The following is a 112,310-nucleotide window of genomic DNA, read 5'->3' as shown; positions in this document are numbered from 1 at the left end:
ATAAGGAACAGGTATGTTCAAACCGCACGTCACGGTCGCCTGCATTGTGCATGCAGAAGATAAGTTCTTAGTCGTTGAGGAAACAATCAATGGCAAAGCCCTGTGGAATCAACCTGCAGGACATCTGGAAGCGGATGAAACCCTGGTGCAAGCCGCCGCTCGCGAACTGTGGGAAGAGACGGGCATCAAAGCGCAGCCGCAGCACTTCATCCGGATGCATCAATGGATTGCGCCGGACAAAACGCCCTTTTTACGTTTTCTGTTTTCTATCGAGCTTGCCAATATGTGCGCTACTGAACCTCATGACAGCGATATAGATTGCTGTCGCTGGGTCAGCGCAGAAGAGGTTCTCTCAGCGCCAAATCTGCGTTCGCCGTTGGTTGCGGAGAGTATTCGTTGCTATCAGAGCGGACATCGCTACCCGCTGGCGATGATCGGCGAATTTAACTGGCCGTTTACAGAGGGTGTCAAGTAAGGGGCTGCGTGCTAGAATATGCCGCCTTGAAGTTCAATGTCGTGAGTATTCCTATGTCTGAAAGCCCAAAAAAAGTGATCGTCGGCATGTCCGGCGGTGTCGATTCCTCCGTTTCTGCCTGGCTGTTGCAACAACAGGGTTATCAGGTAGAAGGCCTGTTCATGAAGAACTGGGAAGAGGACGATGGCGAGGAATATTGCACAGCGGCCGCCGATCTTGCGGATGCGCAGGCTGTCTGTGACAAACTCGGCATTGAACTGCATACCGTCAACTTTGCTGCAGAATACTGGGACAACGTCTTTGAACTGTTCCTTGAAGAGTACAAAGCGGGCCGTACGCCAAACCCCGATATTCTGTGCAATAAAGAAATCAAGTTTAAAGCCTTCCTCGAGTTTGCCGCCGAAGATTTAGGTGCCGATTATATCGCCACCGGTCACTACGTGCGCCGCGCCGACGTCGACGGCAAAAGCCGCCTGCTGCGTGGACTCGATGGCAATAAAGACCAGAGCTATTTCCTCTACACGCTCGGTCATGAACAAATCGCGCAGAGCCTGTTCCCGGTAGGCGAACTGGAAAAACCGCAGGTGCGTAAAATTGCCGAAGATCTCGGTCTGATTACGGCCAAGAAAAAAGACTCAACCGGTATCTGCTTCATCGGCGAACGTAAGTTCCGCGAGTTTCTCGGTCGTTACCTGCCGGCTCAGCCTGGCAAAATCATCACCGTTGATGGCGAAGAGATTGGCCAGCATCAGGGCCTGATGTACCACACGCTGGGTCAGCGTAAAGGTCTGGGCATTGGCGGGACGAAAGAAGGCACTGAAGATCCGTGGTACGTGGTGGATAAAGATGTCGAGAACAACATTCTGGTTGTTGCTCAGGGTCATGAACACCCGCGTCTGATGTCCGTTGGCCTGGTGGCGCAACAGCTGCACTGGGTCGATCGCGAACCGTTCACCGGCACAATGCGCTGCACGGTGAAAACCCGCTATCGTCAGACCGACATTCCGTGCACCGTTAAGGCGCTGGATGCTGAACGTATTGAAGTCATTTTCGACGAGCCAGTCGCGGCGGTAACGCCGGGTCAGTCGGCTGTCTTTTACAATGGCGAAGTGTGCCTCGGCGGCGGCATTATCGAACAACGATTGCCTCTGCCGGTATAATTACTTACACATCTAATACAAGGAAGCAGTGAACGTGGCAAAGAATTATTATGACATCACCCTCGCTCTGGCAGGCATTTGTCAGTCGGCACGCCTGGTGCAGGAACTGGCGCACCAGGGGCATTGTGATGCCGATGCATTACACGTTTCACTGAACAGTGTCATCGACATGAATCCCAGCTCTACGCTGGGCGTGTTTGGCGGTAGCGAGGCCAACCTGCGTTTAGGTCTGGAAACGATGCTCGGCGTGCTCAACGCCAGCAGTCGTCAGGGGCTGAACGCGGAACTCACCCGCTACACGTTAAGCCTGATGGTGCTGGAGCGTAAGCTGTCAGCCGCTAAAGGCGCTATGGACACGCTGGGAGACCGCATCAACGGCTTGCAGCGCCAACTGGACCATTTTGATTTGCAGTCAGAAACGTTGATGAGTGCGATGGCAGGCATTTATGTTGACGTCATCAGCCCACTCGGCCCACGTATTCAGGTTACGGGCTCCCCGGCCATCCTTCAGAGCCCACAGGTTCAGGCTAAAGTACGCGCTTCCCTGCTGGCTGGCATTCGCGCTGCCGTGCTCTGGCATCAGGTTGGTGGAGGCCGTCTGCAACTCATGTTTTCTCGTAATCGCCTGACGACTCAGGCTAAACAAATTCTTGCTCATTTAACCCCGGAGTTGTGATCTATGGAATTATCCTCACTGACCGCCGTTTCCCCTGTCGATGGACGCTACGGCGATAAAGTCAGCGCGCTGCGCGGGATTTTCAGCGAATACGGTTTGCTGAAATTCCGTGTACAAGTTGAAGTACGCTGGCTGCAAAAACTGGCCGCGCACGCAGCGATCAAGGAAGTTCCTGCTTTTGCTGCCAACGCAATCGGTTTCCTTGATGCGATTGTCGCTAACTTCAATGAAGAAGATGCTGCGCGTATCAAAACCATTGAGCGTACGACCAACCATGACGTGAAGGCAGTTGAGTATTTCCTGAAAGAGAAAGTGGCAGATATCCCGGAACTGCACGCTGTTTCCGAGTTCATCCACTTCGCGTGTACCTCAGAAGACATCAACAACCTGTCTCACGCGCTGATGCTGAAAACCGCCCGTGACGAAGTGGTTCTGCCGTACTGGCGCAAGCTTATCGACGCGGTGAAAGATTTATCCGTACAGTATCGCGATATTCCTCTGCTCTCCCGTACCCACGGTCAGCCAGCCACCCCGTCTACGCTGGGCAAAGAAATGGCTAACGTGGCTTACCGTATGGAGCGTCAGTACCGCCAGCTCAATCAGGTCGAAATTCTCGGCAAAATCAACGGTGCAGTCGGTAACTATAACGCCCACATCGCCGCTTATCCGGAAGTGGACTGGCATCAGTTCAGCGAAGAATTTGTCACCTCGCTGGGCATCCAGTGGAACCCGTACACCACGCAGATTGAGCCGCACGACTACATTGCCGAGCTGTTTGATTGCATCGCCCGTTTCAACACTATCCTGATCGACTTCGACCGCGATGTCTGGGGTTACGTGGCGCTGAACCATTTCAAACAGAAAACCATCGCGGGTGAAATTGGTTCCTCCACCATGCCGCACAAGGTGAACCCAATCGATTTCGAAAACTCCGAGGGTAACCTGGGCCTGTCTAACGCGGTTCTGCAGCATCTGGCGAGCAAACTGCCGGTCTCCCGCTGGCAGCGCGATCTGACGGACTCTACCGTTCTGCGTAACCTGGGCGTGGGGATTGGCTATGCACTGATCGCTTATCAGTCCACGCTGAAAGGTGTGAGCAAACTGGAAGTGAACCGCGATCATCTGCTGGATGAACTGGATCATAACTGGGAAGTGCTGGCAGAGCCGATCCAGACCGTGATGCGTCGCTATGGCATTGAAAAACCATACGAGAAGCTGAAGGAACTGACCCGCGGCAAACGCGTTGACGCCGAAGGTATGAAGCAGTTTATCGACGGTCTGGCGCTGCCTGAAGACGAGAAAACGCGCCTGAAAGCAATGACGCCAGCCAATTACATTGGTCGCGCCGTCACCATGGTTGATGAACTGAAGTAATCTGTTTTACGCCTGTCAGGCCTGCATCATATCGTAGGCCTGCCAGGCGTAGCGCCATCAGGGATTATTGGATCTTATGGCATTTCCGGCGGTGTAATGCCAAAGTGGTTCCACGCCCGCACCGTTGCCATACGTCCGCGCGGAGTTCGCTGCAGAAAACCTTGCTGAATCAGATACGGCTCCAGCACGTCCTCAATGGTTTCACGCTCTTCCCCAATCGCCGCCGCCAGGTTATCCAGTCCTACCGGTCCGCCGAAGAACTTATCGATAACCGCCAGCAGCAGCTTACGATCCATATAATCGAATCCTTCCGCATCCACATTGAGCATATCCAGTGCCTGAGCGGCAATATCTGCTGAAATTGTGCCGTCATGCTTCACTTCGGAGAAGTCGCGTACCCGGCGTAATAAACGGTTGGCGATACGCGGCGTACCACGGGCGCGGCGTGCCACTTCCAATGCGCCTTCATCGCTCATTTCCAGTCCCATAAAGCGGGCGCTGCGTCCAACAATGTGCTGCAGGTCTGGCACCTGATAGAATTCCAGGCGCTGTACAATACCGAAGCGGTCACGCAGCGGAGACGTTAACGAACCGGCGCGCGTCGTCGCCCCGATCAGGGTAAACGGCGGCAGATCGATCTTAATCGAACGTGCGGCTGGTCCTTCGCCAATCATGATATCCAGCTGATAATCTTCCATCGCCGGATACAGCACCTCTTCCACCACCGGTGACAGGCGATGGATTTCATCGATAAACAGCACATCGTGCGGTTCAAGGTTGGTGAGCATTGCCGCCAGATCGCCCGCTTTTTCCAGTACCGGACCGGAAGTGGTGCGCAAATTAACGCCCATTTCATTGGCAACAATATTGGCAAGCGTGGTTTTACCGAGACCTGGAGGACCGAAAATCAGCAGGTGATCGAGGGCTTCACCGCGCAGCTTCGCCGCCTGGATAAAAATCTCCATTTGCGAACGCACCTGAGGCTGGCCAATATACTCTTCCAGCAATTTGGGGCGGATCGCGCGATCCACCAAATCTTCAGGGGTCGTGCTGACAGCCGAAATCAGGCGATCTGCTTCAATCATCCTTTACCTCACAATGCCGCGCGAAGCGCTTCACGAATCAGGGTTTCACTGCTGGCATCAGGGCGAGCAATTTTGCTCACCATGCGGCTGGCTTCCTGTGGTTTATAGCCTAACGCCACCAGCGCAGCAACCGCTTCCTGCTCGGCGTCATCCGTTGCAGGACTGGCCGGAGAGGTCAGGACCAGATCCGCCGCCGGCGTGAAGAGATCGCCATGCAGGCCTTTAAAGCGGTCTTTCATTTCCACAATCAAACGCTCTGCGGTTTTCTTACCTATGCCCGGTAATTTCACCAGCGCGCCAAGCTCTTCGCGCTCAACGGCATTAACGAACTGCTGTGCAGACATACCGGAGAGGATCGCCAGCGCCAGCTTCGGCCCCACGCCATTGGTTTTGATTAACTCTTTAAACAGCGTGCGTTCTTGTTTGTTGTTAAAACCATATAGCAGTTGAGCGTCTTCACGCACCACAAAATGGGTGAAGATAATCGCTTCCTGCCCGGCTTCCGGCAACTCGTAGAAACAGGTCATCGGCATATGGACTTCATAGCCTACTCCGCCGGTTTCCAGAAGGACCAGCGGGGGTTGTTTTTCAAGAATGATGCCTCTGAGTCTGCCTATCACGTGACGCTCCTGCGTTAAGGGCTAAAAGGTAATGCGCTATCATAAAAAAAGGCTGGATAGATATCCAGCCTCATTTGTCACTAACGTAACCGACCTCGCGCCAGATTCAGCCGCGAATCGCTCATTTGCATGGCGTTCTGGCTGACGTGGCAATGGGTAATAGCAATCGCCAGCGCATCCGCGGCATCCGCCTGCGGATTTGCCGGGAGTTTTAGCAGCGTGCGTACCATATGCTGAACCTGGCTTTTTTCCGCGCTGCCGATACCTACCACGGTCTGTTTTACCTGGCGGGCCGCGTATTCAAAGACCGGAAGATCCTGATTGGTAGCCGCAACGATTGCCACGCCGCGCGCCTGCCCCAGCTTTAGCGCCGAGTCGGCATTCTTCGCCATAAAGACCTGCTCAATGGCAAAATAGTCGGGCTGGAACTGGGTGATGATTTCCGTCACGCCCGCATAAATCAATTTCAGACGTGATGGAAGATCGTCGACTTTGGTGCGAATGCAGCCGCTACCGAGGTAGGTCAGCTGTCTGCCGACCTGACGAATTACGCCATAACCGGTGATGCGCGACCCCGGATCAATGCCGAGAATGATAGACATCACGCATCTCCTGTTAGTTTATGGCTTAACCACATCATTCGAGCGTTGCAGCAACCTCATCGGAGATTTCGCCATTGTGGTAAACTTCCTGCACGTCGTCGCAGTCTTCCAGCATATCGATCAGACGCATCAGCTTCGGTGCCGTTTCTGCATCCATATCCGCTTTGGTGGAGGGGATCATAGACACTTCAGCCGCGTCCGCTTTCAGACCAGCCGCTTCCAGCGCATCACGCACTTTGCCCATCTCTTCCCACGCGGTGTAAACGTCAATCGCGCCATCGTCGAAGGTCACAACGTCTTCAGCGCCCGCTTCCAGTGCCGCTTCCATAATGGCGTCTTCGTCGCCTTGTTCAAAAGAGATCACGCCTTTTTTGCTGAACAGGTAAGCTACGGAACCGTCGGTACCGAGGTTGCCGCCCGTTTTAGTGAATGCGTGACGCACTTCCGCAACGGTACGGTTACGGTTGTCAGACAGACACTCAATCATAACGGCTGTTCCGCCAGGACCGTAACCTTCATAGATGATGGTTTCCATGTTCGCATCATCGTCGCCACCAACACCACGCGCGATTGCACGGTTCAGGGTGTCACGGGTCATGTTATTTGCCAGCGCTTTATCAACCGCGGCGCGCAGACGTGGGTTAGCATCCGGATCGCCGCCGCCCAGTTTGGCTGCCGTCACCAGCTCACGAATGATTTTGGTGAAAATTTTACCGCGTTTAGCATCCTGCGCTGCTTTACGATGTCTGGTGTTGGCCCATTTACTATGACCTGCCATAAATAATCTCTCCAAAAAGCGCGCCTTTTCAGGCGACGTTAATTACAAACTCTTCAATCGCCTGCCGGTTACTCCACGACTTGGTTAACTGCGCGGCTTCGTGCGCATTAACCCAACGGTAGGTCAGATGTTCGGTGAACACGATCTCTCGTTCAGAGGGAAGTGCCAGGCAAAACCAGGATTCAGTATTACGCTCAATTCCCGGCGCATAGCGATGACGTAAATGGCTAAAAATCTCAAACTCCACCGTGCGCTGACAGTCAATTAAGGTCAGTTGCTCAGTCGCAACATCAATGGCGACCTCTTCCTTTACTTCGCGCATCGCGGCTTGCGACGCGGTTTCACCCTCTTCAAGGCTGCCGGTGACCGACTGCCAGAAATCAGGATCGTCGCGTCGCTGTAACATCAGCACTCTCCCGGTGTCCTTTGCATAAATCACGACTAACACCGAGACAGGCTGTTTGTATCTCATATCAGTTATTCTCAGCCTTCTTAACAACCTGAATGCTCAGTTCCGCCAGCGCGGCTTCGTTGGCAAAGCTTGGCGCTTCAGTCATCAGACACGCTGCAGCGGTGGTTTTCGGGAAGGCAATAACGTCACGAATGTTGTCAGTACCGGTCAGCAGCATCGTCAAGCGATCCAGACCAAACGCCAGGCCCGCATGCGGCGGTGTACCGTATTTTAGCGCATCCAGCAGGAAGCCGAATTTCTCGCGCTGTTCTTGCTCGTTAATGCCCAGAATACCGAATACGGTCTGCTGCATATCACCGTTGTGAATACGCACGGAACCACCGCCCACTTCATAGCCGTTGATGACCATATCGTACGCGTTGGCAACCGCGTCTTCCGGCGCAGCTTTCAGCTCAGCGGCAGTCATGTCTTTTGGCGCGGTGAACGGGTGGTGCATCGCGGTCAGCCCGCCTTCACCATCGTCTTCAAACATCGGGAAGTCGATAACCCACAGCGGCGCCCATTTGGCTTCGTCGGTAATGTTCAGGTCTTTGCCCAGTTTCAGACGCAGCGCGCCCATCGCGTCGGCCACCACTTTCTTGTTGTCGGCACCGAAGAAAATCATGTCGCCGTCTTGCGCACCGGTACGCTCCAGAATCGCGTCTACGATTTCTGCGTTCAGGAACTTAGCAACCGGGCTGGTGATGCCTTCCAGGCCTTTCGCACGCTCGGTGACTTTGATGTAAGCCAGACCTTTCGCGCCGTAAATCTTAATAAAGTTACCGTAATCGTCGATCTGCTTACGGCTTAAGCTCGCACCGCCCGGTACACGCAGGGCAGCCACGCGGCCTTTCGCATCGTTCGCCGGACCAGAGAACACGGCGAACTCAACGCCTTTCACCAGATCGGCAACGTCAACCAGTTCCATCGGGTTACGCAGGTCTGGTTTATCAGAACCGTAACGACGCTCGGCTTCGGCAAAGGTCATGATCGGGAAATCACCCAGATCCACACCTTTAACTTCCAGCCACAGGTTACGCACCAGCGCTTCCATCACTTCACGCACCTGCGGCGCGGTCATGAAGGAAGTCTCAACGTCGATCTGAGTAAATTCAGGCTGACGGTCAGCACGTAAGTCTTCATCACGGAAGCATTTTACGATCTGATAGTAGCGGTCAAAACCGGACATCATCAGCAACTGTTTAAACAGCTGAGGAGACTGCGGCAGCGCGTAGAACTTACCTTTATGAACACGAGAAGGAACCAGGTAATCGCGCGCGCCTTCCGGCGTAGCTTTGGTCAGCATCGGAGTTTCGATGTCGAGGAAGCCGTGATCGTCCATAAAACGACGCACCAGGCTGGTAATTTTGGCACGCGTTTTCAGGCGCTGCGCCATTTCAGGGCGACGCAGATCCAGGTAGCGATACTTCAGTCGCGCTTCTTCGGTGTTTACATGGTTAGAGTCCAGCGGCAGCGAGTCTGAACGGTTGATGATGGTCAGATCGGAGGCCAGCACTTCAATTTCGCCAGTCGCCATATCGGCGTTGACGTTTTTCGCGTCACGCGCACGCACGGTGCCCGTAACCTGGATACAGAACTCATTACGCAGTTCGGAGGCCAGCTTTAACGCATCCGCACGGTCCGGATCGAAAAATACCTGCACGATACCTTCGCGGTCGCGCATATCGATAAAGATCAGGCTACCAAGATCACGACGACGGTTGACCCAACCACACAGAGTCACCTGCTGCCCCTCGTGGGACAGACGTAGCTGTCCGCAATATTCTGTACGCATGAGATATCCCTTAACTTTGCCGCAGGCGGATTGTCACCTGTCTCGCAGGTGACGAAGTCGCAGCTTTAGCTGAATGTCACAACTGAATGAAAAAAGGCGGCTATTATACTGGAAATTCTGCCGCACGATAAGTCCGGTACTGACTGTACGCCTGTTTCCTGGACGGGCATTGCGTAATCTCACAAAAAATAACAAAAATTGTCGTCCCTTTCACACTGATTCGCGATTAAGGTGTAACGGAATTCTTTTTTACTGGAGTGATCATGCTGGAACTGAACGCAAAAACAACCGCTCTTGTTGTTATTGATCTACAGGAAGGTATCCTGCCTTTCGCTGGCGGCCCATACTCGGCAAACGACGTGGTTGCCCGCGCCGCGCAGTTGGCGGAAAAATTCCGTGCCCACGGTTCCCCGGTGGTAATGGTGCGCGTCGGCTGGTCTGACGATTATGCCGAAGCGCTGAAACAGCCAGTTGATGCTCACGCTCCGGCCAAAGCGTTACCCGAAAACTGGTGGAATTACCCGAGCGCTCTGGGTAAATGCGCCAGCGACCTCGAAGTGACCAAACGCCAGTGGGGGGCTTTCTACGGCACCGATCTGGAATTACAACTGCGTCGTCGGGGCATCGAGACCATCGTCCTGTGCGGCATTTCCACAAATATTGGCGTGGAGTCAACGGCGCGAAATGCGTGGGAGCTGGGTTTTAATCTGATCGTTGCAGAAAACGCCTGTAGTGCCGCCAGCGCTGAGCAACATCAGGGCAGCATGACGCATATTTTCCCGCGTATCGCACGCGTACGCAGCGTGGACGAGATCCTGCAAGCGCTATGATTTATATCGGTTTACCCCAGTGGGCGCATCCCAAATGGGTGCGTCTGGGGATCACCAGCCTTGAAGAGTATGCCCGCCACTTTAACTGTGTGGAGGGCAATACCACGCTGTACGCGCTGCCAAAAGCCGACATTGTGACCCGCTGGCATGCGCAGACTACCGATGCGTTTCGATTTTGTTTTAAGTTTCCGGCCACCATTTCGCATCAGGCCGCGCTGCGTAATTGCGATGACCTGGTACACGAGTTTTTCACGCGCATGTCGCCACTTGAATCACGCATTGGGCAATACTGGCTGCAATTACCCGCAACTTTTGGCCCGCACGACCTGCCAGCCTTGTGGCAGTTTCTCGATGCGCTCCCCAAATCCTTTACCTACGGTGTGGAAGTTCGCCATCCGGACTTCTTTGCCAAAGGCGAAACAGAGCAACGATTCAATCGAGGCCTACATGAGCGCAGGGTAAATCGGGTGATTCTGGACAGTCGACCGGTACATGCCGCAATACCACATACTGAAGCGATACGTGACGCCCAGCGCAAGAAGCCAAAGGTTCCGGTGCATGCAGTGGTGACGGCAAACCATCCGATGGTACGCTTTATCGGCAGCGATAATATGGCACAAAACAGCGCGCTTTTTGCCGTCTGGCTGACCAAGCTGTCGCAATGGCAACAAACCACAACGCCGTATCTGTTTTTACATACCCCGGATATCGCGCAGGCCCCGGAGCTTGTCGATACGCTATGGGCAAATTTACGCAGCGCCCTGCCAGAGATCGGATCAGCGCCGTCTATTCCACAGCAATCTTCTCTTTTCTGAAAATGCCACCTATCATAGTCAATGCCATCAGCCATTTTAAAAGGGAGTTTGTATGGTAAGCGCGCTTTATGCCGTATTGGGTGCGTTATTGTTAATTAAGTTCTCCTTTGACGTCGTTCGCCTGCGCATGCAATACCGCGTTGCATATGGTGACGGAGGTTTTAGCGAACTACAAAGCGCTATCCGCATTCACGGTAATGCGGTGGAATATATTCCCGTCGCATTGGTGCTGCTGTTATTTATGGAAATGAACGGCGCTGAAACGTGGATGGTGCATATTTGCGGGCTGATTTTGATTGCCGGACGACTGATGCATTATTACGGATTCCACCACCGGCTTTTCCGCTGGCGCCGTTCAGGCATGAGCGCGACCTGGTGTTCGCTGTTGCTAATGGTGCTGGCGAATCTTTGGTATATGCCCTGGGAGTTGGTTTTCTCCCTGCATTAGCGCACAATACGCCACTTTATTTTTCCCGGATTTTTACGTTATGTCTCACCGCGACACGCTTTTTTCTGCGCCTATCGCCAGTCTGGGTGACTGGACCTTTGATGAACGGGTAGCTGAAGTCTTCCCGGATATGATCCAGCGATCCGTTCCTGGCTATTCCAATATCATTTCTATGATTGGGATGTTGGCCGAACGTTTCGTACAACCCAACACACAGGTCTACGATCTGGGCTGTTCTCTGGGCGCGGCGACGCTCTCGGTGCGTCGCAATATTCATCACGAGAATTGCAAAATTATTGCCGTTGATAACTCCCCGGCTATGGTTGAGCGCTGCCGCCGTCATATTGACGCCTATAAAGCGCCGACACCGGTTGACGTTGTCGAAGGCGATATTCGCAACATTACTATCGAAAACGCCTCGATGGTGGTGCTGAATTTTACCCTGCAATTCCTTGAGCCACCTGAGCGCCAGGCATTGTTGGATAAGATTTATCAGGGGCTGAACCCCGGCGGCGCGCTGGTACTGTCTGAAAAATTCAGTTTCGAAGACGCTAACGTTGGCGAGCTGCTGTTCAACATGCACCACGATTTCAAACGGGCAAATGGCTATAGCGAGCTGGAAATCAGCCAAAAGCGCAGCATGCTGGAGAACGTGATGCTGACCGACTCGGTCGAAACGCACAAAGCGAGACTGCATCAGGCGGGCTTTGAACACAGCGAATTGTGGTTCCAGTGCTTTAACTTTGGTTCTCTGGTGGCACTGAAAGCTGAGGTTAGCGCATGATCGACTTTGGTAACTTTTATCAACTGATTGCCAAAAATCACCTTTCCCATTGGCTGGAAACGCTCCCGGCGCAAATCGCGACCTGGCAGCGCGATCAGCACGGCTTGTTTAAGCAGTGGTCAAATGCCGTCGAGTTTCTGCCCGAGCTGACGCCGCATCGCCTGGACTTACTGCATAGCGTTACCGCCGAAAGCGATGAGCCGCTCAGCGACGGTCAGCTCAAACGTATCGACACCCTGATGCGTAACCTGATGCCATGGCGTAAAGGGCCGTACTCGTTGTACGGCGTCAATATAGATACCGAGTGGCGCTCGGACTGGAAATGGGATCGCGTTCTGCCGCACTTGTCTGACCTCACCGGGCGCACCATTCTTGATGTCGGCTGCGGGAGTGGATATCACATGTGGCGCATGATTGGCGCGGGGGCGCATCTGGCGGTTGGCATCGATCCTACCCAACTGTTTCTGTGCCAGTTTGAGGCAGTGCGTAAACTGCTGGGCAATGACCAGCGCGCTCACCTGCTGCCGCTGGGTATTGAGCAGCTTCCGGCGCTCAACGCCTTTGATACCGTATTCTCCATGGGAGTGCTTTATCACCGCCGTTCACCGCTGGAACACCTGTGGCAGTTGAAGGATCAACTGGTGAAAGATGGCGAACTGGTACTGGAAACGCTGGTCGTCGAAGGTGATGAAAATACCGTACTGGTGCCGGGCGATCGCTACGCGCAGATGCGTAACGTTTACTTTATTCCTTCTGCGCTGGCGTTAAAAAACTGGCTGGAAAAATGTGGGTTTGTTGATGTGCGCATTGCTGATGTCTGCGTCACCACCACCGAAGAGCAGCGCCGCACCGAGTGGATGATAACCGAATCACTGGCCGACTTCCTCGACCCGAACGATCACAGCAAAACGGTGGAAGGCTACCCGGCCCCATTACGCGCGGTATTGATTGCACGTAAGCCGTAATCATTTTTGCCTGATAGCACTCTTTCTGCAAAATAGTTCAACTTGCAGCAAGGCAGACAGCTCCGTTGCGGCTTGAAATATGCAGGATAAAAAAAGGCCCCTGTTGAAATTGCAGGGGCCTGGTACGAGCAAGCATCATATTGGGCGACATGATGCAACGGTAAAAATCAGTTGGCCTGGTGGTGTGCAATGATTGCTTTCATTTCCGCAACCGCCGCCCCGTCTACCGCATAGCGTGAATACTCATCCGCCTGTGCATCCGAAGACATCGACAACCCCGAATTGCGATAACGCATGGGGGAAGCCAACCATACTCCGGCAGAACTGTGGACTTCCTGCACTCCAGCATCAAGGAACAGGGACAAATTCGAGGCGCGAACCCCCGCTCCGGCCATAATGATTGGAGCATCCCCCTGCGCAATAAGTTCCATAATTTTTGTTAAACCTTGCGCCGCATCTGATTTTTGCCCGGAAGTCAGCACTCTGGCGATGCCCAAATCAGCTAATTTTTTTAGCGCATTGAGTGGGTTAGCGCACATGTCAAAGGCCCGATGAAAAGTGACGTGCAGCGGTCCCGCCGCGATCATTATTTTCTCCATGCGCGGCATATCGACATTACCGTCTGCATCTAAAATGCCGGTTACCAACCCTGAGAACCCCAGATCTCTTACCATTGCAATATCATCCAGCATTGCAGCGAATTCACCGTCGGTGTAACAAAAGTCGCCCCCGCGCGGGCGAATAATGGGATTGACCGGAATCGAGATATGCTGGCGAACCGAACGCAAGACGCCCAGGGACGGCGTTAAGCCCCCCTCTTTGGGCGCCGAGCAAAGCTCAATGCGATCCGCGCCGTTTTGCTGCGCCATGCGCGCGCACTCCATGCTGTAACAGCAGATTTCCAGTAATGCCATACTCACTCCTGACGTTCGCTTGCCACAATGGCTTCAATCGACCATGGATGGAATTTTATCGTCACGCTGCCATCGCTGACCGCCAGCGTTGGATTCGGTAAACGCTCGCGCTCGCCTTTTGGCGAACTGGTTTTTACAAATATACCCGGCTGGCTCAGCCCGTGATCTGAAAGCAGCGCCAGCGCTCGTGCATTCAGCGTCTCCACCTCACCCGGCAGAACAATTTCAACATGCTCCCAGCCTTCATGCGGATAACGCTTTTCGCCCGGCCACGGCAGTTCTACGATAGTAAATTGCCAGTGTTGCACACAAACTGGCTCATCGAGTTTGAACAAGCAAATCGGTCGGCCATTGATGATATTTTCTGACAGCAATTCGCCGCACTGTTCAAACCCACGACGCCAGCGCTCTGCGGTGGTATTTTGATGACAACGCAGAGAAATGTGATCGGCTTCAAGCGATGAGATATCCAGCCCAAGGCGAGTGGAAAGATCCGTTAACGCCTGAATGAAATGCGGTAAATCTGCGGAAATATCATGCAGTTCTGCAACTGTTTGCCAGTTCGCCATAATGAAAGCTCATATCCATATTCAAAGCCGCTAATTTACCCTGTTGCGCAGCCCCAACCAACTGCTGATTTTCTTAAGCGCAATATGAATAATTATACGTAATGACAATGTTTATATTTCAGGCTGCTGGCGATACTCGCAATGCTGACGGCAACGGGCATTTGCAGTATACTCCCGCCCTTAATTCTTAAACTGGTGCGGTGCATTTTAAGCCGCTTCATATAATGTAAGGTATTCCGGTGAATATTCAGGCTCTTCTCTCAGAAAAAGTCAGTCAGGCCATGATTGCTGCAGGCGCGCCTGCAGATTGCGAACCGCAGGTTCGTCAGTCAGCAAAAGTACAGTTCGGCGACTATCAGGCTAACGGCATGATGGCTGTCGCTAAAAAACTGGGTATGGCGCCGCGACAACTGGCTGAGCAGGTGCTGACTCATTTGGATCTCAACGGGATCGCCAGCAAAGTTGAAATTGCAGGCCCGGGCTTTATCAATATTTTTCTCGATCCGGCATTTCTGGCGCAGCACGTTCAGCAGGCGCTGGCTTCCGATCGTCTGGGCGTCACCCAACCGGCTAAACAAACCGTTGTGGTTGATTACTCCGCACCTAACGTAGCGAAAGAGATGCACGTTGGTCACCTGCGTTCCACCATCATCGGTGACGCTGCGGTGCGTACGCTGGAGTTCCTCGGTCACAATGTTATCCGCGCCAACCACGTCGGCGACTGGGGTACTCAGTTCGGTATGCTCATCGCATGGCTGGAAAAACAGCAGCAGGAAAATGCTGGCGAGATGGCGCTGGCTGACCTTGAAGGTTTCTACCGTGATGCGAAAAAACATTACGACGAAGATGAAGCCTTCGCGGAACGTGCCCGGAGTTATGTCGTGAAGCTGCAAGGCGGCGACGAGTACTTCCGTGAGATGTGGCGCAAACTGGTCGACATCACCATGTCGCAAAACCAGTTAACCTACGATCGCCTGAACGTCACCCTGACCCGTGACGACGTCATGGGTGAAAGCCTGTACAACCCGATGCTGCCTGGCATCGTGGCCGATCTCAAAGCTAAAGGCCTGGCTGTTGAAAGCGAAGGCGCTACCGTCGTATTCCTTGATGAGTATAAGAACAAGGAAGGTGAACCGATGGGCGTAATCATTCAGAAGAAAGATGGCGGCTATCTCTACACCACGACCGATATCGCCTGCGCCAAGTACCGTTATGAAACGCTGCATGCCGACCGCGTACTTTATTACATCGACTCCCGTCAGCATCAGCACTTAATGCAAGCCTGGACCATCGTGCGTAAAGCCGGTTATGTGCCGGATTCTGTGCCGCTGGAACACCACATGTTCGGTATGATGCTGGGTAAAGACGGCAAGCCGTTCAAAACCCGTGCGGGTGGCACGGTTAAACTGGCCGATCTGCTGGATGAAGCGCTGGAACGCGCACGCCGTCTGGTAGCGGAGAAGAACCCGGACATGCCTGCCGACGAGCTGGAAAAACTGGCGAATGCGGTCGGTATCGGCGCGGTGAAATATGCCGATCTGTCCAAAAACCGTACCACCGACTACATCTTCGACTGGGACAATATGCTGGCGTTCGAAGGGAACACTGCGCCGTATATGCAGTACGCCTACACCCGCGTACTGTCCGTGTTCCGTAAAGCCGATATCGACGAAAGCGCGCTGGCAAATGCGCAGGTGATTATCAGTGAAGATCGCGAGGCTCAACTGGCTGCGCGTCTGCTGCAGTTTGAAGAAACGCTGACCGTTGTTGCACGTGAAGGTACGCCGCACGTGATGTGTGCTTACCTGTACGACGTTGCCGGTCTGTTCTCCGGCTTCTACGAGCACTGCCCTATCCTCAGCGCTGAAAACGAAGAGATTCGTAACAGCCGCCTGAAACTGGCACAGTTGACGGCGAAAACCCTGAAGCTGGGTCTGGATACGCTGGGTATCGAAACCGTAGAACGTATGTAAATCAGCTCACCTATCAGGCCTGACTCCGAAATTCGGACTCAGGCCTTTTTTATTTCTGTAACAGGCCATCTGTAACAACTCACAAGGAATGACACATTTCCGTAGAGATATGGAACATTTTTTGCCTGTCATCCCGTTTAAGCCTCCGTATCATGAGGCGGCGAATTAATCGGGTACGGGTCAATGACATTCAGAGATTTTGAGGCGGAGGAAAAACTCTTCCAGCGGCGTGTATTGGTGGCCTTTGTCCTGGTGGTCATCTGCTTTGGCATCCTGATTTACAATCTCTACAACTTACAAATCTGTCAGCACCAGTATTACACCACCCGCTCAAATGCAAACGACATCAAAATGCTGCCCGTGGCCCCGACGCGTGGCATGATTTACGATCGCAACGGCATCCCGCTGGTGCGCAACGTAACCTGGTACGACATTTCCGTTACGCCTTATAAAATCAGTGATATGAATGCCCTGATCAGGCAGCTCACGCCTATCATTGACCTCACTCCTGATGACATTGACCAGTTTCGCCATGCGCTGAAAGCCAGCAGCCGCTATCGCCCGGTCGTGCTAAAAAATGCGCTGACCGATGTGGAAATCGCCCGCTTCTCGGTTAACCAGTTTCATTTCAGCGGCGTCAATATCAATAGCTATGAAGACCGCCAGTACCCTTATGGCGCAGCGCTGGCGCATGTCCTTGGCTATGTGTCAAAAATCAATGACAACGACCTGAAAGCGCTGGATCAAAAAGGCCTGACCGAGAACTACGCCGCCGATCACAACATCGGTAAGCAGGGTATTGAGCACTACTATGAAAATGAACTGCATGGGAAAACCGGTTATCAGGAGGTCGAAGTTGATAACCACGGACGCATCGTACGCCTGATCAAAGATGTGCCGCCCGTTGCCGGAAAAGATATCCACCTGACGCTGGACCTCCATTTACAGCAATATATTGAGAGTCTGTTGGTGGGCCAGCGGGCCGCCGTTTTGGTTGAGGATCCGCATGACGGTTCCGTGCTGGCAATGGTTTCGAACCCCAGCTATGACCCCAATCCATTTGTCAAAGGTATCAGCTATCAGGACTATAACAAGCTGCTTCAGGATAAGGACCTGCCGTTAATCAACCGCGTCACGCAGGGGTTGTATCCTCCCGCCTCCACGGTCAAACCGTATATGGCGATGTCAGCATTACTGGACGGCGTGATCACGCCGCAGACCCGTTTCTTCGGCGCCCCCACCTGGACGCTCCCCGGCACGGAGCGACATTACCGTGACTGGAAAAAAACGGGCCACGGTATGCTGGATGTCACTAAAGCAATTGAAGAATCTGCCGACACATTCTTTTATCAGGTGGCGTATATGATGGGGATCGACCGTATTAACAGCATGCTCAGCCAGTTTGGCTATGGTAAGCCGACCGGCATCGATCTTGGTGAGGAGTATAACGGCCTGCTCCCGAGCCGCGAATGGAAGCAGAAAGTGCATAAAAAAGCCTGGTATCAGGGAGATACCATTTCGGTTGGCATCGGCCAGGGATACTGGATTGCCACGCCGATCCAGATGGTAAAAGCCATGGTCGCGCTGATTAACAATGGCAAGGTTATCGCCCCTCACCTGCTACGTGATGAAGAGAGCGGAAAAGTCATCACGCCGTATCAGGCTCCCGAAGCACCGTCACAAATTGCCTCTGCTTCGTCCCCCTACTGGGGGCTGGTGCGTCAAGCGATGTTCGGCATGGCGAATGAGCCAAACGGTACCGGTTATAAGTTCTTTCACACCGCGCCTTACGGCATTGCAGCGAAAAGTGGCACATCACAGGTCTTTAGCCTGAAAGAAAATCAGACCTACGATGCGAAAATGATCCCCGTGCGTCTGCGCGACCACGTGTTCTATACCGCATTTGCGCCATATAAGAACCCAAAAGTCGCCATAGCGTTAATTCTGGAAAACGGCGGCAGCGATGGCGTCACCGCCGCACCAGTCATGCGTCAAATCATGGATCATCTGTTTGCTGCGCAGGGCAACGATGCACAAGCGGGTCCGATAGCCGCAACGCCATCGGACACCGATATCAAAAATACTTACGCAAGTATTCGGTAAGGCACAGCATCGCCATCGCCTGACCGTAAGGCATGGAGGTCCGGGGGATGTTGCGGTAGAAATCGAGATTGTGGCCCATCCCGGTACCAAACGAGGTATGCAGCAATTCACCTTCCGGAGAAATATGTTGCACAATGCCTCTGATGGCTTTTTCGGCAACTGGCGCATAGTCTTGTCCGACATAGCGTTTACGTACCGCTTTGAGGATCCCATAGGCAAATCCGGCGGTTGCCGAGGCTTCCAGATACGACTGCGGGTCGTCCAGCAAGGTGTGCCACAGTCCGCTTTCATCCTGGCACTTCGCCAGCGCCGCGATTTGCGCGTTCAAAACCTGCACCAGATAGCGGTGCACTGCATTGTTTTCCGGCAAATCAAGTAATTCGAGGAAATCCGGGATGACTATAGTTAACCAGCTGTTGCCACGCGCCCAGCGAGCGTTGGCGAAGTTATGCTGTCCTTCATAGCTCCAGCCGTGGAACCACAGCCCCGTTTCTTTATCCATCAGGTTTTGCACGTGCAGCAGGAACTGATAGGTTGCCTCTTCAATATACTCGGGACGGTTGAGCAACTTGCCAATCTTCGCCAGCGGTAAGACCGTCATCATCAACGTGTCATCCCACATCTGCTGGTGATTTTCTTCCGCCAGCGTAATGTGCTGCATACCGCCGAATTGGGTACGCGGCATGTCATGCATTGCCCACTCAGCCCAGCTGTCGAGCCACGGCAGATACGCGGGATTACGCGTCTCTTCATAGCGATATGCCAGCGTTAAAAACGGCGCCATGGTGTTGACGTTTTTGGTCGTTGCACCTTCCGCAAAGCGATCGGCAAACCAGCTGTCGATAATATCGCGCATCGTGGCATCGCCGGTTTGCTGATAATACTGATACATCCCGTACAACCCGATGCCGTGCGTCCACTCCCATCCCGCCCAGCCTTTGGTATCAATAACGCGTCCGTCATCCAGACGTAGCAAGAACTCGCCGGTCTCATCATGAATATTGACCAGGTTATGCGTCACCTTTTTGATCAACGCTTTTAATTCATCCCTGGCAATAAAATGTTCTGGCTGGCGCAACAATGGGCTGTGTTTAACCGGATAAACAATCATTTACTTAACCTCTGTCAATGTCGAATTCAATACAGCACCCTTTTCCAGTTTCGGTGCCGCTGGTTTATTACGATTCAGGTAACCAATATTGTTGTTACCCCAAAGTGATTCATAAGGCATGCCCGATAGCATCTCTACGGTCGCGCGTCCTTTAGCGGAAAGTCCTTCCAGCACGGGTTGCCCGGACTCACGCATTTTTGCTGTCTCTTCGCGCAGGGTGCTGTGCGTTTGCAGGTTCAGTTTGAAGCGCAAGGAAACCAGGAAACCCAGCGCCAGAACAATCAGCGTTCCGCAGCTCAGAATTAACAGGATGGTATGGCTGACCGCCGCGGGTTGTGCGCTCTGACCGGAGACAAAACCAGACAACTGCATCACAATCCCCACCAGCATCACCGCTCCCGCCTGCGACGCTTTACGCGTTAACGTCATAATGCCGGCGAAGATCCCTTCCCGACGCTGACCGGTGATCACTTCGTCAACGTCGGCAATATAGGTGTAGATATTCCAGGGAACGTAGTTGATACCACCGCGTCCTAAACCCGCAACGGCGGAAACCAATAGCAACAGAGAATAAACATCGCTTAATCCGGCGTAATACAGCCCCGCATAGGAGAGTGAACTGAGGCCAAACAGGACGACCACCATGCGATAAGACGGCGCAGGTCCGAAACGGATGCACAATGGGATCATGGCGATAACGGCAATAAACTGGAAGATAGCCATCGTACCCAGCAGGTTTGACGCCATTGATGCTTCCTGCATCAGCACAAACACCACATAGTAAGTAAAGACGGCGTTAAAGACGTCCTGGGCAATATAGCCGCCAAGATACATTCCTAAATGCTGGCGAAAGATACGGATGCGCAGTGTTGAACTCAGTTCCACAAATAAACGGTTCATACTCTGACTCAAGGTCAGGCTTTTCTTCTCTTCTTCGGCTCGCAGCGCCGCCTCAGTCCACTCTTCCCGTGGGCGTTCCCAGGTAAAGAACCAGACGAAGGTCAGCATCAGTGCACACAGCACAGAAAACACCAGGCTGGCGTAGAAAAAAGAGACGGGGTTGTCCTTGCCAAACAGCGTCAGCAGAACGCCAGGTAAGAATGAGGCCAGAATGGCAGACATTTGCGCCATCGAAATGCGCGCGCCGGAGAATTTGGTTTTCTGTTTAAAGTCATCGGTCATTTCGGGTACCAGCGTTTCGTAAGGCACCAGAATCATGGTGTAGACCACGTCAAAAATCAGATAGGTGAGCAGGTAGTACCAGAACCCCATATCACCCACCCACATTAGTGAGTAGCTAAAGACACAGGGTATCCCCAACAGAATAAAAAACTTGCGTCGCCCAAAGCGTTTGCCGAGCCAGGTGGAGCCAAAGTTATCGGTTAAAAAACCCATTAATGGGCTAACAACGGCATCCAACACCCTGGCGGTAGCGAAGATAAAGGTTGCTTCGATTGGCGTCAGGCCACAGAACGTCGTGTAAAAATAGAGTAGCCAGGCCGCGGTTAACGCCGTGGTGCCTGCGCCTAAAAAATCCCCCGAACCGTAGGCAAAATAGTTAACCAACCCAATTTTACGTGTATTCATTGCCGTTACCCCTGCACATTATTGGGAGGCCCCGCAATCCTCGCTTTGACATTGGGCCTCCTTACAGGGCCACAGTAAAAGCTAACAGCAAGTGAAACCTTTCTATTTTTGCCAGGGATATTCGTGAAATGGCAACAGCACAAAGAGTCCGGCAACGTATGTCACCTATTTTATAAAACAGCGTTTCTATTTAATCAAAGAGGCGGACTAGAATTGCGAAGCAGCCAGCAGTTTCTGCTGCTGGCCGGAATGAAGGGAGGCGTTAACGATAGTTCACAATCACCTGATTGCTCTGAACTTGCAAGGCGGGGATCAGGCGACCGCCACCGGGTACTTCCCAGACAAAATGCATCGGTTCGATGGCGGGAACATTATTGAATCCGTTGGTGGTCCCGCTTTGCCCGTCCAGCTCAACACAGCGGGACTGGGAACATAAACGTACCCGTAAACCCGCAGGCGTTGGGCCATTGAGCTCATAGCGCCAGGCCACCAGCGTCATCAACCCCGAGACCGGCTGGCTGGGCGTCAGAGGTGAAGACGAGGCTGACTGGCCGCGGTGATTTAAAGTAATGCCCATGCCGCTGGCCTGCCAGGCGCCTTCTCCGGCAGCCTGCGCTACCAGAGGAAAAAACAACAACCACAGTAATTTACGCATTACTTACCTCCAATAGTCGCCGTCATACGGATATGGCGGTTGTCAGACAGCTCCATGTTCGATAACACCACCAGTTGCGGAATGCTGCGACGTAAAAAGCGTGCCAGTAACGGACGCAACGCGTGGTTGACCAGCAAGACCGGCGGCGCACCCAACATTTCCTGACGGGACAGCGCTTCCTGAGTCTGGGCCAGCAGTCGGTCTGCAAGACCTGGCTCCAGACCGCCGCCGCCCTGCAGCGCCTGCAGAAGCAAACGTTCGAGCGGGGTATCAAGGCCGATAACCTGAACCTCTTCATTACCCGGGAACCACTGCTGAGTGATGGCGCGTCCCAACGCAACACGTACCACCGCGGTAAGCTCATGCGGATCGTTTTGCAGCGGTGCATGTTCAGCCAGCGTTTCGAGAATGGTGCGCATATCGCGAATCGGTACTTTCTCATCCAGTAAGTTCTGCAGCACTTTATGCAGCGTAGTGAGCGTCACGACGCCCGGAACCAGGTCTTCTGTCAGTTTTGGCATCTCCTGCGAAACGCGGTCCAGTAGCTGTTGCGCCTCCTGACGGCCAAACAGCTCAGCAGCGAACTGCCCAATCAGGTGATTAAGGTGCGTGGCGACAACGGTACTGGCTTCAACAACCGTAAAGCCCTGAATCTGCGCCTGTTCCTTCAATGCGCTTTCAATCCAGATAGCGTCCAGACCGAAAGCCGGATCGACCGTTTTCTCGCCCGGCAGTGACCCGGCGGCAGTACCAGGGTTAATGGCCAGCCAGCGTCCCGGATAGGCGTCACCGCTGCCAATTTCCACCCCTTTCATCAAAATACGATAGCGGGCTGGCTGCAGATCCATATTGTCGCGGATATGTACCACCGGCGGCAGAAAACCCATATCCTGGGCAAATTTCTTACGAATACTGCGAATTCGCCCCAGCAACTCGCCATCTTGCTGAAAGTCCACCATTGGGATCAGGCGGTAGCCTACCTCCATCCCCAGGGAATCCTCCAGCTGTACATCATTCCATGTTGCTTCCACCACGGAGTTGTTTTCCGGCATTTTCACCGGCTGCGGCTCATCGGGAGCTTTTTGCTCACGACCACGCATCCACCAGGCCAGACCCAGTAACGCGGCGGTAAACATCAAAAACACCAGGTTCGGCATCCCCGGAACCAGACCCAAAAGACCAAGCACCGCCGCACTAAGCAGCATGACACTAGGATTACTGAACAGTTGGGTCACCATCTGTTCGCCTACATCCTGGTCGGTACTCACGCGGGTCACGATAACCCCCGCCGCGGTGGAGATTACCAGCGCAGGAATTTGCGCCACCAGCCCGTCACCGATGGTCAGCAGGGTATAACTTTCCGCTGCGCTACCCATGCTCATACCATGCTGCAACACCCCGACTAACAGACCGCCGACCACGTTGATCACCATGATCAAAATACCGGCGATGGCATCTCCACGTACGAATTTACTCGCACCGTCCATAGAGCCGTAGAAATCCGCTTCCTGCGTCACCTCCGAGCGTCGTTTTTTGGCTTCATCTTCGCCAATCAGACCCGCATTCAAATCCGCATCAATCGCCATCTGCTTGCCGGGCATACCATCCAGCACGAAGCGCGCGCCAACCTCGGCGATACGCCCGGCACCTTTGGTGATAACCATAAAGTTGATAATGACGAGAATAACGAAGACCACGATACCGATCGCAAAGTTACCGCCCACCAGGAAGTGACCAAAAGCTTCAACCACCTTTCCCGCCGCCGCCGCGCCGGTATGCCCTTCCATTAAAATGATACGCGTCGACGCAACGTTCAGGGCGAGGCGTAATAATGTGGTAAACAGCAAAATCGTCGGGAATGCGGCAAACTCCAGCGTACGCTGGGTGAACATCGCCACCAGCAGCACCATGATCGACAGCGCAATGTTAAACGTGAACAGCAAATCGAGGACGAAAGCCGGCAACGGCAACACCATCATCGACAGGATCAGCAGGATAAGGATCGGTCCGGCAAGGATTTGCAGTTGCGTGGATTTCAGGTTGCTGGGCAAACGCAACATCGCGACCAGATTAGCCATCAGTATTCTTCTCGTTCATGAAATCCAGTGCTTCAGGCACCGGAAGGTTTTCAGGTTGTGGTGGACGCTTGCCGCCGGCGAGACGCCAGCGTTTTAGCTGCCATACCCATGCCAGCACTTCGGCAACGGCGGCATATAATTGACCCGGTATTTGTTGCCCAATATCAGCATGACGGTATAGCGCACGCGCCAGCGGCGGCGCTTCTAACGTAGGGACTCGATGTTCAGCGCCAATCTCACGAATGCGCAACGCCACCAGCCCCGCGCCTTTGGCAACAACTTTCGGCGCGCTCATTTTGTTCTCGTCATACTTCAACGCCACCGAATAGTGCGTGGGGTTGGTAACAATCACGTCCGCTTTCGGCACATCCGCCATCATGCGACGCTGCGCGGCCGCGCGCTGCATTTGGCGTATTTTGCCCTTAACGTGCGGGTCGCCTTCGCTTTGCTTAAATTCGTCACGAATATCCTGACGCGACATGCGCAGCTTTTTCAGATGGCTGTAAATCTGGAAAAAAACGTCGAACCCCACCATCGGAATAACGCCAAGCACCACCAACAGCGCGCACATGCCAACTAAATCCAGAGCGTTGCCCATCGCCGTAATCGGCGACTCCGCCATCAAACGCATCATCGCCGGCCAGTTATGCCAGAGATAAAATCCGGCCACGCTCCCCACCAGCGTGGACTTCAGTATCGCTTTGAGCAGTTCCGCCCCGGTTTGCGCTGAAAACATGCGTTTAATGCCCGGCAACGGATTCAGCTTAGAGAACTTGGGCTGCAGAGATTTACCGCTGAAAATCAAGCCGCCAAGCATCACCGGGGAGATTAATGCCACCAGAACGACGCCGGTAATCAACGGTAACAGCGCAATCATCGCGTCTTTAATCAGCAGGATGATTTGGCTGAGGGTCAGGTTAGGGTCATTGACCATACTGTGGTCAAAACGTAATCCGGCCGACAGCATACCGGCCAGTCTGCGGGCAAGCGACTCCCCGCCAATCCAGATAATGCACACGCCCACCAGCAAAATAAGCAGTGAGGTCAGCTCTTTGGATCGGGGGACCTGCCCTTCTTCCCGTGCTTTTTCAAGTCGGTGGGGTGTGGGGGCTTCTGTTTTGTCGTCGTCGCTTTCTTCTGCCACAGTGCCTTCCTGAGAGTCTTAATCACATCATTTTCTCAGAAATAATTTTCATCAATGCGTGGATAAACGAGGGGAAAAGGAGTGTTTTCAGCTTTTGATTCTTACGCACAACGCTTTTGCATAGTTTGCATCACTTTTGCGTACACGCCCCTGAAACTAACAAATAGTATTCTGTGCTTGTTCCCTGCCGTTTTAACTTTTGCTAGCCTCAGTCAATCAATTACATAAAGGATTAATTATGCAATGGGACAAGCTTTTACATAACGGGCGTCGCAAAGATAAAGAAAAAGAAAAAGAAAAAGAAGATTTGCATTCGGATTCCTCAACAACGCCCTCAGACGCATCAAAAGCGGAATGGCGCCAGGAAATTGAAAGAGATTTTGACAGAATTCTTTTTGCTGCACCTACACGTCGCCTGGCTGATAAAACCCAGGTATTCCCACTTGATATGAACGATAGCGTACGGACACGCTTAACCCATTCTCATGAAGTCGCTAACTTTGCCCGCAGTATTGGTATGCGGTTGGCTTTTGACATGAAAAATAAAGTATTTAATGGGTTATCTGAGAGCGTTTGTGTTGAACGTGATGTCCCTGCATTATTGGCAGCAATTGGCCTCGCACACGATTTAGGGAATCCCCCTTTCGGGCACCAGGGGGAAGCTGCAATGCGCAATTGGTTTAATGCAAATTTAAAAAAATTGTTTAGTGAATACAATGATATCTATCAACCTGAAATTTTTGAGGACTTCTTTCAGTTTGACGGTAATTCTCAAACACTACGCCTTGTTACCAAGTTACAAATATTAAATGATCAATATGGTCTTAACCTTACCTACGCCACATTGGCTGCTCTTTTAAAATACCCGCGTTCTTCATACACAACCTCTGCAGGGCAATGGAAAAAACATGGTTTCTTCCATTCTGAATCAGAGATAGTCAACGAGATCTGGAATACAACGGGCCTTCAGGAAAAGATTCGCCATCCTTTTACATGGATAATGGAAGCCTGTGATGATATTGCATATTCAGTGCTTGATGCAGAGGATACGGTAAAAAAAGGTTTGGCTTCATACAAAGATCTCATTGACCACTTGATGTGTTGGGAAGAGGGTAAAGATCCCGTTATCAACGGTGTTGTGAAACAGACTGAAGAGAAAAATGCTGAATATAAACACCTACAGCATGAATTGACGCCTTCTGAAATCAATGACATGCACATGCAAATGTTCAGAGTAAAAGCGACGATTGCCCTGGTAAATGATGTTGTGGACGCTTTTGTTACCCACCTCCCTACTCTACTCAGCGATTGCTGTGAGTACAAAGATTTAATTGGCCAAAGCCGCTCAAAAGCGTTTTGTAAAGCTCTAAAAGCATTCGATAAGAAACATGGTTATCGTCACCGCTCCGTATTGGAACTTGAGCTAAAAGGTTCAAACTACATACAAAAACTCATGGACATGTTGTGGATAGGTATCCACGGTCATAAAACTCAGAAAGAACGAGATCAGGAAAAAGATCTGAAAAAAGCAGATGAAGCTTTCACATCTCGCAAAGAGTACCGTTCAAACTCACCATTCGGCCGATATGCTTACGGGCGCATATCAGAAAACTACCGCAGAATATTTGAAGACGAGCAAAACGGTCTTCCCATTCTGTATAAAGAAGCCCAACTTCTTGCAGATGCCATCTCCGGCATGACAGACAGCTATTTGATACGCCTGCACGATGAGCTAAAATCGCTTTATGAATACGAAAGTCGCACACACTCACCAACGCTTAACGACTAGAGTTGAAGATTTTTTCGACTCCAGTGACGAGCGCAAAAAAGCCAGAGCATTAATCGATGCTCTGGTCGTTCAAACGCAGGCGTGGATTTTCGGTGGTATGGTTCGCGATATTGGGCTCTATGGACCTGATGGCTTCACGTCCGATATAGATTTGGTCATTGACTGGTCTCGTCAGGACCTGATGAACGCGTTATATACTTTGCAGATTCATCAATTCACCGTCAACAAAATGGGCGGGATACGCTTTCATTACAATGGGCTAGATTTTGATATCTGGTGCATCCAAGATACCTGGGCATTCAAGACCCAAAAAGTGAAGTACGAAAATACTGACAGTCTGCTGAAAACGACGCTAATGTCCTGGGACTCCGTCCTCTATGACGTAAAGCGAAAAAAGGTCATCAGTACTAAGCGTTATTTACAGGATTTACAACACCGTCGGCTGGAACTGGTGTTGAAAGATACGCCAAATGAGTTAGGTTCTGTCATCAGGATCCTGCGCACAATCTATAACAAGCACGTCGAGATTCTTGGACCACAGATTTGCGAATACCTCCGACAAGCCTTGCAGACGTACAGCAGTGATTCCCTAAGACGGTACGAATATCACAGCTACCAGAAGCACTCGTTCAGCGAAGGCGAACTGCAGCGCCTTAAAGAGTCTCTCTTTGATGCCAGGTATGGACGAGACACGAAGCTTAATCAGTAATCCAGTCAAACAATAAGCCCCCAAATCTGGGGGGCTTATGTCATCAGAACCCGAGGCTATCCAGCAGGTCGTCAACCTGATCCTGACTTGCCACCACGCCGGCTTTTGAGGTGTCAACCTGCGGGCCGTTAAGCAAGCTTTCGTTTTCACGTTTCGGACGAGCGCCCTGCTCTGGAATGTTTTCCAACAGAACCATCAGCAGCTGACGTTCAATCTCCTGGATAACATCCATCATGCGCTTGATGACCTGACCGGTGAGGTCCTGGAAATCCTGCGCCATCATGATGTCCAGCAGTTGAGCGTTAGTAAAGCTGGTATGCCCTGGCACATCACCCAGGAACTGGCGGGTATCGGTAACCAGTTCACGGGCGTCAGACAGCTCGATCGGATTTTCGAACCATTCATCCCAGCGTTTGGTCAGGTCTTTGGCCCCTTTTTCCATCGCGTCCTGGTGCGGCTGCGAAGCTTCCACACTGTTCAGCGCGCGCTCTGCCGCCTGTGCGGTCATCTGCACAACGTAATCAAGACGATCGCGGGCATCGGGAATCGCTTCTGCCGCTTCGGCAATGGCCTGATCCAGCCCCAGTTCACGCAGGCTGTCGCGCAGCATTCGGGTCAAACTGCCGATGCGCGCGATGATGTCCCCGGCTGAATGTTCGTCAGCAGGTTTAATTTGTGGTTGCATCATCATTATCACACCCTCACATGCCCAGTTTCTCAAAGATTTTATTGAGTTTCTCTTCTAGCGTCGCCGCCGTGAACGGTTTCACGACATAACCACTGGCGCCAGCCTGTGCCGCCGCAATGATATTCTCTTTCTTCGCTTCCGCCGTAACCATCAGCACCGGCAGGGCGGACATTCCGCCATCAGCACGAATGGTTTTCAGCAGTTCCAGGCCATCCATGTTCGGCATATTCCAGTCGGAAATGACAAAACCAAATCCCCCAGCCTGCAGCTTATTCAGCGCGTCCACGCCGTCTTCGGCCTCTTCAACATTGTTGAAACCCAGTTCTTTGAGCAGGTTACGCACGATGCGACGCATGGTGGAAAAGTCATCCACAACCAAAAACTTAAGCTCTTTATCCGCCATAAAAAATAAACTCCTGATTCAAATACGTATTGCCTGTCCGGCACTGATTTTCGCCAGCATTTGCTGGCTTACCTGGCTAAGATCGACCACTTCGCTGACGCCACCCATATTGATGGCCTCGCGCGGCATGCCGAACACCACACAACTTGCTTCGTTTTGCGCAATGGTCCAGGCACCCGCCTGGTTCATCGCTAACATTCCGGCGGCGCCATCGTTGCCCATACCCGTCAGGATCACTCCCACAGCATTACGCCCCGCATGTTTTGCCACCGAATGGAACAGCACATCCACTGAAGGTCGATGCCGGTTAACCGGTGGACCATCATGAATTTTGATCTGGTAGTTCGCCCCGCTGCGCGCCAGTTCCATATGCTTGTCACCAGGGGCGATATACGCATGCCCTGGAAGCACGCGCTCCCCGTCCTCAGCCTCTTTCACGGTGATCTGACACAGTTTGTTCAGACGCTCGGCGAATGAGCGGGTAAATCCTGGCGGCATATGCTGGGTAATAAGAATACCGGGACTTGAAAGCGGCAATGGCTGGAGTACATGGCGAATTGCCTCTGTTCCTCCGGTTGAGGCGCCAATCGCCAGCAGTTTTTCAGAACTGAGTAACGGCCCCGCTTTCAAGGTCACCTGTGCCGTCATGGGTTTGTGGGCCGCCAGTTTTGCCCGCGACGCGGTGCGGATCTTCTCAGCGATCATTTCGCTGTAGGCCAACATCCCTTCACGGATCCCCAACTGTGGTTTGGTGACAAAATCAATCGCCCCCAACTCCAGCGCCCGCAGCGTGACCTCAGAACCTTTACCGGTCAGCGAAGAAACCATAACCACTGGCATCGGACGCAGACGCATCAGTTTCTCAAGAAAGTCGAGGCCGTCCATGCGCGGCATTTCCACATCCAGCGTCAGGACGTCGGGATTGAATTTTTTGATTAAATCCCGGGCAACCAACGGATCCGGCGCCGTCGCCACCATTTCCATATCACTGTGGCTGTTAATAATTTCGGTCATGATTTGACGCATCAGTGCAGAATCATCAACCGATAAAACCCTGATTTTACTCATGCTTTATCCTTACCTGGCGCATGCGCATACACCGTCTGTCCACGCAAGCTAAACTCGCGCACGAGGTTGCTAAAGTTTTCTGAATGACCTGCAAACAGCAGCCCATCTGGTTTAAGAAGTGGAACAAAACGGTGCAAAATGTCCTGCTGCGTCGTTTTATCAAAATAGATCATCACGTTACGGCAAAATATGGCATCGAAGGGGCCTGGCACGTTGTACTGCTTATCCAGTAAATTCACGCTGGAAAATTCAACATGCCCCGCCAGTTCCTGCCGAACGCGTACCAGTCCTTCATGCGGTCCGGTGCCACGCATGAAATAACGCTGTAGCTGCTGCGGTGACAGCGTCTTTAGCTCATCAAGGCGGTAGATGCCGCTTCTGGCTTTTTCCAGCACTTCGGTATCAATGTCGCTGGCAAAAACACGCCAGCGGCCCGGAGCCATACCTAAGGTATCGGCGAGCGTAATCGCAATGCTGTACGGCTCTTCTCCGGTTGACGCCGCCGCGCTCCAGACTCGGTATTCACCGCTGCGCCGACGAGCATGATCTGACAGCACTGGAAAATGATGCCCTTCGCGAAAAAACGCGGTCAGATTGGTAGTCAGGGAGTTAATAAAAGCCTGCCACTCAGCACTGTTCTGGTTAGCTTCCAGCATGCTGAGATAGCGACCAAAGTCATCCAGTCCCAGGGTTCGCAGACGGCGGACCAGGCGGTTATAAACCATGTCCCGCTTATGGTCGGCCAGTACGATCCCCGCACGCTGGTAGATTAATTGACATATCCGACGAAAATGCGCGTCAGACAGCGCGAGGCGCTGTGTCATCTGTAACAATAATGACGTTTGCCCAGGGGGCAGAGATGATGTCATAGCGCCTTCTCAATCACATTCAGGATACAACGGGCACAACCTGCGGCTGCGCCAATTCTTGTTTTGCTACGGTTTGCTCTTCAAGCTTAAAAAATGCGACACAGGCAGAAAGATTATCGGCCTGCATGGCAAGTTGTCCGGTGGCGGATGCGGCTTCTTCCACCAGCCCGGCGTTTTGCTGCGTCACGGAGTCCATCTGGCTGACGGCCTGCGCCACCTGCTCGATGCCTCTGCGCTGTTCATCAGAAGCAGAAGCAATCTCGCCCATGATGTCGTTAACCCGGGTAACCGAGCTGACAATTTCCGTCATGGTGCGCGCTGCCATATCAACCAACTGCGAGCCCTGATGCACTCGGGTGACAGACTCCTCAATGAGACCCTTAATTTCTTTCGCCGCCTGTGCGCTACGGCTTGCCAGATTGCGCACTTCACCCGCAACCACGGCAAAACCACGCCCCTGCTCACCCGCGCGAGCAGCCTCAACCGCAGCATTCAGCGCGAGGATATTGGTCTGAAAGGCAATGCTGTCAATCACGCCGATGATGTCGCCAATTTTCTGCGAGCTCGCGGAAATCTCATGCATTGTGCTGGCGACCCGGGACGTCTGTTCGCCGCCTTTATGCGCTGTATCTGCCGCACTTTTGGCAATTCCTGACGCCTGACGCGCGTTATCAGCATTCTGTCCTACGGTTGCGGTCAGTTGTTCCATGCTGGCTGCCGTTTGCGCCAGCGCGGCCGCCTGCTGTTCAGTGCGCGAAGACAAATCGTTATTGCCCATCGCGATTTCTGAAATACCGCTATGCATGGCTGAGCTGCCCTGGCGTACTTCGCTTACCGTTTCACGCAGTGCCTGCTGCATCTTCTTCAGACTGGCAAAAATGGCTGAGATCTCATTGCGCCCATAAACCGCTACCGGCCGGGCCAGATTACCCGCGGCAATGCTGTCGAAATGACTGCCCACGATAGCCAGCGGCTGGACAATCATCTTGCGCGACCAGTACAGCGCACCGCTGGTGAGCAGTGCCGCCAGTACCACCATGGTGGCGAAAATCACCCCCGACATATGGTAATTTCGCTGGCTCTGCTCTCCTGCCGTTTGCAACACGCGATCGATGTTGCTCTGCCACGCATTCACATTTGCATCAAAAGCATCCTGAGCAGCCTGCACCGGCGCGGTCAGAAAATCTGACAACTGATTGTTTTCAAGCCAGGTGGCCTGATGCGCAAGAGCGCTGTGCCATTGGCTGAAACTTTGCTCCGTTGCGCCAAACAGCGCCTTCCCTTGTGCCGTCGTATCCGATGTCGCCATAAAGCGTTTAAACATCAATTCAGACTGCGCCAGGCTATCACGTGCGAGAGTCATCAGCGTGTTGATATCCTCTGGCGGATAGCTCAGGGCGGTCAGCGTCCCTGCCTTATTAAGGGCCGTACTGGCCTGTAATAACACAGCGCGGGTTTGGGCCAGCGCAGCGCGTTGCTGATTACTTCGTTCGACCTGATTCAGGTTCTGAAAACCGTCCCGAAATGCCCAGAAGGACAAGCCATTACTGCCAATCTGCAAAACACCGCAGAGGATTAAAATCAAAAACAGCGTGGTCGAAATTCGAATACGATTAAACATCAACGCTCCCATTGGGCGGCACTGGCCGCGGTTTAACTATCAGTCAAAATGTTTCCCAATTCGTATCTTGTTCATTGTTCTGGCGCGGATAGGATGCGGCCGCCGTTGCAGGTAATCGTGTATCGCGCGGCTTAGCCGACGCCGGACGTGACGCAAGGCGGAAAGTCGACACCGACTGCGTCAGGCGGCTGGCCTGTTCTTCAAGAGCAGCGGCAGCGGCAGCCGATTCCTGTACCAATGAGGCGTTCTGCTGCGTAACGCGATCCATCTCGGATACCGCGAGCGCCACCTGATCAATCCCCCGGCTTTGCTCGTCGGAGGCCGAGGCAATCTCGCCCATAATGTCGGTCACCCGCGTTACGGCATTTACGATGTCGTTCATCGTTTCGCCTGCGCTTTCTACCAATACGGACCCGGTATCCACTCGGGAAACCGAATCCTCAATCAACGCTTTGATCTCTTTCGCCGCCTGCGCACTGCGACTTGCCAGATTACGCACTTCGCCCGCAACCACAGCAAAGCCACGGCCTTGTTCACCGGCACGCGCCGCTTCAACCGCCGCGTTCAGTGCGAGAATGTTGGTCTGGAAAGCAATACCATCAATAACGCTGATGATGTCGGCGATTTTCTTCGAGCTATCGGCGATTTCGTGCATGGTGTTCACCACGCTATCAACCACTTTGCCGCCATGCTGTGCGGTATCGGAGGCGCTTTTCGCCAGTTGCGAGGCCTGACGCGCGTTGTCCGCATTTTGCTTAACGGTTGCGGTCAACTGTTCCATGCTGGCTGCGGTCTCTTCCAGCGCAGAGGCCTGCTGTTCAGTACGAGATGAAAGGTCGGTGTTCCCGCTGGCAATTTCGCTGGTCCCGGAATAAATCGCATCAGAACCTTCACGCACCAGGGTGACGGTTTCCGTCAGCGAGCGCTGCATATGATCAACCGTACTGGCCAGCTCGCCGATTTCATTACGACCGCTGACGGCCAGGGTCGCGGTCAGGTTACCGCTGGCGATTTCCCGAATATGGGCAATGACGCGAGACAGAGGATTAAGCAGGGTATGGCGGATGCCGTACCACACCACCACCAGAATCAGCACCAGCACTACGGCCAGCACGCCAAGCTGCCATTGGGCGAAATGGTAATCCCGCGCGCTTTTATCGAATGCCTGAGCGTAAAGCTTTTCGCTAACGCTGGCGTACTTGCCCAGCGCCTCACCGAGCGCGTTTTGCATTCCCTGAGTCGGTTGCGCGAAATAGGCGTCCATATTGCCGTTCTCCAGAAACTGAACCAGTTCTGTTAAAGCCGCATGGTACTGCTGATATTTCTCCTCAACGTTACCGCTGGCTTCTGCCATCTCGGGTAACGGTGTGATGTTTTTAAATTTTGCGTAATGTGTTTCGGCCTGCGCCAACGATGCTTTCGCATTCTTCAGCAGATCGTTTTTCGCGCTGCTTTGCTGGTTGGACGCGTCCATCATCATGCGTGCAGAAGAACGGCTTAAATTGATACGTGTTTGCAGCATCAGATCCCATGTTGAGGTGAGTTCACTTTGCTGCTGTCGAAGATCGTTAGAAATAACAAAACTTTGCTGATTCTGCTGCAATGAAGAAAACAACAGACCACCGGAAACAAGCTGTAGCAGTGCGAAAACCCCCAGCACCATCATCAGCATTGTGACAACGCGGATACGGTTAAACATAAGGCACCTTCCTGAAAACGAGTTATCAACGTTATCGGCAGTCGCTGAGATAACTTTACGTTTGCGAAAAGGAAATCCTGAAGGGACGTGAAGCCTCGCGGAAGGAGGGGAAGACGGGTGTACGGCAACCACAAATCATTCACATAAAAACGTCACAATTATCATGTGAATAACATTCAAATTTATCTGTGGGCGCGGTCATATTGGATGAAATAGTCATTATTTCGTGACCAGGATCACAAATACATATCCTCTGCACCACAACAAAATGGATAAAAAATTAAAAAAAGTTGTATCAGCTGGCGCTTTAATTCAATTTATATGATGAATACTTAGTTACCAATTAATAAATATAAAAAATGAGTAACCGAACAATAAATGTTAAATCCTTACTGAGGGCTTTTTAGTGGCAAATGCAAACAAACTCACGCTGTTTATCGTGATCTTCATGTTGGCGGGGATCCTGTCAGGGGCGGTGATCCACTCTTATGCCGCCCCCGGCGTAGTGACCGCCTGGGCCGATAATATTACGCTTCTCACCGACATCTTTTTGCGCCTGATTAAAATGGTGATCGCACCTTTAGTATTCAGCACCCTGACCGTTGGTATTATGCGCCTGGGGGAAACGTCCACCATCGGGCGCGTAGGCGGCAAAGCGATGATCTGGTTTATCAGCTCTTCCATTCTGTCTATTCTGGTCGGTCTGTTTGTGGTTTCTCTTGAGCAACCCGGCAGCGGGCTGAACCTGGCGATCCCGCTGGAAGCCACTGATACCGGCCTGGCCGTGAGCGGCATGAGCCTGAAAGGTTTCCTGACTCACACCATCCCAACCAGCATAGCCGAGGCGATGGCCAACAATGAGATCCTGCAAATTGTGGTGTTCTCGATGTTCTTCGGTATTGGTGGCGCATCCCTTGGTGAGAAATTCAATGCCCCGCTGGTTGCCGCGCTGGATGTGGTCTCCCACATTATGCTTAAGGTGACTGGCTACGTGATGTACGTTGCGCCGCTGGCTATTTTCGCCGCCATTTCCTCCGTTATCTCCACCCAGGGTCTGGGGATCCTGCTCAACTATGCGTCGTTCATCGGCGGCTACTATGTGGCTATTTTGCTGACCTGCCTGGTTCTGCTGGCGGTCGGTTATGTCATGCTGAAAAAAGAGGTTTTTCGTCTGGTAAGCATGCTGAAAGATCCGGTTCTGGTCGCATTTACTACCAGCAGCTCGGAAGCCGCCTATCCGAAAACGCTGGAGCAATTAACCAAATTTGGTTGCTCGCCTAACATCGTGTCATTTGTATTGCCTATCGGTTATTCATTTAACCTGGTCGGCTCGATGGTTTACTGTTCATTTGCCTCGATGTTTATCGCGCAGGCCTATAACATTCACCTCTCCTTTGCAGAAATCACCGTCCTGATGCTGACGCTGATGCTGGCGTCAAAAGGGATTGCCGGCGTGCCGCGTTCTGCGCTGGTGGTGCTGGCAGCAACCATTCCGAGCTTTAATATTCCGGTTGCCGGGATTCTGTTACTGATGGGTATTGACCACTTCCTGGATATGGGACGTTCAGCAATCAACGTATTAGGTAACGGGATTGCAACGGCGATGCTGGCACAAGATGAAGGTTTACTGGAAGAAGAACCGGAGCTGGTTGAGCGGGAAGCGTAAGGGGAAATCTGCCGGATGCGCTACGCGTATCCGGCCTACAACAGCAATCATTGTAGGCCGGATACGGTATAGCGGTTACGCGACGTGGCTGGCGGCAATATCCAGCAGCGCCATTTCTTCGCTATTGAGCAGCTTCTCAATGTTAACCAGAATCAGCATCCGGTCACCCAGCGCCCCCAGTCCCGTCAAGTATTCCGTCGACAGCGTTACGGCAAATTCCGGTGCCGGACGGATTTGATCCGTTGTCAGCGACAGCACATCCGAGACGCCATCGACCACAATCCCGACCACCCGCTGGCCCAGATTCAGCACAATCACCACGGTGTTTTCGTTGTAATCCACATCGCTCTGGCTAAACTTCACGCGCAGGTCAACAATCGGCACAATCACACCGCGCAGATTGGTGACACCTTTGATAAACGCAGGCGTGTTAGCAATACGCGTCACCTGATCGTACCCACGGATTTCCTGCACTTTCAGGATATCGATACCGTACTCTTCATCCCCCAGCGTAAACACGAGGAATTCCTGACCTGACGGTTCGCCGGCCAGTTTAGTTACATTACTCATACCGGTCATATTATTCCCTTCTCACTCAATCAGGCGGCTGTGATCGCCACACGTTGTTCGCGGTTTAATCCCTGCAATGCAGAGACATCGACAATCAGCGCGACGCTGCCGTCGCCGAGGATCGTTGCTGCAGAAATACCTGGCACTTTGCGGTAGTTGCTTTCCAGGTTTTTGACGACCACCTGGTGTTGACCAATTAACTGATCGACCAGCAGCGCGTAGCGACGCCCTGCACTTTGCAAAATCACCACAATACCTTGAGTCGCTTCGGTTTTTGCGCCTTCAACCTCAAAGACTTTCCACAGCTCAACCAGCGGTAAATATTCGCCACGCACTTCCAGCACGCGCTCTCCTCCGGCCAGCGGATGGAGATCTTCTTCGCGCGGTTGCAGTGATTCCATAACGGCATTCAGCGGCAGAATAAAGACTTCGTCGGCCACGCGCACGGACATGCCGTCGAGGATCGCCAGCGTCAGCGGCAGCAGAATTCGGATAGTCGTCCCCTGTCCCTGTTTGGACTGGATCTCAACATGGCCCCCCATCTCCTGGATATTTCGCTTCACCACATCCATACCCACGCCGCGGCCAGAGACATCCGTCACCTGTTCAGCAGTCGAGAAGCCCGGAGCGAAGATCAGCATACCGACTTCGTCATCGCTCATGTTTTCGTGGATCGGCATCCCCTGGGAGATAGCTTTGGCGAGGATTCGTTCACGGTTCAGACCGGCGCCATCATCGGTGACTTCAATACAGATATTCCCGCCCTGGTGCTCCGCGGAAAGCGTCAGATTACCGATTGGGCTTTTCCCGGCTTCAAGGCGTTTTTCCGGCAGTTCAATACCGTGATCGAGGCTGTTACGCACCAGGTGCGTCAACGGATCGATGATGCGTTCAATCAGGCTCTTGTCGAGTTCGGTTGAGCTTCCCACCTGTGTCAGTTCGACCTGTTTACCCAGCTTACCGGCCAGGTCACGCACCAGACGCGGAAAACGACTGAACACATACTCCATGGGCATCATACGAATCGACATCACCGACTCTTGCAAGTCGCGGGCGTTACGTTGTAACTGCCCCATACTGGTGATGAGATCGCCATGATTGACGGGATCCAGTTCGTTAGAACGTTGTGCCAGCATAGACTGGGTGATGACCAACTCACCGACCAGGTTAATGAGCTGATCGACCTTCTCAACCGCTACTCGGATGCTGGTTGACTCGCTGGCACGGGCGGGTTTGTCGCGTTCCGCGCGTCCGTTTGGCGCTTCGCTGGCGGCGGCTTTCGCCGCTGGCGCAACGGCAACCGGCTGCGGCTTCGCGACAACGGCTACCGTTTCTGCTTCTGCTTCTGCTTCTGCTTCAGTTTCAACGGCTACGGGCGCTGCGCTGACGGTTTCGAATTCAATCTGATCAGCTTCAATCACAAAGCACAGCACCGCGATGATGTCATCTTCTGCGAGGTTGCCATCAAGCGTTGCTGACAACGTGTCGCTCCCTTTCACCACATCGGTTAAGGTCGCCAGGTTCCCCAGCTCCTCTTCCAGTAAATCCACTTCATTGGCTTTCAGGCGCGTGAGAATAATGCGTTTCTTGCTCTCTTCGCTTGCGGACTCAGGCTGTGCAACCGCCTCTTCCTGCATTGCAGCGCTGTCAACAACGCTCAGTTTTGCGGTGTTGACGACTGCCGGTGCGGTTTCACCTTTCGCTTCGAGCGCTAACTGTCGTAACGCATTACAAATGTACTCAAAGCTGGCGGCATCCGGCTCCTCTGAGTTTTTATAGGCGTCGAGCTGTTCCTGCATAATATCTTTCGTTTCCAAAAACAGGTTGATAATGTCGGCATTGAGCTGCATCTCGCCACGCCGCGCTTCATCCAGCAGGTTTTCCATCAGATGGGTCGTTTCCTGCAAAATGGTAAAGCCGAAGGTGCCCGCCCCGCCTTTTATCGAGTGCGCAGCACGAAAAATTGCATTCAGCTGTTCGGAATCCGGGGCTTCAGGAACCAAATCAAGCAGGTGTTGCTCCATGTCAGCCAACAGTTCGTCAGCTTCATCAAAAAATGTTTGATAAAAATCGCTTATATCCATGCTCACGCTATCACCTCGGATTGGCTGGTGGCGATGTGGGAACGCTTGCCGGCGGGAGTTCCGCTGGCTGTTGTAAGACACTTACCGGCTCATTCTGGCTTTCAGCGTTTTCATGCAAAATGGCCTCTTCCGCCTGCTTATTGAGAACCAGCAGGCTAATACGGCGGTTGATAGCGTCTTCAGGACCGCGATCGCTCAGACGCATCGTGGCGGCCATACCTACCACACGTAATACTTTTCCATCATCCAGACCGCCGCTAACCAGTTCGCGACGCGACGCGTTAGCGCGATCGGCGGACAACTCCCAGTTGCTATACCCTTTTTCACCATTGGCGTAAGGGTAATCATCCGTATGGCCGGAAAGGCTGATTCGATTAGGAATGCCGTTAAGCACTGGCGCTATGGCTCGCAGGATATCGCGCATATACGGTTCCACCTCAGCGCTACCGGTTTTAAACATCGGGCGATTCTGACTGTCGATAATCTGTATCCGCAGCCCTTCCTGAACTAAATCAATTTTCAAATGCGGGCGCAGCGCACGCAGTTTGGGGTCAGATTCAATCAACTGATCGAGATCGCCGCGAAGTTTGCTCAAGCGGCTTTGTTCCATGCGTTTTCTCAGATCATCGATATTCGGCTGCTTGTTCACCTCTCCCTGCTGCTGGGTGTAATCATCCCCGCCGCCTGGAATGGGACTTTGGCTATTCGAAATACGATTTCCCCCGGTTACCGCAGTAGCCAGCGGCGTACGGAAATATTCGGCAATCTGGATCAATTCTTTAGGGCTAGAGATGGAAATGAGCCACATCACCAGAAAGAAGGCCATCATCGCGGTCATAAAATCGGCGTAGGCGATTTTCCACGAACCATGCGCCCCACCACCGTGACCTTTATGCTTGCGTCGCTTTACAACGATAATGGGATGGGCCTGATTTTTCATGCGTCCTCGGTCGTCTGCTGCGCAGTTGGATTTCTCACCGCACGAACATGCTCTTCCAGTTCGATAAACGATGGACGTTCGCTGGAATACAGAGTCTTACGACCAAATTCGACGGCAATTGGCGGCGCGTAACCATTCAGATTGGAGAGCAGAGTTATCTTCACACACTGCATCATTTTGGTGGTTTCAGCGCTTTTCTGGCGCAGAACGCTGGCAAGCGGAGAAATAAATCCATAGGCCAGTAAAATACCGAGGAATGTCCCTACCATGGCATGTGCAATCAGCGAACCCAGTTCAGCCGCCGGACGATCGGCAGAAGCCAGCGCATGGACAACCCCCATGACCGCCGCCACGATCCCGAACGCCGGTAATGAATCCCCCACCATCGCCAGACTGTTGGCCGGGACTTCGGCCTCACTTTCGTGAGTCTCAATCTCTTCATCCATCAGCGCTTCAATTTCAAACGTGTTCATGTTGCCGCTGATGATCAGACGCAGATAATCGACAATGAAATCAAGCATCACGGCATCAGCAAGAATGCGCGGATAGCTGGCGAAAATTTCACTCTCTTTGGGGTTTTCGATATCGCGTTCAAGCGAGAACATACCCTGCTGACGTGACTTGGCCATCAGGCGATACAACAGCGCCAGCAGATCCATATACATCGCTTTGGTGTATTTTGAACGACGAAAAAGCATCGGGATGGCTTTCATCGTCCCCTTAATGGCTTTCCCGTTATTGCCGACGATGAATGCCCCAATACCCGCGCCACCGATAATCACCAGCTCAGCCGGTTGATAGAGTGCCCCAAGGTGTCCGCCGGTCATCATGTAACCGCCGAAAACTGTACCAATAACAACCAGGTAACCTAATAAGATAAGCACGACATCATCCTTTCGCAATTGACTATGACAGGATGCGCAGTCGGGCTGTTAACTCGAGGTCAGGACAAAAAAAAGCAGCGGTAATCGCTTACCGCTGCTGGAGTGTTTGTCCACACCGTATCAGTTAAACAGCCTGTTCGATCTGTTCATCCAGCAGTTGTGGAATAATATCGGCAGCATTCTGGGAAAGTTTACGTCTTTTTACGGCGCGTGATGGCGGTTGGCATAAACTGCAGGCAAAGCTGCCTGCGGGTTGGTGAGCGTGGGTAATAAAATTCCCACCGCAGCAATTGCATCGGGACAACTCCAGCAATCCGCTGTCGACAAAACGCACCAACGTCCATGCGCGAGTTAACGCCAGCAGTGGCCCTTCTTCTGGCTGCGGGCACTGCTCAAGATATAAACGATACGCTTTGATCACGGCATCCACGCCGCTGCACAAACCAGTTTTGAGCAGGAATTGCCATGCGTTGCAAAACATTGAAGCATGAATGTTTTGTTCCCACGTCATAAACCAGTCGGTGGAGAAAGGCAGCATCCCTTTTGGCGGAGGGCTGCCGCGTAATTCTTTATACAGCTTGATAAGTCGGCCACGGCTTAATTGCGTTTCGCTTTCCAGCATTTGCAAACGGGCGCCCAATGTGATTAATTCCATCGCTAGCTGGATATCACGCGCTTCCTGAACAATGCTTTTTTCGCTCATCATCAAGCCCTTTTCTTGCGCGCTGCTTCATCGATGTCGCTTAACAGTCGCGTTGAAAGCATGATACCGGTATGAATTTGCTGAAGATCGTCAACGCGGGAGTCTTGCGTCAGGCGAGTAACGGTCTGGTGATCGTCGAAACGGAAATGACAGACCAGTTGGTTTGTTTCAGCCAGTTTGACCATTTGTGGAAGTGTTAATGTTGCCAACGTGTCCGCCATTTCTTCGCTGATACCAAGGCGAAACATCGCAGATGCTTTGTCCTGAACGATCAAACGCTGTGCAAGCAATAAATATGACAAATTGATGTCATAGATGTGTTTCAGCAACTCGGATGTATGCATTATTTGCATCCATAATAACCAACATTGTTTTCATGCGGTGAAACCGCACCCCGTGATGTCGCCGGGAAGGCCCGGTAAAAAAAAGCAAAAGGTCAAATACATAGCAGCGTGACGGCACTTACGCGTTGTCTAAACATTCCCTTTTCAGAAAGCCGCGCCCCTTACAAGCTCACATCAATTCTTACAAATGTCTAAGATTTTTCCTAATTCGACGCAACTCTACCCGCCGCCCGTTACACATACAACGTAGCTATGCTGCGAATTTGAAGAATATGTGACATAGATCACATAAACCAGCTAAACACTTAACATAAATCCATCAGCACAGCTTTTACTTTGCTTATTTTTTAATCTCAAGTTCGCCATTTCAATTCCTGACATACGAATATTCTTGCAATAAAAGCGAATAGTATTTTGTTCACAAACGTTAATATCACCTTGTGAAATAGCGAGCTTGATCACATATTTAATGCAAAAGACTATTTTAATTAAATCCTTTATAAACAATAACTTAAATATTAAGGGTGATTAATTAATACCGGGTAGTGATAACCCGTTAAATGTTAAATTATGTTAATTTTTAATTAACACATTGTTTTCATTAGCGGTGAGTTTTACTTAAGTAAGCTGAACGTATTTACAAGTTATATGACGCAATTATTCTATTTATAAGAATAATTAATGAATAACCATGATGACATTCACACTATCCAGGAAGGAAACGTTGCAGTATGGAGTAAGCCGAGCAATGCTGAGAAACCCTCTCATAATTCTTGAAAAAAGGAGCGAGTTATGAGCTATACACACATTCTTGTGGCCGTTGCCGCCACCCCTGAAAGCCAGCAGTTGTTAGCCAAGGCGGTTTCAATCGCTCGCCCTGTCAACGCTCGTATTAGCCTGATAACCCTGGTCTCAGACCCTGAACTGTATAATCAGTTTGCAGCACCTATGCTGGAGGACCTGCGTGAAGTGATGCAAGAGGAGACTCAGGATTTTATCGACAAGCTCAGCAAAGAAGCACAGTACCCCATTGAGCATACCTTTATTACCTATGGGGCACTGAATGAACATATTCTGGATGTATGCCGTAAACACGCGGTCGATCTGGTCATTTATGGCAACCATAACCACAGCTTCTTTTCGCGCGCATCCTGCTCAGCAAAAAGCGTGATCGGTGCCAGCCACGTGGATGTTCTGCTGGTTCCACTGGCTGGAGATTGACCTGCGTTTTCTGAGCGTTACGCCAGTTTAGTGCAGGGAGAAACGTTGTCTGGCAATGGCTGTTTACTCTGACGTTGGATAACTTTTTCCAGATCGCAAATGAACCTCGCCTGCCAGTTATCGATATCGTTTTTAATGATAGTTTCGAGCATCTCAGCGTGGCGGGAGATACGCTCAGTAAGCGGCATCGTCAGAGCCTGGTTTAATGCGCCAGCCACTTCGTCGCGGTCATAAGGATTAACAATAAGCGCGGCAGTTAGCTCATTCGCGGCCCCGGCAAATTGCGATAACACCAGCACGCCGGGGTTGGCAGGATCCTGCGCGGCCACGAATTCTTTCGCAACCAGGTTCATACCATCTCGCAGAGGCGTCACCAGCCCTACATCAGAGTAGCGGAAGATTTTCATCAGCAATTTACGATCAAAGTACTGGTTCAGATAATAGAGCGGCGTCCAGCCCAACTGCCCATATTTACCGTTAATCCTCCCCGCTTCAGTCTCCAGTTGGTGCCGAATATCCTGGTAGGCCTGCACCTCTTCACGCGAAGTTGGCGCTATCTGGGTGTAGCGAATTTTACCATGGTGCTGCGGATAGTGTTCCAGCAGAGCCTCATAGGCCTGAAAGCGCTCCGGCAAACCTTTAGAATAATCCAGACGCTCAACGGAGAAGATATTCTGCACATTTTTGAGTTCTGCTTTCAGTTGCGCCAGCTTCGGCGGCAAAGGTCCAGAAGCCTGACGGGCGATCTCATCCGGCTCAATACCGATGGGATAGACCTGGGTACGAAACGCTTTTCCCCATGCACGGTGGTGCTGCTCGCTCTGAGTGGTTACCTGAGTCTGGGCTGCCAGACAATCCAGAAAAGCCTGACGATCGTTCTCGGTCTGGAAACCGAGTAAATCAAAATCACACATCTGCTCAAGTAGCATCTGATGTGGGGGTAAGGCATTAAAGATTTCCGGCGTCGGAAAAGGGATGTGCAGGAAAAAACCGATACGGTTATTCACGCCGCGTTTACGCAGTTCGCTGGCAAACGGCAACAGATGGTAATCATGAACCCAGATTATGTCGTCATCGTTGAGCAGCGGCAGCAGTTTATCTACCAGCAAGGCATTCACCCGCTGATAGCCCTCCCATGCAGGACGCTGAAACTGCACCAAATCGAGGCGATAATGAAATGCAGGCCATAAAACCGCATTGGAAAACTGGCAGTAATACTCTTCGTAATCCTGTTCACTCAAATTAAACGAAGCCCAGGTAATGTTGCCACGCGTGACTTTTTTTAATGGTTTGTCCTCATTACCCGTGTCGCCACTCCAGCCAAACCACAGGCCACCAGCAGCCTTCAACGCGCCAAGCACACCGACGGCAAGCCCACCTGCGCTCCCTTTGTCATCTGGTGAGGCGATACGATTAGATACTACGACTAAACGACTCATAGCCACCTCTTCTGTTATTCGTTGCTTTCGATTCTTGCTGCGAAGAGTTAATTTGTTCCAGCCAGTGCCAGACATCACTCACGCCATCCAGACGCCATGTCGCCTGCGTCGCTCCATTCCCCACCTTCACGGAAATGCCCCCTGCGCGATTAACCACGCCAAATCCTGTTTCGTCCGTCAGATCGTCACCAAAAAAAACGGGGATCCGTCCGGCAAAAGGTGCTTCCTGCATAAATGCGGCAATTGCGTCGCCTTTGTTCGTACCCTTTGGTTTTATCTCCACAACGCATTTTCCGTGCTGTAAAGCCAACTGCGGCCATCTGTGCGTGATGCGCTCAGCCAGATTAATTAGCGCCGCTTCATGTTCCGGGGCCTGGCGATAGTGCAGTGCGAACGCCATCCCTTTTGCTTCAAGCGTTGTACCCGGCATCGTCGCCAAGGCGGTACTCAATAGCTCTCCTGCTTCGCGCTCTATTGCCGCAGCCAGGCGCACTATATGAGTTTGACCATTGATGTCACGGCGCTCTGCCCCATGCACTCCGGCGAGCGGAAAACGAAAGGGAGTGGTAAGCGCGTCAAGCTCAGCCATCGAGCGCCCTGAAATCAATGCCAGCGCACCCGCATTATGCGTCGCCAACTGATGTAATAACTGCAGGATTGTCTGAGGGACAACGACCTGGTCTGGATAAGGTTTGATCTCAGCCAGTGTCCCATCGAGATCAAAAAAATAAGCACAGCTTGCAGATTGTTCAGGGGGTAAGATCAGTGATGCTGTCACCCGGTTATCCTCCTCATCATGGTCTGTACGCCGCGCGGATCGCGCCGTATATATGATGTATGACGGATATAAGTATAGACAGTGTGACCATGCTCGCCATTTGGAAAAACAATCGCCAGCCGGGTAGCGGCTGGCGATGAGCTAAAGCTAGACTAAAAAGTTGGGGTTAAAATCATCAAACAGTACGCTTCGCTTTTTGCTTGTAACGGTCGAAGATCACCGCCGCCAGCAGGATCAGACCACGTACGACATACTGTGCGAACGGAGAGATGTTCAGCAGGTTCATTGCATTCTCAACCGTTCCCAGAATCAACACTCCGGCTACCACATATGAGATTTTTCCGATGCCGCCTTTAAGCGAAACGCCCCCTAACACGCACGCGGAAATCACGATCAGCTCATAGCCGATTGAGGTCATTGGCTGGCCGCTGGTCATACGTGATGCGAGGATAATCCCGGCGATGGCGGATACCAGCCCGGACAGAATAAAGATAATAATTTTGGTACGAACGACCGGAACCCCAGCCAGACGTGCCGCCTCTTCATTCCCCCCAATGGCCAGCGTGTTACGACCAAACGTGGTTTTATTGAGCAGTAAGCCAAAAACGATGAAACAGACGACCGTGATCCAGATAGGTGCCGGCAGACCAAACCAGTTGGCGTAGCCGAGAGTGAAGAAGCGCTCGTCTTCAATCCCTACCGCCTTACCGTCGGAAATAATGTAGGCCAGACCACGCACAATCTGCATCGTCGCAAGAGTCGTGATTAGGGCGTTAATTTTCAGCCGCGCAATCACGAACCCATTCACCAGACCACATAGAATACCGAGCAGTAGCCCGGCAGCCACGCCAATCCACAGGCTTTCGGTCATATTAATGACCACGGCTGTAGTGACCCCGGCGCAGGCAATCACGGAGGCAACGGACAGGTCGAAGTCACCGGATGCCAGGCAAAACAGCATCCCACACGCGACCATACCCGACATCGATACCGCCAGCCCCAGCCCCTTCATGTTGATGAAAGTGGCAAAGTTAGGCACAAAGAGGGAACAAACCAGGAACAGCGCGGCGAACACGACCAGCATCCCGTATTGATCCCAAATACGACCAAGATTTAGCGCCGACTTTGCAGCATCTGAACCCGATGTTGAAACGGAAGACATCATTCTCTCCTTATTCAGGCTACAGCCTGGCTAACTTTTGGCATAGCAAGGCTTAACGCCTGGCGCTCATCCGCCTGTTCATGAAGTAACTCACCGGCAATTTCGCCTTCTCTCATCACCACGATACGGTCGGCGACACCGAGCACTTCTGGCAGATCGCTGGAAGCAAACAGCACGGCCACGCCGCGCGCCGCGAGGGCATAAATCACGTTATAAATTTCATGCTTGGCGCCCACATCAATACCGCGTGTAGGTTCGTCCAGCAAAATCACTTTCATCTCTTCCGATAACCAACGGCCGAGGATAGCCTTCTGTTGATTACCGCCGGAGAGGTTCATAATCAGTTGCTCCGCGCCCGGCGTTTTAATATTGAGTGAGCGAATATGGTGATCGGCATTGGTCTCTTCCCAGCCGTTGTTGATCACGCATCCGCCCAGAACATGTTTACGACGGGCACTGATGTTGATGTTGTTACGTACCGAATGGACCGGAATGATCCCTTCAGCCTTGCGATCTTCCGGGCACAGCATCATCCCCGCTTCAATGGCGTGGCTCGGTTTACGGATATCAATAGGCTGTTCATCGATAAACACCTGGCCTGCCGTGATACGCGTGCCGCCAAACAGACCTTTCATTAATTCGCTACGTCCGGCGCCCACCAGTCCAAACAATCCAACAATTTCACCACTGCGCACTGATAAACTGATCGGGGTACGCACGCCTGGGGCTTTGACGTCATGCAAACGCAGGCGCTCTGCACCATAAGGTCTGGATTTCCAGCCATAAATATCACCGAGGTCGCGCCCGACCATCGCCTGTACCAGCGCGTCGTGATCGACCTGCTGCATATCCGTGAACGTTTTGACGTAATGACCATCTTTAAACACGGTGATGGCATCGCTAAGGGCAAAGATCTCCTCCATACGGTGCGAAACGTACAGGATGATGCGCCCTTCGTTGCGTAGCTCACGGATGACGCGAAACAGATTCTCAATCTCACGCGCTGAAAGGGAACTGGTCGGTTCATCAAACGCGATAATTTTGGCGTTGCGCGCCAGCGCTTTCGCAATCTCCACCATCTGCCATTGACCAATGGAGAGGTATTTCAACGGCGTATCGGGATCGATATCCATGCCCAGATGCTTGAGCTGAAGCCCCGCTTCATAGTTCAGCAGCGAGCGGTTCACAATCCCGCCTTTGTGCGGCATCTGCCCTAAATAAATATTCTCGGCAACGGTCATTTCCGGGACGAGATGCAGCTCCTGGTAAATAATGGCAACACCGGCGTTCAGCGCGGCATTGGTGTCCGCAAACGAAACCTCTTGTCCACGGATCGCCAAAGATCCCGTCGTTGGCGCATAGTTACCGCTGAGAATTTTTAATAGTGTTGATTTCCCGGCGCCATTTTCGCCCATCAGCGCATGCACCTGACCGGCATAGCAGTCGAAACTGATATCCGTGAGCGCTTTAACGCCGGGGAACGTTTTGCCAATGCCGCGAAATGAGAGATACGGGGTAGACTGTTGCATAACGTCTCCGTGAGTCAGATCTTTATGCCGGATAGCGGTTTTGCCTTATCCGGCCTACTGAGTACGCAATTCGTAGGCCGGATAAGACGCGTTGGCGTCGCATCCGGCATTTGTGTTATTTACCGCCTAAGCCTTTCTTCGCCAGTTCTTCTTTAAAGTTATCGCGGGTAATCAGCACCACATCCGTCACTTCAGTAAACGCCGGTGGCTCTGCCCCTTTCGTTACCCAGTTGTAGAGCATCTCACTTGATTTGTAGCCGTGAACGTCCGGGCTTGGCAGGAGTGAACCGTAGAACCCGGTCGCTTCGCCTTTGGAGAGTTCGCTCACGGCATCAACGCCGTTGATGCCGATACCAATCACATTCGGCGCTTTGAAGCCCTGCCCTTCGGTCGCACGTACGCCGCCCAGCACGGTGTTGTCGTTCATGCCGACAATCAGCCAGTGTTTGACTTCAGGGTGCTGAACCAGCATGGAGTTAGCGGCATCGAATGCCCCGGGGATGTCATTCGATTTAGTGGGGACCTGGTAGATCTGTTTTTCCGGGAAGCCAGCGGCTTTAAGCGCTTCCATTGAACCCGATGTACGGCGACGCGCGGTATCGAGTTCATTCGCGGTAATGGCCATTACGGCTGTGGATTTCACATCCCAACCGCGCTTTTGCATCTCCTTATACAGCTCCTGGCCCTGGCGCTCACCAATTTTGGTTGCAGCCATCATCACCAGCGGCACGGTATCCATCGGCTTACCTTTGGCGTTAGCAAACTGGTCATCGACGGCAATGACTTTCATATCGTAGCCCCGCGCCTTGGCCATAATGGCAGGTCCGAGTTTGGGGTCCGGCGTACAAATCACAAACCCTTTTGCGCCACTTGCAGCCAGGCTGTCGATGGCGTTAAGGGTCTTCTCACCATCCGGGACGGCAATTTTAATCACCTCAAAGCCAAGGTCTTTACCGGCTTTATCGGCAAATTTCCATTCAGTCTGGAACCACGGTTCTTCCGGTTGTTTGACCAGGAAACCGAGCTTCATGGATTCAGCGATAGCGGATTGTGACATAATGGCAGCCAGACCGATGGCAGCCAGCGCTTTAGTGAATTTGTGCATGGTTAACTCCAGCTTTAACGTTCTTTTATGTAGGGTAAAATCAGACGATTTTTTGTAATTCGGACGTAAAACAAGGCATTACCTTTTAGTGATAAGATCAATGCCAGTGCTGAGAGTAGTTTTAGCGGGAAATTGATTCTCCATAAGAGAGCGGCATCACACCACAGAATTACAGTAATTGCGTACATAAATTCAGCGGGAAATGACATAAAAAAACGCGGTTTTGTCGACGGGAAAAAAGAGGGATAGCAGATTAATCCATAACATCAGCCAACGAATCCTTGTTCCCGAATACCGAAGCATTCGGGAACATGATTACCATCGGTAATAAATGTGGTCAGCGTGATCGCGAACCGGAATGTCATCTCCCAGCAGGCGCGCCGCAAGCGTCAACGCAAAATCGAAAATATGCCCTAATCCTTTGCCGCTAATCAGATTGCCATCTTCAACAACCGGCGCATCGATATATTCCCCGTCCGTGACGTTTTGCCACAGATCTCCTGAGCAAACATAGCGACGTCCCTTCAGCAGACCATTGCCGCCCAACACGCGCGCGGCCGCAGAACATACCGGGCAAATGAGCTTTCCTGCCTGATCATGACGAGATACAAACTGGATGACCGCCTCACTGGCGGCAAGATTAACGCTGCCCTGCGGCCCGCCTGGCAATACGACGGCATCGTAGAGATATGTCTGGCGCGCGGCCAGCGTGCTATCCATCACCATCGGTACGTCATGATAACTCACCACCGCACGTGACTCTGCGCAGGCCAGGGTTTCGACTTCGATATTCAGGCGACGCAGAATATCCAGGGTAACAATCGCCTCCGCCTCTTCAAAACCGGGTGCCAGCAGCACCGCAACCTTCTTCATATGTAACTCCTTGCTTAATCCACATAAACGAAATAATTAATGACGACCAGTGCAGACTGTTAAATTTCTCAATTTGATTAAAACTGATCTGGCGCAAAAAATTAGCCATCAGATAATTTGTACTAATCCATCCCGATCGTGAAATTGCCTTTCAACTTGGGCAGATAATCATCAGATGCCAGACAATATCTTATTGTGGAATTTAATTTTGTGATATGAAACACCATTTCATTATCATAAAAATCATTTAATAACATAAATTTCAACCTCTTACATTCATGTCATCTATATACCAAAACAGCAGAAGCATGAATACTGTTATGACAATATGTAAAAAAACATAAATACGCAGATTTAAGGATTTTCTTATACCAGGGCAAGCGTTATGCTGAATCTCGATCGGAGCGAATATAATTCGTGATCACTAAAGGACCGGCGGAACGGATTTATTCTGCTAACAGCTTTAATTGTACGTAGAGGTGAAGTGCAGCGGCAGCCCGCTGTACTGGCGTGAGTAACGTACATCCCCCTTTCTGGAAATAAGGATATTGATATGGCTGCAGTTGGAATTGTTCATAAACTCAATACACAAATGAATCTCGAGTTTTACGCCTCGAATCTTTACCTGCATCTCAGCGAATGGTGCTACGAGCATAGCCTGACAGGTACAGCCACGTTTCTACGCACGCAGGCGCAAGGTAACGTGACTCAAATGATGCGTATGTTCAATTTTATGAAAAGTGCCGGGGCTAATCCCATCGTCAAGGCCATGGATGTGCCGGGTGATGAACTGAGTTCCCTTGAAGAATTGTTTCAGAAAACGTTGGATGAATATCAGCAGCGTTCGAGTAAGCTCTCGCGTTTAACCAATGAAGCTGAAGCATTAAACGATGCGCCAACCATTGATTTTCTTCACGATCTGGAAAAAGAGCAGCAGCAGGATGGCGTGCTGTTACAGACGATTCTTGATGAAGTCCGCAGCGCCAAACGCGCGGGGTTGTGCATGGCGCAAACCGATAAGCACTTGCTCAACGTCGTTAACTACCAGCATCACTAATCTTCAGTTTTCATCGCGTTAATGCCGGATAGCGATGCTGCGCACCTTATCCGGTCAACCTCTGATTTTCCCTGGCACGCGCCTCCCATTCTGCGAGGCGCAAAAAAACCTTTCTAAAACCTGAAACAACGGTTTATTTTAGTGGGATTCGTTCTGCGGCGTGAATTTCAACTCGATCAAGGCAACCGCTTTCTGTATTGCGCGCATAGTGACCGGATCAGCCCCTGCAGGATGGCTGGAAAAATCGATGTTTTTCAGTTGGCTGGACATTTTTTCCCGAACTTCTACCGGGGCAATAACATCAAGAACATCCAGAATTTGCTTGATAACCAGCTGACAGGCAACAACGTCCGAGAGCAGTTCCTGATCGGCATTCAATGTTTGGGACATAGTGAGCTCCTTATAGAAAGGTCGTCATAGTACCTATTCAGCGATCGAAACGATAGCCGCGCACACATTACAAATGCGCTGAAAATAAAAAAGGTCCAGTCAGTTTCTTTTGAGATGGCAAGCACAACATGAGTGAACAGTTAGCGGTTGAGAACCAACGCGGTCTTTCCCCGGCAGCATTACTTGTTGCCGGGGCTTTCTTTATGGAATTTATTGACGGCACGGTGATTGCCACAGCCCTACCCGACATGGCCAAAAGCTTTGGCGTACAGGCGGTAGACCTGAACATTGGTATCAGCGCCTACTTGATCACCCTCGCGGTGCTTATCCCCGCCAGCGGCTGGATTGCGGATCGCTTCGGCGCCCGAAAAGTGTTTACCCTGGCGCTGGCGATTTTTACTCTCGCTTCGGTTTTATGCGGTTTGTCCGAAAGCCTTGAGAGCTTTGTAGCAATGCGAATTTTACAGGGTGTGGGTGGCGCGCTAATGGTTCCTGTTGGCCGTCTCGCGGTACTGCGCACCACGCCTAAACATCAGTTGATCACCGCCATTGCGACCCTGACCTGGCCCGCATTAGTCGCGCCTATCATCGGGCCACCGCTTGGAGGATTCATTACCAGCTATGCTAACTGGCGTTGGATCTTCTTTATTAACGTACCGCTGGGAGTTTTGGCGATCGCGCTGGCGCTACGTTTTATCCCGGATATTCATGACGACGAGCGCCGTCCATTTGATATAGCGGGTTTTATCGCGACCTCTGTTGCGATGGTTAGCCTGGTGTATGCCATGGAGTTACTGGGAACCCAGCAGCCGCAGGGCTGGCTAACCGCCGGGCTGCTGGCGCTAGGAACCGTGACCTTTCTGTTTGCCCTGCATCATTTTCGTCACACTACCTGGCCGATGATTCGTCTTGATGCCATGAGCGTCCCTACTTTTCGCGTCACCCTGTACGGCGGGTCACTATTTCGTGCCTCTATTAGCGCTGTACCATTTCTGCTGCCGTTAATGTTCCAGGTCGGTTTTGGCATGAACGCTTTTCACGCGGGTTCGCTGGTTCTGGCGGTGTTTGTGGGCAATCTGATGATAAAACCTGCCACCACGCCGTTGATACGCTGGCTGGGCTTTAAGAAACTGCTGTTAATCAACGGTGCGCTAAACGTCCTGGCGCTGTTGGCCTGCGCATTAATTACGCCGCAGACCCCGGTGTGGGTTATTTTGTTGGTGTTGTATCTGGGCGGCGTGTTCCGCTCAATTCAGTTTACCGGCATCAGCACGCTTGCCTTTGCGGACGTCCCCGGGCCACAAATGAGCTACGCCAATACGCTGTTCAGTACGGCAACACAATTAGCGGTAGGCTTGGGCATTTCATTGGCCGCTATCGGGATCCGTATCGGTGATGAGGTGAGTGAATGGCTGGCGTTAGGCAATATTCCGGGGATCAGTTTCCGGCTGGCCTTTGTCGCTATTGCGATTATTTGTCTGGTAGGTATGGTTGATACGCTGCGGCTTGCCCATGATGCTGGAAGCGCGGTATCTAGCAAGAACAAATAGCCCGGCAGGCGAACACCGCCGGGCCAACAGGTTTTAACCAACTATCTCGCGTACAAACGCTTCGATCGCTTTGTCCTGGCAGTTTTCAAAGAAGCACTGCTGGAAGCGCGGACCAGATACGGCGGTTTTTACCAGTTCAGGATCGATAGCGCGCAGAGTGTCCAGATAGTTTTCTTTTACCACCGCCGCTTTCACCTGGTTCAGGATCCCCGCGTTACGCACCTGCGGCTCTTTACGCTCTGGTGGATACCCTTCGCCGTTACGACCAGTGAATGCTTTTTCAAACATATAGCGCACATTCAGCTCAGCACCCCAGCCAAAACCTTTGGCGAATGCCAGAGAAAGCGCATTCCCGTTGTTGATCTGAGAGAACAAGAATGCGTCTGCCGGATCGAGACAATAACCGCACACCACGCCCGGATGAATATTCAGTGACATCATTGCCCCCTGACCCGTACCGCAACCCGTAACCACAAAATCCACGGCTTTGGAATTGAGCAGGATGCTGGCCATAATCCCTAAATGGATGTAGGTCAGATGATGGTCATTTTCGTCGCTCATCCCGACGTTATACACTGGAAAACCTTTCTCATCCGCAACGGCTTTAAGCTCGTTATGAATGATGGCATTTTTGCTTGCCTGGCTGTTTTCCATCATCAATGCAATTTTCATTCTGTAATCTCCTGAATGCGCTGCGGAGGCCCGCTGAAAGTCATAACATTCAGGCCACATTACTATTTTGCAAACTCACTTTCAAATTTAATGAAATTTTGTTTTATAAAATAATGAGGTGCTCACATTTTTTCTGAGACAGCTCAGAATAGCCTCAATAAAATGACGTCGTTGCGATTAATCGCAGGTGATCTTCAGGCTATTCAAGCCATTGATGCGCCCCACATATGCCATGATAGCCTATCTCCGAACTTTCAGAGCGATCACATGAAGACCTTTATCCTTGCCCTTTTGCCGCTCGTGCTGACAGGATGCACTATTACTAAACAGGCGCAGGTCAGCGAAGCCAGTGCCATCACCGGCGTCGTTCGCCTGACCTACAACCAGGCCATGCTACAAACGGCGCGTACCGATGATTACGTGACCCAAGGCACAGCCACCAAAGAGTGTCAGCGCCTGGGTTATGCCAACGCAATGGCGTTTGGTCAGCCGGTGTCAACCTGTAGCGTATATGCCGGTTCTCTGTGCTTAAATACCAAAATTACGCTCGCCTGGCAGTGTCACGGCGTTGCGGTATCCCAATCGCCTGCCTTCAATTATTAATATTTTCGACCAGCACATTTTTGCTGGTCTTCTGCCTTTTCATTATTTATATTCTCCGCTTAATAGCGTTAATGCGTTTTATTCCCATTCGCATTTTTAATAAATAAATTTATTATTTTACCTTTTGCAAATAATTAAATAACAAATTATAGTGACGCCACGCTAATATATAATAACGTTTGTGGAGCACAACCATGCTGAAAACAGAAATGATCGACCAACTGAATGAGCAAATGAACCTTGAATTATATTCATCTCTGCTCTACCAACAGATGAGCGCGTGGTGCAGCTATCACAGCTTTGAAGGCGCCGCCGCGTTCCTGCGCCGTCACGCCCAGGAAGAGATGACGCATATGCAGCGTCTGTTTGACTACCTGACCGATACCGGCAGCTTGCCGTGTATTAACACCGTCTCTTCCCCCTTTGCTGAATATGCGTCTCTGGACGAACTGTTCCGTGTTACTTACGAACACGAGCAGTTGATCACCCAGAAAATTAATGAGCTGGCACATGCGGCAATGACCCACCAGGATTATCCGACGTTTAATTTCCTGCAATGGTATGTTGCCGAGCAGCATGAAGAAGAAAAATTATTTAAATCTGTCATTGATAAGTTATCGCTGGCAGGGAAAAGTGGCGAAGGTCTTTATTTCATCGATAAAGAACTGGCTACGCTTGATACACAGAATTAATGTTGTGGGGTAATGAAGGCAACCCGCCATCATTACCCGCTAAAATCAGTGACGGCAGATCTTGCTTTCGTGCGTAGAGAAGCCGTCTTCTTTTGCAATAAACTTTCCCTTCGCCGCTAAAAACGCCACCAGCTCAGCTGCCGACATATCCGCCGCAGAACAGGTGTGAAAACGAGCCTGCTCGCCAAACCGTGCCGTAATCGCCGCTTCAAGGCTGGCATGTGAATACTGCTCGCCAGATTCAATCATCATGTTGAGCACTTCGTGACCGTGAATAGATTCCATACTACCTCCTCAATAAAGTCCGTAGCCTAATGTGAACGGCACGGCCTTGCTTTGCGCTAACGCAGGTTTACCCGCAGATAAATATCATTTGTGATACATCTTAACGCGCCAAACATCGTAAAGATTAATGTACATTCATTGTAACGGTGATTTGACGAAAATAGCGTTTTGCCTTAACCTGCGCCGCAGATATAACCGTTGATTATCTCTGGGACAGAGGAAAGCGTGAAAAACAGAACCCTGGGTAGTATTTTTATCGTGGCGGGAACCACGATTGGTGCCGGTATGTTGGCAATGCCGCTGGCCGCGGCAGGCGTGGGGTTTAGCGTCACGCTGGTATTGTTAGTGAGTCTTTGGGCGCTAATGTGCTACACCGCGCTGTTGCTGCTTGAAGTGTATCAACACGTACCAGCAGACACCGGGTTGGGTACGCTGGCAAAACGTTATCTTGGTCGTTACGGACAATGGGTAACGGGCTTTAGCATGATGTTTTTAATGTACGCGTTGACGGCGGCGTATATCAGTGGCGCTGGTGAGTTGCTGGCTTCCAGCATTAGCGACTGGACCGGGACAACGCTCTCCCCGACAACAGGCGTACTGCTGTTCACCTTTGTTGCCGGTGGCGTGGTTTGCGTTGGCACATCTTTGGTCGATCTGTTCAACCGTCTGTTGTTCAGTGCCAAGATAATCTTCCTGGTGGTGATGCTGGCCCTGTTAATGCCGCATATCCATAAAGTAAACCTGCTTACGTTGCCGCTTCAGCAGGGGCTGGCACTGTCTGCAATCCCGGTTATCTTCACTTCGTTCGGTTTTCACGGCAGCGTCCCCAGTATCGTCAGCTATATGAACGGTAACATCCGTAAACTGCGTTGGGTGTTTATCACCGGGAGCGCCATTCCGCTAGTCGCCTATATCTTCTGGCAACTGGCCACGCTTGGCAGTATTAACTCCTCAACGTTCATGGGGCTGTTAGCCAACCACGCTGGTTTAAACGGTTTATTACAAGCATTACGTGAAGTCGTGGCTTCGCCGCACGTCGAACTGGCAGTGCATCTGTTTGCCGACCTTGCGCTGGCAACCTCTTTCCTCGGCGTCGCATTGGGATTATTTGACTACCTGGCCGACCTCTTCCAGCGCCGCAATACCGTAGCAGGAAGAATGCAAACCGGCGTGGTAACCTTCCTGCCGCCGCTGGCATTCGCGCTGTTCTATCCGCGTGGTTTCGTCATGGCCCTGGGGTATGCGGGCGTTGCCCTGGCGGTGCTGGCGCTGCTCATTCCCTCGATGCTGGCATGGCAGAGCAGAAAACAAAATCCACAGGCTAAATATCGCGTGGCAGGGGGTGCTCCGGCGCTGGCGCTGGTATTTTTGTGCGGCATTGTGGTGATAGCCGTACAGTTTTCTATTGCAGCAGGATTACTACCGGAAGTGGGTTAAAAAAAAGGGGCTTAACGCCCCTTTTTCTTAATGCAAACAGCACTGCTTATATTTTTTACCGCTACCGCACGGACAAGGGTCATTGCGCCCTACCTTGGCATCCACTTTGACCGGTACTTTAACCGGCGTTTCCTGAGGATGCGCCATCCAGTAAGCATGCAGATCCAGCGCCGCCAGGCGGATGGCATCCACGCTCTCTTCGAACGCTTCTGGCGTCATTTTCTCAACGACCGCAAAGTTTTCTTCCGTACCGTGCAGCGCAATAGCCTCGAGCGCTGGTTTTAACGAGTCTGGTAACGCGGACCAGTCCGACAGCGCGACGCCGCGCATATAACCAAAACACCACTCTTCAACGATGGTCAGTTCATGCTCGTCAATTTCACGCAAACCAAACAGCGGCTCAAACTGCTCAGGATATTCATCCAGGCGATCGGCCGTATCCGCCATATGTTGAAACGCCAGGTTCATGAAACGCGTCATTTCTTTTTCGGAGGACCAGCGAGGAACATACTGCGCGCCGCCCCAAATAGCGACCAGCCACTGCTCCGGTTCAATTTCATACGGTGAACTCAGTACCGCCGTCAGTAAACCATCCAGTTCTGACACATCCAGAATAGCCTTATCCGTATTGTACTTAGTCAGTACATCATCCAGCCATTCCAGTTCGCTCTCGTTTAATGGTCCCGTTTTCATAACGCTTTTCCTTAGTCAAAAAATCTTGCCTGTGATCATCCTACATGGCTGGAGGGATAACAGATATAAATGGGCATATGCGGCTTACAGCAGCCGCCTGTTCAGGTTAACAGGAAAAGAGGGGAATTCCGGTAGTTAACGCACAAAAGAGAACACTAAGCCGCCGGGCATCATACCGGGAAAACACAATAAAACCACCCGCAGGTGGTTTACTGTTGTTCAATACGGTTGAGCGTTGCGGTATAGCCCGTTTTCGCTACTGCGTTAAGTAGAGTATCGGTTGGGAAACCTTCTGGCACGATGGCTTCTGCCTGCCGGGTTTTGAGAGAGGATTTTGCTTTAATCACGCCGTCAGTTTCACGTAGCGCCTGATTGACCGAAATAACGCATAACGAGCAGGTCATATTTTGTATATCCAGCACCACTTTTTGATTGGCCGCCTGAGCCCACAGCGGCAACAGCAAGCATGCAACTAACGCGAAGATCTTCATTCAAATACCTCATAAAACCAGGCAACAAGCGTTGGGTAAAATAGCACCGGCAAAATCAATGCCAGCGCGCACCAGTAGAGAACGCGCGCTTGCTTCAGAGTTAACCACCCGGAGCACCACAACCGTTTGGAAAAATAGAGCCGCCAGAAGACACGCAGTAATAATCCCAGGGACAGCAGTACCAGAGGAGTTCGCAAAAACTCAAACCGGGTGAAAACGGCGAAGCTCGCCGCCGAAATACCAAACAGCAGGTAAAGTAGCGGTCCAACACAGCATAAGCCAGCGGTGACGGCGGCCGCAGCAGCCGTCAACAGGGTAAGCCCCGCACCTTTAGCGTTGTTCTGTGGCGACATAGCTGTAGGAAAACGCTTTTGGGTCATAGAAATTGATCGGGTCGCCATCGACTTCAGCGTAAGGATAACCAAAGTTATTCATGGCCCCCTGCTCCGTTGCCGGATACAACTCGAAATCACGTCCGTAGTTGAATCCAACCCAGTTCATTTCCCAGTTACCAAACAGGTAAGCGTTAACCGCCTGGACATCGGCATCCTGATGCGTTTTTTTCTCTGCCAGACGCATTTTGGTCACGTCAGCAGGATCGCACGGTAACCAACCGTAACCTGCCAGATAGAACTCAGCACGGCAGTGTTGACCGCCGCTCACATTGGCAACGCCTGCACTGTCGGCTGTGCCAAAAGCACTTTTCGAGTAACGTTCGAGCTTATTGGCCTTGCCCAGACGGATGCCAAACAGTTCGCGCGCCGGAATACCGCTGGCCCGCGCCAGAGCAACAAAAACGGAGCTCATGTCGGTGCATTTTCCTTTGAGCTTACCGCTTTTTAATATCTCCGCCACATCCCCCGTGCCGCAGCCAATAACGTCGTTGTCACGCTCCATATGGCTGCTGACCCATTCGTAAATCAGGCGCGCTTTTTTTAGCGGATCCTGCTCATTACCGGTGATTTTACGCGCGGTTTCCAGGACCAATCCATCAACTGGGGTATGTGCCGTCGGCAACAGATACGGTTTTACATCCAGCGGATAAATAATCTGCTCAGGTGCCTGACAGTTTTTCAGCGCGTCCTGCTTCAGCGGTTCCCAGTCGGCGGTTTCAATGTCGATATCAACGTTAACCAACAATTCACCCTGCGAGTCAGCCCAGGTGGCAAACAGCGTTTTCGCGCCATAGGTATTATTGGTGGTGACGTACGCCTGCTTATAGTTTCCGCTAAAGGCAAGCGCCGTCATTTGTTGAAACGCGGTATCCACCGGTAGCGGGATCCACAGTTTCACCACGCCGCTCGATCCCTTAGGAGGATTAAGTTTATACGTTTGAGATAAGACAAAGCGTCGACGAGCTATTGTCGCAACGGATGGCTCCGCGGCACGTACCGTCTGGCTAATGACTGCAGGGCCGACTAATCCGGCGGCGGAAAGGAGAACGCTATTTTTGAGAAACTGACGACGTTGCATTGCTGTCTGTCCAGGTTGTAAGAGTTGAGCTACGGCTAAAGGGGAAACCGTACGCGATCATCACAGCAGACAGAGGCTGGCATAAAAAGGCGAGTCGATGGAGATTATTCATCAATAACAGACCTGTTAACTGTGAATGAAGTGAGAAACTGCAAGGTCGCTATTAAGCCATTTACAGCCAAAAAAGTACAGCAGCGGAGATACGTTCAGACTATATACACAGTCGTTGCCAGTTTGCGGGCTAACCCTCTTGCCCCCTCGCGCATGACCGTATTGTGATTCCAGCGAAATACAGGTGCTGCCAGCGGGGCGAGATAATTCATCCAGCGGATCGTGGTACGCACATTCCAGTCATATCTGACAATAGTCGCTGTACCATTGGCAGTAAAAGACCATACCCCTCGCCCTTCCACCGCGCCGCTGGCTTGTCCTTCAAGCAATGTGCAAGGCCGTATTTTCAACACATTGATATCAAAGGTTAAGCGATAAGGAAGCGCCCCTTTCCAGGTATAACGATGCAACGCCCCAATACCCCGTAAATCCCCTTTCCTTATCTCAACGATGCGTTCCAGACTTCCCCACCATTCAGGCCACCTGTCCGGATGGGAAAAAACATCCCATACCTCCTGAACTGAAGCCTCAACCCGCCAGATTGTGGAAAACTGATAGTCAGCCATAGTGCAGGCTCCCTCAAGGCGTGAAAAAATTGACGGGGAAACGGGTGTTAATAACCATAGCATCCAGAAGAACAGTTTCTAATCGCTGCCCATCTGGCGCATAGCTGATCACTTTGGCAGGGAGTCCGTGATTATTATCCAGCCAGATGTCGTAGCGGTGAACGCAACTCGCGGAGAAAATGAGCCGCGCATAACCGCCCCCTGTATCGGTACTATCTGCAAACTGGAGTCATCAGTTGTCGACTGTTTTTATTATAGTTCTTAATTGCGCGGCACTCCTCTCCCGCCCCCTCAGACTCCGTACAGGCAACAGGCTTAAACTGTTCATTTTCTATTCAGATGAGATGACGACATAAGACTATACTTTAATAGCCATACTTTTAATGGGTATTAATCATGAAACTGCCACCGGTATTTTCATGCGCCGTCCTCGTATTGCTGCTGGCGTCATCGTCTGCCGCAGCCAGCGCGTTACAAAACCAGGCCGCAAGAGAGCAAGAGTTAAGCGCGGCACTTCTTGCAGGACATGGCGTCATCATCATTGGCGGGACGGATGATTTCGCTTTCACATTCAGGGCACGTAACCGAATCCACAGACATTTGGCGATTCAGGATGGCATAGGCGATCCCATCATGATGAATGGTTTTCAGGACCACAACTATAATCCCGCCCGGGATGGCTTTATCAACAACCCTGCCCGGGGAAGGTTTATGTTTAATGCACCGATTCGTCGATAGATTGATTGGCAATGGGGAGTGTGTAGCGGGCGGCTTAACGTATCTGGCAGGCTTACTTGACGCAAAATATCTATGGTTCGTCAAAAGCCGGCACAAAAAAACCACCCGTAGGTGGTTTCGCGACACTGCTTATTGCTTTGATTGTTCTATTCTTTCCCATGGTACCGGTGTGGGATTTGCCCCCACACAGCACGAACGCCGAGCAGTTCAGGATATTTTTCAAGAAGTTAATATGTAACTTACTTCTGCGTAAACACCTTTGTTAATCAGATATGCGGGATCGGAAGTCCGGCAACAGAAAACTGGTGATTCGATTATTTTTAACCTGCGTGGTTAAGCTTGTTGCAGACCGTTCAAATCGTTAAGCATCCGCTTGAGACATTTGATTTTATTCTTATCGCGAACTGATTGCGAAAGCTTACTGAGTTGAAAAAACGTTTTGTCACCAAAACCGTCAATGACTTTGAAGCGATAATCCTGACGCTCGCTATCCCAGGCATAAACAATGTTTTTACAATGCAAGGAGTTAATAATGACTTTGGTGCTGACAAACCATGCTAAAAAAGCATTCAGCTTCTGCAATTTGCTGTCATCGAGTTCTTTTTTGAGAGCAAGCTGATAAAGAGTTTGAGCAAGGTTGCCATGCTCATCGCACTCCTTCACAGTGATCTGCCCTAGACCTTTATTTGTTTCAACAAGACCTTCGATCTTTTGCATATAAAGAGAGTCTGTTTGATGACCAGGCTTGCATTCTTTGAGGTCCCGGAAGACTTCCCGTAACTTGCTTTTATAGTTCGCAATATCTGAAATAACGATTTTGATCAGCAGGTTACTATCCTGTGGATGCTGAAAGACGTAACGATCGTTACCTCGTGCAAGTAAGTCTTCATCTGTCAATACAAGCTCTTGTTTCATGATAGTTTTTGACTCTTACCCTAAGGGAAATGAAATTGCCTCAACTGACCTGCATCGGTAAGTTCTGCTAATCAAAAACTATTATGTATATATTTATTTCAATAATTGATAAACGAAATGCATTCGGAGTGAGACAAATGTCTCTTCAGGCAAGTGGGCAGGCTAATGAACCTGTTTTGATCCCCCCGCAAATACGCTTCTCCAGTCGTGAACGAGGGTTATCAGCAAAGAGCAGGCACCGGTATGAAGTCAACAGGCACCCGATAATATTAAGCGGAAAGATTACTTAACCCGTTTCCCTGTTTCGTCAATGACCTTTTCGCCATCCTCTTTGGTAAAAGAGCCTTTCTGAGCTTCAGGTAAAATATCCAGCACAATTTCTGAGGGACGACAAAGACGCGTGCCAAGCGGCGTCACTACAATCGGCCGATTAATCAGGATCGGATGCTGAATCATAAAATCGATCAACTGCTCATCAGAAAACTTATCTTCATCAAGACCCAGTTGCTCATAAGGTTCAACGTTCTTCCGCAGCAATGCGCGTACTGAAATGCCCATATCTGAAATCAGTTTGGTCAGTTCATCACGAGCCGGGGGCGTATCGAGATAATAAATAATAGTTGGTTCGTTACCGCTGTTACGGATCATCTCCAGCGTGTTACGTGAGGTGCCACAGGCCGGGTTGTGATAGATGGTAATGTTGCTCATATCAGTATCTCATTACAAAGTGACAGAGAGCCGCCACGCCAGCGCGGCCAGAGTGACGAACAGCACGGGCAGAGTCATGATTATGCCGGTTCGGAAGTAATATCCCCACGTGATGGTCATATTTTTCTGTGCCAACACATGAAGCCACAGCAGAGTTGCCAGACTGCCTATCGGGGTGATTTTAGGCCCTAAATCGCAGCCAATCACATTGGCATAAATCATCGCCTCTTTGACGACGCCGGTCGCAGCACTCCCGTCAATGGACAATGCACCAATCAGCACCGTCGGCATATTGTTCATCACAGACGACAAGAAGGCAGTCAGGAAGCCGGTACCGAACGTGGCAGCCCATAAACCTTTGTCTGCCAGCATATTGAGTACAGCAGAAAGATACTCGGTGAGTCCTGCATTACGCAGGCCGTAGACGACCATATACATACCCAGCGAGAAAATCACGATCTGCCAGGGCGCCCCGCGCAGCACTTTCCCGGTATTAATGGCGTGGCCACGCTTGGCTACCACGAACAGCACCGCAGCCCCAACTGCTGCTATCGCGCTTACTGGGATCCCCAGCGGCTCCAGAACAAAGAAACCGACCAGCAGGAACAGCAGAACAATCCAGCCCGCCCTGAACGTCGCCGGATCTTTAATCGCACTGGCAGGCATCTTGAGCAGTGAAACGTCATAACTGGCCGGGATGTCGCGGCGGAAGAAGAGATGGAGCATGACCAGCGTGGCAGCAATGGCCGCCAGGTTCACAGGAACCATCACGGAGGCATACTGTGTAAAGCCCAGGCCGAAGAAATCCGCCGAGACAATATTGACCAGGTTAGAGACAATCAGCGGCAGGCTGGCTGTATCTGCGATAAATCCTGCAGCCATGACAAAGGCCAGCGTCGTCGCCTGGCTGAACCCCAGGGCGAGTAGCATCGCAATCACAATCGGCGTCAGTATCAGTGCTGCACCGTCGTTAGCAAACAGCGCAGCAACAGCAGCGCCAAGCAGTATTATCCAGGTAAACAGCAGGCGACCACGCCCGTTACCCCAGCGGGAGACATGCAGCGCGGCCCATTCAAAGAAACCGGACTCATCGAGCAGCAGGCTGATGATAATCACCGCGATGAATGCCGCTGTTGCGTTCCAGACGATATTCCAGACTACGGGAATATCATCAATGTGGATGACCCCCGTCCCCAGTGCCAGTAAGGCTCCGATACTTGCGCTCCAGCCAATGCTGAGACCTCTGGGCTGCCAGATGACCAGGACCAGCGTCAGTATAAAAATACTCCCTGCCAAAAGCATTTTAGATTCCTTTATATATGATTATGTGTATGTGAAAAATTCTCTCAACAGGATGTGCAGGCTGATTTTTTCAGCCATTCACCCACATCTTTCCTCAGACACTGCCAGGACGTCGTGATCGTCTCAGCGGCCCACGCTGGCATGTGGGGAGACAGACGGTAGTGAATCCATTTGCCTTCCCGGCGGTCAAGCACCAGCTCTGCTTCACGCAGAATAGCCATGTGGCGAGAAATTTTAGGCTGTGATTCAGAGGTCGCCGCGCATATATCGCATACGCACAGTTCGCCGGATTCCCGGAGAAGCATAACAATCGCGAGACGGGTTTCATCCGACAGGATTTTAAAAAGCTGAACTGGCTGTAGCATTTTTTACTCCGTTCCCTTTAGAATACATATATGATAAATCATATGTGTTGAATTTGAAATCACAGAACCTCCCGGAGGAGTAAAAAATGGAACACTTTCCTGCACTGAATGCTGATTGCTTCGATCAGAAGATTGCTGAACGCCTGCAGCTCCAGGAGCCGCCACGCATACTGATCCTGTATGGCTCGGTAAGAGAGCGTTCTTACAGTCGTTTCGCCGCAGAAGAAGCGGGACGCCTGCTGACGGCGATGGGAGCGGAAGTAAGACTGTTTAACCCCTCAGGTTTACCCCTGCCGGATGATGCCCCAGATACGCACCCAAAAGTCACCGAGCTGCGCGAGCTGGTCAGATGGTGTGATGGGATGGTGTGGAGTTCCCCGGAGCGGCATGGGGCAATGAGTGCGGTGATGAAGGCACAGATCGACTGGATACCCTTAAGCGAAGGGGCCGTTCGCCCTTCACAGGGAAAAACACTGGCGGTGATGCAGGTCTGCGGCGGGTCTCAATCTTTTAACGCCGTGAACCAGATGCGTATCCTTGGGCGCTGGATGAGGATGTTCACGATCCCTAACCAGTCCTCAATAGCCAAAGCCTGGCAAGAATTCGATGAGAACGGGCGAATGAAACCTTCGTCCTGGTATGATCGTATCGTCGATGTCGCCGAGGAGTTGTTTAAAATCACGCTGCTGCTCAAGGGGCAAACAAATTACCTTGCCGATCGCTACAGCGAACGAAAAGAGAGCCATCAGGAGCTTTCATCTCGCGTCAATCAGGCCAAAATATAACGGCCTTTTTTACTGAGCTCAAAAACGTCCGCTTTTTGCTGTGCGTTCAACCGCTGGATGCAACAATGTTAATTCTTTGCTGGCTGCGAACCGATAAGCCAGCTCCTTTTGGAAAATACTGTCTGAGCAATCTGTTCGTATTTTCATTAGAACCACGCAGCCAGGGAGATTGAGGATTACAGAAATAAATTTGGGAAGCCGCCCTTATCATCAGGCTCTTTGCGATACCTTTTCTTTATATTTACATATCCAAAACATCATAAAGTTAAGATTTTTTGGACGAATTAGGGTATGGTTGAAGTTCATCCACTCAAGGAAAAGCCTATGTCAGAACGTAAAGACTCTAAATCACGCCGCAACTATCTTGTCAAATGCACCTGCCCAAACTGTACCCAACAATCTGAACACAGTTTTTCAAGAGTACAAAAAGGTTCTCTTTTAATCTGTCCTCATTGCAATAAAGTATTCCAGACAAACCAAAAAGAAGCAGCCTGAATCCGTTTTAGACTCTATTTCTGGAACAGAATCAACACATCTGTATTTTAAGATTTATCAAGCTACAGATAATAGAAAACCCGCTGGCTGCGGGTTTAGTATTTTCATATTTAAAAATAAAAAATATGGTGATATCTGGGAAAAGCTATCCCCTTGCGTACGTTGCCGTACAAAGCAAGCGGTTAGACTTTTTGTGCAGTGAACCTACACGTACTCACAATCGTCAGCATACTTTCTCATGCAAAAGAGAGTTGAAATATGCTGACCGTTGCCCTGAATGCCGGATCAGTAACATTTCATCTCTACTGACCCAACAATACATCCATTGCTTCTGTCAGTATGTCTACTCAGGCTTTAGCCTTCTTCGTTATCGCATACAGACAAAAAAAGGATTTACTCTGTAATAACTACATTGCCAGCAACCGGACCTTTAGTACCATTCTCAATGGAGTAAGAGACTTTTTGCCCTTCAAACAAGGTGCGGAAATTATCGCTCTGGATAGCAGAAAAATGTACAAATAAATCTTTACTACCGTCAACAGGAGAAATAAAACCGAATCCCTTATCGGCATTAAACCATTTTACTAAACCATTCATCTTTTTTGACATTTTGTATTCCTTAATTTGGCCTTCCGGCGAACATGGTTTTATTACAGAAACTACTTAGTGCTTAGTGGGGAGACTCAAAGAAGGGATAAATATAAAACACCTGAAATGAGAACTGCTTTAGTAAACTACTTTGTATTTTGTCTGTTCTTCAAACCGACGCGACCATTAACGCACGGGCGTATATAATAATCAATGTTTATTTTAGCTATCCAGATCTCACGATTGCTGAAAAATATTTCTGGCATTATCCAGGGGTATGTGTATAGTGCAACACGTTATTAGCTTAAAGGAATTTTTTTGTCTCGTAAAATGACAGGAATTGTCAAAGCCTTTGACTGCAAGAGCGGTAAAGGCCTTATCTCCCCCTCCGATGGTCGCAAAGATGTACAGCTTCACATTTCAGCCTTAAGTCTCCGTGACTCAGAAGTACTCATCCCCGGATTACGCGTTGAGTTTTGTCGAATAAATGGTCTTCGAGGCCCCTCGGCTGCGAACGTTTATCTCTCATGACCTGTAGCCGCACCTCCTGACTTCTGGAATCATAAAAGAAAATTTCAAAACAGGGAGAGTTTCATATGTATCAGAAAATCTATCTCAACGACTGGCTGACGGGCCTTAAGAGCTCATGCTGCACGCTGATAGTACCTCTGCTTGTTTTCATCTAACCTGTTAGTTCAAGACCGGTAAGAGTTGCAATAGCGTTGGCGTATCTATGTTGTGCCCGCTTGCCTTACACCCAAGATGCCTTTAATGCACAAAGGATGAAAACCAAGGGATTTCTGATCTTGAAGGTTCGCTGAGCGAGAAGCAGGAAATTTCAGGCACAAAAAAACCACCCGTAGGTGGTTTCACGACACTGCTTATTGCTTTGATTATTCTATTCTTTCCCATGGTACCCGGAGTGGGACTTGAACCCACACAGCGCGAACGCCGAGGGATTTTAAATCCCTTGTGTCTACCGATTCCACCATCCGGGCTCGGGAAGAAATTGGAGGCGCGTTCCGGAGTCGAACCGGACTAGACGGATTTGCAATCCGCTACATAACCGCTTTGCTAACGCGCCGAAATCTTCTGGCTTTTCAGCCGACATCCGCTATTGCCGATGTCTTTAATTTGGAGCGGGAAACGAGACTCGAACTCGCGACCCCGACCTTGGCAAGGTCGTGCTCTACCAACTGAGCTATTCCCGCATCACCAAGTAACTTTGTTAATCACTTGATTTTGTTATCGTCTGGCAATCAGTGCTGCCGTTCGATGCGTTGCATTCTACTTACCTGACGCAATGAGTCAACGATATTTTTCACCACTGACGATCGTTTGCTGAAATTTGCGCCGAAACGATCACTGTTCAAGCAAATCTCCCCACGCAGCGCTCAAATACTGGAACATTGACCACAACGTCAGTATCGCGGCGACGAAGAAAAGTGCGATCCCGGCGTACTCTACCCAAATATTTGGACGCCACAGCAGCCATGCGAGCGCAGCCATTTGTGAAGTGGTTTTCACTTTGCCGATCCAGGACACCGCCACACTGCTACGTTTACCCAGTTCAGCCATCCACTCACGCAGCGCAGAGATAATAATTTCACGCGCGATCATCGTGGCGGCAGGAAGCGTTACCCACCAGCTGTGATAGTGCTCGGTCACCAGCACCATCGCGATAGCCACCAGTACCTTATCAGCGACCGGATCGAGGAAGGCGCCAAAACGCGTGCTTTGGTTCCAGCGACGCGCCAGATAGCCGTCAAACCAGTCGGTGACCGCCGCAATACAGAAGATCAGCGCACAAACGAAGGGAGCCCAGGTGAATGGCAGATAAAAAGCCAATACAAAGAATGGGATCAGGATGACGCGAAACAGCGTGAGCAACGTAGGGATATTAAATTGCATATGACGGATAACTATCTGTTGTCAGTAAAATTACCCCTATGTTGCTACAGAGGGCCTAATGTTTCAACGAGTAGAAGATCTTTTCTGCCAGAGCTTGCGAAATACCCGGCACTTTTGCAATTTCTTCAATACTCGCGTTACGAAGGCCTTGCAAACCGCCCATATATTTCAACAACATCTGCCGACGCTTCGGCCCGACACCTTCAATAGTCTCCAGCGTGCTGGTACTTTTCACCTTCGCCCGTTTTTTACGGTGCCCGCTAATTGCATGATCGTGAGATTCATCGCGGATATGCTGGATAACGTGCAATGCAGGCGAATCCGGCGGAAGGCTAAAGCCCTCACCTTCCGGCTCAAAGAACAGCGTTTCCAGGCCAGCTTTACGATCGGCCCCTTTTGCCACGCCCAACAAAAGCGGGTGCTGTTTGTCCCAGGGAACGTCCAGCTCAGCAAACACGGCTTTCGCCTGCCCCAGTTGACCTTTCCCACCGTCGATCAATATGACGTCCGGAATCTTACTTTCTTCAATCGACTTACCGTAGCGCCGACGGAGAACCTGATTCATTGCCGCATAATCATCACCCGGCGTAATACCCGTGATGTTATAGCGGCGATACTCGGCGCGCAGTGGTCCATTGGCATCGAATACCACGCAGGAGGCTACCGTCTGCTCGCCCATCGTGTGGCTGATATCAAAGCACTCCATGCGTTTCACTGCGGGTAACTTGAGTACTGATGCCAGCGCCGTCAGGCGTTGAGTAATGGTCGACTGCTGGGAAAGTTTTGTGGTTAACGCCACCGCCGCGTTGGTACGCGCCAGCTTCAGATACCGCGCGCGATCGCCTCGCGGTTTCGTCTGAACGTTGATCTTCCGCCCGGCCAGCTCAGACAAAGAGTCTGCCAGCAGGGTTTTATCGCTAAGATTAAAATCGAGCAGGATCTCACCGGGTAAGGTGCGCATCTGACTTCCCTGCAGATAAAACTGTCCGACAAAGGTTTCAACGACCTCGCCGAGTTCTGTTCCACCAGGTACTTTCGGGAAATAGCTACGACTGCCTAACACTTTACCCTGGCGAATAAACAGCACGTGCACACAGGCCATGCCAGCGTCAAACGCCACGCCGATGACATCCAGATCGTCTCCGGTATTAGAGACAAACTGTTTTTCGGTCACGCGGCGTACGGCCTGAATTTGGTCTCGAATGCGGGCAGCCTCTTCAAACTCGAGATTTTGGCTGGCCTTTTCCATCCGGGCGATCAGCTGCGTTAATACCTGATCGTCTTTCCCGGACAGGAACAGACGAACGTAATCAACCTGCTGTGCATACTCTTCCTCACTCACCAGACCCGCCACACACGGACCGAGGCAGCGGCCAATCTGATATTGCAGACAGGGCCGCGAGCGATTGCGATAAACACTATTTTCGCACTGACGAATAGGGAAGATTTTCTGCAGCAACGCCAGCGTTTCGCGTACGGCGTAGCCGTTAGGAAACGGTCCAAAGTACTCGCCTTTGGCATGCTTGGCCCCGCGATGCATTGCCAGGCGAGGATGGGTATCACCGCTGAGGAAAATAAAAGGATAGGATTTATCGTCGCGCAGCAAAACGTTATAACGCGGCTGATACAGCTTGATGTAGTTGTGCTCAAGCAATAACGCCTCGGTTTCGGTGTGCGTTACCGTGACATCAATCTGCTGTATTTGCGCGACCAGTGCTTCGGTCTTACGCGATGCAAGGTTGCTACGGAAGTAGCTGGAAAGCCTTTTTTTCAGGTCTTTCGCTTTCCCGACGTAGATGACCGTCCCGGCGTCATCATACATACGATAAACGCCGGGCTGACTGGTCACGGTTTTCAGGAACGCTTTGGCATCAAACTGATCGGTCACTGGCTTGTTAATGTCTCCGCATTACACAGGCCATGGCGAATTGCCAGGTGAGTCAGCTCAACATCGCCGTGAATGTTTAATTTACTGAACATTCGATAGCGATAGCTGTTCACCGTTTTAGGACTAAGATTCAGTTGCTCTGAAATCTCATTGACCTTCTGACCTTTGGTGATCATCAGCATAATCTGCAACTCACGTTCAGACAAACTGGCAAACGGGGTTTCCGTTTTCTCAGGCTCAATCTGGCTAAGCGCCATCTGCTGAGCGATATCGGAGGCAATATAACGTTGGCCAGAATAAACCGAACGAATCGCACTCACGACCTCCTGGGGCGCAGCCCCCTTACTGAGATAGCCCGCGGCTCCCGCCTGCATGACTTTTGCAGGTAACGGGTTTTCGGTATGGACAGTCAGCATGATCACTTTAATGTCAGCCGTTGAACGCGCAATTTTACGCGTTGCCTCAAGGCCACCAATACCGGGCATATTCATGTCCATCAGCACAACGTCAACGGAATTTGAGCGGCACCATTTTACCGCATCTTCACCGCAGCACGCCTCGCCGACAACTTTAATGCCTTTTATATCTTCAAGAATGCGTCGTATCCCTGCGCGCACCAGTTCGTGGTCATCAACAAGAAAAACGTTGATCAAAGGAATATCTCCAGAATAGGGATAACGCTACCGATAGTTAATCGGTCCTATGTTAACGGGTTTTATCTCAACTTTGAAATGTAAAAATCGCCGTCTTTCGATTTTGCTCTCGTTTTTGGAAATTAGAAGGTACGACGAGTGGAAACTTTCTGTTATGGCAACCTTTTGCCACGGTTATATCTGCATAGCTGTTTCAGAATAGTGACAAAAAATTCATATTCGTCCGTTGAATGCAAAATAGGCAGCTAAAGTTGTAACAATAATTAACGAGTAAAATACTCGAAATAAACAACAGATGGAGAAAATATATGCAGTGCAACATGTTGTTTATTTTAATGTCCGCGGCTTATGTCTGCGCAGAAAACAACCGCTGATATTTTTAGCCTCGCTTATGGTATACTCCGGCGCCTTAAGATTTGACATCGCACTTTTTCATTGAAACATAACGAGGAAAATAAATGAGTACGCCTGACTTTTCCACTGCTGAGAATAACCAGGAACTGGCCAATGAAGTCACCTGCCTGAAAGCCATGTTAACGCTGATGCTGCAGGCAATGGGCCAAGCCGATGCAGGGCGCGTGATTCTTAAAATGGAAAAACAGATCGCGCTGATTGAAGATCAATCACAGGCTGCGGTATTTTCCAGCACTGTTAAGCAAATTAAACAGGCCTACCGCCAGTAATAAGAACCCGGCTGACAGCGATGCTCTCAGCCGGGTTTGCGTCTGACACTCAGAACGATAATTTACTCAGATCAGCCCGGTTGCCGCAGCATAACAGGCGATCTGCGTTTTGTTGGGTGCATTAAATTTCTTTTGCATATTTTTCTGGTGAAAGTTAACGGTATTTTCAGAAATCGACAGAATTATCGCTATCTCTGAAGAGGTTTTCCCCTCTGCCGTCCATTTCAATATCTCTTTTTCCCGCTTGCTAAAGCGCATCTCTGGCGCCATGACCATGTCATCTTGCAGCCGCGTCAGTACCGACAAGCTTTCCCGCACCAGCAGTTGCATCCTGAGCTCTACCTCATCGTTTGCAAAGCGACTATTACGGACACTCGCACGCGATACCGATAAAAAACCCAACGCCCGATTAGGCAACATTAAGCATTGCGTCATCCCTTTACGTAAACCGTGATTGCGCGCGGCATCCCACAGGGGCTGTGCATCGCGAAATAAGGTATCGTTCCAGGGTAAATGCCCCTGACTGAAGTTTTCAGGCTTCAGCACCGGATCAATAGCGAAATAATTCTCGGACTGATAATGCGCCACCCATGCTTTGGGATAGGTCGTGTGAAGCGACGTTTTAGGTCGGGTAAAAGGTACGGGATGACGAACACAGAGCGCGTAAAAATCGAACTCTAAATGCTGCGTCTGTTGTTGTAATTCATTATAGACATCCTCTGCCGTCGCCATTTCCTGAAAGCGTAACAGCATACTCCGTCGCCAGGTGAAGAAATCATGACCCTGCATACTAAGTGGTAATACCCCTGAGATTGATAATCATCCAAACATATGAAACAAGCTAACACATAAATGTATTTTATATATGCAAATTATCGGACAAATGAACAATTACTTGAGCATTACTCAACGACGGCAGGAAGTAACAGTATTGGGAGTTAATAATAAAGCAATAATTATAAATAGTTATGCGAACAGCACTCGCCAAAAAACAATTTCGACGAGTGCTGCATGCACTATTTATTGCATCAGAAACTTTTCAAGAAACTGACGGGTTCGCGGTTGCTGCGGATGCGTGAATAAGGATTTAGCTGGCCCCTGCTCCACTATCCGTCCTTGATCCATGAATATCGCCCGATCGGCAACGTCGCGCGCAAAGCTCATTTCATGCGTCACAATCACCATGGTGCGTTTTTCCTGCGCCAGTTGGCGGATGGTATTAAGTACCTCACCAACCAGTTCAGGATCAAGCGCGGAGGTAGGCTCATCAAACAGAATCACCTCGGGGCGCATCGCTAATGCCCGGGCAATAGCCACGCGCTGCTGCTGCCCGCCGGACAAACGCCGCGGATAGCTGGTTTCTTTACCAGCTAACCCAACTTTCGCCAGCAGTTCGCGCGCACGGGCTGTCGCTTCGGCTTTCGGTTCGCCTTTAACAATCACCGGACCTTCAATAATGTTTTCCAGCACCGTGCGATGCGGGAACAAATTAAAGTTCTGGAACACAAAGCCCACGTGCTGGCGCAACTGACGAATCAGACCTTTCTGCTGAGTTAATGAACGCGCGGTATCAATGGTTATCTCACCCACCTTAATGGTGCCCGCCTCCGGTTGCTCCAGCAAATTAATGCTGCGCAGCAGCGTAGTTTTGCCCGAGCCGCTCGGCCCGATAATCGCCACAACTTCACCGGGTTTGACGTCAAGATCGATCCCATGCAGCACCGTTTGCCCATGGAATTTTTTGACCAGGTTTCTGACTTCGATAGCACTCATTTCGGCTCTCTCTCCTGGCGATTCAGTTGCTCTTCAAAATAGTTTTGCAGTGCAGAAAGCACCGTCGCCATCACCCAATAAATCAACGAGGCTGCCAGATACATCGTGAATACCTCCAGCGTACGCGAGGTAATCAACTGCGCCTGACGGAACAGTTCCGGTACCTGAATAGTCGCGGCCAGAGAGGTGTCTTTCACCAGGCTGATAAAGCTGTTACTCAGCGGTGGGAGCGCAACCCTCGCAGCCTGCGGCAGGATTGCCCGGCGCATGGTTTGCCACCGCGTCATCCCAATACTGGCACCCGCTTCCCACTGCCCTTTGTCGATGGAGGAGATTGCCGCGCGCAGCGTTTCCGCAGCGTAGGCCGCCGTATTAAGCGACAAGCCAATCATCGCCGCCGGAATAGGATCAAGCTCAATACCAAACTGCGGCAGACCGTAATAGATCATGAACAGCTGGGCAATCAACGGCGTTCCGCGAAAGATAGAGATATAAAAGCGCGCCAGCCAGCGCACAGGCAGCAGCGGCGACAGACGCATCAGCGCCAGGATAAACCCCAGCACGAGGCCAAAGAACATCCCACCGATACTCAGTTGCAGCGTAAACACTGCGCCCTTGAGCAGATACGGCAGAGAATCAATCACCAGTTGGATACTTTCATGCATTAGCGTTTTTCTACCTGGTCGTTACACGTGAGGATGGTAGGCAAACAGCGCAGGCGCCCCACCAGTATGAATAAAGAGAATTGGCCCTTCATCCTTGAAGCGTTTCTGGCTGATGCCATCAATCAGACCCGCCATCGACTTGCCGGTATACACCGGATCCAACAAAATGCCTTCCAGACGCGCCAGCAGTTTTATCGCCTCCATGCCCTCTTCGTTTGGCGTACCGTAGCCCGGCGCATAATAATCGTCCCATAACAGGATTTCCGCTGAGGCCGTCAGTTCCAGCTCCCGGGCAATATCCTGCTGCAGTGCAACAACTTTGGGCTTTTGATCCGCCACGCTGCGTGAGACGGTCACGCCGATGAGTTCGACGTCTGGCATCAATTGCTCCAGGCCCACGGCCAGTCCGGCATGGGTTCCCGCACTGCCCGAGGCCACCACTACGGAAGAGAGCGAAACGGCCCCTTCACACTGTTGGGCAATTTCCAGCGCGCTTTCCACATAGCCCAGCGCACCCAGTGCATTGGACCCCCCAACCGGGATCACATACGGGCGGAACCCTTGCGCTTCAATCCGCGTCGCCAGATCCTGCAGCTGTGCATTCGGGTCGGTCAGCGCATCGCACATTTCAATTTGCGTATTAAACAGGTCCAACAGCAGACGGTTGCCATTGGTGAGATAGTTTTCGGCAGTGGTGCCTATCGGATTTTCCAACAGCGCCACGCAGTGCAGGCCAAGCTTAGCGGCGACCGCCGCCGTCTGGCGAACGTGGTTAGACTGAATCGCACCCGCGGTTATCAGCGTATCCGCGCCTTCACGCAGCGCGTCTGCGGCCAGAAACTCCAGCTTACGCAGCTTATTGCCGCCCATAGCCATCGGCGTGACGTCATCGCGTTTAATGAAAATATCACGCCCGAGGTAATCTGAGAGGCGCGGAAGATATTCGAGTGGCGTTGGCGCGCCAATAAATTCCAGACGTGGAAAGCGCGTTAAATTATGCAGCGGCATACAGCCTCCGGTATTCGTTGTTGTGATGTTCTTTTATTATGCACGTTCAGGCGCAATGAAATAAAAAAAGGCGCTGTTAAAGGCGCCTTTTTTCATCAGATGACGATTATTTCGTCACATCTGCTCCAAACCATTTTTCAGACAGGGCTTTCAGCGAACCGTCTTTCTGCATTTCAGTAATGGCTGCATCCACCGCTTTCAGCAGATCTTCATTGCCTTTACGCAGCGCCACGCCGGACTCCTGGCGGGAGAATGCTTCACCGGTAACGGCCAGCGTATCCTTGGTTTTTTTCACCAGATCCAGCGCGGCCAGACGGTCAACCAGGATGGCGTCGATACGACCTACGCGCAGATCCTGATATTTGGTCGGGTCATCATCATAGGTACGAATATCCACGCCCTGCACGTTCTGGCGCAGCCACTCTTCATAGTTGGTTCCCAGACCCACGCCGACTTTTTTACCTTTCAGATCGGCAGCAGTCTTAATAACGCCTTCATTGCCTTTCTTCACCAGCGCCTGGATACCAGAGACCGTATACGGGGTAGAGAAATCGTATTTTTTCTTACGATCATCAGAGATAGTCACCTGGTTGATGACCACGTCAATGCGTTTGGAATCAAGAGAAGCCAGCATACCGTCCCATTTGGTCGGCTTCAGCGTGGCTTTCACCCCAAGATGCTTGGCCAGTTCCTCGGCAAACTCCACTTCGAAACCGGTCAGCTTGCCGTCATCGCCCTGAAAACTAAACGGGGGATAGGTCCCTTCCAGGCCCACCAGCAGCGTGCCGCGCTCTTTAACTTTATTTAACAGACCTTCATCTGCATAAGTCTTCACGCTCATTCCGGCGACAAGTGCAACAGCCATTACACCCATCAGAGCCTGACGTCCCAGAAGTGCTAATTTCATAGTTACCCCGAATATTGTCATTAGTGACTATCATTTATGACTACAGTGTAAAGCGTTTGCCGTGATCCACAAACACGACTCTGTTACACCTTATTCGTTTTTAATATATATCAGAACTGGCTGTCCAGGAGGATTTCTGCATATGTCCCATATGCGTATGGGCTTTAAACTGCTCATACTTACGCAAGGCGATGCGGTAATTGTTGGTGCTGGTTTCCGGTAGCCACGGGGCAAGGTTTTCGTCGAGAAACCCTTCCTGCAGCAGATCGTGAGAGATATTTTGTTCGGTCAGATGATTCCCGAGGCGACGTAGGCGCACAACGTATTCGCGTACCGTGCCGTGACTCATTTCGGTCTGCTCGAATAAAAATTGCTTGAAGCCGATAATGTCAAAAAAGTCGCTCTGCTCTTTGCAGTGCAAATCACCACAAAAACGACACAGCGCCACCCACTCTTTTTTCTCCTGTTCCCACTCTGCTTCATTCAGCAACGTGTCCAGTCGGGCGATGGCGATTTTATTCACAATTTGCCCGCGGCGAACCAGCGTGATCCTGTCGAGCAACTTAAAGCAATGGGCGCAATGCGTCTGGCTGTGTTTGAAATCTTTGAGGTAGCGGCTTAGAGGCCGTCTTTTTGATTGCTGCACCGTCATGAGAACTCCTGGTAGTCAATTCGTAATGCGGCATTGTTCAGGGGTAATGATGTACCCCTATAGCTTACCCAGCTTGGTGCGTAGACGTTTGATGGCCTGACTGTGCAACTGGCTAACCCGTGACTCCCCCACTTCCAGTACCGCGCCAATCTCTTTCAGATTCAGCTCTTCCTGGTAGTACAGCGTTAACACCAGCTTTTCGCGTTCCGGCAACGCTTCGATCGCGTCCATCACGCGCTGGCGGAGGTTACCCTCAAGTAGCTGCTGTAACGGGTTTTCCTGCTGATGTTCTTCCGTCACCAGCTCAATACTATCGCCATGCTCTTCCCGCCACTCGTCGTAGGAGAAGAGTTGGCTATTATTGGTATCAAGCAACATCTGACGATACTCTTGCACAGGAATAGCCAGACGCTCCGCCACTTCGGTTTCCGTCGCGTTACGCCCTAATTCCTGCTCCAGTTGCCCCATCGCCTGTGCCACTTCGCGAGCATTGCGCCGAACGCTACGCGGCACCCAATCCCGGCTACGTAGTTCGTCCAGCATCGCTCCACGAATACGCTGCACTGCGTAAGTGGTAAATGCCGTTCCTTGCAAAGCGTCATATCGGTCGACTGCATTCAATAACCCGATGCCGCCCGCTTGTAGCAGGTCATCCAGTTCTACGCTCGCCGGCAAACGCACCTGAAGGCGCAATGCTTCGTGACGCACCAACGGTACATAACGCTGCCACAGCGAGTGTTTATCCATTACACCTTCAGCGGTATACAGTGAATTCACGATAAACAGCCCTGCGTTAAATGAGTTATCGGCATGATTATCCGTTTCTGCAGGGGGTTCTATCGGAGGAATAAGGCTATAAAAGAAGGGTTATTTCACTTATGTAGCTGATGGCGTTATTTCGAATAAGAAATAATCAATAATAAATCAAATAGTTAGTCTGCGAGGGATGCGTTTTCACGCATCCCCGTTAAAATTATGTCAAGAGATGAATCATCGACAGGTCATCACCTGTTCTGACGGTCTCGATGTGCTTGTGGAAGTTTTCATGCACGGTAGGATTATGCTGACTTAGTGAATGGAAGCTATAGACGATATTGATCGCATCTTCCTTCTCCAGGTACGTTCTTTCGTAAGCGCTCGCGGCGATCAATATTTTGATAAAATAATACTCAACACTGATCATGTACAAGGTACGTAGTGGATCTACATTTTTTTGATTCGGGAAATTATTCTCCCAAATCTTATACAAAATGAAGTTTTTAAGATCGAATCCACTCTCACCTTGCTGTTCATAAACCTTCTGCCATGTGGACTCAAGTTTAGCGACCCCCTCCCCAACAGAGTGATTTTCTTCTTGGGTCAATGTTCTCAGGAGACACTGGATATAATAGTTGAGCACTCCATTAGCACGGCTTACCGGAAGACTGCGGAAATAATCCTGAAGCAAGAGCACTAAAGTGACCTTAACATTGTTATCCGCTGAAAATGCCGATAATTCTTCTTTTAACTCAACTGACTGAATCTGAGCCATAATCGCGTGATAAATTTGCTCAACTTCAGACAGCGCCACATTATCAATCTGATTAAACTTCTTAACGCATAAAGTAAGTTTAATAAGTGCATATAGCCCCACATTCACTTCACTCCCTGCCTGTTCCACAAGGCTCAGACAGAAAAGATTAAGCAGTTTTTGTTGCTGAGAAAATACCGGTGCAGTATAAGCATTAGGCACAATTTTACTGCTCTCATTCAGAACCATCGCATTGGGATCAGTCAGGACTAAACTCGCTACTTCCGGACACGACAGATTTAATGTTTTTCTCACATCGTTTTTGTAGATACGTTCACTTCGCGGAAATGTTTTACATGTCGTGCTTAATGCTTCGGCGCCAAGCGTTTTTTGGACCTGGCAAAGGCTGTCTTCGGTCAGATAAGGACAGTTCCCGCTAGCTTCATTAAGTTTGATTAATCCCCAGTTATCTATATCTTTTTTTAGGAGAATGATGTTCTCCTTTGCAATTCCCCTAATACTATCGTCTTTACTGGAAATATATTTTTTCACCGTTGACCTATCCAGAGTTATACGCCATGTTTTACAGCAATGATCGCGGCATTGTGTTCCAGAGCATTGGAAGGCCTTAACAAAAGCCGGTTCGGTAACGGTTATTTCTTGCATTATTCAGACTCCAGTATAGAAAAAAGGCAGCTTTCGCTGCCTTTATTGTCTCTGACTACTAAGTAACCCAATCGATGGATTAACGCAGTAAAGAGAGTACGTTTTGCGTGGTCTGGTTAGCCTGTGCCAGGACAGAAGTACCTGCCTGCTGCAGGATCTGCGCACGAGACATGTTAGACACTTCGGTCGCGTAGTCGGAGTCTTCGATACGGCTACGGGCAGAGGACAGGTTGTTGACAGTGTTACCGAGGTTGGTGATTGCAGATTCAAAACGGTTCTGAACAGCACCTAATTGACTACGGAATCCGTCAACAGTTTTCAGGGCATCGTCGATTTTTGCAAGAGGATCAACAGAAATATCCAAAGCGGATGCAGTTGTCGCAAAAGAAAGCGCGCCAGTCGTTGCGTTAACTGTTGCTTTGAAGAAGGTTGTTTCACCAGTCGCACTATTGACTACTTGCTTAGCTAATGCCGTTTTACCATTTTCAGTATATTTGATAAGGGATTCACCATCAGCAAAACTAGCAGTAGACGCTGTAATATCCTTTTTAATGGAATCTACTTTAGTGGTTGCCCCTGTTGGAGTACTTTCGGCAGTGCTATCGAAAGTAACTTTACCTGCGTTATTGTCAACTTTCGCTGCATAATATTTATTAGTTGTAGTATCTTTAGCGAAAATTGCACCGTTTGTGTCTTTATATAGTTCTAAATCAGCAACGATCGGTGTAGTAGCCTTTTTGTCATCGAAATTACCATCTTCCAAGGTAATATCCATGCTAACGACAGCTTTATCTTTTACTGTTGAAGCAACTTTAGTTACATCTAACTTATCTAAGCCTAAACTTGCCTTGTCGATTTTTTTCAGATCAATAGTAATGGTTTCACCATCTTTTGCACCAACCTGAATAGTCAACTGACCGTCCTGGTTCAGAACTTTTTTACCGTTGAAGTCGGTCTGCTCAGATACACGGTTGATTTCTGCCAGGCGCTGGTTAATTTCATCCTGAATAGAGGACAGGTCAGATTCTGAGTTTGAACCGTTAGCGGCTTGTACGGACAGTTCACGAACACGCTGCAGGTTGTTGTTGATTTCAGACAGCGCGCCTTCAGTGGTCTGGGCAACAGAGATACCGTCGTTGGCGTTACGGGAAGCCTGAGTCAGGCCTTTGATGTTAGAGGTGAAACGGTTAGCAATCGCCTGACCAGCCGCATCGTCTTTCGCGCTGTTGATACGCAGACCGGAAGACAGACGTTCGATTGCGGAGCCCAGTGCGGACTGAGATTTGTTCAGGTTGTTTTGGGTCAACAGCGACAGGCTGTTTGTATTGATGACTTGTGCCATGATCTTTTCCTTATCAATTACAACTCGATGTTATTGGGCTGTTGCCCACGGTTTCTCACCGTAACCCATGTATCGGCACCTTATTTTCGAACTTTAGAAAATTTTTACTTTCTGTCGTTTTTTTTCTTAGCCCGCGAAATACCCTCTATATGCACCACTATTCCGCGCATTATTTTGACAAAACTATCATTAAACTTTGCGCGCAGATTGCCGATAACCCGCATAACAATTGTTTGCAATCACAAGGAATCGGGCATGGCTTCATTTACATCATTAGGCGTAGGCTCAGGCTTACCACTGGACACGTTGCTAAACAACCTGACTATTGCTGAGAAAAAACGTCTAAATCCAATTACTCAGCAACAGACCGACAATACTGCCCGTCTGACGGCTTACGGTACGCTGAAGAGTGCGCTGGAAAAGTTCCAGACGGCCAATACCGCGTTAAATAAACCGGAGTTGTTCAGAAGCAGTAATGTGACGAGCAGTACTGAAGACCTGAAAGTCACCACCGAAGCAGGCGCGGCACCGGGTATTTATACCATCAGCGTCACGCAACTGGCGCAGGCACAATCGCTGAGCACCACATCGGTGGCCTCAAACAAAGAGGCTCTGGGTGATGGCTCCGCCACACGTACCATTAAAATTGAGCAGCCGGGCCGTAAAGAGCCGCTGGAGATTAAACTCTCCCAAGATAAGACCACGCTGGATGATATCAGCAAGGCAATTAACGATACCGATAGCGGTATCTCCGCCAGTATCGTGAAGGTGAAAGACGGCGAGTTCAAACTGGTGCTGACCGCAGCCGAAGGTATGGACAGCAAGATGACCATCTCTGTTGAGGGCGACAGCAAGCTTAACGATATGCTGGCTTACGACAGCACGACCGGTACAGGAAAAATGACTGAGCTGGTTCAGGCCCAGAACTCCAAGCTCACGATGAACGGTATCGATATTGAACGTCAAAGCAACAAAGTCACCGATGCCCCGCAGGGTGTTACGCTGGAACTGACCAAAAAAGTTACCGACGCGCGCGTAACGGTGACGAAAAGCAATGAGAAAGCCACGGAAGCGATTAAAGGTTGGGTGGATGCCTATAACTCACTGATCGATACCTTTAATACGCTGACCAAATATAAAGCCGTAGATGCAGGTGCGGAAGGTCAGGACAAAGACAACGGCGCGCTGGTCGGTGACAGCGTAGTACGTACGATTCAGACAGGCATTCGTGCACAGTTTGCTAACTCCGGTGCTGAAGGTGCTTTTAAGACACTGAATGAAATCGGCATCAAACAAGATGGCAAAACCGGCAAGATGTCCATCGATGATACCAAGCTGAAAAAAGCGCTGGATGAAAACACCGCCTCTGTTCGCGAACTGCTGGCTGGCGACGGTAAAGAAACCGGCATCACCACCAAAATTGCCGCTGAAGTAAAAAGCTATCTCGCCGATGACGGCATTATCGACAATGCGCAAGACAGCATTAACGCCACGCTGAAAAAACTGACCAAACAATATCTGTCAGTCAGCGCCAGCATTGACGACATGGTTGCGCGTTATACGGCGCAGTTTACCCAGCTTGATAGCATGATGAGCAAACTGAATAACACCAGTACCTATCTGGGCCAACAATTTACAGCGATGAATAAATCCTGATAACACGAGGTAAGCATGTATACCGCGAGCGGTACCAAAGCCTATGCACAGGTCAGCGTGGAAAGCGCCGTGATGAGCGCCAGCCCACATCAGCTGATTGAAATGTTGTTTGACGGCGCGAACAGCGCCCTGGTGCGCGCTCGCCTGTTTATGCAACAGGGTGATATCGTCGCCAAAGGTGAGGCGTTAAGTAAAGCCATTAATATTATCGACAATGGCCTGAAGGCAGGACTTGATCAAGAGAATAGCGGCGAAATCGCCACCAATCTGTCTTCACTGTACGACTATATGATTCGCCGTTTACTGCAAGCTAACTTGCGTAATGATTGTCAGGCCATTGAAGAAGTCGAAGGGTTACTCGGCAACATTGCAGATGCCTGGAAACAGATCTCACCGAAAGCATCTTCCCAGGAGTCTCGTTAATGACCTCAGCCGTGGAGTTTATCAACCGTTGGCAGCGCATCGCGCTGCTCAGTCACTCACTGCTGGAACTGGCGCAGCGCGGTGAATGGGACCTTTTACTGGAACAGGAAGTTACCTATCTGCAAAGTATTGAAGTGGTCATGGAAGAGCAAACTCCACCAGGCATTACGCGAAGTATTCAGGATTTAGTGGCCGGGTACATTAAACAGACGCTGGATAACGAACAACTGCTCAAAACATTGTTACAGCAGCGTCTGGATGAACTCAGCAATCTCATCGGTCAGTCGACGCGCCAAAAGACGCTAAATAACGCTTATGGCCGTCTTTCCGGCATGCTGTTAGTTCCCGACGCCCCCACTGCACCACAATAATTTCCCGTCTCGTCTGAATAATCTTCCATACTCCAGAGGTCGGCCAAACGACTTCTGGAGCACGGAAGATGAAAAATCCCACGTTATTGCAGTATTTTCACTGGTATTACCCCGAGGGCGGTCAACTCTGGCCCGAACTTGCCGAACGCGCAGGTGGACTCAATGACATCGGCATCAATATGGTGTGGTTACCTCCCGCTTATAAAGGCGCATCCGGCGGCTATTCCGTTGGCTACGACTCCTACGATCTGTTTGATCTGGGCGAATTCGACCAAAAGGGAACCATCGCCACCAAATATGGCGATAAAAACCAGCTGCTGGCGGCGATAGACGCGCTAAAACACAATGATATTGCCGTACTGCTCGACGTGGTGGTTAACCACAAGATGGGTGCAGATGAAAAAGAGCATATTCGTGTCCAGCGGGTTAACGCCGAGGACCGCACGCAAATAGACGATGAGATCGTCGAATGCGAAGGCTGGACGCGCTACACCTTCCCTGCCCGCGCGGGCCAGTACTCGCAATTCATTTGGGACTTTAAATGCTTCAGCGGTATTGACCATATCGAAAACCCAACCGAAGACGGCATTTTTAAAATCGTGAACGACTACACCGGCGAAGGCTGGAACGATCAGGTTGATGATGAGTTGGGTAATTTTGATTATCTGATGGGCGAAAATATCGATTTTCGCAATCACGCGGTCACCGAAGAGATCAAATACTGGGCGCGTTGGGTGATGGAGCAAACCCAGTGTGACGGCTTTCGGTTAGATGCCGTGAAACATATTCCGGCATGGTTTTATAAAGAGTGGATTGAGCATGTGCAGGAAGTCGCCCCCAAGCCGCTGTTTATCGTCGCGGAATACTGGTCGCATGAAGTCGACAAGCTGCAAACCTACATTAATCAGGTGGAGGGGAAAACTATGCTATTCGACGCCCCTTTGCAGATGAAATTCCACGAAGCCTCTCGTCAGGGTCGCGATTACGACATGAGTCAGATTTTCACCGACACCCTGGTGGAAGCCGATCCGTTTCATGCCGTCACCCTGGTGGCCAATCACGACACTCAGCCCTTGCAGGCGCTGGAAGCCCCTGTCGAACCGTGGTTTAAGCCGCTGGCCTATGCGCTGATCCTGTTGCGCGAAAACGGCGTGCCGTCAGTGTTTTATCCTGACCTCTACGGGGCACATTACGAAGACACCGGGGGAGATGGCGAAACCTATCCTATCGACATGCCGATCATTGAACAGCTTGATGAACTGATCCTCGCGCGCCAGCGCTTCGCGCACGGCGTACAGACGCTCTTTTTCGATCACCCTAACTGTATCGCTTTTAGCCGCAGCGGAACGGACGACGATCCCGGCTGTGTGGTTGTTCTGTCTAACGGCGATGACGGGGAAAAGACCATCAATCTCGGTGCGAATTACGGGAATAAAACCTGGCGCGACTATCTGGGAAATCGCGAAGAAAGCGTGGTCACCGATGAAAACGGTGAAGCGACGTTTTATTGTAACGGCGGTAGCGTCAGCGTGTGGGTGATTGAAGACGTGTTATAAAGCTCAACCCCGGTGGCCGTGGGCTACCGGGGCGTATAGCTTATGGCAGTGGCGTGGCCAGCGGCGTTTTCTTTAACGCGTCAGCACATTCCTGCGTCGGACGGTCGACCCGCTGCAGCGTCATACCGTCATATTCCAGCGTATTGCCTTCACGCTCAATCTCATACAGCTCGCGTTTCACCGTCACGTTGGTGAGATCGCCAGAGATCATCGTCAGTTTCCCCGGCAGCGCGATCACTCGCTGCCACTGGCGACAATCCAGCGTGTCGCCCTCTTTTGTTACCACCAGGCTGGCAATCGCCTCCGGGCTCACCAGACTGCGTTGCGGACCTTTTGACTGCCAGTATCCTTCCAGACCGGCTGGCGCTGGCGTTTTCACCACGTCGTTATAATTTTCTACTTCGGCGCATCCGGTAAGCGCCAGAAATACAGCAACGATTGCTAATTTTTTCATCATTCATCCTGCATGCGAAGAAAATGGGATTGTGGCATTAAAGGCCTGATGTCGCCAGCCTTTCGGCAGGGTTGAGAAAGATTGATCCAGACGGTGTTAGCTCCTATTACTCATAGTCAAAAATTCTGATCGGTGTAGTATCCACACTTCTTGTTACATACCTTCTGAGTTCAGAGGCACAACGCATGTCATGGCAACACTTCAAACAGGCCTGGTTAATCAAATTTTGGGCCCCCGCCCCTGCGGTCATCGCAGCGGGTATTCTCTCTACCTACTATTTCGGCATTACGGGAACCTTCTGGGCCGTTACCGGCGAATTCACTCGCTGGGGTGGTCAAATCCTGCAACTGTTTGGCGTTCACGCCGAAGAATGGGGATACTACAAGCTGATCCATCTCGAAGGCTCACCCCTGACCCGCATTGACGGCATGATGATCCTCGGTATGTTCGGGGGCTGTTTTGCTGCCGCATTGTGGGCAAACAACGTCAAATTACGCATGCCGCGCAGTCGGGTGCGCATTATGCAGGCGATTGTCGGCGGGATGATTGCCGGATTCGGTGCCCGGCTGGCAATGGGCTGTAACCTGGCCGCATTCTTCACCGGTATTCCACAGTTCTCGCTACACGCCTGGTTTTTCGCCCTGGCAACGGCTATTGGCTCATGGTTTGGCGCACGCTTTACCCTGCTGCCGATGTTTCGTATTCCGGTCAAAATGCAGAAAGTCTCCGCCGCTTCTCCGTTAACGCAAAAGCCGGATCAGGCCCGTCGCCGTTTCCGCCTCGGCATGCTGGTGTTTATCGCCATGATCGGCTGGGCGCTACTCACTGCAATGGATAAGCCCAAACTTGGTTTGGCCATGCTGTTCGGCGTCGGGTTCGGGCTGCTGATTGAACGGGCGCAAATCTGCTTCACCTCCGCCTTCCGCGACCTGTGGATTTCCGGTCGCACCCATATGGCGAAAGCGATCATCTTCGGGATGGCGGTCAGCGCCATTGGTATCTTTAGCTACGTGCAACTGGGCGTCGAGCCTAAAATCATGTGGGCAGGTCCGAATGCGGTGATCGGCGGCTTGCTGTTCGGCTTCGGCATTGTTCTGGCGGGCGGGTGTGAAACGGGCTGGATGTACCGCGCCGTTGAAGGCCAGGTGCATTACTGGTGGGTGGGTCTGGGCAACGTTATTGGCTCGACCATTCTGGCCTACTATTGGGATGATTTTGCTCCCGCGCTTGCCACCAATTGGGACAAAGTGAATCTGCTCAACACCTTCGGCCCGCTCGGTGGCCTGCTGGTAACCTATCTGCTGTTATTTACCGCGCTGATGCTCATCATCGGCTGGGAAAAACGCTTCTTCCGTCGCGCTGGGCTGACGCCTGCCAAGGAGTCTGTATGAAAAATATCGTGCCTGATTATCGCCTCGATATGGTCGGCGAGCCGTGTCCGTACCCGGCTGTCGCCACACTGGAAGCGATGCCGCAATTGAAGAAAGGTGAGATTCTGGAAGTGGTGAGCGATTGCCCGCAGTCAATCAACAATATTCCACTGGATGCGCGTAATCACGGCTATACGGTGCTGGATATTCAGCAGGATGGTCCAACGATTCGTTATTTAATTCAGAAGTAATGCGATTCTCCCGTTGCCCGACGCAGCGGGAGAATGTTCGGCTTGCTACACCTGCATCGACATCACTTCCTGATACGCCGACACCAGTTTGTTGCGCACCTGGATCCCCATCTGCATCGATACCGACGCTTTTTGCATATCGGTCATCACATCGTTCAGCGCAATACCCGGTTCACCGAGGGTAAATTTCTCAGCCTGCACACGGGACGCGGTTTGTACATCGCTGATCCTGTCTAACGCCGCATGCAGTTGACCGGCAAAGCTCACGGTCGGTTGTGGCTGCATATCCTGCATTTTTGCTGACATCGCCGTGGTCTGTAGCTGGCTGATGACCCCTTCAATCCCCTGTATTGCCGACATTCTGATCCCCTGGATAATTTTTTACGTAGTTGAGATTACCAGTTAGTCAATAAGATAAAGGCGTTAAATAACGATAAAAAACCACGGTTTTTAACGCATAGAAAAATTCGAAACCGCAAATAATGAGACCGTCAATTTTTCGAGTTTGCTGACCCGGGAGTGAGTCTTGTTCCACTTTGCAAAAAACGCCGTCCACGATAAGCCACGAGGTGCGAGATGAGTGCGACAGCATCGACTGCAACCCAGCTTAAACCTCTCGAGTGGTTAAACCGCCTGCGCGCGAATCCCAGAATTCCTCTGATTGTAGCGGGAGCCGCTGCCGTCGCGATCATCGTGGCAATGGTCCTGTGGGCCAAAGCGCCTGACTACCGCACGCTGTTCAGCAATCTTTCCGATCAGGATGGTGGCGCGATCGTCACCCAACTGACGCAGATGAACGTTCCCTACCGTTTTACTGAGGGAAGCGGTGCCATTGAAGTTCCTGCCGATAAAGTCCACGAACTGCGTTTACGTCTGGCGCAGCAAGGTCTGCCCAAAGGCGGCGCGGTGGGTTTTGAACTGCTGGATCAGGAAAAATTTGGTATCAGCCAGTTTAGCGAGCAGGTCAACTACCAGCGCGCGCTGGAAGGTGAATTAGCCCGTACGATTGAAACGTTGGGACCGGTAAAACGCGCCCGCGTGCATCTGGCTATGCCGAAACCGTCGCTGTTTGTGCGTGAGCAAAAAGCGCCTTCAGCCTCCGTCACCGTCAACCTGGAGCCGGGTCGCGCGCTGGATGAAGGTCAGATCAGTGCGGTCACGCATCTGGTTTCCAGCGCTGTTGCAGGCTTGCCGCCGGGCAACGTTACGCTGGTCGACCAGGCGGGGCATCTGTTAACCCAGTCGAATACCAGTAGCCGCGATCTTAACGATGCGCAGCTGAAATACGCCAGCGACGTCGAAGGCCGCGTTCAGCGTCGTATCGAATCGATTCTGTCGCCGATTGTCGGCAACGGTAATGTACATGCGCAGGTCACCGCGCAGCTGGATTTTGCCAACAAAGAGCAAACCGAAGAACAGTACCGTCCAAACGGTGATGAGTCCCAGGCCGTGCTGCGTTCTCGTCAGTTGAACGTCAGTGAGCAGGTCGGTAGCGGAGCACCAGGCGGCGTACCGGGCGCGTTGTCAAATCAGCCCGCTCCGGCAAATACTGCGCCAATCGCCAACCCACCCGCTAATCAGCAAAACGCGCAAAATACGCAAAACGCACAGACGGCGAATAACAGTAATAATGCCGGCCCGCGCAATACTCAGCGCAATGAAACCAGCAACTATGAAGTTGACCGCACCATTCGCCATACCAAAATGAACGTTGGCGATGTGCAGCGTCTCTCGGTGGCTGTCGTGGTCAACTACAAAACGTTACCAGACGGCAAACCGTTGCCGTTAACCGCCGAGCAGATGAAACAGATTGAGGATCTAACCCGCGAAGCGATGGGATTCTCCGACAAGCGTGGCGATACCCTGAACGTGGTGAACTCTCCCTTCACGGCGACCGACGATTCCATTGGCGAGCTACCGTTCTGGAAACAGCCGTTCTTTATTGATCAGTTAATGTCCGCAGGTCGTTGGTTGCTGGTTCTGTTGGTGGCGTGGATCCTGTGGCGGAAAGCCGTTCGTCCGCAGTTGGTCCGTCGCAGTGAAGAAGCGAAAGCCGTACAAGAACAAACGCGTGTCCGTCAGGAAACCGAAGAAGCGGTAGAAGTTCGCCTCAGCAAAGACGAACAAACCCAGCAGCGTCGTACTAATCAGCGTCTGGGAGCAGAAGTCATGAGTCAGCGTATTCGTGAAATGTCAGATAACGATCCGCGCGTCGTGGCGCTGGTCATTCGCCAGTGGATGAGTAACGATCATGAGTAATCTTACCGGTACCGATAAAAGCGTCATCCTGCTGATGACCATTGGCGAAGATCGCGCGGCGGAGGTGTTTAAGCACCTTTCCACGCGCGAAGTTCAGGCGCTCAGTACGGCGATGGCCAACGTTCGCCAGATTTCCAACAAGCAGTTGACGGAAGTGCTGGCCGAATTTGAACAAGAAGCCGAACAGTTTGCCGCGCTGAATATCAACGCCAACGAATATCTGCGCTCCGTGCTGGTGAAAGCGCTGGGCGAGGAACGTGCCTCCAGTCTGCTGGAAGATATTCTGGAAACCCGCGATACCACCAGCGGCATTGAAACGCTTAACTTTATGGAGCCGCAAAGCGCCGCCGACCTTATCCGCGACGAGCATCCGCAGATTATCGCCACCATTCTGGTGCACCTCAAGCGGGGCCAGGCTGCCGATATACTGGCGCTGTTCGACGAGCGTTTACGTCACGACGTGATGCTGCGTATCGCCACCTTTGGCGGCGTACAGCCTGCCGCGCTGGCAGAACTGACCGAGGTACTCAACGGCCTACTCGATGGCCAGAACCTCAAGCGCAGCAAAATGGGCGGCGTGAGAACGGCGGCAGAAATTATCAACCTGATGAAAACCCAGCAGGAAGAAGCGGTTATTACCGCCGTACGCGAATTCGACGGCGAGCTGGCGCAGAAAATTATCGACGAGATGTTCCTGTTCGAGAACCTGGTGGATGTCGACGATCGCAGTATCCAGCGCCTGCTGCAGGAAGTGGATTCCGAATCGTTGCTGATTGCCCTGAAAGGTGCCGAACAGCCGCTGCGCGAGAAGTTCCTGCGCAACATGTCGCAACGTGCTGCCGATATTCTGCGCGACGACCTCGCCAACCGCGGTCCGGTGCGTTTGTCGCAGGTGGAAAACGAACAGAAAGCCATTCTGCTTATTGTGCGTCGTCTGGCGGAAACCGGCGAGATGGTGATAGGCAGCGGCGAGGATACCTATGTCTAACGAACTGCCGTGGAAAGTCTGGACCCCGGACGACCTCGCCCCACCGATGGCGGAGTTCGTCCTGGCTGACCACAGCGAAACCCCGCTGTCAGAAGAAACAGAAGAACCAGAGCTTTCCGCAGAGCAACAGCTTGAACAGCAGCTCGCACAGCTGCAACTGCAGGCCCATGAGCAAGGTTATAACGCGGGTCTGGCGGAAGGTCGACAAAAAGGCCACGAACAAGGTTATCAGGAAGGCCTGAGTCAGGGGCTGGAGCAAGGCCAGAACCAGGCGCGCGCTCAGCATGCGCCGATCCACGCCCGCATGCAGCAACTGGTGAGCGAGTTTCAGAATACGCTGGACGCGCTGGACAGCGTCATTGCCTCGCGTCTGATGCAAATGGCGCTGGAAGCTGCGCGTCAGGTTATAGGTCAGACGCCTATTGTGGATAACGCTGCGCTGATTAAACAAATCCAACAGCTGTTGCAGCAAGAACCGCTGTTTAGCGGTAAACCGCAGCTACGCGTACATCCGGACGATCTCCAGCGTGTAGAAGAAATGCTCGGTGCGACCCTCAGCCTGCACGGCTGGCGGCTGCGCGGCGATCCGACGCTGCATCACGGCGGCTGTAAAGTCTCTGCCGATGAAGGCGATCTGGATGCCAGCGTTGCCACGCGCTGGCAAGAACTCTGCCGTCTGGCAGCGCCGGGAGTCGTGTAATGACCACTCGCCTGACTCGCTGGCTCAACACGCTGGACAGCTTCGAAGAGAAAATGTCGCTGCTGCCTGCGGTGCGCCGTTACGGTCGCCTGACCCGCGCCACTGGGCTGGTGCTGGAGGCCACGGGATTACAGTTGCCGCTGGGCGCCACCTGCGTTATTGAACGCCAGGACGGCAACGAAACCCAGGAGGTCGAAAGTGAAGTCGTGGGCTTTAACGGTCAGCGTCTGTTTCTGATGCCCCTCGAAGAGGTTGAAGGCGTTCTGCCCGGCGCGCGCGTTTACGCGAAGAACATTGCCGGAGAAGGTCTGCAAAGCGGGAAGCAATTACCGCTTGGTCCTGCATTGCTGGGTCGTGTGCTTGACGGTAGCGGAAAACCGCTCGACGGTCTGCCCGCCCCGGATACCACCGAAACCGGGGCACTGATTACGCCGCCGTTTAACCCGCTACAACGCACCGCGATTGAACACGTCCTGGATACCGGCGTACGCCCCATCAACGCGTTGTTAACCGTCGGTCGCGGTCAGCGTATGGGACTTTTCGCGGGTTCCGGTGTCGGTAAAAGCGTTCTGCTCGGCATGATGGCGCGCTATACCCAGGCCGATGTTATCGTCGTGGGTCTGATTGGCGAACGTGGTCGCGAAGTTAAAGATTTTATTGAAAATATTCTCGGTACCGACGGTCGTGCACGCTCGGTGGTGATTGCTGCTCCCGCAGATGTCTCGCCGCTGTTACGTATGCAAGGCGCGGCCTATGCCACGCGTATCGCCGAAGATTTTCGCGATCGTGGACAGCACGTATTGCTGATTATGGATTCCCTCACCCGCTACGCGATGGCGCAACGTGAAATCGCCCTGGCGATCGGAGAGCCGCCGGCAACGAAAGGTTATCCCCCCTCAGTATTCGCCAAATTACCGGCGCTGGTCGAACGCGCCGGGAACGGTATTCACGGCGGCGGTTCCGTTACCGCGTTTTACACGGTACTGACCGAAGGTGACGACCAGCAGGACCCCATTGCGGATTCCGCGCGCGCGATTCTGGACGGCCACATTGTGCTGTCCCGTCATCTGGCCGAAGCGGGTCACTATCCGGCCATCGATATTGAAGCCTCGATCAGCCGCGCCATGACCGCGCTTATTAGTGAACAACACTATGCACGGGTACGAAACTTTAAACAGCTGCTATCCAGCTTCCAGCGCAACCGCGATCTGGTCAGCGTGGGGGCGTATGCCAAAGGCAGCGATCCCATGCTGGATAAAGCCATCGCCCTATGGCCACAACTGGAAGCATTCTTACAGCAAGGCATTTTTGAACGGGCGGACTGGGAAGATTCTCTGCACGCGTTAGAACTGATTTTCCCTGGTGTGTGAGTAAGCAGGAGAGCATAGGTCATGGCACAACATGGTGCATTAGCCACACTGAAAGACCTGGCTGAAAAAGAGGTAGATGACGCCGCTGTCTTATTGGGAGAGATGCGTCGTGGCTGTCAGCAGGCGGAAGAGCAGTTGAAAATGCTGATCGATTATCAGCATGAGTATCGCAACAATCTGAACAGTGACATGGGTCAGGGTATTACCAGTAATCGCTGGATCAATTACCAACAATTTATTCAGACGCTGGAAAAAGCGATTGAGCAACACCGCCAACAGCTCAATCAGTGGACGCAGAAAGTAGACCAGGCATTGAACAGTTGGCGCGACAAAAAACAACGTTTACAGGCGTGGCAGACTCTGCAGGACAGACAAACCTCGGCGGCGTTACTGGCCGAAAACCGCCTGGATCAGAAAAAAATGGATGAATTTGCTCAGCGCGCAGCTATGAGGAAACCCGAATGATTACTTTACCCCAACTGATTACCACCGACACCGACGTAGCCGCAGGTCTTCAGTCAGGCAAAGCGGTTGATTCACCCGAGGATTTTTTAGCGCTGCTGGCTGGTGCATTAGGTGCGGACAACGCGCAGGGTAAAGACGCCCCGCTGTCGTTTGCCGACTTACAGGCGGCCGGTAGCAAACTGCAAAAAGGGTTATTGCAAAAAAATGGCGATTCAGCACCGTCGCTCAAGTTGACCGAACTACTGGCGCAAAAAGAGATGCACACTGATGCTTCTCTTGTCGACATGACAGACGCTCAGCAACTTTTGTCTGCCCTCACGCCCTCACTGAAAGTTAATGCCCTGACGACACTGGGCAAAGTCGCTCAGCAGGATGAAAAAAACACCGCACTGAGCGATGAGGATCTCGCCAACCTGAGCGCGTTGTTCGCCATGCTGCCAGGACAACCGCAGACCACGCCTGCTGTCGACAGCGCGCCAGCCCCCGTTGATGCAACGCTTTCGGCGTTGTCACGAGGCTCGGTACACAGTGCTATCGCCGATAATGCTGGCGAATTGCTGCCAGGTGATGCCAAAAAAGGCAAAGCGGATATTGCAACGCCTGCCAGCAGCGTAGATCAGACAAACAATCCGACATTAACCCCGTTGACGGCAGCGGCGACGACCAGAGCGGAAATTGAAAGCTCCCCTTCGCCGACCAGCATTGGCATGACGACGGCGCCGTTAAGTGGCCCGCAGTCCCACGCTCAGCCGTTACCGACCGCCGCACCTGTGCTAAGCGCGCCATTGGGTAGCCAGGAATGGCAGCAATCACTGAGCCAGCACGTCACTCTGTTTACTCGCCAGGGCCAGCAAAGCGCAGAACTGCGTCTGCATCCACAGGATCTGGGCCAGGTGCACATTTCCCTCAAGCTTGATGACAACCTCGCGCAGTTGCAAATGGTATCGCCACACAGTCACGTGCGCGCTGCGCTGGAAGCTGCATTACCGATGCTGCGTACGCAGTTGGCTGAAAGCGGGATCCAGCTTGGGCAAAGCAGTATCAGTAGTGAAAGCTTTGCCGGTAATCAGCAGTCTTCCGGGCAGCAACAGCAGGCGGGTCGCGCTCAGGGACAAGATATTTTTGCCGCTGAAGATGACGCCGTACTGGCAGCGCCAGCCTCACTGCAAGCCGCAGCACGCGGTGATGGAGCAGTAGACATCTTCGCCTAACGCCAGAGGTAGCATGATTATCCGCGTCTTTTCCACGCTTTGTCGTGGAAAAGACACGGGATAATCAGCCCATAAGCTGTACCGAAACAGGAAGCCCGTATCTGATGACTGACTCCGCGATTAACAAAAAAAGTAAACGCGCTATTTGGATCCCTCTGCTGATATTGATTACCCTCGCCGCCTGCGCAACTGCGGGTTATAGCTACTGGCGCATGCAGCAGCAGCCGTCCGCCAGCGTCAAAGCGGAACCGGCTCCACCGCCAGCCCCGGTATTCTTTGCGTTGGATACCTTTACCGTCAATCTGGGTGATGCGGACCGTGTACTGTATATCGGTATCACGCTACGCATGAAAGACGAGGCAACGCGTTCACGTCTTAACGAATATCTGCCGGAAGTGCGCAGCCGCTTGCTGCTGCTGTTCTCTCGTCAGAACGCGGCTACGCTCGCCACCGAAGAAGGTAAGCAACAGCTCATTGCCGCCATCAAAGAGACGCTTGCGACTCCGCTCGTTGTTGGGCAACCCAAACAGGTTGTCACCGACGTTCTTTATACAGCTTTTATTCTGCGGTAAAGACATGGGCGACAGTATTCTTTCTCAGGCTGAAATCGACGCATTGCTTAATGGCGATAGCGAAACTAAAGACGAACCCATTTCCGGTATCGCAAAAGAAAGCGATATTCGTCCTTACGATCCCAACACCCAGCGCCGCGTGGTACGTGAGCGTTTACAGGCGCTGGAGATCATTAACGAACGCTTCGCGCGCCAGTTCCGTATGGGGTTATTTAACCTGTTGCGCCGTAGCCCGGATATTACCGTGGGTGCGATCCGTATCCAGCCATACCACGAGTTTGCGCGCAACTTACCGGTTCCGACCAACCTGAACTTAATCCACCTGAAGCCGCTGCGCGGTACGGGTCTGGTGGTGTTCTCACCGAGTCTGGTATTTATCGCCGTCGATAACCTGTTCGGCGGTGATGGCCGCTTCCCGACGAAAGTGGAAGGCCGCGAATTTACCCATACCGAACAGCGCGTTATCAACCGCATGCTGAAGCTGGCGCTGGAAAGCTACAGCGACGCGTGGAAGGCCATCAATCCGCTGGAAGTGGAATACGTTCGTTCCGAGATGCAGGTGAAATTTACCAATATCACCACGTCTCCTAACGACATCGTGGTCAATACCCCATTCCACGTTGAAATTGGCAACCTGACCGGTGAATTTAACATCTGTCTGCCATTCAGCATGATTGAACCGTTGCGTGAGCTGCTGGTGAACCCGCCGCTGGAAAACTCGCGTAATGAAGATCAGAACTGGCGCAATAATCTGGTGCGTCAGGTTCAGCATTCTGAGCTGGAGTTGGTGGCAAACTTTGCTGACATTCCGCTGCGGCTATCCCAGATTTTAAAACTGAAACCCGGCGATGTACTGCCGATTGAAAAACCCGACCGCATTATTGCTCATGTGGACGGCGTGCCTGTACTGACCAGCCAGTATGGCACGGTGAACGGTCAGTATGCGTTACGCGTAGAACATCTGATAAACCCGATTTTGAATTCGCTGAATGAGGAACAGCCCAAATGAGTGATATGAATAATCCGTCCGATGAGAACACTGGTGCATTGGACGATCTGTGGGCTGACGCGTTAAACGAGCAAAAAACCACGCCCACCAAAAGTGCGGCCGATGCGGTATTCCAGCAGTTAGGTGGCGGCGACGTCAGCGGTGCCTTGCAGGACATCGACCTGATCATGGACATTCCGGTCAAACTGACCGTCGAATTGGGCCGAACCCGCATGACCATCAAAGAACTGCTGCGTCTGACACAGGGTTCGGTCGTCGCGTTGGATGGTCTGGCGGGCGAGCCGCTGGATATCCTGATCAACGGTTACCTGATTGCCCAGGGTGAAGTGGTGGTTGTCGCAGACAAATACGGCGTACGTATCACCGACATTATTACCCCATCTGAACGCATGCGCCGTCTGAGCCGTTAATCATGAATACCCAGGCTACAGTTTCTCAGCCAGCCGCCGTACCCGGCTCACCGCTGGTTCAGGTAAGCGGCGCGCTGCTTGGGATCATCGTATTGATCCTGGCTGCAGCCTGGGTGATTAAGCGTATGGGGTTTGCCCCCAAAAGCGCCGGTACGCGCGGACTGAAAGTTGCGGCAAGTACCTCACTGGGTCCACGTGAGCGCGTGGTGATTGTTGAGGTTGAAGATGCGCGCCTGGTACTGGGCGTCACGGCCTCGCAAATTAACGTGTTGCACACCCTGCCCCCGGCGCCTGCTGATGCAGAAGAAAAACCGGCCTCCCCCGCGGATTTCCAGGCCATGATGAAGAGTTTGCTTAAGCGTCCCGGGAGATCCTGATGCGCCGTTTGTTATCCATCACGCTGGCAGGCTTATGGCTTTTCAGCCCAGTAGCCCTCGCCCAGCTCCCGGGTCTGGTTAGTCAGCCGCTGCCTGGCGGCGGACAAAGCTGGTCTTTGCCCGTGCAAACGCTGGTGTTTATCACCTCGCTGACGTTCCTGCCCGCCATTTTATTGATGATGACCAGCTTCACCCGCATCATCATCGTTTTCGGTCTGTTACGAAATGCGCTGGGAACCCCTTCGGCCCCCCCGAACCAGGTGCTACTGGGCCTGGCGCTATTTTTGACCTTTTTCATCATGTCGCCAGTAATCGACAAAATCTACGTTGACGCATATCAGCCGTTCAGCGAAGAGAAAATCTCTATGCAGGAAGCCATGGAGAAAGGCGCACAGCCGCTGCGCGAGTTTATGTTGCGCCAGACCCGTGAAGCCGATCTGGCACTCTTCGCGCGCTTAGCAAACAGCGGTCCCCTACAGGGACCAGAAGCCGTACCGATGCGGATTTTGCTTCCAGCCTATGTCACCAGCGAGCTGAAAACGGCATTCCAGATAGGCTTTACCATTTTTATTCCGTTTCTGATTATCGACCTGGTCATCGCCAGCGTGCTGATGGCGCTCGGGATGATGATGGTCCCCCCGGCCACGATCGCGCTACCGTTCAAGCTGATGCTGTTTGTGTTGGTAGACGGTTGGCAGTTGCTTGTCGGCTCGCTAGCTCAAAGCTTTTACAGTTAGAGGCGCGAAATGACACCTGAATCGGTCATGATGATGGGCACAGAGGCGATGAAAGTCGCCCTGGCCCTTGCCGCGCCTTTGCTGTTGGTCGCCCTCGTCACAGGTCTTATCATCAGTATTTTGCAGGCGGCGACCCAGATAAACGAAATGACGCTGTCCTTCATTCCCAAAATTGTCGCGGTTTTTATTGCCATCATTGTTGCCGGCCCGTGGATGCTTAACCTGCTGCTCGACTACGTGCGTACGCTGTTCAGCAATATCCCCTACATCATCGGGTAGATGACATTATGCTGCAGGTGACCAGCGTTGAGTGGCTCCACTGGCTGAATCTTTACTTCTGGCCTTTGCTGCGCATCCTGGCGCTCATCTCAACGGCCCCGATTCTCAGCGAGCGCGCGATCCCCAAACGGGTAAAACTGGGGCTGGGGTTAATGATAACCGTCGTTATCGCTCCGTCGATTCCCCCGGTAGACGTCCCTATCTTTTCTATCGTGGCGCTATGGCAGGCAATGCAACAAATCCTGATCGGCATCGCTCTGGGCTTCACTATGCAGTTTGCCTTCGCGGCAGTACGTACCGCCGGGGAATTAATTGGTCTGCAAATGGGTCTCTCCTTCGCAACCTTCTTTGATCCCGGCAGCCGTCTGAATATGCCGGTACTGGCGAGACTGATCGACATGCTCGCCATGCTGTTATTCCTGACTTTTAACGGCCATTTGTGGCTTATTTCGCTGTTGGTGGATACATTTCATACCTTGCCAATCGGCGGCAATCCGGTGAACAGCAATGCGTTTCTCGCGCTGGCGCGGGCGGGTAGCCTGATTTTCCTCAACGGGCTAATGTTGGCCCTGCCGATAATGACGCTGCTACTCACCCTAAACCTCGCACTCGGTCTGCTAAATCGCATGGCTCCTCAACTGTCGATTTTCGTCATCGGTTTTCCACTCACCCTCGCCGTGGGTATTTCATTAATGGCAGCCCTGATGCCATTAATTGCGCCATTCTGCGAGCGATTATTCAGCGAAATTTTTAATTTGTTGGCTGATATTGTCAGCGAAATGCCCGGAAAATAATAACCCTTAATTTTTATCCTGTTTTACTAAGGATTGTCCTAAATTTAAAAAGCGACAACATCCACCAGGATATCGCTGTCGCGGTTTATTTATTATTGACTCACTCACATAACGCAACATTTACTTTACTTTAAGATGTTTCCTGGCAAATTATACGCAACTTTACGGGATAGTAATTTCGCCTGAAAAACAGCGAAAGCGTCATCTTGGGTCGTTATTATTCCGTTTAGTTGTGATGAAAATAATCAGGTAAGGGGAATTATCGTTACGCATTGAGTGAGGGTATGCCATGTCAACGATTATTATGGATTTGTGCAGTTACACCCGGCTAGGGTTGACCGGATATCTGGTAAGTCGGGGGGTGAAGAAAAGGGAAATCAACAACATTTCCAACGTTGAGGAGCTCAGTCTCGCCTGTGTCTCTCAACAGCCCGCTGTGGTGTTTATTAATGAGGACTGCTTTATCCACGATCCTGCTAATAGCCAGCAAATAAAGCAAATCATTAATCAGCATCCCGGCACATTATTTATTGTGTTTATGGCAATTGCCAACGTGCATTTTGATGAGTATCTATTAGTAAGAAAAAATTTATTGATTAGTTCTAAGTCGATTAAACCAGATTCACTGGATGAACTCCTTGGCGATATTCTGAAAAAAGAAGTAGATTTTGTCATTGATGTGAATCTGCCGACATTATCATTGAGCCGTACCGAGTCCAGCATGCTACGCATGTGGATGGAGGGTCAGGGCACAATACAGATATCCGACCAAATGAATATCAAGGCCAAGACCGTGTCATCCCATAAGGGGAATATAAAACGAAAGATAAAGACGCATAATAAGCAAGTTATCTATCACGTTGTGAGGCTCACCGATAACGTTACCAATGGTATCTTTGTGAATACGCGCTAACACGTTCTGACTGGTGGCGAATCCACCAGTCAGGATCATGCAGCAAAACTCACCTTATTCTACTTTTTCCACGAAGATACCATCCTGATGACCTGACTCATTAAAGAACCAGATACCGAGCGGGTAGTCTTCCAGCGAAACCAGGTACATGGTGCCTTCACTAAACTCTTCGATAGCCAGTACCACGCCCGGTCGACGAGGACCGCCGTCCGTTTTGACTGTGACCCGATCATTCACCTTCATAGTTTTCCTCCTGTGGCTTTGTGCCAGTGTAGAACAATTTCCTTTTTCTGGCAGCGCCCGGCTCGCGCGATTGCGGGTTTTATCGACGGTCTATACTTAAGTTGTGCGTATCTGATGTTTGGATGCGCTCCCCCGGTATCCTTAACGGTTGAGAGGTATGAGGATGAAAACCGCGAAAGAGTACAGCGATACGGCCAAACGTGAAGTCAGCGTCGATGTGGACGCGCTACTGAAGGCAATCAACGAAATCTGCGAGAGTGAAATTCATCGCAGTCAGGATGACCCTGAACGCGTCAGCGTCGACGGACGTGATTACCACACGTGGCATGAACTGGCCGACGCGTTCGAGCTTGATATCCATGATTTTAGCGTGTCGGAGATCAATCGCTGACTGAGGGCGAAAAAAATCCCGGCCCTTATCGGGTCGGGATCAAGCTTGCTTATGCAAGAAGCACTTGAAAATTCGTTACACCAGGAAATCTGATGTGAAACAAACCTTATCTGCAATTTTTTTGCCTGACAAGTAAATAATTCTCACTAAAATGATAAATATAACTAATGATTGAAAGATCACCCGGTTACGCGCACCCCAGGTGTTCAGGCATCCTGGCAGAGCTTTCTTCGCTCGCCCGGCACCAGTTCATCTTCACGGAATGCTTCCCGTTTGACGCCAAAGCCGTCGTACCAGCGACACTCCACCATTCCGCTGGCATACCCGGTAACGATCATACGTGGGCCACCCTCTTTGGAGGTGACTTCCTCACTGACAGAAAAGACCATACCTGCCTCCTGTATCAAGAGAAACCTTTACACCTTAGACGACAAAGAAGGGTTTTGCGTAATCAACCCTGCGACAATTAGTGCGAAACTCCGCGCACTCTGGCGACGGTTTTCACCAGCAGCACCACTATTGCGCCGATGATAAAACCGAGCACCAGATTCAGCAGGGTCGGAAGCATCAGCGCAATCAATGCACTTTGCTGTTGGGCAAAATGTTCAATCGCATGATGCAGCGGTGTTATTCCGTGCACCACAATTCCGCCGCCAACCAAAAACATCGCCAGCGTGCCGACCACGGAAAGTGTTTTCATAAGCCAGGGGGCAACGACCAGCAACCCTTTACCCAGCGACTGGACCAGCGTACTGCGCTTTTCTGCCAACCAGTATCCGATATCATCGAGCTTAACGATAATCCCGACCAGGCCGTAGACCCCCACTGTCACCACTAACGCGATGCCAGATAACACCAACACCTGATTCAACAATGGCGCATCCGCTACAATCCCCAGCGTAATCGCGACAATCTCAGCAGATAAAATAAAGTCGGTACGTATCGCCCCTTTGATTTTGTCTTTCTCAAAGGTGAGTGGATCTTGCGCTGCCAAAGATGTCAGACGCTGCTGACGCTCTTCCGGGGTTTCTTTGTGCTTACGCGCTTCCAGGGTATGGAGAACTTTTTCTACACCTTCAAAACAGAGGAACGCCCCGCCTACCATTAATAAGGGGGTGATCGCCCAGGGAATGAAGGCGCTTATCAATAGCGCCAACGGCACAAGGATAACTTTGTTAACAAACGATCCTTTCGCTACGCTCCAGACCACCGGGAGTTCGCGGTTCGCCCGCACACCCGACACCTGCTGCGCGTTAAGCGACAGATCATCGCCCAGCACACCCGCGGTTTTTTTCGCGGCCAGTTTTCCCATGACAGAGATATCATCCAGCAAAGTGGCGATATCATCGAGTAAGGTCAATAAGCTACTTCCTGCCAAAATTTTTACCCTCAATATTATTTTTTTGCAGTCATAAGTATGAAGTAAAACACGCAATGCTGAAACTGACCTTTCTGGTCAACAAATTTTTAACATCAGCACGTAATTATAAATCTCGCCAGCAAGATAGTTTTGACGTTTACTATGTTGCACCTTTTTATTTCCACCGTGAGGGATTATGCGTTTCAGGCAATTGCTACCGCTTTTCAGTGCGCTTTTCGCGCTGTACATCATTTGGGGTTCCACGTACTTCGTTATTCGCATTGGCGTTGAAAGCTGGCCGCCGTTGATGATGGCTGGCGTTCGTTTTCTCTCTGCGGGGATTTTATTAACAGCATTCTTACTTATCCGCGGACATAAGCTGCCGCCTCTGCGCGTGCTCCTGAACGCCGCGTTAATCGGTATCCTGCTGCTGGCTGTCGGTAACGGACTGGTCACCGTCGCAGAACATCAAAATGTGCCTTCCGGTATTGCCGCCGTGGTGGTCGCCACCGTCCCGCTGTTTACGCTGTGTTTTAGCCACTTTTTTGGCATCAAAACGCGCAAACTTGAATGGATGGGGATCGCAATTGGACTCGCGGGGATCATCATGCTGAACAGCGGTGGTAATTTGAGTGGTAATCCATGGGGAGCAATTTTAATCCTGATAGGTTCGATAAGCTGGGCGTTTGGCTCAGTGTACGGCTCGCGCATAACGTTACCCGTTGGCATGATGGCCGGAGCCATTGAAATGTTAGCCGCCGGTATTGTGCTGATGTGCGCCTCGCTGATTTCCGGGGAAAAGTTGACCACTATGCCGACGTTTTCAGGCTTTATGGCGGTCGCCTATCTGGCCGTGTTTGGTTCTATTATTGCCATCAACGCGTATATGTACTTGATCCGCAACGTCAGCCCGGCATTAGCCACTAGCTATGCCTACGTTAATCCGGTTGTCGCCGTACTGTTAGGTACCGGCCTGGGAGGAGAAAGTCTGGCGCCCATCGAATGGCTGGCGCTTGGCGTGATTGTATTTGCGGTGGTACTGGTCACACTCGGTAAATACTTATTTCCCATTAAAGCGGACGCCGTTGCGACCCCGTCGGAAAAGACGTTACAGTAAATGGATACCGAGGGTGTCGATCTGCGCACTGTCGCCACCGCCGCAGATCCACTCGATGACGCGTTCGGACAACGCGTCATCCCCCAGCTTTTCGCGCCCACGCAGGGCGCACTCCCAGACAATCAGTACGCGCCAGCCCAGAGCCTGCAACTTTTCACAATCCCGCGCGTCACGCTGGACATTTTTGTCTATTTTTTCCAGCCAGAACGCTGTTCGTGTGGCGGGAACTTTGAATAGATAGCAGTTGTGATGATGCCAGAAACAGCCGTGGGTAAAAATCACACAACGATAATCATCCACCACGAAATCGGGACGACCGGGTAACGTCGCATCCTGCACGCGAAACGTTACCCCCTGCTCTGTCAGTACGCTGGCAAGGCGTTTTTCAATTGCGGTATCGCGGGTTGCTATCGCCCGCATATTTTTACTGCGCGTCGCTTTATCGTGAACGTCTGCCATGCAGTTTCTCTTTCTCGCGAATAGCAACCGCCTGTTTGATTTTTGGCTCCAGCAGTCTGGCTACCGCCGCAAATGCCGGGACGACCACCGAATTACCAAACTGACGATAAGCCTGTGTGTCCGACACCGGGATCCTGAACTGATAGCCCTGAGGTGATTCAAATCCCATCAGGCGCGCGCACTCTCTGGGCGTCAGCCTGCGCGGACGGTATCGCTGATTGTGCGGATCATCAAAATCCTTTTCACCCAGCGCCATATCCCAACCGCGGTCGATCAAGATCTCCGCCCCATCTTTATAGTAACGCGCCGATAATGTGCGCGTTACGCAATCGGGATTGCCGGGATACACCATGCCATAGCCAAATCCATTGCCCCGTGCCTGATGCTTTTTCGCATAACGATACAGATATTTCCACAGCACCGGCGTGAGCACATATTTGGCATCGACGGTCGGCTCAAGTAGCTCCGCCAGCGTCGTACGCCGCTGAGGATAGCGGGAGACAATATCGCGCAGCGTGAAGTCTGATTTCAGATTCAGATCGCGGCGAAAGCCGACGAGCACAATACGTTCGCGATGCTGGGGCAAAAAATGTTGACCATCGATAATTTTCGGATCGTCCGGCCCGTTATCGTGTGCATCAGCCACGTCATAACCCAGCTCATCCAGCGTTTGCATAATGATGCGGAACGTTTTCCCCTGATCGTGACTCTTCAGGTTTTTGACGTTTTCGAGCACAAATATTGCCGGCCGACGCGCATCGATGATGCGCACCACGTCAAAAAAAAGTGTGCCTTGCGTATCGCAGGCGAAGCCATGAGCCCGCCCTAACGCGTTTTTCTTTGATACACCGGCCAGAGAGAATGGCTGACAAGGAAATCCCGCCAGCAGCACGTCATGCTGCGGAACATGCTGGCGGATATGTTCCGCCGCCTGCTGGTCACTCACCCCATCATGATGACTGAGGGTGATATCGCGAATATCTTCATTAAAATGGTGCTGGTGAGGATCACAGTAGTGATTCGCTTTGTAGGTGCGCACCGCATGCTTGTTCCACTCACTGGTAAACACGCACTGCCCGCCAATCGCCTCAAAGCCGCGACGAATGCCGCCAATACCGGCAAAAAGATCGATAAAGCGAAAAGCATAATGTGGATGATGCGCAGGCGGCCTCGGCAGCAAGTCGTTCAGATGAGCCAACTCACCGTCGCTGAGGCGATGCCACGTTTCATTGGCAACCACTCGCTTGAAGATGGCCGGACTCCAGCGGTTCTCGCCAACACCATTCAGATGAGCAACCAGCGTTTTCACGTCATATATTTCAAGCAACTTAGCCAAAATCACCTGTGCGGCGGCCTCGTTATCATCTGTCATCGGGTTCATGGAACCTGCTACTGAAAAATTATCCTGCATACATTTAACCGGCCGAAATGGATAGCTGACAGGTTAACATAAATTAGCGCGGTTGACGTTGCGGCTGTACTGGCGACTAACGCAGCTTAAAGGGTTGAATCGCGTCAAGATCCAGCATTTCATATTCTCCTTTTAACTCCGCACTCAGCTTCGCCATGTACGTCAGTAAGAAGTCAGCATTATGTTGCGCCAAATGCCGACCGTGTTCAGTTTGCATCGTCATCGGCAGCGTCAACAATTTGGTCTGGAAGTGATCGAGTGCGTACTGTTTATCATCAAGGTTACGCTGTCGGGCAAACGGATCTTCCGCATCAAACAGCGCCACGCCTAACGCGCCGGACACGGCAAATACCCGTGCTAAACCAATTGCGCCCAACGCCTCAAGCCGGTCAGCATCCTGCACGATTTTGGCTTCAAGGGTTTCTGGTACGATTTTGGCGCTGAAACTGTGCGCCTCAATAGCATGGCACACGGCAGGTAATCGTTGTTGTGGGAAATCAGGAAAATCGCGCATCAAAACGCGACGCGTTTCCTGGGCTGCCAGTACCGACGAACGATGACGATCGGGATGATTCTTCGGCAAACTGACGAGATCGTGGAAGTAGCACGCCGCCAGCACCACCAGCCAGTCTACGGTCACATCCATGCTCAACTTTTGTGATGTCATCCAGACGCGACGAAAATGAAAGATGTCATGGGCAGCGTCGTGCCCGGAATGATTGTCACGTAACCAGGCTTCAAATTTCGACTGCCAGTACTGTAGTTCCATACTCTCGCTCTTCGCAGAAAGAAAACCACCTTAGCAACAATTCTCATGTCAGACTACCGTCGACGCTTTTTATCATCAATACATATTATTCACTTAATAAGCATCACTATAATGGATATATAAATCCATTATTCAAAACAAGCAGATCAATTATAATCCCGTATGCAAAATAAATAACAAATATCAATAATATACATTCAACAAGATAGAACAAAAGAAATCATAACTATATGATAAAAAATACATTTATATGGATTATATTAATTCAAATGCCATGCAATTTTAATTATATAAAAGCAACAATGAAACATCTTGAAATATCTTAAATATATTTGTTACATGTTATATTTAAAATTAAATGAACTTCATAGATAGTATTCAAATGTAGTCTTTCAGATAGCGCCACATATTCATTTTAATTATTATATAAAGGGAATACATAATGAAAAGAAAAGTACTGGCACTGCTTCTCCCTGCCTTATTAGCTGCAAGCGCAGCAAATGCGGCTGAAATTTATAATAAGAACGGCAATAAAATTGATTTTTACGGCAAGATGGTAGGCGAACGCATCTGGTCGAATACGGATAGCAGTAACAGTGAAAATGCTGACACCTCTTACGCCCGTTTTGGGGTGAAAGGTGAAACCCAGATCAGCAACGAGTTGACAGGTTTTGGTCAGTTTGAACACAACCTCGACGCCAGCAATGCGGAAGGATCTCAGGGGCAAAAAACCCGTCTGGCCTTCGCGGGCCTGAAATATGCGGATTACGGCTCATTTGATTATGGTCGTAACTATGGCGTAGCCTACGATGCGGCAGCCTACACCGATATGCTGGTTGAATGGGGTGGCGATTCCTGGTCTGCGACGGATAATTTCATGACCGGTCGTACCAACGGCGTGGCGACCTACCGCAACACAGACTTCTTCGGCATGGTTGAGGGTCTTAATTTCGCGCTGCAGTACCAGGGCAAAAATGACGATCGCGATCGCACTAAAGCAAATGGCGACGGCTACAGCATGTCGGTGGACTATAACGTGGATGGCTTTGGTGTCGTCGCGGTGTATGGTAAATCCGACCGTGCGGACAAACAATCCACTGATGGCTATGGCAGCAACGCTGAAGTCTGGTCTCTGGCAGCAAAATATGACGCCAACAGCGTTTATGCGGCAGCAATGTATGGCGAAACGCGTAATATGACCAGAACCGGAACCGGAACCGGAACCGATCCGGTTTTTGCAAACAAAACGCAAAACGTTGAAGCAGTCGTTCAATATCAGTTCGACTTTGGTCTGCGTCCATCCCTGGGTTACGTTTACTCGCAGGGTAAAGACCTGGCCGGCGGTGTTAACGCTGACCGCGTGAATTACGTCGAGCTCGGCACCTGGTACTACTTCAATAAAAATATGAACGTCTACACAGCGTATAAATTTAACCTGCTGGATAAAGAAGACGGCGCAATTACTGGCAACGCAGTTGATGATCAGTTTGCCATGGGTATTGTGTACCAGTTCTAATCTCCACAAACTCAAAAGCCCGCGCTGCGGGCTTTTTTTTGTTCAACGAAGAGTATTTTTTACCACACGGGCATTACAACGATAAACTTGTGAGGATACTCAAAGAAAAAGACATCCATGAGAACTGTCGTTGAAAGCAAGGCGTGCAAGTGCTTGAAATGACGCGTGAAGACTATCTCGCCCTGCTCTCTGAAGAAGCTGAACGCGACATTCCATACGATCCAGACCCATCGGACGTTTCAACGTGGCACCTGCCATCAAAGTTCTGCTGCTGAGTGAACGTGATGAACAACTGCACCTTGACCCTGTACTTTGGGGATACGCCCGAGGTGGTGGGATAAACCGCTGCTAATTAACGCACGGTCTGAAACAATGGCCGACAAAGGACTGGTAGATATTTACGACAGACAACCGTTGGTAGTGCTACCAGTGCTACCGGAAGCCGCGCGCGAATGGATGAAGCAGGATCTTGGAGGGAAAGAAGCAGCTGAAATTGCAGCTGACTGTGTCGTGCCGGCTGATAAATTTATATGGCACGCCGTAACGCGTGCCGTCGGAAATGTGAAAAATCAGGGTGCAGATTTAATTAAGCCTGTTACTTAACCCGGAGCAGGTCTTCATCGCGGGTGGTATATTGGGGTGACTGCATCTCTCTCTTTTCATTGCCCACTGTTGCTGGATACCCTGACCGGCGAAATAAAGTGCTCCCTTACTTCCTTTGCATTCATATGATCCAAAACCTCCATCAGCTTCTCGCTCCCCCTTGACATGAAAGAAAAAGCCTGCCTTTGACTTGTCGGTATTTTTACTGTCAGGCATGTTGCAAAACCTTCCCTTATCAAATACATTATTTGTAACAATAGTACAACAAACATCACAAAGTGGTAGGTATAACACAATCTGAATTTCGTCATGAAAGAGAAGGTCCACAAGAAAAACTAAACTCCTTTATTAAGGCATAGACACAGATCAAAATATCGTAGCTAAGCGTAAGTTAAAGTTACAAAAATAATTCAACAAAACATAATGTTACTTAAAGGAAATTTATGATTAAATACATTATCGCCTTAAAATTCGTAATATTCGGGCGTTCACAAGAACTATTCTATTATTGGAAGAGTGAGATTATAAGGAGACCGTATTTTTCAATCATAAGATTACTACGCGAGAAGAAATTAAGACACAGAAACTTCCTTTTTTGGTGGCGCCTAGCCAATGAAATGTACAAAAATGGTGGGAAATACCAAAAAAGAGCAGCAATAAAGCTGAATAACAAGATAATTGAGAGATTTGGCTGTGAAATAGGATTGGGTGCAAATATAGGCAAAGGCTTATTGATCCCGCACCATTCAGGCATCGTTATTCACGGCTCTGTTGACATTGGGGATAATTTTATTATCAGACAAAACTGCGTAATAGGACAAATAGACAAGGATTGCAAATCTTTAAGGTTAACAATTGGTAATAATGTTGACATAGGTGCAAATACATGCATCATTGGTCTTTCTGTGAAAATTGGTGACAATGTCAAAATTGGTGCAATGTCATTTATTAAATCTAATATTCCATCTAACTGCACCTACGTCACAGAAAAAAAATCACGAATTATAGTTTCCCCCTCCTCATAGAGGGGGTATTAATATTTGTTTAAACAAACGTTCAGATGTAAGCAGGAAAAAAACCAGATAGAAAACTGCTGTGTACTTTTCATGATCTCAAAGCCAAGGGAATATCTGATTACGAAGGCTCGAGTAAGGACAAGCAACTATTCTCAGGTCACAAAACTGAAAGCCAGGTTGTGGTTTATGACAGAAAAGTGAAAATTTCTCCCACACTGGATCTTCCAGTCTTGGGCAAATCAGAAGATGATGATGGCGAGTTTTATACCAAGTGAATATACCAACACTATACCAAGTGTGACATGAGTCGTTGAAAGGGAATGAGCTAAGTGCTTGAATAGTGGCGGAGAGAGGGGGATTTGAACCCCCGGTAGAGTTACCCCTACTCCGGTTTTCGAGACCGGTCCATTCAGCCGCTCTGGCATCTCTCCGTTTTGGCGGTTGCCATGATGCCAGGTAATTTGGCATTTTAACAGACCCAGTTCCGTCAATTTCGTTCAAGTGACGAGTTTGCGAGCAAAACGATGATTAAGTGGCCCTGGAAAGAACAAGAAGCAACCCGGAGTGACGATTGGCCGTGGGACGACGCCCTGGCTATTCCCCTTTTGGTGAATCTCACCGAACAAGAACAAGCCAGACTTATTGCTCTGGCCGAGCGCTTTTTACAACAAAAAAGATTAGTCGCTCTTCAGGGGTTTGAGCTGGACCCGCTAAAAAGTGCGCGCATTGCTCTGCTATTCTGTTTACCTGTTCTGGAAATGGGGATTGAGTGGCTCGACGGGTTTCATGAAGTTCTCATCTACCCTGCCCCATTTGTCGTAGACGATGAATGGGAAGACGATATTGGGCTGGTGCATAATCAACGCGTGGTACAGTCCGGGCAGAGTTGGCAACAAGGCCCGATAATCCTCAACTGGCTTGATATTCAGGATTCCTTTGATGCCTCCGGCTTTAATCTGATCATCCATGAAGTGGCGCACAAGCTTGATATGCGTAATGGCGATCGTGCCAGCGGTATTCCGGCGATTCCCCTGCGCGATATCGCCGGTTGGGAACACGACCTGCATGCTGCAATGAACAATATTCAGGATGAGATCGATCTGGTTGGAGAAACTGCGTGCAGTATAGATGCCTACGCAGCGACCGATCCTGCTGAATGCTTTGCCGTGCTATCCGAGTATTTTTTCAGTGCTCCTGAATTATTTGCTCCACGTTTTCCTGCCTTATGGCAGCGTTTCATCCAGTTTTATCGCCAGAACCCCATGGAGAGGTTACGCGATACCCGGGGAGACGACGATTATCGCTCACCAAACACGCATTAACACTGAATTTGAAGATTAATTAACCAATTGAAATGACGCGCTAATTTTACTGTTGACACCTCATGATGAGGTCAGTAATATGCGCCTCGTTCACACGATTCCTCTGTAGTTCAGTCGGTAGAACGGCGGACTGTTAATCCGTATGTCACTGGTTCGAGTCCAGTCAGAGGAGCCAAATTTAAGAAGCCCGCTTAAGGAAACTTAAGCGGGCTTTTTGCTTTTCACGTCTGTGTAAAAGCTGCCTCTATAAGCGCTCAGTCTGCCATAACTCCCCATTCCATGCCGCATCACATCGTTGATTAAAGTTGTGTAAATGTAAATCGTTTAAACTTTGCAATTATTGTAAGTGCTAGTGATTATCATTTATTGTACGCGAGCCAAAAGAACGAGCCCCGACTCGGTTCACTGTATGTTCCAATTACTCTGGGATAAAAACGATGAATGCTCTGACTCGCACCGGATTGCGCCGTATCACGCTTGCCTCTGCCCTCCTCTTCTCTGTCAGCCTGCCGGCTTTCGCTCAGGAAACGTTAACGCTTTACACCACCCGTGAACCGGGCCTGATCCAGCCTTTACTTGATAGCTGGACTAAAACCAGCGGTATCAAAGTAAGTACGGTCTATATCAAAGACGGTATGCTTGAGCGTGTTAAGGCTGAAGGCAAAAACTCCCCTGCCGACCTGCTGATGACCGTCGATGCCGGAAATCTCATCGATTTGGTTGAAGCTGGCGTCACCCAGCCGGTAGAGTCAGAAGCGCTGAAAGCCGCCATTCCGGCGAATCTGCGCGGCGCGGATAATCAGTGGTTTGCGCTTTCTATGCGCGCCCGCGTACTGTATGCCGAGAAGTCGCTGCCAATCGATAACTGGCATTACGAACAGCTCGCCAGCCCAGAATACAAAGGTAAAGTTTGTATTCGTTCCGGTCAGCACCCCTACAACACGGCGCTGATCGCCGCGATGATTGCCCATCATGGTGAAGCTAAAACTGAAGAATGGCTACGCGGCGTAAAGGCTAACCTGGCGCGTAAAGCCACCGGCGGCGATCGCGATGTTGCCCGCGATATCCTCGGTGGAATTTGTGATATTGGTCTGGCCAACTCCTATTATGTCGGCCATATGAAAAACGCCAAAGAAGGCAGCGATGCTCGTCAGTGGGGCGATGCCATTAAAGTCGTTAAACCAACCTTTGAAAATGGCGGTACGCACGTCAACATCAGCGGCGCTGCCGTTGCCCGCTATGCGCCAAATAAAGCCGATGCCGTTAAGCTGATGGAATATCTGGTTTCCGCGCCTGCCCAGCAGCAGTATGCGAAAGCGAACTTCGAATATCCGGTACTGAAAGGCGTAACGCTTGACCCGGTCATTAGCGCCACAATCGGTGAAATCGACGTCGATAAAACGCCGCTCACCGAGATCGTGAAGTATCGTAAACAAGCTAGTTTGCTGGTAGATAAAGTTGGATTCGATCAATAAATCGCTGCAGTTTCCGACGTTACGCGGCCTGGTTTCCGGGCCGCAGTCATTATTAACGCCGTTGCATCTTGGCGCATTGTGCGTCGCGCTTGGCGTCCTGACCCCCATCGTTGCGCTGATCTGGCAGGCCACCCAGGCTGATTTATCCCACTGGGATAATCTTATGACATTTGTACTGCCCTCAGCGCTAAAAAACACCGTGCTGTTGCTAGCGGGTGTCGCGATAATGGTTGGCGTCATTGGCGTAGGCAGCGCATGGGCGGTAACGGCATGGGATTTCCCTGGGAGAAAAGTTCTCAGTTGGGCGCTGCTGTTGCCGCTGGCAATGCCGACCTACATCGTTGCCTTCGCATGGCTCGATCTGCTGCATCCGATTGGCCCGTTGCAAACATTTATCCGTTTTATACTGGGCTTTGACAACCCGCGACAGTTCCGCCTGCCCGATTTACGTTCCCTTTCCGGCGCAATAATCCTGCTCGGATTAGTACTTTATCCTTACGTGTACCTGACAACCCGCGCCATGTTTATCAGCCAGCCGGCCCATCTATTGGAAGCAGCGCGTACGCTGGGTTGCAGCGCAACCGGGACCTTTTTTCGTGTTGCACTCCCCATGGCACGCCCGGCACTGGCCGTCGGGATCAGTCTGGCGCTGCTGGAGACGCTTAACGATATTGGCGCGTCGGAATTTCTCGGGGTACAAACGTTAACCGTTACCGTATACACCACGTGGATCTCTCGCTCTGATTTATCTGCCGCAGCGCAAATCGCCTGCATGATGCTGATGTTTATATTCTTTATTCTGACGCTGGAATTTTATGGCCGCAGAAAACAGGGATTCAGCAGCCGTAGCCTGCGGGAAATTCAACCCACCCGCGTGCAAGGCTGGCGTGGCTGGCTACTCGGTGTCGTTATTTCGCTGCCGGTTGTGCTGGGCTTTCTGGCCCCGGTGCTGTTTTTAATCTGGGAAAGCGCCAAACGTATAGGTGACGAGAGCCCTATATCCTCCTCATTACTGGCTGCATTACAAAATACGTTATCACTGGCCGCGGGAACCACGTTGGTGGTGGTTTGCGTCAGTATGTTGGTGGCCTGGAGCGCGCGGCATAGCGCCGCAGACAACGCGATGCCAGGATTTCGCCGTGGTGTAATGCGTCTGGCTTCTTTAGGCTACGCGGTTCCCGGTACAATTCTGGCGATTGGTTTTTTAACCCCCGCCATGGCAGTCGACCGCTGGCTGGCAGATTTACTGGATGTTCGCGGCCTGCCGCTGATGTCTGCCGGGATCCTGCTGGTAATTTGTTGTGCCATGCGTTTCCAGGCGATTGCTATCGGCGCACTGGATTCCGGCCTGGGCCGCATTCCTCCTTCGCTGGAGCAGGCTTCTCGTCTGTTGGGTGAGAATGGTGCGGGCACATTTGCACGGGTTCATTTCCCATTGCTGCGCCCGGCGTTAGTGAGTAGCGCCCTGCTGGTTTTTGCCGATGCCATGAAAGAACTGCCAACAACGTTGCTGTTGCGCCCGGTAAACTTCGAAACGCTGGCAACGTTGCTGTATGCAGAAGCCGCCCGTGGAACCTATGAAGAAGGTGCTATCGCCGCGCTAATGATTGTTTTAGCTGGCACGCTACCGGTTATTTTGTTGGTGCGTCACCAGATGACTCGCCGTGGTTAAGAGAGTAACAATGTCAGAAATTGCATTACGACTCCAGGATGTGCATGTTGCCTACGGCAACAGCCAGCAATCGGTGCTGAGCGGGTTTTCAATGTCGGTACGTAAAGGAGAGATCGCCTGTCTACTGGGCGCTTCAGGTTGCGGAAAAACCACAGTGTTACGCGCAGTTGCCGGATTTGAACGGCTGCGAAGCGGAGAGATCTATGTGTCGCAGCGCCGCGTTGCCGGTTCCGGTGTTCATCTGCCGCCGGAAAAACGGCATGTCGGCATGGTCTTTCAGGAATATGCGTTATTCCCTCACCTGACCGCGCAACAAAACGTGGCCTTTGGGTTACGACGTATGCCGCGTGAGCAGCAGCAGGTCCGGGTGGCGGAGCTGTTAAAAATGGTGGAGTTGCACAGTCATGCCAGCCGTTATCCGCATGAACTGTCCGGCGGTCAACAGCAGCGTATCGCTCTTGCGCGCGCGCTGGCGCCGCATCCGGAAATCCTGCTGCTCGATGAGCCTTTCTCCAGCCTTGATAAGCGCACGCGTGAGCGTCTTGGCAACGAGGTACGGGATATTTTGCGTGCCGCCGGGCAAACGGCACTGCTGGTTACACACAGCGAACACGAGGCACAGCTAATGGCAGACCATATTGGCGTGGTAAAAATGGGACAGTATCAAATTAAAAAAGCGACCCACCCAGACTAAAGGTCACAGGGTCGCCTTGAAAATTAGTAATGGGTCTGAATCAGACTGATATTCACCGGCATGCCGGAGCGTCTTTCCAGTGCCTGATTTCCGCGACTCATATCCACGTCATTCCCGCTGATGAAGGTGCGCAGCGCGGGGGTGACTGGCAAGGGAACTTTTCTGTCAGACTCGTATTCCGACCGGTTTCGTGACAGTGGTTCATGCACTTCCACCCAGCGACTACCGTCCGGCTCTACGCTGTATTTCACCGGTCGGTCTATCAGTTGCACACGCGTCCCTACCGGTACGGTATCAAACAGATATTTAATGTCGTCATTACGTAAACGGATGCACCCCTGACTTACCCGCAGACCAATACCGAAATTCGCATTTGTGCCATGAATGGCATAAAGCCTGCCGATATAAATCGCATACAGTCCCATCGGGTTATCAGGCCCGGCAGGAACAAACGCCGGCAGGCTTTCCCCACGTGCTGCGTATTCGCGCCGGGTATTCGGCGTAGGCGTCCAGCTTGGTGCTTCCTGCTTACGTTCTACCGCCGTCACCCAGTTACGCGGCGTTTCTCTACCCGCCTGGCCAATGCCAATGGGTAAAACCTCAACCGTATTGCTGCCAGCGGGATAATAGTAAAGGCGCATTTCTGCGACGTTGATTACGATCCCCTCGCGTACAGTATCCGGTAATATCAGTTGCTGTGGCACAACCAGCGTAGAGCCAGACTTAGGCAGAAAAACATCCACGCCGGGATTGGCCTCCAGCATATTGCTCAACCCCTGTCCGTACTGCGCGGCAAAAGCTTCCAACGGCTGAGTGTTTCCTGAAGGTACCGTAATGGTCAAAGGGCTCCCCACCAGGCGACTGCCTTCAGGCGGGAGCGGATAACTCACCGCCTGCGCGCTCTGACTCACGAGCAGCATAATGAGTGAACAAAGCAGTTTTACACGACGCATCTTTTTCCTTTCCTTCGCCGCAGCAGATATCCGTTAATTATAGCTTTTATTATCTGTTTTAGTGGGTTACGCCTAAAATCCGCATAAAAAAACCCGCCATAAGGCGGGGTCAGGAACTCACGTAACTATGCTTCCTTACCATCCGGAAGCACAATGTTGCTGGCGGCAAGCTGCCCCATGTTGTTGTACATTGCACAGGCGGCTTCAACAATCGGCATCGCCAGCGCGGCCCCGCTGCCTTCGCCCAAACGCATCCCCATATTGAGATACGGCTCCAGTTCAAGATGCGCCAGCGCGGTGCGAGCCCCCTTCTCGGCGGAGAAATGTGACGGGATCAGGTAAGGTTTAATCTGCGGCGCAATCTGGCAGGCCGCCAGCGCGGCGGAATAAGAGAGAAAACCGTCCAGCACGACCGGCAGGCCGCAGGAGGCCGC

General features: G+C 51.3%; 119 protein-coding genes, 5 tRNA genes and 5 pseudogenes (1 of these 129 only partly in view). 56 read left to right on the top strand and 73 right to left on the bottom strand.

The features are described 5' to 3' along the window. Positions 1 to 13: 13 nt before the first annotated feature. Genes HVZ52_RS09545 through purB form a run of 4 tightly spaced genes read left to right on the top strand, consistent with a single transcriptional unit; the run spans position 14 to position 3,685 of the window. Complete coding sequence (locus HVZ52_RS09545; protein WP_080858816.1) at positions 14 to 475, top strand: NUDIX hydrolase; 462 nt, start codon at positions 14 to 16, stop codon at positions 473 to 475. 53 nt (positions 476 to 528) lie between these two features. Further along, positions 529 to 1,635: a tRNA 2-thiouridine(34) synthase MnmA gene (gene mnmA / locus HVZ52_RS09540; RefSeq protein WP_003832402.1), complete on the top strand. Its 1,107-nt coding sequence runs from the start codon at positions 529 to 531 to the stop codon at positions 1,633 to 1,635. A 34-nt stretch (positions 1,636 to 1,669) separates the two neighbouring features. Continuing rightward, positions 1,670 to 2,311, top strand: a complete 642-nt coding sequence (gene hflD / locus HVZ52_RS09535) for a high frequency lysogenization protein HflD (protein ID WP_016153409.1) — start codon at positions 1,670 to 1,672, stop codon at positions 2,309 to 2,311. A 3-nt stretch (positions 2,312 to 2,314) separates the two neighbouring features. Then, complete coding sequence (gene purB, locus HVZ52_RS09530; protein ID WP_181599178.1) at positions 2,315 to 3,685, top strand: adenylosuccinate lyase; 1,371 nt, start codon at positions 2,315 to 2,317, stop codon at positions 3,683 to 3,685. Positions 3,686 to 3,759: 74 nt separating this feature from the next. Here the strand turns inward: purB and ruvB are convergent, their stop codons facing one another. The 6 genes from ruvB to aspS all read right to left on the bottom strand — a co-directional run bounded on the left by ruvB (position 3,760) and on the right by aspS (position 9,016). Then, complete coding sequence (ruvB, locus tag HVZ52_RS09525) at positions 3,760 to 4,770, bottom strand: Holliday junction branch migration DNA helicase RuvB (protein ID WP_181599177.1); 1,011 nt, start codon at positions 4,768 to 4,770, stop codon at positions 3,760 to 3,762. Between the two features lie 8 nt (positions 4,771 to 4,778). Beyond that, positions 4,779 to 5,390, bottom strand: a complete 612-nt coding sequence (gene ruvA, locus HVZ52_RS09520; protein WP_016153412.1) for a Holliday junction branch migration protein RuvA — start codon at positions 5,388 to 5,390, stop codon at positions 4,779 to 4,781. Between the two features lie 80 nt (positions 5,391 to 5,470). Beyond that, a complete protein-coding gene (gene ruvC / locus HVZ52_RS09515) occupies positions 5,471 to 5,992 on the bottom strand; it encodes a crossover junction endodeoxyribonuclease RuvC (protein ID WP_049269096.1) in 522 nt (173 codons plus the stop codon). A gap of 34 nt (positions 5,993 to 6,026) precedes the next feature. Further along, complete coding sequence (locus HVZ52_RS09510) at positions 6,027 to 6,770, bottom strand: YebC/PmpR family DNA-binding transcriptional regulator (RefSeq protein ID WP_016153413.1); 744 nt, start codon at positions 6,768 to 6,770, stop codon at positions 6,027 to 6,029. A gap of 28 nt (positions 6,771 to 6,798) precedes the next feature. Next, positions 6,799 to 7,242, bottom strand: a complete 444-nt coding sequence (gene nudB / locus HVZ52_RS09505; RefSeq protein ID WP_016153414.1) for a dihydroneopterin triphosphate diphosphatase — start codon at positions 7,240 to 7,242, stop codon at positions 6,799 to 6,801. Between the two features lies 1 nt (position 7,243). Continuing rightward, positions 7,244 to 9,016 carry an aspartate--tRNA ligase gene (gene aspS, locus HVZ52_RS09500; RefSeq protein WP_016153415.1) on the bottom strand — a complete coding sequence of 591 codons (1,773 nt, stop codon included), beginning with the start codon at positions 9,014 to 9,016 and terminating at the stop codon, positions 7,244 to 7,246. Positions 9,017 to 9,279: 263 nt separating this feature from the next. Here aspS and HVZ52_RS09495 point away from each other — a divergent pair, with 263 nt between their 5' ends. The 5 genes from HVZ52_RS09495 to cmoB are packed head-to-tail and all read left to right on the top strand — an operon-like array spanning position 9,280 to position 12,858. Beyond that, positions 9,280 to 9,846, top strand: a complete 567-nt coding sequence (locus tag HVZ52_RS09495) for a hydrolase (RefSeq protein WP_016156803.1) — start codon at positions 9,280 to 9,282, stop codon at positions 9,844 to 9,846. Then, positions 9,843 to 10,661 carry a DUF72 domain-containing protein gene (locus HVZ52_RS09490; RefSeq protein ID WP_181599176.1) on the top strand — a complete coding sequence of 273 codons (819 nt, stop codon included), beginning with the start codon at positions 9,843 to 9,845 and terminating at the stop codon, positions 10,659 to 10,661. The genes HVZ52_RS09495 and HVZ52_RS09490 overlap by 4 nt, the downstream gene beginning before the upstream one ends. Positions 10,662 to 10,713: 52 nt before the next feature. Further along, the gene (locus HVZ52_RS09485) at positions 10,714 to 11,109 is read left to right on the top strand and encodes an MAPEG family protein (protein WP_016153418.1); all 396 of its coding nucleotides are present in this window, start codon (positions 10,714 to 10,716) and stop codon (positions 11,107 to 11,109) included. A gap of 40 nt (positions 11,110 to 11,149) precedes the next feature. After that, positions 11,150 to 11,893, top strand: coding sequence for a carboxy-S-adenosyl-L-methionine synthase CmoA (gene cmoA / locus HVZ52_RS09480; RefSeq protein WP_016153419.1), 744 nt, complete (start codon positions 11,150 to 11,152; stop codon positions 11,891 to 11,893). Beyond that, positions 11,890 to 12,858, top strand: coding sequence for a tRNA 5-methoxyuridine(34)/uridine 5-oxyacetic acid(34) synthase CmoB (gene cmoB / locus HVZ52_RS09475; RefSeq protein ID WP_016153420.1), 969 nt, complete (start codon positions 11,890 to 11,892; stop codon positions 12,856 to 12,858). The genes cmoA and cmoB overlap by 4 nt, the downstream gene beginning before the upstream one ends. Before the next feature lie 167 nt (positions 12,859 to 13,025). Here cmoB and cutC read toward each other — a convergent pair whose 3' ends face one another. Both cutC and HVZ52_RS09465 read right to left on the bottom strand, forming a co-directional pair. After that, on the bottom strand, positions 13,026 to 13,772 hold the full coding sequence (gene cutC, locus HVZ52_RS09470) for a copper homeostasis protein CutC (RefSeq protein ID WP_181599175.1): 747 nt from the start codon (positions 13,770 to 13,772) through the stop codon (positions 13,026 to 13,028). A gap of 2 nt (positions 13,773 to 13,774) precedes the next feature. Further along, a complete protein-coding gene (locus HVZ52_RS09465; RefSeq protein ID WP_016153422.1) occupies positions 13,775 to 14,341 on the bottom strand; it encodes a VOC family protein in 567 nt (188 codons plus the stop codon). 239 nt (positions 14,342 to 14,580) lie between these two features. Here HVZ52_RS09465 and argS point away from each other — a divergent pair, with 239 nt between their 5' ends. Continuing rightward, on the top strand, positions 14,581 to 16,314 hold the full coding sequence (argS, locus tag HVZ52_RS09460; protein WP_016153423.1) for an arginine--tRNA ligase: 1,734 nt from the start codon (positions 14,581 to 14,583) through the stop codon (positions 16,312 to 16,314). 183 nt (positions 16,315 to 16,497) lie between these two features. Then, entirely contained in the window at positions 16,498 to 18,417 is a 1,920-nt protein-coding gene (gene mrdA / locus HVZ52_RS09455) for a penicillin-binding protein 2 (RefSeq protein ID WP_181599174.1), read from the top strand. Here the strand turns inward: mrdA and HVZ52_RS09450 are convergent. From HVZ52_RS09450 to flhB, 5 genes are all read right to left on the bottom strand, one after another. Beyond that, the gene (locus HVZ52_RS09450; protein WP_065554703.1) at positions 18,389 to 19,528 is read right to left on the bottom strand and encodes a glycoside hydrolase family 105 protein; all 1,140 of its coding nucleotides are present in this window, start codon (positions 19,526 to 19,528) and stop codon (positions 18,389 to 18,391) included. The two genes, mrdA and HVZ52_RS09450, sit on opposite strands and share 29 nt — an antisense overlap. Then, on the bottom strand, positions 19,529 to 21,115 hold the full coding sequence (locus tag HVZ52_RS09445) for an MFS transporter (RefSeq protein ID WP_016153426.1): 1,587 nt from the start codon (positions 21,113 to 21,115) through the stop codon (positions 19,529 to 19,531). It abuts the gene before it with no gap. Positions 21,116 to 21,377: 262 nt separating this feature from the next. Beyond that, positions 21,378 to 21,770, bottom strand: a complete 393-nt coding sequence (gene flhe / locus HVZ52_RS09440) for a flagellar protein FlhE (RefSeq protein ID WP_016153427.1) — start codon at positions 21,768 to 21,770, stop codon at positions 21,378 to 21,380. Then, positions 21,770 to 23,848, bottom strand: a complete 2,079-nt coding sequence (flhA, locus tag HVZ52_RS09435) for a flagellar biosynthesis protein FlhA (RefSeq protein ID WP_016153428.1) — start codon at positions 23,846 to 23,848, stop codon at positions 21,770 to 21,772. The genes flhe and flhA overlap by 1 nt, the downstream gene beginning before the upstream one ends. After that, positions 23,841 to 24,992 carry a flagellar biosynthesis protein FlhB gene (gene flhB / locus HVZ52_RS09430; protein ID WP_181599173.1) on the bottom strand — a complete coding sequence of 384 codons (1,152 nt, stop codon included), beginning with the start codon at positions 24,990 to 24,992 and terminating at the stop codon, positions 23,841 to 23,843. Before flhB ends, flhA begins: the two co-directional genes overlap by 8 nt. 238 nt (positions 24,993 to 25,230) lie before the next feature. Between flhB and dgt the strand changes: the two genes are divergently transcribed. Further along, positions 25,231 to 26,781: a dGTP triphosphohydrolase gene (gene dgt, locus HVZ52_RS09425; RefSeq protein ID WP_181599172.1), complete on the top strand. Its 1,551-nt coding sequence runs from the start codon at positions 25,231 to 25,233 to the stop codon at positions 26,779 to 26,781. Further along, positions 26,738 to 27,490 (top strand): hypothetical protein, encoded by a 753-nt coding sequence (locus HVZ52_RS09420; RefSeq protein ID WP_181599171.1) that lies wholly within the window; start codon positions 26,738 to 26,740, stop codon positions 27,488 to 27,490. Before dgt ends, HVZ52_RS09420 begins: the two co-directional genes overlap by 44 nt. Before the next feature lie 43 nt (positions 27,491 to 27,533). On the opposite strand, the gene cheZ is transcribed toward HVZ52_RS09420, so the two are convergent. Genes cheZ through tar form a run of 6 tightly spaced genes read right to left on the bottom strand, consistent with a single transcriptional unit; the run spans position 27,534 to position 33,838 of the window. Then, entirely contained in the window at positions 27,534 to 28,178 is a 645-nt protein-coding gene (cheZ, locus tag HVZ52_RS09415; protein ID WP_029139578.1) for a protein phosphatase CheZ, read from the bottom strand. Positions 28,179 to 28,191: 13 nt separating this feature from the next. Continuing rightward, positions 28,192 to 28,581 (bottom strand): chemotaxis response regulator CheY, encoded by a 390-nt coding sequence (gene cheY / locus HVZ52_RS09410; RefSeq protein WP_016153434.1) that lies wholly within the window; start codon positions 28,579 to 28,581, stop codon positions 28,192 to 28,194. An 18-nt stretch (positions 28,582 to 28,599) separates the two neighbouring features. Beyond that, positions 28,600 to 29,649 carry a chemotaxis response regulator protein-glutamate methylesterase gene (locus HVZ52_RS09405; protein ID WP_016153435.1) on the bottom strand — a complete coding sequence of 350 codons (1,050 nt, stop codon included), beginning with the start codon at positions 29,647 to 29,649 and terminating at the stop codon, positions 28,600 to 28,602. Further along, entirely contained in the window at positions 29,646 to 30,518 is an 873-nt protein-coding gene (gene cheR, locus HVZ52_RS09400; protein ID WP_016153436.1) for a protein-glutamate O-methyltransferase CheR, read from the bottom strand. The genes HVZ52_RS09405 and cheR overlap by 4 nt, the downstream gene beginning before the upstream one ends. A 19-nt stretch (positions 30,519 to 30,537) precedes the next feature. After that, on the bottom strand, positions 30,538 to 32,139 hold the full coding sequence (tap, locus tag HVZ52_RS09395; protein ID WP_181599170.1) for a methyl-accepting chemotaxis protein IV: 1,602 nt from the start codon (positions 32,137 to 32,139) through the stop codon (positions 30,538 to 30,540). A gap of 43 nt (positions 32,140 to 32,182) precedes the next feature. After that, a complete protein-coding gene (tar, locus tag HVZ52_RS09390) occupies positions 32,183 to 33,838 on the bottom strand; it encodes a methyl-accepting chemotaxis protein II (RefSeq protein ID WP_046275660.1) in 1,656 nt (551 codons plus the stop codon). A gap of 406 nt (positions 33,839 to 34,244) precedes the next feature. Between tar and HVZ52_RS09385 the strand changes: the two genes are divergently transcribed. Further along, positions 34,245 to 35,504, top strand: a complete 1,260-nt coding sequence (locus HVZ52_RS09385; protein ID WP_016153439.1) for a dicarboxylate/amino acid:cation symporter — start codon at positions 34,245 to 34,247, stop codon at positions 35,502 to 35,504. 75 nt (positions 35,505 to 35,579) lie between these two features. On the opposite strand, the gene cheW is transcribed toward HVZ52_RS09385, so the two are convergent. The 6 genes from cheW to flhD all read right to left on the bottom strand — a co-directional run bounded on the left by cheW (position 35,580) and on the right by flhD (position 41,029). Next, complete coding sequence (gene cheW / locus HVZ52_RS09380; protein WP_003034638.1) at positions 35,580 to 36,083, bottom strand: chemotaxis protein CheW; 504 nt, start codon at positions 36,081 to 36,083, stop codon at positions 35,580 to 35,582. 20 nt (positions 36,084 to 36,103) lie between these two features. Continuing rightward, positions 36,104 to 38,164 (bottom strand): chemotaxis protein CheA, encoded by a 2,061-nt coding sequence (cheA, locus tag HVZ52_RS09375; protein WP_142417409.1) that lies wholly within the window; start codon positions 38,162 to 38,164, stop codon positions 36,104 to 36,106. Positions 38,165 to 38,168: 4 nt separating this feature from the next. Further along, positions 38,169 to 39,098 carry a flagellar motor protein MotB gene (gene motB, locus HVZ52_RS09370; protein ID WP_016153441.1) on the bottom strand — a complete coding sequence of 310 codons (930 nt, stop codon included), beginning with the start codon at positions 39,096 to 39,098 and terminating at the stop codon, positions 38,169 to 38,171. Then, on the bottom strand, positions 39,095 to 39,982 hold the full coding sequence (gene motA / locus HVZ52_RS09365; protein WP_016153442.1) for a flagellar motor stator protein MotA: 888 nt from the start codon (positions 39,980 to 39,982) through the stop codon (positions 39,095 to 39,097). The genes motB and motA overlap by 4 nt, the downstream gene beginning before the upstream one ends. A 124-nt stretch (positions 39,983 to 40,106) precedes the next feature. Next, positions 40,107 to 40,691, bottom strand: coding sequence for a flagellar transcriptional regulator FlhC (gene flhC / locus HVZ52_RS09360; RefSeq protein WP_085951062.1), 585 nt, complete (start codon positions 40,689 to 40,691; stop codon positions 40,107 to 40,109). Next, a complete protein-coding gene (gene flhD, locus HVZ52_RS09355) occupies positions 40,688 to 41,029 on the bottom strand; it encodes a flagellar transcriptional regulator FlhD (RefSeq protein WP_016153444.1) in 342 nt (113 codons plus the stop codon). Before flhD ends, flhC begins: the two co-directional genes overlap by 4 nt. Before the next feature lie 792 nt (positions 41,030 to 41,821). On the opposite strand from flhD, the gene uspC reads away from it, so the two are divergent. After that, complete coding sequence (gene uspC, locus HVZ52_RS09350; RefSeq protein WP_016153445.1) at positions 41,822 to 42,250, top strand: universal stress protein UspC; 429 nt, start codon at positions 41,822 to 41,824, stop codon at positions 42,248 to 42,250. A gap of 17 nt (positions 42,251 to 42,267) precedes the next feature. On the opposite strand, the gene otsA is transcribed toward uspC, so the two are convergent. The 6 genes from otsA to HVZ52_RS09320 all read right to left on the bottom strand — a co-directional run bounded on the left by otsA (position 42,268) and on the right by HVZ52_RS09320 (position 49,136). Next, positions 42,268 to 43,689, bottom strand: a complete 1,422-nt coding sequence (gene otsA / locus HVZ52_RS09345) for an alpha,alpha-trehalose-phosphate synthase (RefSeq protein WP_181599169.1) — start codon at positions 43,687 to 43,689, stop codon at positions 42,268 to 42,270. Continuing rightward, a complete protein-coding gene (otsB, locus tag HVZ52_RS09340) occupies positions 43,664 to 44,467 on the bottom strand; it encodes a trehalose-phosphatase (RefSeq protein ID WP_016156815.1) in 804 nt (267 codons plus the stop codon). The genes otsA and otsB overlap by 26 nt, the downstream gene beginning before the upstream one ends. Positions 44,468 to 44,642: 175 nt before the next feature. After that, complete coding sequence (gene araH / locus HVZ52_RS09335) at positions 44,643 to 45,629, bottom strand: L-arabinose ABC transporter permease AraH (protein ID WP_181599284.1); 987 nt, start codon at positions 45,627 to 45,629, stop codon at positions 44,643 to 44,645. A 14-nt stretch (positions 45,630 to 45,643) separates the two neighbouring features. Continuing rightward, the gene (gene araG, locus HVZ52_RS09330; RefSeq protein WP_016156817.1) at positions 45,644 to 47,158 is read right to left on the bottom strand and encodes an arabinose ABC transporter ATP-binding protein AraG; all 1,515 of its coding nucleotides are present in this window, start codon (positions 47,156 to 47,158) and stop codon (positions 45,644 to 45,646) included. A gap of 115 nt (positions 47,159 to 47,273) precedes the next feature. Further along, positions 47,274 to 48,263, bottom strand: a complete 990-nt coding sequence (locus tag HVZ52_RS09325; protein WP_003034602.1) for an arabinose ABC transporter substrate-binding protein — start codon at positions 48,261 to 48,263, stop codon at positions 47,274 to 47,276. 315 nt (positions 48,264 to 48,578) lie between these two features. Continuing rightward, the gene (locus HVZ52_RS09320; RefSeq protein ID WP_019077051.1) at positions 48,579 to 49,136 is read right to left on the bottom strand and encodes a DJ-1/PfpI family protein; all 558 of its coding nucleotides are present in this window, start codon (positions 49,134 to 49,136) and stop codon (positions 48,579 to 48,581) included. A 553-nt stretch (positions 49,137 to 49,689) separates the two neighbouring features. On the opposite strand from HVZ52_RS09320, the gene HVZ52_RS09315 reads away from it, so the two are divergent. After that, positions 49,690 to 50,193, top strand: coding sequence for a non-heme ferritin-like protein (locus HVZ52_RS09315; RefSeq protein ID WP_016153451.1), 504 nt, complete (start codon positions 49,690 to 49,692; stop codon positions 50,191 to 50,193). 138 nt (positions 50,194 to 50,331) lie between these two features. Here HVZ52_RS09315 and HVZ52_RS09310 read toward each other — a convergent pair whose 3' ends face one another. Then, the gene (locus tag HVZ52_RS09310) at positions 50,332 to 50,583 is read right to left on the bottom strand and encodes a DUF2766 family protein (protein ID WP_016153452.1); all 252 of its coding nucleotides are present in this window, start codon (positions 50,581 to 50,583) and stop codon (positions 50,332 to 50,334) included. 128 nt (positions 50,584 to 50,711) lie between these two features. Between HVZ52_RS09310 and HVZ52_RS09305 the strand changes: the two genes are divergently transcribed. Then, positions 50,712 to 52,133 carry an MFS transporter gene (locus HVZ52_RS09305; RefSeq protein ID WP_181599168.1) on the top strand — a complete coding sequence of 474 codons (1,422 nt, stop codon included), beginning with the start codon at positions 50,712 to 50,714 and terminating at the stop codon, positions 52,131 to 52,133. 33 nt (positions 52,134 to 52,166) lie between these two features. Here the strand turns inward: HVZ52_RS09305 and HVZ52_RS09300 are convergent, their stop codons facing one another. After that, positions 52,167 to 52,805 carry an RpiB/LacA/LacB family sugar-phosphate isomerase gene (locus HVZ52_RS09300; RefSeq protein ID WP_016153454.1) on the bottom strand — a complete coding sequence of 213 codons (639 nt, stop codon included), beginning with the start codon at positions 52,803 to 52,805 and terminating at the stop codon, positions 52,167 to 52,169. 267 nt (positions 52,806 to 53,072) lie between these two features. Between HVZ52_RS09300 and HVZ52_RS09295 the strand changes: the two genes are divergently transcribed. Continuing rightward, positions 53,073 to 53,408, top strand: coding sequence for a YecR-like lipofamily protein (locus tag HVZ52_RS09295; protein ID WP_016153455.1), 336 nt, complete (start codon positions 53,073 to 53,075; stop codon positions 53,406 to 53,408). A 194-nt stretch (positions 53,409 to 53,602) separates the two neighbouring features. Then, on the top strand, positions 53,603 to 54,100 hold the full coding sequence (ftnA, locus tag HVZ52_RS09290) for a non-heme ferritin (RefSeq protein ID WP_043016759.1): 498 nt from the start codon (positions 53,603 to 53,605) through the stop codon (positions 54,098 to 54,100). A gap of 45 nt (positions 54,101 to 54,145) precedes the next feature. On the opposite strand, the gene HVZ52_RS09285 is transcribed toward ftnA, so the two are convergent. Further along, the gene (locus HVZ52_RS09285) at positions 54,146 to 54,385 is read right to left on the bottom strand and encodes a YecH family metal-binding protein (protein ID WP_019077055.1); all 240 of its coding nucleotides are present in this window, start codon (positions 54,383 to 54,385) and stop codon (positions 54,146 to 54,148) included. Between the two features lie 225 nt (positions 54,386 to 54,610). On the opposite strand from HVZ52_RS09285, the gene tyrP reads away from it, so the two are divergent. Continuing rightward, on the top strand, positions 54,611 to 55,822 hold the full coding sequence (tyrP, locus tag HVZ52_RS09280; RefSeq protein WP_019077056.1) for a tyrosine transporter TyrP: 1,212 nt from the start codon (positions 54,611 to 54,613) through the stop codon (positions 55,820 to 55,822). A gap of 27 nt (positions 55,823 to 55,849) precedes the next feature. On the opposite strand, the gene HVZ52_RS09275 is transcribed toward tyrP, so the two are convergent. From HVZ52_RS09275 to HVZ52_RS23160, 6 genes and pseudogenes are all read right to left on the bottom strand, one after another. After that, complete coding sequence (locus tag HVZ52_RS09275) at positions 55,850 to 56,515, bottom strand: YecA family protein (RefSeq protein WP_019077057.1); 666 nt, start codon at positions 56,513 to 56,515, stop codon at positions 55,850 to 55,852. Positions 56,516 to 56,724: 209 nt separating this feature from the next. Beyond that, positions 56,725 to 57,006: a heavy metal-associated domain-containing protein gene (locus HVZ52_RS09270; protein WP_016153460.1), complete on the bottom strand. Its 282-nt coding sequence runs from the start codon at positions 57,004 to 57,006 to the stop codon at positions 56,725 to 56,727. Next, positions 57,003 to 57,359, bottom strand: a complete 357-nt coding sequence (locus HVZ52_RS09265; protein ID WP_016153461.1) for a mercuric transporter MerT family protein — start codon at positions 57,357 to 57,359, stop codon at positions 57,003 to 57,005. The genes HVZ52_RS09270 and HVZ52_RS09265 overlap by 4 nt, the downstream gene beginning before the upstream one ends. Beyond that, positions 57,337 to 58,479 (bottom strand): transglutaminase domain-containing protein, encoded by a 1,143-nt coding sequence (locus HVZ52_RS09260; protein WP_181599167.1) that lies wholly within the window; start codon positions 58,477 to 58,479, stop codon positions 57,337 to 57,339. Before HVZ52_RS09260 ends, HVZ52_RS09265 begins: the two co-directional genes overlap by 23 nt. 206 nt (positions 58,480 to 58,685) lie before the next feature. Then, positions 58,686 to 59,156, bottom strand: a complete 471-nt coding sequence (locus HVZ52_RS09255; RefSeq protein WP_047416565.1) for an SRPBCC family protein — start codon at positions 59,154 to 59,156, stop codon at positions 58,686 to 58,688. 13 nt (positions 59,157 to 59,169) lie between these two features. After that, a pseudogene (locus HVZ52_RS23160) lies at positions 59,170 to 59,319 on the bottom strand (DUF1571 domain-containing protein); the annotation flags it as partial. A gap of 233 nt (positions 59,320 to 59,552) precedes the next feature. Here HVZ52_RS23160 and HVZ52_RS09250 point away from each other — a divergent pair. After that, a complete protein-coding gene (locus HVZ52_RS09250) occupies positions 59,553 to 59,894 on the top strand; it encodes a hypothetical protein (protein ID WP_181599166.1) in 342 nt (113 codons plus the stop codon). Between the two features lie 333 nt (positions 59,895 to 60,227). Here HVZ52_RS09250 and HVZ52_RS09245 read toward each other — a convergent pair whose 3' ends face one another. The 4 genes from HVZ52_RS09245 to HVZ52_RS09230 form a co-directional block, all read right to left on the bottom strand. Next, positions 60,228 to 60,809, bottom strand: coding sequence for a YrbL family protein (locus tag HVZ52_RS09245; protein ID WP_016156828.1), 582 nt, complete (start codon positions 60,807 to 60,809; stop codon positions 60,228 to 60,230). A 282-nt stretch (positions 60,810 to 61,091) separates the two neighbouring features. Beyond that, the gene (gene arsC / locus HVZ52_RS09240) at positions 61,092 to 61,517 is read right to left on the bottom strand and encodes a glutaredoxin-dependent arsenate reductase (RefSeq protein ID WP_181599165.1); all 426 of its coding nucleotides are present in this window, start codon (positions 61,515 to 61,517) and stop codon (positions 61,092 to 61,094) included. A gap of 12 nt (positions 61,518 to 61,529) precedes the next feature. Continuing rightward, the gene (locus tag HVZ52_RS09235; protein ID WP_016156830.1) at positions 61,530 to 62,819 is read right to left on the bottom strand and encodes an arsenic transporter; all 1,290 of its coding nucleotides are present in this window, start codon (positions 62,817 to 62,819) and stop codon (positions 61,530 to 61,532) included. Between the two features lie 44 nt (positions 62,820 to 62,863). Further along, positions 62,864 to 63,184, bottom strand: coding sequence for a transcriptional regulator (locus HVZ52_RS09230; protein WP_016153468.1), 321 nt, complete (start codon positions 63,182 to 63,184; stop codon positions 62,864 to 62,866). 86 nt (positions 63,185 to 63,270) lie between these two features. Between HVZ52_RS09230 and arsH the strand changes: the two genes are divergently transcribed. Further along, the gene (gene arsH / locus HVZ52_RS09225) at positions 63,271 to 63,969 is read left to right on the top strand and encodes an arsenical resistance protein ArsH (RefSeq protein WP_181599164.1); all 699 of its coding nucleotides are present in this window, start codon (positions 63,271 to 63,273) and stop codon (positions 63,967 to 63,969) included. A 58-nt stretch (positions 63,970 to 64,027) separates the two neighbouring features. Here the strand turns inward: arsH and HVZ52_RS22930 are convergent. Then, positions 64,028 to 64,162: pseudogene (locus HVZ52_RS22930) on the bottom strand (IS30 family transposase); the annotation flags it as partial. Between the two features lie 131 nt (positions 64,163 to 64,293). On the opposite strand from HVZ52_RS22930, the gene HVZ52_RS22925 reads away from it, so the two are divergent. After that, a complete protein-coding gene (locus HVZ52_RS22925) occupies positions 64,294 to 64,464 on the top strand; it encodes a YnfU family zinc-binding protein (protein WP_162835200.1) in 171 nt (56 codons plus the stop codon). A 393-nt stretch (positions 64,465 to 64,857) separates the two neighbouring features. Here HVZ52_RS22925 and cspA read toward each other — a convergent pair whose 3' ends face one another. Next, positions 64,858 to 65,073: an RNA chaperone/antiterminator CspA gene (cspA, locus tag HVZ52_RS09220; RefSeq protein ID WP_016153470.1), complete on the bottom strand. Its 216-nt coding sequence runs from the start codon at positions 65,071 to 65,073 to the stop codon at positions 64,858 to 64,860. A 297-nt stretch (positions 65,074 to 65,370) separates the two neighbouring features. Here cspA and cspH point away from each other — a divergent pair, with 297 nt between their 5' ends. Beyond that, positions 65,371 to 65,583 carry a cold shock-like protein CspH gene (gene cspH / locus HVZ52_RS09215; protein WP_049040548.1) on the top strand — a complete coding sequence of 71 codons (213 nt, stop codon included), beginning with the start codon at positions 65,371 to 65,373 and terminating at the stop codon, positions 65,581 to 65,583. Between the two features lie 380 nt (positions 65,584 to 65,963). Here the strand turns inward: cspH and HVZ52_RS09210 are convergent. From HVZ52_RS09210 to uvrY, 6 genes are all read right to left on the bottom strand, one after another. Continuing rightward, positions 65,964 to 66,050, bottom strand: a tRNA-Leu gene (locus HVZ52_RS09210). 12 nt (positions 66,051 to 66,062) lie between these two features. Next, positions 66,063 to 66,136, bottom strand: a tRNA-Cys gene (locus tag HVZ52_RS09205). A gap of 51 nt (positions 66,137 to 66,187) precedes the next feature. Beyond that, positions 66,188 to 66,263, bottom strand: a tRNA-Gly gene (locus tag HVZ52_RS09200). A gap of 151 nt (positions 66,264 to 66,414) precedes the next feature. Beyond that, a complete protein-coding gene (gene pgsA, locus HVZ52_RS09195) occupies positions 66,415 to 66,963 on the bottom strand; it encodes a CDP-diacylglycerol--glycerol-3-phosphate 3-phosphatidyltransferase (protein ID WP_016153472.1) in 549 nt (182 codons plus the stop codon). 55 nt (positions 66,964 to 67,018) lie between these two features. Continuing rightward, complete coding sequence (uvrC, locus tag HVZ52_RS09190) at positions 67,019 to 68,851, bottom strand: excinuclease ABC subunit UvrC (protein ID WP_053389331.1); 1,833 nt, start codon at positions 68,849 to 68,851, stop codon at positions 67,019 to 67,021. After that, the gene (uvrY, locus tag HVZ52_RS09185) at positions 68,848 to 69,504 is read right to left on the bottom strand and encodes a UvrY/SirA/GacA family response regulator transcription factor (protein ID WP_006684079.1); all 657 of its coding nucleotides are present in this window, start codon (positions 69,502 to 69,504) and stop codon (positions 68,848 to 68,850) included. The genes uvrC and uvrY overlap by 4 nt, the downstream gene beginning before the upstream one ends. A 458-nt stretch (positions 69,505 to 69,962) precedes the next feature. Here uvrY and HVZ52_RS09180 point away from each other — a divergent pair, with 458 nt between their 5' ends. After that, entirely contained in the window at positions 69,963 to 70,187 is a 225-nt protein-coding gene (locus HVZ52_RS09180; RefSeq protein WP_016153474.1) for a DUF2594 family protein, read from the top strand. 66 nt (positions 70,188 to 70,253) lie between these two features. Here HVZ52_RS09180 and sdiA read toward each other — a convergent pair whose 3' ends face one another. The 9 genes from sdiA to HVZ52_RS09135 all read right to left on the bottom strand — a co-directional run bounded on the left by sdiA (position 70,254) and on the right by HVZ52_RS09135 (position 78,710). Further along, positions 70,254 to 70,976 (bottom strand): transcriptional regulator SdiA, encoded by a 723-nt coding sequence (gene sdiA, locus HVZ52_RS09175; protein WP_016156833.1) that lies wholly within the window; start codon positions 70,974 to 70,976, stop codon positions 70,254 to 70,256. A 231-nt stretch (positions 70,977 to 71,207) separates the two neighbouring features. After that, positions 71,208 to 71,960 (bottom strand): L-cystine ABC transporter ATP-binding protein TcyN, encoded by a 753-nt coding sequence (tcyN, locus tag HVZ52_RS09170; RefSeq protein ID WP_003030477.1) that lies wholly within the window; start codon positions 71,958 to 71,960, stop codon positions 71,208 to 71,210. Further along, on the bottom strand, positions 71,957 to 72,625 hold the full coding sequence (tcyL, locus tag HVZ52_RS09165) for a cystine ABC transporter permease (protein ID WP_003030474.1): 669 nt from the start codon (positions 72,623 to 72,625) through the stop codon (positions 71,957 to 71,959). Before tcyL ends, tcyN begins: the two co-directional genes overlap by 4 nt. Positions 72,626 to 72,646: 21 nt before the next feature. Beyond that, complete coding sequence (gene dcyD / locus HVZ52_RS09160) at positions 72,647 to 73,633, bottom strand: D-cysteine desulfhydrase (protein ID WP_181599163.1); 987 nt, start codon at positions 73,631 to 73,633, stop codon at positions 72,647 to 72,649. Positions 73,634 to 73,739: 106 nt separating this feature from the next. Further along, positions 73,740 to 74,540 (bottom strand): cystine ABC transporter substrate-binding protein, encoded by an 801-nt coding sequence (tcyJ, locus tag HVZ52_RS09155; protein ID WP_181599162.1) that lies wholly within the window; start codon positions 74,538 to 74,540, stop codon positions 73,740 to 73,742. Positions 74,541 to 74,640: 100 nt separating this feature from the next. After that, a complete protein-coding gene (gene fliZ / locus HVZ52_RS09150) occupies positions 74,641 to 75,192 on the bottom strand; it encodes a flagella biosynthesis regulatory protein FliZ (protein ID WP_016153478.1) in 552 nt (183 codons plus the stop codon). A 57-nt stretch (positions 75,193 to 75,249) separates the two neighbouring features. Next, positions 75,250 to 75,969 carry an RNA polymerase sigma factor FliA gene (fliA, locus tag HVZ52_RS09145; protein WP_016153479.1) on the bottom strand — a complete coding sequence of 240 codons (720 nt, stop codon included), beginning with the start codon at positions 75,967 to 75,969 and terminating at the stop codon, positions 75,250 to 75,252. 196 nt (positions 75,970 to 76,165) lie between these two features. Beyond that, the gene (fliB, locus tag HVZ52_RS09140; RefSeq protein ID WP_181599161.1) at positions 76,166 to 77,368 is read right to left on the bottom strand and encodes a flagellin lysine-N-methylase; all 1,203 of its coding nucleotides are present in this window, start codon (positions 77,366 to 77,368) and stop codon (positions 76,166 to 76,168) included. Positions 77,369 to 77,447: 79 nt separating this feature from the next. Beyond that, complete coding sequence (locus tag HVZ52_RS09135; RefSeq protein WP_181599160.1) at positions 77,448 to 78,710, bottom strand: FliC/FljB family flagellin; 1,263 nt, start codon at positions 78,708 to 78,710, stop codon at positions 77,448 to 77,450. A 255-nt stretch (positions 78,711 to 78,965) separates the two neighbouring features. Between HVZ52_RS09135 and fliD the strand changes: the two genes are divergently transcribed. The 4 genes from fliD (at position 78,966) to amyA (ending at position 82,716) form a co-directional block, all read left to right on the top strand. Further along, positions 78,966 to 80,366, top strand: a complete 1,401-nt coding sequence (fliD, locus tag HVZ52_RS09130) for a flagellar filament capping protein FliD (RefSeq protein ID WP_103928336.1) — start codon at positions 78,966 to 78,968, stop codon at positions 80,364 to 80,366. A 15-nt stretch (positions 80,367 to 80,381) separates the two neighbouring features. Next, on the top strand, positions 80,382 to 80,789 hold the full coding sequence (fliS, locus tag HVZ52_RS09125) for a flagellar export chaperone FliS (protein ID WP_181599159.1): 408 nt from the start codon (positions 80,382 to 80,384) through the stop codon (positions 80,787 to 80,789). Then, positions 80,789 to 81,160 carry a flagella biosynthesis regulatory protein FliT gene (gene fliT, locus HVZ52_RS09120; protein WP_003030458.1) on the top strand — a complete coding sequence of 124 codons (372 nt, stop codon included), beginning with the start codon at positions 80,789 to 80,791 and terminating at the stop codon, positions 81,158 to 81,160. Before fliS ends, fliT begins: the two co-directional genes overlap by 1 nt. Before the next feature lie 68 nt (positions 81,161 to 81,228). Next, positions 81,229 to 82,716 (top strand): alpha-amylase, encoded by a 1,488-nt coding sequence (amyA, locus tag HVZ52_RS09115; RefSeq protein ID WP_181599158.1) that lies wholly within the window; start codon positions 81,229 to 81,231, stop codon positions 82,714 to 82,716. A 40-nt stretch (positions 82,717 to 82,756) separates the two neighbouring features. Here amyA and yedD read toward each other — a convergent pair whose 3' ends face one another. Next, positions 82,757 to 83,170, bottom strand: a complete 414-nt coding sequence (gene yedD / locus HVZ52_RS09110) for a lipoprotein YedD (protein WP_016153484.1) — start codon at positions 83,168 to 83,170, stop codon at positions 82,757 to 82,759. A 185-nt stretch (positions 83,171 to 83,355) separates the two neighbouring features. Between yedD and yedE the strand changes: the two genes are divergently transcribed. Beyond that, complete coding sequence (gene yedE, locus HVZ52_RS09105) at positions 83,356 to 84,561, top strand: selenium metabolism membrane protein YedE/FdhT (protein WP_019077070.1); 1,206 nt, start codon at positions 83,356 to 83,358, stop codon at positions 84,559 to 84,561. Further along, positions 84,558 to 84,791 carry a sulfurtransferase-like selenium metabolism protein YedF gene (gene yedF / locus HVZ52_RS09100; RefSeq protein WP_000790504.1) on the top strand — a complete coding sequence of 78 codons (234 nt, stop codon included), beginning with the start codon at positions 84,558 to 84,560 and terminating at the stop codon, positions 84,789 to 84,791. Before yedE ends, yedF begins: the two co-directional genes overlap by 4 nt. Positions 84,792 to 84,836: 45 nt before the next feature. Here yedF and fliE read toward each other — a convergent pair whose 3' ends face one another. Continuing rightward, positions 84,837 to 85,151, bottom strand: coding sequence for a flagellar hook-basal body complex protein FliE (gene fliE, locus HVZ52_RS09095; RefSeq protein ID WP_016153486.1), 315 nt, complete (start codon positions 85,149 to 85,151; stop codon positions 84,837 to 84,839). A gap of 216 nt (positions 85,152 to 85,367) precedes the next feature. Here fliE and fliF point away from each other — a divergent pair, with 216 nt between their 5' ends. The 14 genes from fliF to rcsA all read left to right on the top strand — a co-directional run bounded on the left by fliF (position 85,368) and on the right by rcsA (position 96,875). Continuing rightward, positions 85,368 to 87,050, top strand: a complete 1,683-nt coding sequence (gene fliF, locus HVZ52_RS09090) for a flagellar basal-body MS-ring/collar protein FliF (protein ID WP_016156841.1) — start codon at positions 85,368 to 85,370, stop codon at positions 87,048 to 87,050. After that, positions 87,043 to 88,038 (top strand): flagellar motor switch protein FliG, encoded by a 996-nt coding sequence (gene fliG / locus HVZ52_RS09085; RefSeq protein ID WP_016153488.1) that lies wholly within the window; start codon positions 87,043 to 87,045, stop codon positions 88,036 to 88,038. The genes fliF and fliG overlap by 8 nt, the downstream gene beginning before the upstream one ends. Next, entirely contained in the window at positions 88,031 to 88,738 is a 708-nt protein-coding gene (gene fliH / locus HVZ52_RS09080) for a flagellar assembly protein FliH (protein ID WP_046274966.1), read from the top strand. Before fliG ends, fliH begins: the two co-directional genes overlap by 8 nt. Next, positions 88,738 to 90,108 (top strand): flagellar protein export ATPase FliI, encoded by a 1,371-nt coding sequence (gene fliI, locus HVZ52_RS09075; protein WP_016153490.1) that lies wholly within the window; start codon positions 88,738 to 88,740, stop codon positions 90,106 to 90,108. The genes fliH and fliI overlap by 1 nt, the downstream gene beginning before the upstream one ends. A 21-nt stretch (positions 90,109 to 90,129) precedes the next feature. Further along, on the top strand, positions 90,130 to 90,573 hold the full coding sequence (fliJ, locus tag HVZ52_RS09070) for a flagellar export protein FliJ (protein ID WP_016153491.1): 444 nt from the start codon (positions 90,130 to 90,132) through the stop codon (positions 90,571 to 90,573). Beyond that, a complete protein-coding gene (fliK, locus tag HVZ52_RS09065) occupies positions 90,570 to 91,784 on the top strand; it encodes a flagellar hook length control protein FliK (protein ID WP_016153492.1) in 1,215 nt (404 codons plus the stop codon). Before fliJ ends, fliK begins: the two co-directional genes overlap by 4 nt. Positions 91,785 to 91,888: 104 nt before the next feature. After that, the gene (gene fliL / locus HVZ52_RS09060) at positions 91,889 to 92,356 is read left to right on the top strand and encodes a flagellar basal body-associated protein FliL (RefSeq protein ID WP_181599157.1); all 468 of its coding nucleotides are present in this window, start codon (positions 91,889 to 91,891) and stop codon (positions 92,354 to 92,356) included. Positions 92,357 to 92,360: 4 nt separating this feature from the next. Next, complete coding sequence (fliM, locus tag HVZ52_RS09055) at positions 92,361 to 93,365, top strand: flagellar motor switch protein FliM (RefSeq protein WP_003030434.1); 1,005 nt, start codon at positions 92,361 to 92,363, stop codon at positions 93,363 to 93,365. Then, entirely contained in the window at positions 93,362 to 93,775 is a 414-nt protein-coding gene (fliN, locus tag HVZ52_RS09050) for a flagellar motor switch protein FliN (protein WP_003030433.1), read from the top strand. The genes fliM and fliN overlap by 4 nt, the downstream gene beginning before the upstream one ends. Then, on the top strand, positions 93,775 to 94,152 hold the full coding sequence (fliO, locus tag HVZ52_RS09045; RefSeq protein WP_029139581.1) for a flagellar biosynthetic protein FliO: 378 nt from the start codon (positions 93,775 to 93,777) through the stop codon (positions 94,150 to 94,152). The genes fliN and fliO overlap by 1 nt, the downstream gene beginning before the upstream one ends. Then, positions 94,152 to 94,889 (top strand): flagellar type III secretion system pore protein FliP, encoded by a 738-nt coding sequence (gene fliP, locus HVZ52_RS09040; RefSeq protein WP_006684053.1) that lies wholly within the window; start codon positions 94,152 to 94,154, stop codon positions 94,887 to 94,889. The genes fliO and fliP overlap by 1 nt, the downstream gene beginning before the upstream one ends. Positions 94,890 to 94,898: 9 nt before the next feature. Further along, entirely contained in the window at positions 94,899 to 95,168 is a 270-nt protein-coding gene (gene fliQ / locus HVZ52_RS09035; protein WP_003030425.1) for a flagellar biosynthesis protein FliQ, read from the top strand. An 8-nt stretch (positions 95,169 to 95,176) separates the two neighbouring features. After that, entirely contained in the window at positions 95,177 to 95,962 is a 786-nt protein-coding gene (fliR, locus tag HVZ52_RS09030) for a flagellar biosynthetic protein FliR (RefSeq protein WP_016153496.1), read from the top strand. Between the two features lie 289 nt (positions 95,963 to 96,251). Further along, a complete protein-coding gene (gene rcsA, locus HVZ52_RS09025) occupies positions 96,252 to 96,875 on the top strand; it encodes a transcriptional regulator RcsA (protein WP_016153497.1) in 624 nt (207 codons plus the stop codon). Between the two features lie 54 nt (positions 96,876 to 96,929). Here rcsA and dsrB read toward each other — a convergent pair whose 3' ends face one another. Next, positions 96,930 to 97,118, bottom strand: a complete 189-nt coding sequence (gene dsrB, locus HVZ52_RS09020) for a protein DsrB (protein WP_003030419.1) — start codon at positions 97,116 to 97,118, stop codon at positions 96,930 to 96,932. A 163-nt stretch (positions 97,119 to 97,281) separates the two neighbouring features. Between dsrB and yodD the strand changes: the two genes are divergently transcribed. After that, positions 97,282 to 97,509 carry a YodD family peroxide/acid resistance protein gene (gene yodD, locus HVZ52_RS09015; protein ID WP_003030417.1) on the top strand — a complete coding sequence of 76 codons (228 nt, stop codon included), beginning with the start codon at positions 97,282 to 97,284 and terminating at the stop codon, positions 97,507 to 97,509. A 206-nt stretch (positions 97,510 to 97,715) separates the two neighbouring features. Here the strand turns inward: yodD and HVZ52_RS09010 are convergent, their stop codons facing one another. Then, entirely contained in the window at positions 97,716 to 97,898 is a 183-nt protein-coding gene (locus tag HVZ52_RS09010; RefSeq protein ID WP_016153498.1) for a DUF2158 domain-containing protein, read from the bottom strand. Positions 97,899 to 97,975: 77 nt separating this feature from the next. Beyond that, entirely contained in the window at positions 97,976 to 98,887 is a 912-nt protein-coding gene (locus HVZ52_RS09005; protein WP_181599156.1) for a DUF808 domain-containing protein, read from the bottom strand. A 178-nt stretch (positions 98,888 to 99,065) separates the two neighbouring features. Here HVZ52_RS09005 and yedA point away from each other — a divergent pair, with 178 nt between their 5' ends. Beyond that, positions 99,066 to 99,986 carry a drug/metabolite exporter YedA gene (gene yedA, locus HVZ52_RS09000; RefSeq protein WP_016156848.1) on the top strand — a complete coding sequence of 307 codons (921 nt, stop codon included), beginning with the start codon at positions 99,066 to 99,068 and terminating at the stop codon, positions 99,984 to 99,986. On the opposite strand, the gene HVZ52_RS08995 is transcribed toward yedA, so the two are convergent. The 3 genes from HVZ52_RS08995 to HVZ52_RS08985 form a co-directional block, all read right to left on the bottom strand. Beyond that, positions 99,978 to 100,445, bottom strand: coding sequence for a very short patch repair endonuclease (locus tag HVZ52_RS08995; protein ID WP_065554687.1), 468 nt, complete (start codon positions 100,443 to 100,445; stop codon positions 99,978 to 99,980). The genes yedA and HVZ52_RS08995 overlap by 9 nt on opposite strands. Further along, on the bottom strand, positions 100,426 to 101,856 hold the full coding sequence (locus tag HVZ52_RS08990; protein ID WP_137380349.1) for a DNA cytosine methyltransferase: 1,431 nt from the start codon (positions 101,854 to 101,856) through the stop codon (positions 100,426 to 100,428). The genes HVZ52_RS08995 and HVZ52_RS08990 overlap by 20 nt, the downstream gene beginning before the upstream one ends. 76 nt (positions 101,857 to 101,932) lie before the next feature. Further along, positions 101,933 to 102,625 (bottom strand): phosphohydrolase, encoded by a 693-nt coding sequence (locus HVZ52_RS08985; protein WP_181599155.1) that lies wholly within the window; start codon positions 102,623 to 102,625, stop codon positions 101,933 to 101,935. Between the two features lie 442 nt (positions 102,626 to 103,067). Here HVZ52_RS08985 and HVZ52_RS08980 point away from each other — a divergent pair, with 442 nt between their 5' ends. Beyond that, positions 103,068 to 104,141: a porin gene (locus HVZ52_RS08980; protein ID WP_181599154.1), complete on the top strand. Its 1,074-nt coding sequence runs from the start codon at positions 103,068 to 103,070 to the stop codon at positions 104,139 to 104,141. A 158-nt stretch (positions 104,142 to 104,299) separates the two neighbouring features. Beyond that, positions 104,300 to 104,744: pseudogene (locus tag HVZ52_RS08975) on the top strand (SOS response-associated peptidase family protein). On the opposite strand, the pseudogene HVZ52_RS08970 reads toward HVZ52_RS08975, so the two are convergent. Further along, positions 104,737 to 104,902 (bottom strand): annotated as a pseudogene (locus HVZ52_RS08970) (DUF4113 domain-containing protein); the annotation flags it as partial. The pseudogenes HVZ52_RS08975 and HVZ52_RS08970 overlap by 8 nt on opposite strands. Positions 104,903 to 105,187: 285 nt before the next feature. Between HVZ52_RS08970 and HVZ52_RS08965 the strand changes: the two are divergent. Both HVZ52_RS08965 and HVZ52_RS08960 read left to right on the top strand, forming a co-directional pair. Continuing rightward, entirely contained in the window at positions 105,188 to 105,769 is a 582-nt protein-coding gene (locus tag HVZ52_RS08965) for a serine O-acetyltransferase (protein ID WP_047416060.1), read from the top strand. 74 nt (positions 105,770 to 105,843) lie between these two features. Beyond that, positions 105,844 to 106,035, top strand: a pseudogene (locus HVZ52_RS08960) (hypothetical protein); the annotation flags it as partial. 66 nt (positions 106,036 to 106,101) lie between these two features. Here HVZ52_RS08960 and HVZ52_RS08955 read toward each other — a convergent pair. Then, positions 106,102 to 106,191: transfer RNA gene (locus tag HVZ52_RS08955), tRNA-Ser, on the bottom strand. Positions 106,192 to 106,284: 93 nt separating this feature from the next. Here HVZ52_RS08955 and mtfA point away from each other — a divergent pair. The 5 genes from mtfA (at position 106,285) to HVZ52_RS08930 (ending at position 110,923) form a co-directional block, all read left to right on the top strand. Next, positions 106,285 to 107,082, top strand: coding sequence for a DgsA anti-repressor MtfA (gene mtfA, locus HVZ52_RS08950; RefSeq protein ID WP_047357950.1), 798 nt, complete (start codon positions 106,285 to 106,287; stop codon positions 107,080 to 107,082). 99 nt (positions 107,083 to 107,181) lie between these two features. Next, positions 107,182 to 107,257: transfer RNA gene (locus HVZ52_RS08945), tRNA-Asn, on the top strand. A 262-nt stretch (positions 107,258 to 107,519) separates the two neighbouring features. Continuing rightward, a complete protein-coding gene (locus HVZ52_RS08940; protein ID WP_047499042.1) occupies positions 107,520 to 108,557 on the top strand; it encodes an extracellular solute-binding protein in 1,038 nt (345 codons plus the stop codon). Continuing rightward, positions 108,541 to 110,229 (top strand): iron ABC transporter permease, encoded by a 1,689-nt coding sequence (locus tag HVZ52_RS08935; RefSeq protein WP_181599153.1) that lies wholly within the window; start codon positions 108,541 to 108,543, stop codon positions 110,227 to 110,229. Before HVZ52_RS08940 ends, HVZ52_RS08935 begins: the two co-directional genes overlap by 17 nt. A gap of 10 nt (positions 110,230 to 110,239) precedes the next feature. Further along, the gene (locus tag HVZ52_RS08930) at positions 110,240 to 110,923 is read left to right on the top strand and encodes an ABC transporter ATP-binding protein (RefSeq protein ID WP_131346268.1); all 684 of its coding nucleotides are present in this window, start codon (positions 110,240 to 110,242) and stop codon (positions 110,921 to 110,923) included. 23 nt (positions 110,924 to 110,946) lie between these two features. Here HVZ52_RS08930 and ldtA read toward each other — a convergent pair whose 3' ends face one another. Both ldtA and cobT read right to left on the bottom strand, forming a co-directional pair. Beyond that, positions 110,947 to 111,876 carry a L,D-transpeptidase gene (gene ldtA, locus HVZ52_RS08925; protein ID WP_016153509.1) on the bottom strand — a complete coding sequence of 310 codons (930 nt, stop codon included), beginning with the start codon at positions 111,874 to 111,876 and terminating at the stop codon, positions 110,947 to 110,949. Positions 111,877 to 112,001: 125 nt separating this feature from the next. Then, on the bottom strand, positions 112,002 to 112,310 hold the end of the coding sequence (gene cobT / locus HVZ52_RS08920; protein ID WP_016156857.1) for a nicotinate-nucleotide--dimethylbenzimidazole phosphoribosyltransferase. It continues 756 nt past the right edge of the window; only the last 309 of its 1,065 coding nucleotides appear in the window; its start codon lies off the right edge, out of view — the gene reads right to left on this strand; the stop codon is at positions 112,002 to 112,004.

It is taken from the genome of Citrobacter sp. RHB36-C18, from assembly GCF_013814485.1.
Lineage (GTDB): Bacteria > Pseudomonadota > Gammaproteobacteria > Enterobacterales > Enterobacteriaceae > Citrobacter > Citrobacter braakii.
This window is presented reverse-complemented; position numbering and strand designations above follow the sequence as displayed.

Excerpts from the sequence above, each read along its gene's own strand:
- rcsA (WP_016153497.1), top strand. The coding sequence starts at position 96,252 with ATGTCAACGATTATTATGGATTTGTGCAGTTACACCCGGCTAGGGTTG.
- HVZ52_RS08930 (WP_131346268.1), top strand. The coding sequence starts at position 110,240 with ATGTCAGAAATTGCATTACGACTCCAGGATGTGCATGTTGCCTACGGC.
- HVZ52_RS09325 (WP_003034602.1), bottom strand. The coding sequence starts at position 48,263 with ATGCACAAATTCACTAAAGCGCTGGCTGCCATCGGTCTGGCTGCCATT.
- cspA (WP_016153470.1), bottom strand. The coding sequence starts at position 65,073 with ATGTCAAAAAAGATGAATGGTTTAGTAAAATGGTTTAATGCCGATAAG.
- yedA (WP_016156848.1), top strand. The coding sequence starts at position 99,066 with ATGCGTTTCAGGCAATTGCTACCGCTTTTCAGTGCGCTTTTCGCGCTG.
- HVZ52_RS09320 (WP_019077051.1), bottom strand. The coding sequence starts at position 49,136 with ATGAAGAAGGTTGCGGTGCTGCTGGCACCCGGTTTTGAAGAGGCGGAG.
- fliP (WP_006684053.1), top strand. The coding sequence starts at position 94,152 with ATGCGCCGTTTGTTATCCATCACGCTGGCAGGCTTATGGCTTTTCAGC.
- HVZ52_RS09420 (WP_181599171.1), top strand. The coding sequence starts at position 26,738 with ATGAATACGAAAGTCGCACACACTCACCAACGCTTAACGACTAGAGTT.
- HVZ52_RS09255 (WP_047416565.1), bottom strand. The coding sequence starts at position 59,156 with ATGGCTGACTATCAGTTTTCCACAATCTGGCGGGTTGAGGCTTCAGTT.
- HVZ52_RS09545 (WP_080858816.1), top strand. The coding sequence starts at position 14 with ATGTTCAAACCGCACGTCACGGTCGCCTGCATTGTGCATGCAGAAGAT.
- fliB (WP_181599161.1), bottom strand. The coding sequence starts at position 77,368 with ATGCAAGAAATAACCGTTACCGAACCGGCTTTTGTTAAGGCCTTCCAA.
- ldtA (WP_016153509.1), bottom strand. The coding sequence starts at position 111,876 with ATGCGTCGTGTAAAACTGCTTTGTTCACTCATTATGCTGCTCGTGAGT.
- motB (WP_016153441.1), bottom strand. The coding sequence starts at position 39,098 with ATGAAAAATCAGGCCCATCCCATTATCGTTGTAAAGCGACGCAAGCAT.
- fliD (WP_103928336.1), top strand. The coding sequence starts at position 78,966 with ATGGCTTCATTTACATCATTAGGCGTAGGCTCAGGCTTACCACTGGAC.
- HVZ52_RS09135 (WP_181599160.1), bottom strand. The coding sequence starts at position 78,710 with ATGGCACAAGTCATCAATACAAACAGCCTGTCGCTGTTGACCCAAAAC.
- fliH (WP_046274966.1), top strand. The coding sequence starts at position 88,031 with ATGTCTAACGAACTGCCGTGGAAAGTCTGGACCCCGGACGACCTCGCC.
- fliI (WP_016153490.1), top strand. The coding sequence starts at position 88,738 with ATGACCACTCGCCTGACTCGCTGGCTCAACACGCTGGACAGCTTCGAA.
- HVZ52_RS09465 (WP_016153422.1), bottom strand. The coding sequence starts at position 14,341 with ATGGCGAACTGGCAAACAGTTGCAGAACTGCATGATATTTCCGCAGAT.
- HVZ52_RS09485 (WP_016153418.1), top strand. The coding sequence starts at position 10,714 with ATGGTAAGCGCGCTTTATGCCGTATTGGGTGCGTTATTGTTAATTAAG.
- HVZ52_RS09495 (WP_016156803.1), top strand. The coding sequence starts at position 9,280 with ATGCTGGAACTGAACGCAAAAACAACCGCTCTTGTTGTTATTGATCTA.
- flhe (WP_016153427.1), bottom strand. The coding sequence starts at position 21,770 with ATGCGTAAATTACTGTGGTTGTTGTTTTTTCCTCTGGTAGCGCAGGCT.
- sdiA (WP_016156833.1), bottom strand. The coding sequence starts at position 70,976 with ATGCAGGGTCATGATTTCTTCACCTGGCGACGGAGTATGCTGTTACGC.
- HVZ52_RS09285 (WP_019077055.1), bottom strand. The coding sequence starts at position 54,385 with ATGGAATCTATTCACGGTCACGAAGTGCTCAACATGATGATTGAATCT.
- otsA (WP_181599169.1), bottom strand. The coding sequence starts at position 43,689 with ATGAGTCGTTTAGTCGTAGTATCTAATCGTATCGCCTCACCAGATGAC.
- HVZ52_RS08990 (WP_137380349.1), bottom strand. The coding sequence starts at position 101,856 with ATGCAGGATAATTTTTCAGTAGCAGGTTCCATGAACCCGATGACAGAT.
- tap (WP_181599170.1), bottom strand. The coding sequence starts at position 32,139 with ATGTTTAATCGTATTCGAATTTCGACCACGCTGTTTTTGATTTTAATC.
- tcyL (WP_003030474.1), bottom strand. The coding sequence starts at position 72,625 with ATGCATGAAAGTATCCAACTGGTGATTGATTCTCTGCCGTATCTGCTC.
- cheW (WP_003034638.1), bottom strand. The coding sequence starts at position 36,083 with ATGACCGGTATGAGTAATGTAACTAAACTGGCCGGCGAACCGTCAGGT.
- HVZ52_RS08965 (WP_047416060.1), top strand. The coding sequence starts at position 105,188 with ATGATTAAATACATTATCGCCTTAAAATTCGTAATATTCGGGCGTTCA.
- tcyN (WP_003030477.1), bottom strand. The coding sequence starts at position 71,960 with ATGAGTGCTATCGAAGTCAGAAACCTGGTCAAAAAATTCCATGGGCAA.
- HVZ52_RS09270 (WP_016153460.1), bottom strand. The coding sequence starts at position 57,006 with ATGAAGATCTTCGCGTTAGTTGCATGCTTGCTGTTGCCGCTGTGGGCT.
- HVZ52_RS09250 (WP_181599166.1), top strand. The coding sequence starts at position 59,553 with ATGAAACTGCCACCGGTATTTTCATGCGCCGTCCTCGTATTGCTGCTG.
- HVZ52_RS09180 (WP_016153474.1), top strand. The coding sequence starts at position 69,963 with ATGAGTACGCCTGACTTTTCCACTGCTGAGAATAACCAGGAACTGGCC.
- HVZ52_RS09265 (WP_016153461.1), bottom strand. The coding sequence starts at position 57,359 with ATGTCGCCACAGAACAACGCTAAAGGTGCGGGGCTTACCCTGTTGACG.
- HVZ52_RS08940 (WP_047499042.1), top strand. The coding sequence starts at position 107,520 with ATGAATGCTCTGACTCGCACCGGATTGCGCCGTATCACGCTTGCCTCT.
- HVZ52_RS09295 (WP_016153455.1), top strand. The coding sequence starts at position 53,073 with ATGAAGACCTTTATCCTTGCCCTTTTGCCGCTCGTGCTGACAGGATGC.
- yodD (WP_003030417.1), top strand. The coding sequence starts at position 97,282 with ATGAAAACCGCGAAAGAGTACAGCGATACGGCCAAACGTGAAGTCAGC.
- HVZ52_RS09230 (WP_016153468.1), bottom strand. The coding sequence starts at position 63,184 with ATGCTACAGCCAGTTCAGCTTTTTAAAATCCTGTCGGATGAAACCCGT.
- HVZ52_RS08985 (WP_181599155.1), bottom strand. The coding sequence starts at position 102,625 with ATGGAACTACAGTACTGGCAGTCGAAATTTGAAGCCTGGTTACGTGAC.
- amyA (WP_181599158.1), top strand. The coding sequence starts at position 81,229 with ATGAAAAATCCCACGTTATTGCAGTATTTTCACTGGTATTACCCCGAG.
- dgt (WP_181599172.1), top strand. The coding sequence starts at position 25,231 with ATGCAATGGGACAAGCTTTTACATAACGGGCGTCGCAAAGATAAAGAA.
- ftnA (WP_043016759.1), top strand. The coding sequence starts at position 53,603 with ATGCTGAAAACAGAAATGATCGACCAACTGAATGAGCAAATGAACCTT.
- cheR (WP_016153436.1), bottom strand. The coding sequence starts at position 30,518 with ATGACATCATCTCTGCCCCCTGGGCAAACGTCATTATTGTTACAGATG.
- fliG (WP_016153488.1), top strand. The coding sequence starts at position 87,043 with ATGAGTAATCTTACCGGTACCGATAAAAGCGTCATCCTGCTGATGACC.
- fliT (WP_003030458.1), top strand. The coding sequence starts at position 80,789 with ATGACCTCAGCCGTGGAGTTTATCAACCGTTGGCAGCGCATCGCGCTG.
- dsrB (WP_003030419.1), bottom strand. The coding sequence starts at position 97,118 with ATGAAGGTGAATGATCGGGTCACAGTCAAAACGGACGGCGGTCCTCGT.
- HVZ52_RS09315 (WP_016153451.1), top strand. The coding sequence starts at position 49,690 with ATGGCTGCAGTTGGAATTGTTCATAAACTCAATACACAAATGAATCTC.
- fliS (WP_181599159.1), top strand. The coding sequence starts at position 80,382 with ATGTATACCGCGAGCGGTACCAAAGCCTATGCACAGGTCAGCGTGGAA.
- HVZ52_RS08995 (WP_065554687.1), bottom strand. The coding sequence starts at position 100,445 with ATGGCAGACGTTCACGATAAAGCGACGCGCAGTAAAAATATGCGGGCG.
- nudB (WP_016153414.1), bottom strand. The coding sequence starts at position 7,242 with ATGAGATACAAACAGCCTGTCTCGGTGTTAGTCGTGATTTATGCAAAG.
- fliE (WP_016153486.1), bottom strand. The coding sequence starts at position 85,151 with ATGTCGGCAATACAGGGGATTGAAGGGGTCATCAGCCAGCTACAGACC.
- tar (WP_046275660.1), bottom strand. The coding sequence starts at position 33,838 with ATGTTTAACCGTATCCGCGTTGTCACAATGCTGATGATGGTGCTGGGG.
- HVZ52_RS09245 (WP_016156828.1), bottom strand. The coding sequence starts at position 60,809 with ATGAAACAAGAGCTTGTATTGACAGATGAAGACTTACTTGCACGAGGT.
- dcyD (WP_181599163.1), bottom strand. The coding sequence starts at position 73,633 with ATGCCGCTGCATAATTTAACGCGCTTTCCACGTCTGGAATTTATTGGC.
- uspC (WP_016153445.1), top strand. The coding sequence starts at position 41,822 with ATGAGCTATACACACATTCTTGTGGCCGTTGCCGCCACCCCTGAAAGC.
- fliZ (WP_016153478.1), bottom strand. The coding sequence starts at position 75,192 with ATGACGGTGCAGCAATCAAAAAGACGGCCTCTAAGCCGCTACCTCAAA.
- HVZ52_RS08980 (WP_181599154.1), top strand. The coding sequence starts at position 103,068 with ATGAAAAGAAAAGTACTGGCACTGCTTCTCCCTGCCTTATTAGCTGCA.
- yedF (WP_000790504.1), top strand. The coding sequence starts at position 84,558 with ATGAAAAATATCGTGCCTGATTATCGCCTCGATATGGTCGGCGAGCCG.
- HVZ52_RS09260 (WP_181599167.1), bottom strand. The coding sequence starts at position 58,479 with ATGCAACGTCGTCAGTTTCTCAAAAATAGCGTTCTCCTTTCCGCCGCC.
- HVZ52_RS09445 (WP_016153426.1), bottom strand. The coding sequence starts at position 21,115 with ATGAATACACGTAAAATTGGGTTGGTTAACTATTTTGCCTACGGTTCG.
- HVZ52_RS09275 (WP_019077057.1), bottom strand. The coding sequence starts at position 56,515 with ATGAAAACGGGACCATTAAACGAGAGCGAACTGGAATGGCTGGATGAT.
- HVZ52_RS09490 (WP_181599176.1), top strand. The coding sequence starts at position 9,843 with ATGATTTATATCGGTTTACCCCAGTGGGCGCATCCCAAATGGGTGCGT.
- HVZ52_RS09310 (WP_016153452.1), bottom strand. The coding sequence starts at position 50,583 with ATGTCCCAAACATTGAATGCCGATCAGGAACTGCTCTCGGACGTTGTT.
- fliQ (WP_003030425.1), top strand. The coding sequence starts at position 94,899 with ATGACACCTGAATCGGTCATGATGATGGGCACAGAGGCGATGAAAGTC.
- HVZ52_RS09450 (WP_065554703.1), bottom strand. The coding sequence starts at position 19,528 with ATGATTGTTTATCCGGTTAAACACAGCCCATTGTTGCGCCAGCCAGAA.
- cheZ (WP_029139578.1), bottom strand. The coding sequence starts at position 28,178 with ATGATGCAACCACAAATTAAACCTGCTGACGAACATTCAGCCGGGGAC.
- araG (WP_016156817.1), bottom strand. The coding sequence starts at position 47,158 with ATGCAACAGTCTACCCCGTATCTCTCATTTCGCGGCATTGGCAAAACG.
- flhD (WP_016153444.1), bottom strand. The coding sequence starts at position 41,029 with ATGCATACATCCGAGTTGCTGAAACACATCTATGACATCAATTTGTCA.
- fliF (WP_016156841.1), top strand. The coding sequence starts at position 85,368 with ATGAGTGCGACAGCATCGACTGCAACCCAGCTTAAACCTCTCGAGTGG.
- HVZ52_RS22925 (WP_162835200.1), top strand. The coding sequence starts at position 64,294 with ATGTCAGAACGTAAAGACTCTAAATCACGCCGCAACTATCTTGTCAAA.
- HVZ52_RS09305 (WP_181599168.1), top strand. The coding sequence starts at position 50,712 with ATGAGTGAACAGTTAGCGGTTGAGAACCAACGCGGTCTTTCCCCGGCA.
- ruvB (WP_181599177.1), bottom strand. The coding sequence starts at position 4,770 with ATGATTGAAGCAGATCGCCTGATTTCGGCTGTCAGCACGACCCCTGAA.
- fliL (WP_181599157.1), top strand. The coding sequence starts at position 91,889 with ATGACTGACTCCGCGATTAACAAAAAAAGTAAACGCGCTATTTGGATC.
- mtfA (WP_047357950.1), top strand. The coding sequence starts at position 106,285 with ATGATTAAGTGGCCCTGGAAAGAACAAGAAGCAACCCGGAGTGACGAT.
- HVZ52_RS09405 (WP_016153435.1), bottom strand. The coding sequence starts at position 29,649 with ATGAGTAAAATCAGGGTTTTATCGGTTGATGATTCTGCACTGATGCGT.
- arsC (WP_181599165.1), bottom strand. The coding sequence starts at position 61,517 with ATGAGCAACATTACCATCTATCACAACCCGGCCTGTGGCACCTCACGT.
- cmoA (WP_016153419.1), top strand. The coding sequence starts at position 11,150 with ATGTCTCACCGCGACACGCTTTTTTCTGCGCCTATCGCCAGTCTGGGT.
- HVZ52_RS09510 (WP_016153413.1), bottom strand. The coding sequence starts at position 6,770 with ATGGCAGGTCATAGTAAATGGGCCAACACCAGACATCGTAAAGCAGCG.
- HVZ52_RS09235 (WP_016156830.1), bottom strand. The coding sequence starts at position 62,819 with ATGCTTTTGGCAGGGAGTATTTTTATACTGACGCTGGTCCTGGTCATC.
- arsH (WP_181599164.1), top strand. The coding sequence starts at position 63,271 with ATGGAACACTTTCCTGCACTGAATGCTGATTGCTTCGATCAGAAGATT.
- flhA (WP_016153428.1), bottom strand. The coding sequence starts at position 23,848 with ATGGCTAATCTGGTCGCGATGTTGCGTTTGCCCAGCAACCTGAAATCC.
- cmoB (WP_016153420.1), top strand. The coding sequence starts at position 11,890 with ATGATCGACTTTGGTAACTTTTATCAACTGATTGCCAAAAATCACCTT.
- pgsA (WP_016153472.1), bottom strand. The coding sequence starts at position 66,963 with ATGCAATTTAATATCCCTACGTTGCTCACGCTGTTTCGCGTCATCCTG.
- fliR (WP_016153496.1), top strand. The coding sequence starts at position 95,177 with ATGCTGCAGGTGACCAGCGTTGAGTGGCTCCACTGGCTGAATCTTTAC.
- cutC (WP_181599175.1), bottom strand. The coding sequence starts at position 13,772 with ATGGCATTACTGGAAATCTGCTGTTACAGCATGGAGTGCGCGCGCATG.
- mrdA (WP_181599174.1), top strand. The coding sequence starts at position 16,498 with ATGACATTCAGAGATTTTGAGGCGGAGGAAAAACTCTTCCAGCGGCGT.
- yedE (WP_019077070.1), top strand. The coding sequence starts at position 83,356 with ATGTCATGGCAACACTTCAAACAGGCCTGGTTAATCAAATTTTGGGCC.
- yedD (WP_016153484.1), bottom strand. The coding sequence starts at position 83,170 with ATGAAAAAATTAGCAATCGTTGCTGTATTTCTGGCGCTTACCGGATGC.
- HVZ52_RS09300 (WP_016153454.1), bottom strand. The coding sequence starts at position 52,805 with ATGAAAATTGCATTGATGATGGAAAACAGCCAGGCAAGCAAAAATGCC.
- fliM (WP_003030434.1), top strand. The coding sequence starts at position 92,361 with ATGGGCGACAGTATTCTTTCTCAGGCTGAAATCGACGCATTGCTTAAT.
- purB (WP_181599178.1), top strand. The coding sequence starts at position 2,315 with ATGGAATTATCCTCACTGACCGCCGTTTCCCCTGTCGATGGACGCTAC.
- araH (WP_181599284.1), bottom strand. The coding sequence starts at position 45,629 with ATGTCTTCCGTTTCAACATCGGGTTCAGATGCTGCAAAGTCGGCGCTA.
- fliK (WP_016153492.1), top strand. The coding sequence starts at position 90,570 with ATGATTACTTTACCCCAACTGATTACCACCGACACCGACGTAGCCGCA.
- fliJ (WP_016153491.1), top strand. The coding sequence starts at position 90,130 with ATGGCACAACATGGTGCATTAGCCACACTGAAAGACCTGGCTGAAAAA.
- fliN (WP_003030433.1), top strand. The coding sequence starts at position 93,362 with ATGAGTGATATGAATAATCCGTCCGATGAGAACACTGGTGCATTGGAC.
- tcyJ (WP_181599162.1), bottom strand. The coding sequence starts at position 74,540 with ATGAAATTAGCACTTCTGGGACGTCAGGCTCTGATGGGTGTAATGGCT.
- mnmA (WP_003832402.1), top strand. The coding sequence starts at position 529 with ATGTCTGAAAGCCCAAAAAAAGTGATCGTCGGCATGTCCGGCGGTGTC.
- cheY (WP_016153434.1), bottom strand. The coding sequence starts at position 28,581 with ATGGCGGATAAAGAGCTTAAGTTTTTGGTTGTGGATGACTTTTCCACC.
- aspS (WP_016153415.1), bottom strand. The coding sequence starts at position 9,016 with ATGCGTACAGAATATTGCGGACAGCTACGTCTGTCCCACGAGGGGCAG.
- HVZ52_RS09010 (WP_016153498.1), bottom strand. The coding sequence starts at position 97,898 with ATGGTCTTTTCTGTCAGTGAGGAAGTCACCTCCAAAGAGGGTGGCCCA.
- ruvC (WP_049269096.1), bottom strand. The coding sequence starts at position 5,992 with ATGTCTATCATTCTCGGCATTGATCCGGGGTCGCGCATCACCGGTTAT.